This window comes from Streptomyces sp. NBC_01190, from assembly GCF_045039895.1.
Taxonomy (GTDB): Bacteria; Actinomycetota; Actinomycetes; order Streptomycetales; family Streptomycetaceae; genus Actinacidiphila.
Genome location: NZ_CP108580.1, coordinates 5,417,804 through 5,532,851, shown reverse-complemented (window position 1 = coordinate 5,532,851; position 115,048 = coordinate 5,417,804). Strand labels below are relative to the sequence as shown.

Below are 115,048 nucleotides of genomic sequence, written 5' to 3'. Positions count from 1 at the left end.
GCTCGTACCCGGCGAGGGAAGCACCGTCGCCGGTCATCCGGGCGCGGACCGCCCAGCGGCCCCACAGGGCGACGAGGACGCCGGCGGTCAGCGGAAAGAGCAACCAAGCGAGTGCGGCCACGGCGGAACTCCCGACCCCATATGCACCAAAACGGACCTATGAGCAGATTAACCACTCGGTGGGTCAACGCTCGGCCGAGGCGCCCGGTTACGCAACCGCAAATCCCACGAACGGGCGGCGAGCGGGCGGCGCAGGGGTCGGCGCGGGGTCGGCCGCGCACAGGGTGCGGGCCGGCCGGCGGCCGTACGCGGTCGCTTCGGCCCCGGCCTCAGACGGACCCCACCCACTCCTCGGTCCCGTCCGAGAACACCTGGTGCTTCCAGATGGGCACCTCGCTCTTCAGGTCGTCGATCAGCCGGCGGCTCGCCGCGAACGCCTCGCCCCGGTGCGGGCAGGACACCGCCACCACCACCGCGATGTCGCCGACCACCAGCTCGCCGACCCGGTGGACGGCGGCCAGCGCCCGTACCGGGAAGTCGGCGGCGACCTTCTCGGCCACCCGGCGGAGTTCGGCCGACGCGGAAGGGTGCGCGGTGTAGGCCAGACCGGTGACCGCCGCGTCCTGGCGTCCGTCGTGGTCGCGCACCGTGCCGACGAAGAGCACCGTGCCCCCGGCCGCGTCGTCGCCCACGGCGGTGACCACCTCGTCCACGGACAGGGGGGTGTCGCGGATGGCGAGCAGCCGGATGGGGCTGTCCTCCCGGCCACCGCCTGGACTGCCGGGACCGCCGGGACCGCCGGGACCGCGGGAGCTGCCGGTCGTGGCGGAGCCGCCCGGTCCGCCGGGCTCGCCGGCGGCGCCGTCACCGCGCGGGCCGCGGTGGTCCCCGGCGCCTTCCGGGCCTTCCGGTTCTCCGGGGTGCTGGTGCCCGCCGGGATCGCTTGTCGGTGCCATGCCGCCCATCCTCCTCATCCGCCCGCGCTACGGAACGATGGCGTCCGTTGTCACGGGCCCGGTCGTCGATGGCTCGCTCACGGGTGAGAGTGTGCCCGCTCCGGCGCCCCTTGGGGCAAGGGGCGCCCTATCCGATGGTGGATCCCGGGGGCTGGGCTGGGACCCGAACCGGGAGCCCGGGCCTGCGGCCTGGGCCCCACCCCGGTGCGGCCGGTCACAGTCCGCGGCGCTTGCGGGCCCTGCGGACCGCCGCGGCCGCGCCGACCAGCGCGACGGTGGCCCCCGCGGCGCCCAGCGCGGTGGCGTCCTTGCGGCCGAGGCGGCGGCCGGCCACCGAGTTGCGGCCCGCCACCTCCGCCAGCAGTTCGGCCAGCACCTCCTCGTTGGTCCAGTGCGGCCGCCAGCCCGCCTCGTGCAGCCGGCTGCCGCTGACCACCCAGGGGTGCATGGTGTAGGCGAGGTCGCCGGGCGGCGAGGGGGTGAGCCCGAGGCGGTAGAGCCGGGAGGCGGCGCCGAAGGCGATCGCGGCCGGCAGCTCCATCCGCCGGACGCCGGCCAGCTCCTCGACCTCCTCCTGCTCCAGCCAGCCGTCGCAGCCCACCGCCATCTCGCCGTCGACCTTTTCGAGCACCGCGTACTCAAGCGCCGACACCAGGTCGTCGACATGGCAGAACTGCCAGCAGGGCCGGCTGCCGGCCACCACCAGCAGCCGCGGCGACTCGAAGTAGCGGGTCAGCGTGGAGTCGGTGCCACCGACGAGGACCGCGGGACGCAGCACCGTCACGTTGAGGCCCGGGTGGGCGCGGGGCGCGCGGCGGCCGAGCCGTTCGATCTCCAGCAGGTCGTCCACGAAGCCGGCGTCGGAGGTGGCGCGCAGCGGGGCGTCCTCGGCGAGCGGCACGTCGTTGTCGGCCTGGGCGCCGTAGACCATCGCGGAGGTGCACAGCACCGCCCGCCGTACCCCGGCCGCCGCGGCGGCGGTCAGCACGGTCTGGGTGCCGCGGACGTTGAAGGCGGTGCGGGCCTTGGCGTCGGACTCCAGATCGAGGTCGAGCGCGAGGTGCACCACGACATCGGCGCCGCGCAGCTTCTCGGCGATCGCGGGATCCCGGACGTCGAGCACCCGCCAGATCGCCCCGGGCAGGTCGCCGCGCCGTTCGTCGATCGCCACCACCTTCTTGACCTGGTCGGACGCGACCAGGCGCAGGGCCAGCGCGCGGCCGACCCCGGAGGCGGCGCCGGTGATCGCGACCACCGGTCCGGCGGCCGTCCGGCCCCTGCTCCGCTCTGGGCGAACGGGTCCTTCTGGGGAACTCACCGGGTGTCTCCCACGGTTGTCTCAGGTACGTAGCCAGCCATCTTGCCGGGCAGGTGTCTAGGCTGGGAGTACAGCCCATCACACTCAGCCCAAAGACACTGCCCATCACGACACAGAGCCGAGGAATCCCGTGAGTGACATCCCATTCGGATTCGGCGTCCCTCCCGAGGAGCCCGAGGACGGGGACGAGGGCAATCAGGCGAGGGGGAGCGGCGGCGGCCGAGGTGGCACCGGCGGAACCGGTGGCACTGGCGGTAGCGGTGGCACCGGCGGTACTGGCGGCCAGGGTGGCCAGCCCAATCCGTTCGGCTTCGGCGGTACCGGCGGCGACAACCCCTTCGCGGCGATGTTCGGCTCGCTGAACCCCAACGACCTCGGCGCCGCGTTCCAGCAGCTCGGGCAGATGCTCTCCTACGAGGGCGGCCCGGTGAACTGGGAGATGGCCAAGGACATCGCCCGGCAGACCGTGGCCCAGGGCACCGCGGACGGCGTGAAGGACGCGAGCGTCGGACGCGCGGACCGGGCCTGGGTCGAGGAGGCCGTACGCCTGGCCGACCTGTGGCTCGACAGCGCGACGTCGCTGCCGTCCGGCGCCGGCAGCGCGGTGGCGTGGAGCCGCGCGGAGTGGGTCGAGGCCACGCTGCCGGTCTGGAAGGACCTGGTCGATCCGGTCGCCGAGCGGGTGGCGGGCGCGATGGGCGATGTGCTGCCGGAGGAGATGCAGGCCATGACCGGGCCGCTGATCGGCATGATGCGGTCCATGGGCGGCGCGATGTTCGGCTCGCAGATCGGGCAGGCGCTCGGCACCCTGGCCGGCGAGGTGGTCGGCTCCACGGATGTGGGTCTGCCGCTCGCGCCGGCCGGCAAGGCCGCGCTGCTGCCGGCGAATGTGGCCGCCTTCGGTGACGGCCTGGGCATCGCCCAGGAGGAGGTGCGGCTCTATCTGGCGCTGCGCGAGGCCGCCCACCAGCGGCTCTTCGCCCATGTGCCGTGGCTGCGGCAGCATCTTTTCGGTGCGGTCGAGGGCTACGCCCGGGGCATCAAGGTCGACACCGAGCGCCTGGAGGAGGCGGTCGGGCAGCTCGACCCGTCGCAGCCCGAGCAGTTGCAGGAGGCGTTGCAGCAGGGCATGTTCCAGCCCGAGGACACGCCCGAGCAGAAGGCCGCCCTGGCCCGCCTTGAGACGGCGCTCGCCCTGGTCGAGGGGTGGGTGGACGCGGTGGTGCACGAGGCCGCCGCCCCGCACCTTCCGTCGGCCGGCGCGCTGCGCGAGACGCTGCGCCGCCGCCGGGCGACCGGCGGACCCGCCGAGCAGACCTTCGCCACGCTGATCGGTCTCGAACTGCGGCCCCGGCGGCTGCGTGACGCGGCCCGGCTGTGGGCCTCGCTCACCGACGCCCGCGGCATGGACGGCCGGGACGGCCTGTGGGCCCACCCGGACATGCTGCCGACCGCGGCGGACCTGGACGACCCGGACGGCTTCGTGCACCGGGAGCCCGAGGAGTCCCTTGACTTCTCCGAGCTGGACAAGATGCTCGGCGAGGCGGTGAACGGGCCGGCCCGGCCGGATGACCCGTTCACCAAGCGCACCGGCAAGGACGCGGGCGCCACCGAGGACACCGCGGACACCACGGACACCGATGACGCGGGCGAGGCCGGCGCCGGGACCGACGAGCAGGGTCCGGCGGGCGGGAAGGGTGGCGCGACCGGAGATCGGGACGACGAGGACGGAAACGGGAACGGGGACGCCGCCAAGTGAGTGGTCTGCACGCGGACGCGGTGGCCGTCCTGGAAGGCTGGCAGGCGCCCGACGAAGGCCAGGAGAAGCTGCGCCATGAGTATCTGGCGCATCTGGCCGCCCACCCCGACGGCATGTGGAAGCCCTGCCAGGACGGGCACATCACCGGCAGCGTGCTGGTGGTCGACCCGGCAGGGGAGCGGGTGCTGCTGACCCTGCACGCCAAGCTCCGGATGTGGCTCCAGATGGGCGGCCACTGCGAGCCCGAGGACGCCTCGCTGCCCGGAGTCGCCTTGCGGGAGGGCGCCGAGGAGTCCGGTATCGAGGGGCTGCGGCTGCTGGTGCCCGAACCGGTCCGGCTCGACCGCCACCACACGCCGTGCGCCTGGCATCTGGACGTGCAGTACGCCGCGCTGGCCCCCGAGGGCGCGGTGGCGGCGATCAGCGACGAATCGCTCGACCTGCGCTGGTTCTCCTACCCGGAGGTCGACGAGGTCGCGGACGCCTCGGTGCGGGCGCTGCTGCACCGCACCCGCGTCCTGCTCGGCGGCTAGCCGGGGCCGTCAACCGGCCCTCAAACGGCCGACAACCAGCCGAACACGGCCGACAACCGGCTGACATCGAGTGGCACCCGGTCGCACCCGACCGGTGGAGCGGCGTCCCGGTGGTCCGGGGCGCCGCTCCACCGCTGTCAGCGTTCGGCGCCGTCAGCGGTTGGACCAGATGTTGCCCGGGTTCTGCGCCTGGATGCCCTGCTGACCTACCCCGTAGGCGGCGCGCAGACCGCTCAGCGGCATGTTCTGCGGCGGCATGAGTTCGCTCGGCTGGACCAGGACGTATCCCTGGCCGACGAAGTTCAGCTCCCAGCCCTCACCGGTGCTGCCGCGGCGGCGGAACACCGAGGAGCTGCTGGTCTGCGCCTGCATCTGCACCCGCAGGCCGCTGGACCAGGCGACCACCGCGTCGGCGTCGCACGAGACGTACTTGTCCGGGGTGACCGGCATCATCAGCGGTTTGCCCGAGGTCATCAGGGCGACCTTGCCGCCGCCGGAGATGTTCAGGTTGTACTGCCCGGTGCCGGAGAGGCCGAACTGGCTGTCGACGGCGATGACGTCCCAGTGCAGTCCGGAGTCGAGCGCCAGCACGTAGGCGCTGTCGACGGTGAGCCCGTCGTGGTCCACGTCGAGGACGTGGATCTGCTGGGCCAGGTTGGCGAGGAAGACGGTGCCCTGCCCGGAGCAGCGCATCAGGTCGAGGCCCTCGCCGGTGTGCCGGCGATTGCGCCGCTGATACGGGGACTGGTATTCGCCGTCGAACTCGATCATGCCCTGGTAGGCGACCATCGAGCCCTTGCGGGCCAGGCAGTCGGGTCCGGTGTTGCCGTCGAGCCGGACCCGCAGCAGATAGGAGTTCTGCAGGCTGTAGTGGTCCTGGTTCTGGACCTCGGTGTAGGCGAAAAGCGGGCTCTGCATGATGTGTCGCTCCCCCTCAGCCCCGGAACCGGAGCCGGTCGGTACTGTCCTCGCTCGGCTGGACGACCACGAAGCCCTGCCCGGAGAAGGCGATCTGGAAGGCCTCTCCGCTGCCGCGTCCGATCAGCGCCGACGCCTTCAGGCTCCGCTTGGCCTTCATCTTCAGCCCCGACGACCAGGCGACGAGGGCGTCCGGGTCGACGTAGGTCTCGTCGGCGCCGGAGCCGCAGTCGACCACGATCGGGGTGCCGCGTGAGGTGATGGCGACCCAGCCGACGCCGCTCACCCCGACGTTGAACAGGCCCTGTCCGGCGAACTTGGCCAGGCCCTTGACCCGCTCGACGCCCCAGGTCAGATGGGCGTCGAAGGCGAGCAGATTGGTGCCGTTGACCGACACCGACTCGTTGTTGAGGTTGAGGCAGACCACGTCGGCGCCGTAGTCGGCGAGGTAGAGCAGGCCGTCGCCGCTGCACTTCATCAGCGGGGTGCTCTCACCGGTGAGCCACGCCGACGCCATCTGCCGGACCGCGGGCGGGTTGGGCTCGTACTGCACGAATCCCTCGTAGGCGACCATCGAGCCGGAGCGCGCGAACAGGTCCTGGCCGGTCCGCATCGCCACCTTGAGCATCGAGGAGCCGTGGTTCTCCATCCGGGCGGCGATCGGCGTGGGTGCGTATCCCGCGATCATCTGCTGGTCCATGGCGGGTCACACCTCGTAGGGCTGGACGACGATGAAGTTGCCTGGCGCGCCGCGGAACTGGAGGTTCACCGTCTCGCCGCTGTGGCCCGGATAGACGGTCCTGCGCAGCCGCACCTGGCTGGAGACGATCACCTGGGCGGCGGACGACCAGGCCACGATGGCGTTGCTGTCGGCGTAAGTGGTGGGGGTGACCGGGAGCACCACGGGGGTGCCGTGGGTCTTGACGATCACCGTCCCGGTGCCCTGGAACTGCATGGTGAACAGGGCGCCGCCGGGGATGCCGTGGCCCTCGATCCGGCGGACCTCGTGCTGGAGGCTCTCGTCGAAGGCGAGGACATTCTCCGCCGAGACGCAGATGGCGTCGCCCTGGAGCTCGATGGGGTGCAGATAGGCGGCGTTGTCGGCGAAGAAGACCTGGCCGGGGCCTGTGCAGCGCATGAGCTGCATCTCCTGGCCGGTCATATTGCCGATGACGCGGCCTTTGAACCCCGCGCCCTTGTAACCGAAGTCGACCTTGCCCTGGTAGAGGATCATGCTGCCCTGGCGGGCCAGCACGGGCTGGCCGCCGGCCTGGCTGAGGTCGGCGCGCATCATCTTCGGGTTCTGCTGGGTCCAGCGCTGGCCGGTGGGCAGTTCCTTGTACTTCTGCATGGCGACGGCCAGGCCCGCGCCCTGGGTGGGAGTGGGGATGGCGGGCTGGGCGTAACCGGCGGGCGCGCCGCCGTAGCCGGGCGGCTGGGCGTAACCGGGGGGCTGCTGGAAGGGGTTGCCGGGCGGGGTCGGCGGACCGGGCGGGCCGGGGGGCGCGGTGGGCGGCGGGACCTGGCCGAACGGCGGGGCCCCGGGCGGGGACACCATGGGCGCGATCATGGTGGGCGCCTGGTGGATGGCCGGGTCGCCGGAGGCGCCGTACGCAGGGGCGGGGGCGGGCGGGGGCGCGGGGGCGCCGAAGGACGGCTGGGGCGGCGGGGGTGCCTGGGCCGGGACGCCGGGCGGCGGGGCGAAGCCGGGGGCGGCGAAGCCTGGAGCGGCCTCCTCCTGCTGCGGCGCCGGCTCCTCCTCTGCCACCTCGCCGCCGAAGTTGCGCAGCAGAGCGGCCAGTCCCCCGTCGAAGCCCTGCCCCACGGCGGCGAACCGCCAGACGTCCTTGAGGTAGACGTCGGCGAGCATCACGGCCCGCTCGGTGCTGAATTCCGCGCCGGTGAACGCGTAACGGGCGACTTCCTGGCCGCCCGCCACGATCCGCAGATAGCCGGGGCCCACCTGGGACATCCGTCCGTCACCGTCGATGGTCGCGGTGAAGGACAGCTTCCGCACGGTCGGCGGGATGCGGTCCAGGGTGACCCGGAACGACTCGGTGTCGCCGGACTGCGCGCCGAGGAGCTGAATGGATTCCTCGGGCGACTTCGGCTGGTTGAAGAAGATGAAATACCGGTCGTCGGACAGTTGCTCCTGCGCGTCGAGTCCGAAGCAGCTTATGTCGAAACTCATGCCCGGCCCGCTGATCTGCACGCCGACGTAAAGATCCGTGCCCGCCGTGAGATCACTGATCTTGGCCTTGTGGCCACGCTGGAATTCCCTGGCCATGGTGCGACCGTCCCCCGTCCCCTCTGGTCCTGCTTTTCGCGTTGCGCCAGGCTAGCCGCTCGGACCGACAGCGGCCATCCGCACGGCCATGCCGCGGCCGCCCGGTTATTCGCCCCGGGCGCCGTCGAGGTCGCGCTGCGGATCGGGCAGCCGGTCGACGGCGTCCACGCCTTCCAGATAGCCGCGGGCCCGCTCGGTGCGCGGGTAGCTCTCCAGCAGCTTCCAGAACCGCGGGCCGTGTCCCGGCACCAGCAGATGGGCCAGCTCGTGCAGCAGTACGTAGTCGATGACGTACTCGGGCATGCCGCGCAGCCGGTGCGAGAGCCGGATGCTGCCCTCGGCGGGGGTGCACGATCCCCAGCGGGAGTTCTGGTTGGTGACCCAGCGGACGGTGTCGGGGACGGCGCGCCCGTGCAGATACTGTTCGGAAAGCCGCTGCGCGCGGGCTGCCAGCTCGTCGTCGCCGGGCATCCGGCGGCTCTCCTGGGCAGCGAGCTTCTCCAGCATCACCGCCACCCAGCGCTGCTCCTCGGCGGCCGACATCCGGGCCGGGATCAGCACGATCGTGCGATCGCCGTCGCGGTACGCGGAGACCGTCCGGCGCCGGCGGGCACTGCGGCGCACCTCCACGGCTCCGGGCCCACTCATCCGGAGGCCCCGGGTGGGCTGGCTGGCGAGGTTGGGCGCGGGATCGGCGGACACGTCTCGACGGTACCTGCTGCGCCAGCGCGACGTCCCGTCCCCAGGCCGTTTGATCCGTGAATCACCTCGGTTCGTGCGCATATTGAACGACTATTCCTCACAGCCTGTGGATAACTTATCGGCCGACCGTATCCGTCGCGGCACTCTGGCACTACGCACTCACCGAGCGTGAGACCGCGCCCCGCTCGCCCGGACTCGCCCCTCAATCGCCCGGGCATCACCCAGGACCCGCGAAGGAACGGAAGACGATCATGCGTCCCATGCTCAAGACCGCGCTGCGCCGCTGCTGGCGCGACCGGGAAAGCGTCCAGTTCGGTATGGACCCGGCGCACGCGGTCGTGCTGGAGCCGGTGGACGGCCCCGCCGCCGGTTTCCTCGACCTCCTCGACGGCACCCGCAGCGCCCCCACCCTCACGCGCGACGCGGGCGCCCTCGGCCTCGGCCCCGACCGGGTCAGACGGCTGCTCGGCCTGCTCGCCGAGGGCGGGGTGCTCGACGACGCCAGCAGCCACGCCTCCCTGGCCGCCGCGATACGGCACCGCACCCCGGCTCTCGACCGGCTCCGCCCCGACCTCGCCGCCCTCTCCGTCGTCCACCCGGGACCCGGCGGCGCGGCCGCCCGGATACGGCACCGCCGGGCGTCCCGGGTCCGGGTCCACGGTGCGGGCCGGGTGGGGTCGGCGCTGGCCACCGTGCTGTCCGCGGCGGGCGTGGGCGCGGTGGACCTGATCGACACCGGGCGCGTCGAGCCGTGGGACGCCACCCCCTGCGGCATCCCCGCCGACCACATCGGCGACCGCCGCGACGCCGCGGGCCGCGGCGCGATCCGCCGCGCCGCGCCGGAGCCACGGGCGGCGGAGAACCCCCGTCCCGCACCGAGCCAGGGCTCCGACCTCATCGTGCTCGCGCCCCGTGACGGCATCGACGCCTATGCGCCCGAAGTCGCCGAGGCCCGCCGGCTGGTGGCCGCGGGGGCGCCGCACCTTTACGCGGGGGTGCTGGAGGGTACGGGTGTGGTGGGTCCGCTGGTGCTGCCGGGGCGCACCGGCTGCGGGGAGTGTCTGGGGCTGCGGCTGGCGGCGGCGGATCCGGCGTGGCCGCGGATGCTGGCGCAGCTCAGATCGGGGCGGCAGCCCGCGGTGCCGGCCTGCGACATCGCCCTGGCCACGACGGTCGCGGGCCTTGCCGCGGCGCATGTGCTGGCGTATGTGGACGGCCGGGTGCCGCCGAGTGTGGGCGCCCGGGTGGAGGTGTCCCTGGGCCGGTTGTCGTCCCGGGTGCTGGCGCTTCCGGCCTACGTACGCTGCGGGTGCGGGGCCGCGGCGGGGCACAATGGCGATGTGACCGATGGGAAATGAGGGGGCGCATGTCTGATCTTCCGCGCAAGGCGGTGACCCGTACCGCGAAGTTGGCGGCGCTCCCCCTGGGGTTCGCCGGGCGGGCCACGCTGGGACTCGGTAAGCGCATGGGCGGGCGGCCGGCCGACGAGGTCGCCTCCGAGTTGCAGGAGCGCACCGCCGATCAGCTCTTCAAGGTGCTCGGAGAGCTCAAGGGCGGCGCGATGAAGTTCGGGCAGGCCCTGTCGGTGTTCGAGGCGGCGCTCCCGGAGGATGTGGCGAGTCCGTACCGTGCCGCGCTGACGAAGTTGCAGGAGGCGGCGCCGCCGCTGCCGGCCCGTTCGGTGCACCGGGTGCTGACGCAGCGGCTGGGCACGGGATGGCGTTCGCTCTTCGCCGAGTTCGAGGACACGCCGGCCGCGGCCGCGTCGATCGGGCAGGTGCACCGGGCGGTGTGGAGCGACGGCCGGAAGGTCGCGGTGAAGGTCCAGTATCCGGGGGCCGGGGACGCGCTGCTGTCGGATCTGTCGCAGCTCGGCCGGGTGGCGCGGATGTTCGGTCCGCTGATTCCGGGGATGGACGTGAAGCCGCTGCTGGCGGAGTTGCGGGCCCGGGTGGCGGAGGAGCTGGACTACGCGCTGGAGGCCGAGGCCCAGCATGTGCACGCGGTGGAGTTCGCCGGCGATCCGGACATCCAGGTGCCGGATGTGGTGCACCAGGCCGACGAGGTGCTGGTCACGGAGTGGATGGACGGGGTGCCGCTGTCGGAGGTGATCTCCAGCGGTACGCGGGAGATGCGGGACCGGGCGGGCCAGTTGCTCGCGCACTTCCTCTTCGCCGGTCCGGCCCGTACGGGGCTGCTGCACGCGGATCCGCATCCGGGCAATTTCCGGCTGCTGACCGACGAGGGGCCGGCGTCGGGGTGGCGGCTCGGGGTGCTGGACTTCGGCACGGTGGACCGGCTGCCGGAGGGTCTGCCGCTGCCGATCGGTACGGCGCTGCGGCTGGCGCTGGCGGGTGACGCGGAGCAGGTGTACGCGATGCTCCGGGCGGAGGGCTTTGTGAAGCCCACGATCGAGCTGCACGCCGACGCGGTGCTCGACTATCTCCAGCCGATCATCGAGCCGGCCGGTCGGGAGGAGTTCACCTTCGACCGGTCGTGGATGCGGGCGCAGGCGGCGCGGATCGCCGATCCGCGGTCGCCGGCGCACCAGTTGGGCAAGCAGCTCAATCTGCCGCCGTCGTATCTGCTGATCCACCGGGTGACGCTGAGCACGATCGGGGTGCTGTGTCAGCTCGGCGCGACGGTGCGGTTGCGGGACGAGCTGACGGAGTGGCTGCCCGGTTTCGCCGCGGAGTCCGTCTAGGGAGCGTCAGGGTTACCACCGGGCGGAGTCGAGCCGCCCTTCGATGCTGCGCAGATGTCGTCGGGCGCAGTCGTCACAGAAGTAGCGGCGGTCGCCGTTCTCCACGGAGCAGGGCCAGGTCAGGGGCAGTCCTTCGGCGGTGTGCCCGCAGTGGGCGCACCGGGTGGTGGACGGCGTGGTCGTGGTGGTGGTCCTCGGCGTGGTCTGGGACTTCTTCTGATCCACTGGGTGACGATACCTCCGCGCCGGGTGGCTTCGGCACCGCGACGCCGTGCGGGACCGGTCGCTTTCGACCGGTCCCGCGGGGATGGTGCGTCGCGCCGTGCTGCTTACTGCATGACGGCCATGGCCAGCGCGCGCCGGGCGCGCAGCGAGGCGCGTTCGGCTCGGCGCTGGAGGCGGCGGGCGGTGAGCAGGCGGCGCGACCTGCGTTCGTGCTCGGCCTCCTGCAAGCGCTGTTGCATATGGGCCCTCGCCAGTGCTTCTGGCATGAGTTGCATTTCGAGGTTCCTGTTCTGGTGCGGCCCGTGGGCATCGCGGGGGTGGGCGGGAAGTTCGCGGTGGGTGGGCGTCATGGGGGCCTGATTCTTCGGATTCATGGGGTTCTTGGGGTCACGGCGCTTCGGATCGTGCGTCAGTGGGCGGTCGATGGTGCCGGGGATCCGGGTTTTCCTGGTGTTCATGCCGCGACAGCGTTCTTGCGCGGGCGGCCACGGGGCCGCTTGCGGGGCACGACCACGCCCTGGATGAAGAGTTCGCCGCCCCAGACACCCCAGGGCTCGCGGCGGTCCTTGGCGCCGGCGAGGCAGGCCTCACGGACGGGGCAGGTCTGGCAGAGGGACTTGGCGTACTCGACATCGGCCGGGGACTCCGCGAAGAAGACCTCGGGGTCGTAGGTCCGGCACGGGACGGGCACGCCGAGTCGCTCGATTTCGTCGTCGAGCTCAGTGAGGGGCAGCAAGGGGATCTCCGAGGGAGGCGCGGGCGGGTGGTCGACGTAGCCCGTGTCGGGCTTGGGTCCGGACGTTTCGTGCTGGGAGGTGGGCACGGTTGGTTCGTTCCTCAATCTGTCGGTCCGGCCGGTCGGCCGGTTTTCGGTTGTGTCTGCCCGGAGCGGCAGACTTTCCGTCTGGAGAAAACAGAAGGGCCGCGGATCCCGGTCGGGGATTCCGCGGCCCTGAGGTGCCGGCCTGACGCTCTGTCAGGCTGGATCACTCCAGGGTTGGAGCCCGCGGAAGGCCCACTTGGTGCCGTGCTGCGTCTTCTGCTGTCCGTTGAGCAGGTGTCCGTCGAACGCGGATTCGCCGACGGTTAGACCATTGGCGGCCTTCGAACCCTTGGCGGTACCAGCGCCGGCGCCGTTGGCCGCCGCCGCAAAGGCATAGGCCTGCGCCGGTGCCGCTGCCGCCGCTACCGCGGACGCCTGGATCGGTCGCTCACTCCGCTCACGCACGGGCAGAACCGGCATGGGGGCGGGGGTGGCGGACAGACCGGTGGCATCCGGCGAAATACCGAGCGGGCAGGCGGCGATGACCGAACGATCGGTCACTTTGGTGGTGGTCATCAGGTTGATCATCGGGCTCGCCTCCTCTCGGCGTCTCGTAAGGGCGGTGGACGGTACTCGGGTAGTACATCACGATCGGGTGGGCCCTTGGAAGGGCCGTTCCCGTGCGTGCTCAGGAAGGCTATGGGGACTTCCGCGGGATGCGCAAACTATTTTTCAGCTTCTTCTCCGGAAGATTCTCCGGGCTCCTCGAAAGGGTCCTCGCCCAGGTCGTCGGGCGGTTCCTCGTCCGACTCGGGGGCCGGCCGGGCCGTCGCGGGCTCCGCTTTCCCGGCGGGCGCGGGCTCCTGTTCTTCGCTGATTCCGCCGTCCGCGACCAGGGCCAGCACGTCCGCCCCGAACTTGTCGAGTTTGCGGGCGCCGACCCCGGCGATGGAGGAGAGTTCCGCTTCGCCCTCGGGCCGGACTTCGGCGATGGCCAGCAGGGTCTTGTCGGTGAACACGCAGTAGGCGGGCTGCCCGAGGGTCTTGGCCTGTTCCATCCGCCAGACCCGCAGCCGCTCGTAGAGCCCTTCGTCCAGGTCGGAGGGGCAGTCCTCGCAGCGCATCAGTTTGATCTCGCCCGCGTCGGACAGGGTGCGGCCGCACACCCGGCAGAGCACCGGGCCGCGGCGTTTGCGCCCGCCGCCCGTGCCGCGTTCCGCCCCGGCACCGCCCGCCGCGGCGCCGCGTTGGCCGCGGACCGCCGAGCCGGGGCGCAGTCCGTCGAGGAAGCGGGAGGGGCGGCGGCCGCCGCGGCCGCCCGGGGAGCGGGACAGCGCCCAGGAGAGGTTGAGGTGGTAGCGGGCCCGGGTGACGCCGACGTAGAGCAGCCGGCGCTCCTCCTCGATCTGTTCGTCGGTCTTGGCGTAGGTGATGGGCAGGGTGCCTTCGGTGAGGCCGACGAGGAAGACGGCGTCCCATTCCAGGCCCTTGGCGGCGTGCAGGGAGGCGAGGGTGACGCCTTCGACGGTCGGGGCGTGCTGGGCGTTGGCCCGTTCGTCGAGCTCGGCGACGAAGTCGGCGAGGGTGGCGGTGGGCCGGGCGGCCGTGAAGTCCTCGGAGAGGCGGACGATGGCGGCGAGTGATTCCCAGCGGTCGCGGACGGCGCCGGAGCCGGCGGGAGGTTCCGAGGCCCAGCCGCGGGAGCTGAGCACGTCCCGCACCTGCTGGGGGATGGTGGCCTCGCCCTCACCGGGGTCGATGGAGGCGCGGGCGGCGCCGCGCAGCAGCATGCCCGCCTCCCGCACCTCGGGCCGCTCGAAGAAGCGTTCGGCGCCGCGGAGTTGGTAGGGCACCGAGGCATCGGCGAGCGCCTGCTCGTACACCTCGGACTGGGCGTTGATGCGGTAGAGGACGGCGATCTCGCTGGGCCGCACCCCGGAGTCGATGAGCTGGCGGATGCGGCGGGCGGCGCCCTCGGCCTCGGCGGGTTCGTCGGCGTACTCGGTGTAGGCGGGGTCGGGGCCGGCCTCGCGCTGCGAGACGAGTTCCAGCCGGTGGGCGGCGGCCTGGCCGCGGGCCTGGCCGAGCAGTCCGTTGGCGAGGCCGACGACCTGGGGGGTGGAGCGGTAGTCGCGGACGAGTTTGACGACGGTGGCGTCGGGGTGGCGGGTGCGGAAGCCGAGCAGGAAGTCGGGGGTGGCGCCGGTGAAGGAGTAGATGGTCTGCGAGGCGTCACCGACCACGCAGAGGTTGTCCCGGCCGCCGAGCCAGAGGTCGAGCAGCCGCTGCTGGAGCGGGCTGACGTCCTGGTACTCGTCGACGACGAAGTGCTGGTACTGCGAGCGGACGGTTTCCGCGACGTCCGGCCGGTCCTGGAGCACGCCGACGGTGAGCAGCAGCACGTCCTCGAAGTCGATCACGCCGCGGTCGCGTTTGAGCTGCTCGTACGTGGTGTAGATGCGGGCGATCTCGGCGGCGTCGCGGGGGACGTCACGGCCGGTCTTGGCGGCGGCGGCCGGATACTCCTCGGGCACGGTCTGAGTGACTTTGCACCATTCGATCTCGCCGGTGACGTCCCGCAGTTCGTTGCGGTCCAGGCGGATCCGGCAGCGCGCGCCGGCCTCGGCGACGAGCTGGATCTTGCGCTCGATCAGCCGGGGCAGCTCGCCGCCGACGGCCCGGGGCCAGAAGTACTGGAGCTGGCGCAGGGCGGCGGAGTGGAAGGTGCGGGCCTGGACGCCGCCGGCGCCCAGCATCCGCAGCCGCCCGCGCATCTCGCCCGCGGCCCGCGCGGTGAAGGTGACGGCGAGCACGGTCGAGGGCTGGAGGATCCCGGCGCGCACCCCGTAGGCGATCCGGTGGGTGATGGCCCGGGTCTTGCCGGTGCCGGCTCCGGCGAGCACGCAGACCGGTCCGTGCAGGGCCGTGGCGACGGCGCGCTGCTCGGGGTCCAGGCCGTCGAGCACCGCGTCGGGGGAGTCGGGGATCGCGGGGAAGAGCGAGTCGTGGGTTGTCGCAGTCACCCCGCCACTCTGCCAGGTCTCGCGGACGCCCCGGAGAAGTTGTCCACAGCCCTCTTCCGGGTGACACCGGAATGCGCCGCCAGGGTGACGCGTTGAGCTGGTGGCACACCCTGGAACCGCTGGAACCACCCATGGATCCCCCGGACCGCCGGGACGAGGAGCGAGGAGCGACGCCGATGTCGGGCACCGTGACCATGTACAGCACGAGCTGGTGCGGCTACTGCCGGCGGCTGAAGAGCCAGCTCGAACGCGAGGGCATCGCGTACGAGGAGATCAACATCGAGCAGGACCCGGCGTCCGCGAAGTTCGTGGAGGAGGCCAACGGTGGGAACCAGACCGTGCCCACGGTTCTGATCAGCTCCGGGTCGGGCACCTCGACCACGCTGACCAACCCGTCGGTCGCCCAGGTCAAGCAGGCGCTCACCGCCGCGTGACCGCGAGTGCCCCGACGACGGCCACCCGGCCGCGTCGGGGCACGGTCGGTGCCGCGCGCCGTCGGGGGCGGGGGCCTGGATGTCGAGCGGGTCGGGACGTCGGGGCCATCGCGGCGTCGGCGTATCGGAGGCGCGCTCGCCTCACAGCGTGCGAAGGCGCCCCGATCGCTTCAGCGTGCCCCGCCGCCCTGTCGCGGCAGCGGCTTGCCGTACCAGAGTTCGATCAGCCGGGCCGCGATGGAGATGCCGAACGGCGGCAGCACCTCGCCGGAGTCGAAGGCCGCGGTGAGTTCCTCCCGGGAGAACCAGCGGGCCTCGTGGATCTCCTCGCCGTCCACGGTGATGTCGGAGCTGGTGGCCTGGGCCATGAAGCCGAGCATCAGGCTGGACGGGAAGGGCCAGGGCTGGCTGGCGATGTACTCGACGTCGCCGACGACCACGCCCGCCTCCTCCAGCACCTCGCGCCGCACCGCGGCCTCCAGGGACTCGCCGGGCTCCACGAATCCGGCGAGGGTGGAGAAGCGGCCCTCCGGCCAGTGGACCTGGCGGCCGAGCAGGGCGCGGTCCTCCTCGTCGGTGACCAGCATGATCACGGCGGGGTCGGTGCGCGGGTAGTGCTCGGCGCCGCAGGCGGGGCAGCGGCGGATGTGGCCCGCGGCGGCGATGACGGTGCGTTCGCCGCAGCGGGAGCAGAAGCGGTGCAGGCGCTGCCAGTTCTCCAGCGCGACCGCGTGCACCATGAGGCCCGACTGGAGCGGGGAGAGCAGCCCGCCGACCTCACGCAGGCCCGCCGGGCGGGCGGCCTGGTCCATCCTGCCGGGCAGGCTGTCCTTCTGGAGGGCGAAGTAGCGCACGCCGTCGGACGGGTCGATGCCGAGGAAGTAGCGGTGCATCTCGGTCTCCGGCGCGTCGAACGCCGGGGTCATGACGAGTTCGGTGCCGCCGTCACCGCCGTCACCGCCGTCACTGGTTTCCTGGACCAGCACCTGACCGCCGGAGACCACGAACACCCGGGTGGTGGGGTGGCTCCAGGCCGCGGCCAGCCATGCCTCGTCGAGCCGGTGGTGGGCCGCGCGGTCCACGCCCTCGTGGGTGAGGGCCAGCGGCTGCGCTGTGGTGTCGAGACGTCCGGTCAAGGCTGCTTCCTGCTCCCCGTCGAATGAGTGTCCGGCTCGGCGCCTGGCTTGGCGATCGGAGCCGCTCCGATGACCTGCCCGGCGTCGGTGTGGTGCGCACGGCCGTACCGGGGGTCCTGGTGACCCATGCGATCGATGCCCGTCACCGGGCGGACTCGTCGGCCCGGCCGGCCCGGTCCGGCGCCGGGTCCAGCGTGGTGTTCACCGAATGCCAACGGTCGGACGGCACGGAAATTCCCCGGGACGTTACGGGAACGGCCGGTGTGTTCCGCCGGGCGGTGTCCCACCGGGCCGTCCGGGGCCGGGAGCGCGGGGTGGGGATGCCGGAAATGGGTGCGTCTGGTGGGATCCGGGACATCTTCGTCCTGGGTGGGGCTCATGGGTACGAGCCTAGCCGCCGTCCGGGATGCGCAGAACCGGCACCTTCGGCGCGGTCGAGCGTGCGGGGAGCGCGGGGGCGCGAAGGAGCGTGCAGGGGCGTGCAGGGGCGGGAAGGAGGGGCCGGGACAACGAGCGGGCGCGCGGATCGTCATGGCGGCCCGTCGGTGATCAGACGCTCCAGGGCCGCGCGGTCCGGCAGGTGCGGCGGCCGGACCAGCTCGCCGCTGCGGATGTGCAGGAAGGCGGCCCGGACCCGGCTCAGCGGGACGTTCCGCTGCTCGGACCAGGCGACCCGGTAGATGGCGAGCTGGAGCGGGTCGGCGGCGGCCGGATTGCGGCCGGTCTTCCAGTCGAGGAGCTCGTAGCCGTCGGCCTCGCGGTAGACGGCGTCGATCCGGCCCCGGATGAGGCGGCCGGCCAGCGCGATCTGGAACGGCTCCTCGACGCGGTACGGGGTGCGGTCGGCGTAGGGGGTGCGGAGGAAGGCGTCCTTGAGCGCGGTGAGGTCGTGCTCGTCGGCGATCTCGTCGCCGGGTTCGATGCCGGGGAGGTCCTCGGGGGCGAAGAGCGGCCGGGCGTCGAAACGGGACTCGACCCAGGCGTGGAAGCGGGTGCCGCGGCGGGCGGCCGGGGCGGGAGGCCGGGGCAGCGGGCGGGCCAGCTCCCGGGCGAGCGCGTCGGGGTCGGCGGCCAGCCGCATCAACTGGGTGGCGGTCAGGGTCGCGGGCAGCGGTACGTCCCTGACCGTCGCCCGGGCCCGCCGCAGTTCGCCGGCCAGGGCGTCCAGGTCGCGATCCCAGGAGGCGACCAGCCTGGCCTCCTCGGGTACGAGATCGGCCTCGCCGGGGGCGGCCGCGCCGGATTCGGTACGGGGCGCGGGCAGGTCCGCCGCGCGGGCCTCGCGGGTGGCGTCCAGGTGGGCCAGGACCGCGGTGGCCGCCCGGCGGCGGCGGCCGAGTGCCTCGGCGTCGAGCGGCAGCGGCCAGGGCGGCTCCGCCACCCGGTCGAGGGCCGGGTTGGTCGCCCCCGGCTCCGGTCGGGGCGCCCAGTGGTCGATCTCGCCGTTGCCCGCCTCGCAGTGCTCACGCAGGGCGTCGAGGAAGGCCGAGGGGCCGAACGCTGATTTCTGCGTCGGCCCCCACCAGTGCCCGGAGCCGAGCAGCAGGGACCGGGGCCGGGTGAAGGTGACGTAGCCGAGGCGCAGCTCCTCGATCCGCTGGTGCTCCTTCATCGCGTCGCGGAACTCGTCGAGGCCGGCCCGGGTCCACTCGGCGACATCGGGCAGGGTCGCGGCGTCGCCGCGCAGGCTGTGCGGCAGCACCTTGGCGTTGGCCGGCCACAGCTCCCGGCCGCGCTCGCTGGGGAAGCCCTTGGCGACCAGGCCGGGAACCGCCACCACGTCCCACTCCAGGCCCTTGGACTTGTGGGCGGTGAGCACTTTGACGGTGTTCTCGCCGCCGGGCAGGGCGCTGTCCAGGCCTTTCTCGTACTGGGCCGCGGTGCGCAGGAAGCCGAGGAAGGCCAGCAGGGTCGCCTCGCCGTCCAGTGCGGCGAATCCGGCGGCCACGTCGAGGAAGGAGTGCAGGGTCTCGCGGCGCCGGGCGGCCAGCGCGTGCGGGGAGGCGGAGAGTTCCACGTCGAGGCCGGTGACGGTCAGCACTCGGTGCAGGACGTCCATCAGCGGGTCGGCGAGCGCCCGCCGCAGCTCCCTGATCTCGGTGGCGAGCCGGGCGAACCGCACCCGGGCCTCGGCGGAGAAGGGCAGTTGGGAGCCGTCCGCCGCGCCGCCGGGGCCGGGCGCGGGCTCCGCGTCCAGGAAGGTCTCCAGCGCGTCGGCGAGGGAGATCACCTCGGCGGGGTCGGTGCCTTCGACGGCCGCGGCCAGCGGATCGCCGCCGTCACCGGCGGCGCCGGTGTACCGGACGAGTTGGCGCGCGCGGCGGCCGAGCAGCGCCAGGTCGCGGGGGCCGATCCGCCAGCGCGGCCCGGTGAGCAGCCGGACCAGCGAGGCGTTGGCGGTGGGGTCGTGCAGCACCTCGCAGACGGCGACGAGGTCCGCGACCTCGGGCAGGTGCAGCAGCCCGGACAGGCCCACCACCTCCACCGGGATGTCGCGGGCGACGAGCGCGGCCTGGATCTCGGCGAAGCGGCCGGCGGTACGGCACAGGACGGCGATCTCGCCCGGGGCGGTCCCGGTACGGACCAGGTGGGCGATGGAGTCGGCGAGCCAGCCCGTCTCCTCCTCCTGGGTGGGCAGCAGGGCGCACCGCACCTGTCCTTCCCGTTCGGCGCCGGGCGCGGGGCGGAGTGCCTCGACGCCTTCGTGCCGGGCCCGCAGTTCGGCGGCGAGGGTGTTGGCGAGGTCGAGCAGCCGGCCGCCGGAGCGGCGGTTCTCCTGGAGCGCGTACCGGTCGGCGGGGCGTCCGTCGGCGTACGGGAAGTGCCGGGGGAAGTCGTCGAGGTTGGCCACGGAGGCGCCGCGCCAGCCGTAGATGGCCTGGCAGGGGTCGCCGACGGCGGTGACGGGGTGGCCGGTGCCGCCGCCGAAGAGTCCGGCGAGCAGCAGCCGCTGGGCGACCGAGGTGTCCTGGTACTCGTCGAGCAGCACCACCCGGTACTGGTCGCGCAGGATCGCGCCGACCTCGGGCCGGTCCTGGGCGAGGGCCGCGGACAGGGCGATCTGGTCGCCGAAGTCGAGCAGTTCCCTGCCGTGTTTCTCCGCGCGGTAGGCGGCGGCCAGTTCGGCGAGGTCGCGGCGGGCGGCGACGGTCCGCCGGACGTCCCGCACCCAGGCGAAGCCGCGTTTGTCCGGGTCGAGCGCGGACAGTTCCTCGGCGAGCCCCGAGTCGTACGCCCGCAACCGCTCAGGGGTGACTAGGTGTTCGGAGAGTTCCCCGGCGAGGGCGAGCAGGTCGGCGACGAGGGTGGGCAGGCCCTTGGTGAGCGCCGGGTAGGGGCCGGGGGCGGATCGCAGCACCCTGGCGGCAAGTTGGTAGCGGGTGGCGTCGGCGAGCAGCCGGGCGGTCGGTTCGAGGCCGATCCGCATGCCGTGGTCCTTGAGCAGTTGACCGGCGAACGCGTGGTAGGTGGAGATCCGGGGTTCACCGGGCGGGGTCGCTTCCTCGCCGGGCCGGGGCGGCAGCGGTTCCGGGTCGGTGACGCCGGCCTGGACCAGCGCCTTGCGGACCCGCTCGGCGAGTTCGCCGGCCGCCTTGTTGGTGAAGGTCAGCCCGAGGACCTGCTCGGGCGCGACCTGTCCGGTGCCGGCCAGCCAGACCACCCGGGCGGCCATCACCGTGGTCTTGCCCGAGCCGGCGCCCGCCACGATCACACCCGGCGCGGGCGGCGCGGTCACGCACGCCAACTGCTCCGGGGTGAAGGGGATGCCCAGCAGTTCTCTCAACTGCTCGGGTCGGGTGATGCGGGCTGCCACCCGGGTGAGGCTATCCGGCACGGCCGACATCACACGCCGGGGCCATGGTGCCCCCGGTTCGGCGGCCCGGCCCTGCCGGCCGCCGGCACCGGCGGGCAGCGCGGGGCGTCCGGATGGTCCCGGAACCGCCCCAACAGGCCCCCGTACAGCCTCCGTACCGACCCGGGCACCGTCTCGGCGCCGGCTCAGCGAGGACTCAAAACCGGCTCATATGGAGAAGCCCTTGGGATCCCCGAAGGCGGAGAAGTCGACGGTCTGGTCGGCCGGCGGCGCGGCGATGTGCGGCATCTCACCGAATCCGCTGAAGGTCCCGGTGTCGGAGGTGTCCTCCTCGGTGAAGAGGATGTACGGCGTGCCGGTGGCCGCCACGTACAACCGGGTGTCACCGTCGTCCGGGGAGTGCTGCGTCAGCGGCAGCACCCGCTGCCCCCGGTACTCGATCGGGCGGCCCTTGGTGACGGTTTGGCCCGCGTCCTCCTGCGACGCGGCCGTCATCATGGTCTTCAGGTCGCAGAACTCCTTGAAGCCGCCCTGCTTGGCGGCCCCCGCGGGCAGCTTCAGCCACTTGCCGCCCGCGAGTTGGGCGATGACCGAACCGTTGGCACCGCCCTTGGCCTTCCAATACGCGGCCTCCGCCTTCATGTAGTAGGCCGAGCCGGTGCCGATGACCTGGAACCGGCCGCCGTCGTCGTCGACGGCCGCCGCGCACTTCCCCGAGGCGGTGACGGCGGCCGTCATGTGCAGCGGCTCGTCGTCGTCCCCGGTGATGTGGAGGTCGATGGTCATCGACTTCGCGGTCAGCATCGCCTGTTCGGCGTCGTGCAGGACCCGCTCACCGGTCTCACCGGCGAACGGACCGGCCTCCGTGGTGGTCGAGATCGGCCGCACCAGTGGCGCGGCCGATGATGGGTCCTTGTCCCCGCCGCATCCGGTGAGCCCCGCGACGGCCGCGCCCGCGACGAGGACCGTCGCCAGAAGTTTTCGTGTGGCCAGCACGGCCGCCCCCTCCACAACACGCGCGCACATTCCCCAGCGCGTCCCACCCCGAAAGTCGTAGGAACAATCTAGCGCCCGGGACCGACAGCCCCTTTCGGCTGTCCACAGGCCCGGTGAGTTGTCCACCGGCCGCCGGCCGCCTCGCACGGACGGCGCCCACGCGCCAAAGCTCCACGGCACTCCCGAACTCCACGGCGCGCCAAAGCTCCACGCCGCGCCGTCACTCCACGATGTGCCGGCCCTCCGGCTGAGCCGTGCACGACGCCCGGAAGGCGCAGTGCGCGCAGTGCTGCCCGGCCGCCGGGGTGAACCGCTCGTCCAGCACCCGCCCGGCCGCCCGGGCCAGCAGATCCTCCGCCCACCCGCCCTGGCCGGCCGGCTCCCCCGACGCACCCGGCTCCCCCGACGCACTCGACTCGCCCCGCTCACCCGGCCCGTCCAGTGGCCCCTGCCGCTGCACCACCGGCAGCGTGTCCCCGCCGTCCCGCTTGGTCGCGCCGAGTCGCAACTGGACCAGTTCGGCGCCGCCCGCCCGGGGCCGCTCCTCGCCGAACAGCGAGTCGACGGCTCCCTCGCGCACGGCGAGCTGGTAGACGGCGAGCTGGGGATGGTGGGCCACTTCCGCGGCGGTCGGTTTGGCCCGCCCGGTCTTGAAGTCCACCACGTACGCCTGTCCTTCGGCGTCCGTCTCGACCCGGTCCATGCTGCCCCGGATCCGTACCCGGGCCTCGCCCGCGTCGAGGGTGACGTCGAAGGTGTGCTCGCCGGCCACGATCGTGCGGCCGCGCTCCATGACGTGCCAGCGCAGGAAGCGTTCCAGGGCGGCGCGGGCGTTCTCCTTCTCCTGGCGGGACTTCCAGGGCGCGTCGAAGGCGAGCGCGTCCCAGACCGAGTCCAGCCGGGCCATCAGCACGTCGAGGTCCGCCGGGGTGCGGCCGGAGCCGACCTCGTCGGCCAGCACGTGCACCACGTTGCCGAAGCCCTGGGCGGCGGTGGACGGCGGCTCGGCCTTGACCTCGCGGCCGAGGAACCACTGGAGTGCGCAGGTGTTGGCGAGTTGGTCCAGGGCGCTGCCGGACAGGACGACCGGCTGTTCCCGGTCGCGCAGCGGCACCGCCGAGCGGGTCGGCTCGTACAGGCCCCACCAGCGCTCGGGGTGGGCGGCGGGGACCAGCGGGTGGCCGTCGTCGTCGAGCGCGGCCATTCTGGCCAGCCGCTGGGCGGCGGCCTCGCGCAGCGCCAGCGAGGCGGCCGGATCGACGGTGGTGGCCCGCAGCTCGGCGACCAGCGCGGCCACCGCGAGCGGCCGGCGGGGCCGGTGGGTGACGTCCTGCGGCTGGACGCCGAGTTCGGCGAGGAAGCGGGACGGCTGGTCACCGTCGTCGGCGGCGGCCTTCACCGCGGTGACCAGCAGGCGCTCGCGGGCGCGGGTGGCGGCCACGTAGAACAGGCGGCGCTCCTCGGTGAGCAGCGCGCCCTGGCTGAGCGGCGGGGCCAGGCCGTCCCGGCCGATCCGGTCTGCCTCCAGCAGCGAGCCGCGGCGCCGCAGGTCGGGCCATACGCCTTCCTGTACGCCGGCCACCACCACCAGCCGCCACTCGTGTCCTTTGGCGCGGTGCGCGGTGGTGAGCCGTACGGCGCCGGGCCGTACGGCGCTCGCGGTGCGGGTGTCGGCGGCGATGTCGAAGGCGGAGAGCTCCTCGATCAGGTTGAGGGCGCCCCGGCCGCCGGTGCGCTCCTCGGCCCTGGCGGCGGTCTCGAAGAGCGCGCACACCGCGTCCAGGTCGCGGTCGGCGTTGCGGCCGGCCGGGCCGCCGCGCAGCGCCGCGCGCTCCAGCCGTCCGCTCCACGGCGAGCCCGCCCACAGGCCCCACAGCGCCTCTTCCGCGGTGCCGCCGGTCCGCAGCGAACGGGCCGCCTCCCGCAGCAGCCGGCCCAGCCGCACGGCTCCCCGCGCGTACGCCTGGTCGTACGTGGCCAGCCGTTCGGGTTCCGCCACGGCCTCGGCGATCAGCACGTCGGAGGGGCGCGGGACGGGCTGCCCGGCGGCGCGTTCCTCCTCCCGGAGCGCCCGCCCGAGCCGCCTCAGGTCCGCCGCGTCCATGCCGCCCAGCGGTGACGTGAGAAGGGTGACGGCGTCCTCGACGCGTAGGCGAACGGCCGGCTGGGGCGCGCCGTCGGCCGCGCCGCCTTCCCCCGCCGAGGCACCCGCCGCGTCGCCCGCCCCGCCACCCGGCACACCCTCCTCCGTACCGGACGCCCCCGCGGGGCTCCCCCGCCGGGCCGCCCGGTCCGGCCCCGCCGATTCCGCCGCCACCCGGAGGGCGAGCAGCAGCGGCGCCACCGCGGGCTCCGCGTGCAGGGGCGCGTCGGAGGAGGCGAGGTCGACGGGGACGCCTGACGACATGAGGGCGCGGCGGAGGGCGGGGAGCGCGGCGCCGCTTCGGACGAGGACGGCCATGTCGGCCCACGGGACGTTCTCCTCCAGGTGGGCGCGGCGCAGGACGTCGGCGATGGAGTCGACCTCGGCGCCCGGCGTCGGGTACGTACGGACGGCGACCGCTCCCCTGACCGCGCTCCCCGCGGGACCACCGGCCGCGCCACCGCCCGGCCCCCCGGCCGAACCGCCCTCCGCCGCAAAGGCAGCCTTCACCGAAGCGGCAGGCCCGGCAGCGGCCGTCATCGAAGCGGCCGGGCGCCCCTCCGCGATCGGCGTCGGGAAGCGATGCGCGCGGGCCACCGCCGCGGGCAGGCGGGGCAGCGGCAGCCGGCCGCTGAGCTGACGGGTGGCGGCGAGCAGCGGCGCGGTGGCCCGGTGGGAGCCGGTGAGGACGACGATGGGCGCGGCCCCGCCGTCCCGCCGGGGGAACCGCTCGGGGAAGTCGAGGATCGCGTTGACGTCGGCGCCGCGGAACGCGTAGATCGCCTGGTCCGGGTCGCCGAAGGCGACGAGCGTCCGGCCGCCCCCGGCCAGCGCCCGCAGCAGCCGGACCTGGGCCGGGTCGGTGTCCTGGTACTCGTCGACGTACACCGCGTCGTACCGCCGGGCCAGCTCCGCGTGCACGTCGGGTCTGCGCGCCAGCCGGACCGCCCGGTGCACCAGCTCGGTGTAGTCGATGACGCCCTGGAGGTCGGTGACGTCCAGGTACTCGGCGAGCAGGTCGGCCGCCGCCCGCCAGTCGGGCCGCCCGATGCGGCGGGCGAAGTCGCGCAGTGCCTCCGGCGCGAGGCCGAGTTCGCGGCTGCGGGCCAGCACCGCCCGCACCTCGTCGGCGAATCCGCGGGTGGTCAGGGCGGCCCGCAGCTCGTCAGGCCAGCGCACCCGGGCCCGCCCGTCGCGAACGAGTTCGATCTGCCCGGCGAGCAGCTCGCGCACCATCAGGTCCTGCTCGGGACCGGAGAGCAGCCGTACGGGTTCGGCGTAGCGGTCGGCCGGCTGGTGGGCCCGCAGCAGGCCGTAGCAGTAGGAGTGGAAGGTGAGGGCCTGCGGGGCGACCGGGGCGGTACTGCCCGGCGTGTCGGACCCGAGCCTGGCGGCGATCCGGTCCCGCAGGTCCAGGGCCGCCTCGCGGTGGAAGGTGAGGACGAGGATCCGTTCGGGCGGGGTGCCGGCCCGCGCCCGCGCGGTGACGGCCTCGACGAGGGCCGTGGTCCGGCCCGTGCCCGGTCCGCCCAGCACCAGCAGCGGTCCCGCCCGGTGCTCAACCACCGCTCGCTGCCTCGCGTCCAGGAGAGGGGGTGCGGCGGGGACCACCGGGGTACGCACGAGCCGGTAGCCTCCGACGCCCGGGCTTGTCGTAGCGGTCGGGTAGGGCGCGCGGGGAGCGGCCGGTCCCGCGGCCGGGCCGGTCGCCGCCGGGGTGGACGGCGCGCCGAGGGGTGCGCTGAGGGAGGGCAGGGAGGGGTTCACGTGATCAGCCGGTTTCGAGGGGGTCAGGCAATGTACTCCGGACGGGCGGCCATGGGCACGGTCGGCCCCCGGATGGCGGAAGCTGGATGACATGACCTTGCGGCCGTCACCCGTCACCGTCCTCGCGAGTCCCGCGACTCCCGCGAGCCGGGGCCGCGGCCTGTCCGTCCCAGCGGGCCCGGCGCATGTCGACCCGCGGGATGTGGCCCTCCGCCGCCGGGCCGGATCCCCGCAGCGGCGTGCCCTCGGAGCGGTAGTGGTCGAGGGCCCGGAGCTCGTGTCCGGGCAGCAGCACGCCGTCGGAGCGCACGACACGCCACCACGGCACGCCCCCGCCGTAGTGCGCGAGGACCCGGCCGACCTGGCGGGGGCCGCCCTCGCCGAGCCACTCCGCCACATCCCCGTACGTCATGACCTTGCCCGGCGGGATCACGTCGACCGTGTCGAGCACCCGTTCCGCGTAGTCGCCGGGCGCCCCCGGGTCGTTCTCGCCGCTCTTCTCGCTCATCTCGCCCATCCTGCCCCAGACCGCCGACACCGGGGGGTTCCGGTGCCAACCGCACATGGGTCGTGCCACCATCGTCCGGGCGGTGACAGGTGATACGAGATCAAGAAGAGGCGACAGGGGAGATGCGGGGCGCAGAGGAAGCCGGAGACGCACCCCGCGCCCATGCGCCGCTGCCCTCGTCCGCGACGGGTGCCGCGGCCGCGCCGGCCTCCGGCACGGGGCCGGGTCCGGCCCCGGGTCCGGTGTCCGCCGCGGGCTGGGAAGCAGGTCCCGCGTCCGGTTCCGGCCCGGGATCCGACGGGGGATCCGGCTCCGGGGCCACGCCCGGCCCGGCTGCCGGCCACGCCGTCGACCGTGCTGATCACGCCACCCACGCCGAGAACGGCGGCCCGGTCGGTGGCGACCCCCGCGCCGCCGGGGACGCCGCCGCGCCCCGTACCGGTTCGCACCGGTCCCCCGACCCCCGCGGCGCCCGGAAGGACGCCACGGGCCCCCGTACGGGCTCGCACCTGGCCCCCGACGACGGCGTGGGCGCCGGCGCGGACGGGACGCACCCCGAGCAGCCGGACGGCCCGCCTCCCGAGGCCTCAGGGCGTAAGGATCACGAACCGCACGGCAGCACCGAGGCCGACAGCGGAGGCCCCGCCGCCAAGGACCAAGAGGCCGAGGCCTGCGACGACGCGGTGGCCAGCGAGGCCGGTGCCACCCGCCTGCCCGTCTCCGGCGACGAGCCGCTGCTCGCCGCCCGCGTCCACCGCCCGGCCGACCTGGTGCGCTTCATCGTCGGTCTGCTCGGTATCGCGGTGGTGCTCGGCATCGCCTGGTTCGCGCACGCCACCACCAGCGGCCTGGAGACCGACATCTCCAAGGGCGCCCACCACACCCCCGACGCGCTGGCGTCCGTGGCCGGTCTCGCGGCGAGTGTCGCCGTCCTGATCGTGCCGGTCGCCTTCGCGGTCGAACGGCTCGCCAAAAGGGACGCCCTGCGGATCGGCGACGGCGTGCTGGCGGCCGTCCTCGCCCACGGCACCGCGCTCGCCACCGACCTGTGGGTGAGCGACTCCGCGCCGCACGCGATCCGGATGGCCCTGTCCCACAACGCGCCGTCCGGCATCGGCATGACCGACCCCGTACACGGCTATCTGGCGCCGGTGATCGCCTATGTCACCGCCGTCGGCATGGCGCGGCGCCCGCGCTGGCGGGTGGCGCTCTGGTTCGTCCTGCTGCTCGACGCCTTCGCGGTGCTGGTCGGCGGCTACACCACGCCGTTCTCGATCGCGGTGACCGTACTGATCGGCTGGACGGTCGCCTACGGCACGGTGTACGCGGTCGGCTCGCCGAACGTCCGCCCCACCGGCCAGAATCTGCTGGCCGGGCTGCGCCGGGTCGGCTTCGCGCCGCTGACCGCCCGCCGGGTGCTCGACACCGGCCCGGAGAACGCCGACACCGACCGGGGCCGCGGCTATCTCGTCACCTTGGAGGACGGGCCGCCGCTGGACGTCACGGTGGTCGACCGCGAGCAGCAGGCGCACGGCTTCTTCTACCGCACCTGGCGGCGGCTGTCCCTGGTCGGCGGCCTCACCCAGCGGCGCAGCCTGCTGTCGCTGCGGCAGGCTCTCGAACAGGAGGCGCTGCTGTCGTACGCGGCGATCGCGGCCGGCGCCAACGCGCCCAAGCTGATCGCCACCTCGGAGCTGGGCCCCGACGCGGTGATGCTGGTCTACGAGCACATCGGCGGCCGGCGGTTCGACAAGCTGGCGGACGAGGAGCTGACCGACCCGCTGCTGCGGGAGGCGTGGACGCAGGTACGGGCGTTGCAGTCGCGACGGATCGCGCACCGGCGGCTCGTGGACGAGTCGCTGCTGGTGGACCGGAACTCCCGGGTGTTCCTGACGGATCTGCGCGGCGGCGAGATCGCGGCCGGCGACATCCTGCTGCGGCTCGACATCTCCCAGTTGCTGACCACCATGGCGCTGCGGGTCGGCCCCGAGCGGGCGGTGGCGTCGGCGCTGGCCGTGCTCGGGCCGGACGCGGTGGCCGCCTCGCTGCCGCTGCTCCAGCCGATCGCGCTGAGCCGGACCACCCGGAGCCGGCTCAAGACGCTGGGCCGGCAGCGGGCGCAGCGGGAGCGGGACGCGGTGCTCGCGGCGTCCGCCCTCGGGCGGGAGGGGCGCGAGCACAAGCGGTCCCACGAGACGCGGGACGAGCAGGACCCCAGCCTGGTCAAGGGGGTCTCCAAGGCGAAGCGCAAGGCCGAGGACCGGGCCGAGAAGCGGGCCATAGAGGACGCGCTGGAAGAGGTGCGTGAGGAGGATCTGCTGTCCCGGATCAGACAGCAGGTGCTGTTGATCCGCCCGCAGGCCCCGGTCGAGCCGGCCCGTCTCGAACGGATCAGGCCGCGCACCCTCATCACGGTGATCGCCGGCGCCTTCGCCGCGTACTTCCTGCTCTCCCAGCTCAGTTCGGTGCCGATCGGGCACGCGGTCGCCCACGCGGACTGGCAGTGGGCGGCGCTCGCGGTCCTCGGCTCGGCGGCGAGCTATGTGGCCGCCGCCTGCGCGCTGTCGGGCTTCGTGCCGGAGCGTCTTTCGTTGCTGCGTACGGTGCAGGCGCAGGTCGCCGGGTCCTTCGTGAAGCTGGTGGCGCCTGCGGCGGTCGGCGGGGTGGCGCTCAACACCCGCTACCTCCAGAAGGCCGGGGTACGGCCGGGACTCGCGGTGGCCAGTGTCGGCGCCTCGCAGCTCGTCGGGCTGGGCGCCCATGTGCTGTTGCTGCTGACCTTCGGCTACATCACCGGCACCGAGAAGACACCGTCGCTGTCACCGTCCCGTACGGTCATGGCGGGCCTGCTCACCGTGGGTGTGCTGGTGCTGGTGGTCACCGCGGTGCCGGCGCTGCGGAAGTTCGTCTCGACGCGGGTGCGGGCGCTGTTCGCGGGGGTCGTGCCGCGCATGCTGGATGTGCTCCAGCGGCCCGCGAAGCTGCTCACCGGCATCGGCGGCACGCTGATGCTGACGGTGTGCTTCGTCATCTGCCTGGACGGCTGCGTCCGCGCCTTCGGGGGGCATCTCAGCTACGCGGCCATCGCGGTCGTCTTCCTCGCGGGCAACGCGCTGGGTTCCGCGGCGCCGACCCCTGGTGGCGTCGGCGCGGTCGAACTCGCGCTGACCGGTGGGCTGATCGCGGCGGGACTGCCGAAGGAGGTGGCCACCCCCGCGGTGCTCTTCTTCCGGCTGCTGACCTTCTGGCTGCCGGTGCTGCCCGGCTGGTTCTTCTTCACCTACATGTCCCGCAAGGGCGAGCTCTGACGGCACGTCCTAAGGCACCGGGCACGGCGACACGGGTGAGGGGCGGCACCACTTGGGTGCCGCCCCTCACCCGATGCGATGACCGGGTAAAACGTGCCGGCCCCGGCGGGGCCGGCCGGTCTAGTAGACCGGCTTCTCCGGCTCGACCGTGTTGACCCAGCCGATGACGCCGCCGCCGACGTGGACCGCGTCGGAGAAGCCCGCGGACTTCAGTATGGCGAGCACCTCGGCGCTGCGGACACCGGTCTTGCAGTGCAGCACGATGCGCTTGTCCTGCGGCAGGTGTTCGAGGGCGGAGCCCATCACGAACTCGTTCTTCGGGATCAGCCGGGCACCCGGGATCGAGACGATCTCGTACTCGTTCTGCTCGCGGACGTCGATGATCTCGATGTTCTCACCGTCGTCGATCCACTCCTTGAGCTGCTTGGGAGTGATCGTGGAGCCGAGCGCGGCCTCCTGGGCCTCCTCGGAGACGACGCCGCAGAACGCCTCGTAGTCGATGAGCTCGGTGACCGTGGGGTTCTCGCCGCAGACCGCGCAGTTGGGGTCCTTGCGCACCTTGACCTGGCGGTAGGTCATCTCCAGGGCGTCGTAGATCATCAGCCGGCCGAGCAGCGGCTCACCGATACCGGTGAGCAGCTTGATCGCCTCGTTGACCTGGATGGAGCCGATGGACGCGCAGAGCACGCCGAGGACGCCGCCCTCGGCGCAGGACGGGACCATGCCGGGGGGCGGGGGCTCCGGGTAGAGGCAGCGGTAGCAGGGCCCGTGCTCGGACCAGAAGACCGACGCCTGGCCGTCGAAGCGGTAGATGGAACCCCAGACGTACGGCTTGTTCAGCAGCACACACGCGTCGTTGACCAGGTAGCGGGTCGCGAAGTTGTCGGTGCCGTCGATGATCAGGTCGTACTGGGCGAAGATCTCCATCACGTTGTCGGCTTCGAGCCGCTCTTCGTGCAGGACGACGTTGACGTAGGGGTTGATGCCCTTGACGGTGTCCCGGGCGGACTCGGCCTTGGAGCGGCCGATGTCGGCCTGGCTGTGGATGATCTGCCGCTGGAGGTTCGACTCGTCGACCTCGTCGAACTCGACGATGCCGAGCGTGCCGACACCGGCCGCGGCCAGATACATCAGAGCCGGCGAGCCGAGACCGCCGGCGCCGACGCACAGCACCTTGGCGTTCTTCAGCCGCTTCTGCCCGGACATGCCCACATCGGGAATGATCAGGTGACGTGAATACCTGCGGACCTCGTCAACGGTGAGCTCGGCGGCCGGCTCGACCAGGGGTGGCAGCGACACAGAGACCTCAGCAATACGGTTGGTCGGTCATCAGATTCATCAGGGTTGATCAGGTTGATCGGGTTGAGCGGATCGATCGGGGTGATCAGGCTGATCGAGGTGACCAGCCTGATCGGGCTGATCAGAGTGCTCGGGCGGGGGCGGGCACGTGCCGCACCCGTCCACGCCGAACCCTGTAACACTGCCACGCCCGTCTTCATTCCGAGACCCTGGTCCGAAGGTCGAGACGCCGGCCGCTCGCATGGTGGGCGACCGGCGGCTACCGCCGTCCGCGGACCTTTCGTCCGACCTTGTTCCAGTATCCGGGCAGCCCGGCCCATGGATCGACGCCCGCCCGGTCGGTGCGGTCGGTCAGCCACACGGCGCCCGCGCCCAGCCGGTCGGCGATCCGCAGCGCGTCGTCCAGATGGACCGCGGGCAGGGTGTGCACGAAGTGGACGAAGCGGGCCGGCGGCTGGGCGGCCGTCCACTCCGGCAGCTCCGACCAGCGGTAGCGGTTCCAGGGGCCGTTGAAGGTGACGAGCTGGTCGGCGAAGTCGGCGTACTCGGGGCAGGGGTGCACGTTCGGCGCGAGCACCACGGGGCGCCGGGCGCGGGAGGTGGCCGCGGGCGGGGCGGCGCCGAGCAGTGCCCGTAGCGCCGTCACCACCTGCCGGCACTCGGCGGCGTGGGAGCGCAGGGTGGGCGCCTGGTTCAGGTAGAAGCCGTCCACCCGGTACCACTCCAGATAGCGCGCGGCGTCGGCGAGCAGTTCGGCGGCCGACCGGAGTCCGTAGGCCGCGTCGAGCAGTCCGAGGAGTGGGACGCCGTTCTCACGGACGCGGCGGACCGCTTCGCCGTAGAGCGGGTCGGGCCCGGTGCCGGGTCCGTGGGCCACGTCGAAGGCCACCCAGTCGAGCGGCACGCCCGGCCGGGCCAGCTCGGCCCACTCGCCGGGTGCGACCAGCGGGTGCGCGAGGGGAGGCGCGGCGAGCGGGGTGCGGGGCGGGGGCGGCCCGGCGGGGGCGGGGGTACGGCCGGGGGCGGGGTGCGCCGCCGGTGCGGGGGCGGCCGCAGGTGCGGGGGCGGATCCCGGTGCGCCACTCGTCCCGGCCCGCCGCCCGCCCGGATGGGGAGCGGGCCCGGCGGCCGGAGCCGATCCGTTACGGGCCCCGGCCGGCGGGGGCTCGGCCGACCGGGGCCTGATCAGACGCGGCACGCCGCCTCCATCCACACATCGGCCAGTGACTCTTCCAGGCCGATCCGGGGGCGCCAGCCGAGCCGGTCGCGGGCGGTGCGTACGTCCGCCTGCTGCCACGAGCCGCAGCCGTCGGGGTACGGGGGCTGGGCGGGCCCGGGCGAGGGGTCGTCCAACTCGTGCAGCACCCCTTCGTACCCGGCGACATGCGCGAGGGCGGCGGCCATGTCGCGCAGCCGCACCGCCCGGCCGCTGCCGATGTTCACCACGCCCTGGGCGGCGGAGAGCGAGGCGGCGTGCACGGCCCGGGCCACATCGCGCGCGTCGATGAAGTCGCGCTGCACGCCGAGGCCGCCGAGCTTCAGCTCCGGGTCGCCGTTCTGCATGGCGCGCCGCAGGGTTTCCGCGATCCGGCCGAGCGGTGAGCCGGTCGGGGTGCCCGGGCCCACCGGGCTGAACACCCGCAGCACCACCGCGTCGAGGCCGGAGCCGAGGACGAGTTCGGTGGCGGCGAGTTTGCTGACGCCGTACGGGCCGCCGGGCCGGGGGGAGGCGTCCTCCCCGGTCGAGGAACCGGCGGGCGAGGGGCCGTACTCCGAAGCGCAGCCGACCTGGACCAGGCGGGCGCCGACCGAGCTGCGCCGCATCGCCTCGCAGATGGTGGCCACGGCGACGATGTTCTGCCGGGTCAGGTCCCTGGCGTTGCCGCGGATGGCGCCGGCGCAGTTGATCAGGACCCCGGGGTGGACGGCGTCCAGGTAGCGGGCGAGCACGCCGGGCGCGCCGCTGGACAGGTCGAACCGTACGTCCGACTCGTCGCTGCGCCCCAGCGCGGTGAGCTGCACCGCGGGGTCCGCGAGCAGCCGTTCCGCGACATGCCGGCCGAGGAATCCGTCCGCGCCCATCAGCAGCACCCTCATCGTGCGCCTCCCCGGGTGTGCGGGGGGCGGGGGGCCGGTGGGGTGTTCGCCGGGTTCGGCGGCAGAGGAATGGGGCGGTGGCTGGTCACGGGTTCTCCTGTTTCAGTGATAGGGAAGTCGGGTGCGGGTCGGGCCCGCACCGGGCCGAGGCCCGGGGCAGGACGCGGAGCGCCTGGACGACCAGGGCGAGGGCGGCGAGGACCGTCCCCTGCCGGGTGGCAGCGGAGGGTGGCCGCGGGCAGGGTCAGCGCCTGGGCCGCACAGGCCACGGCGAGGCCGTTGCGGGCGAGGCGCGGATGGCCGTGCCCACCGAGCACCCGGGCGGCGAAGACCAGCACCCCGGCGGGCCAAGGGCCGCCACAGGCTGGCGCTCCACCGCAGCACGGCAGACCACGCGCCCGAAAACCCCGCCCGCGCGCGCCCGGCCAGCAGCGCCAGCCAGGCCGACCGGCATACGGGCACGCGCCACAGGCAAGGCCCCAACCCCCGCCCACCCAAAGTCCCCGCCCACCCGGGCAGGCCCGACCAGAGGGACAGGGGCCGCCGCAGGCTCGCGCTCCACCACCGCACGGCGGACCTCCCGCCCGAAAACCCCGCCCCCACGGACCCGGCCAGCAGCGCCAGCCAGGCCGACCGGCATACGGGCACGCACCACAGGCAAGGCCCCAACCCCCGCCCACCCAAAGTCCCCGCCCACCCGGGCAGGCCCGACCAGAGGGACAGGGGCCGCCGCAGGCTCGCGCTCCACCGCCACGCGGCGGACCACGCACGCCAAGACCGCACCCCCACCGGCGGGGGCGGCGCTGTCGGACGCTGCGCGGCGAGCCGCGGCGGCGTGGGGGATCGCGGCGGCAGGCTTGCTCTCCGCGTGCGGCGCCGGATGGGGCACCGCAACCGCGCGGGCGGGTCCGGTTGCGGCGGGGGCCGGGGTTCTCTGCGGTGGCGCGGGAGCGAAGCCGTGGTAAATCGATTCGGCAGGCGGGGGTGGGTCGGTGGGGGTCATTGGTGGGAGCCTCCGGAGGTGGGGGATCCGGCGGGGGTGGCGAAGGGGCGGGGGGTGCCGGCGGCGTCTCTGGGGGGCTCGCGGTGGACCGGGTGCCGCGCGACGACCGCGAGGTAGCTGTCCCGGAGTGCCTCGACGCGGCGGGCCGTGGTGGTGAGCGCGAGCGCCCGTTCCCCCGCCGCCGTGCCGAGCCGTGCGGCCCGCTCCGGTCCGCGCGGCAGTTCGAGCGCGGCCTCGACGAGCGTCTTGGGGTTGCGCGGCGGCACCGCCAGCCCCGTGCCGCCGATCACCTCTCGGACCGCCTCCACATCGGTGGACACCGTCGGCCGCCCGCGGAACACCGCCTCCGCGAGGCTGAGCGGAAAGCCCTCCGCGCCGCTGGACAGCACCACCACATCGCCTGCGGCGTACGCGTCCGCCACCTCCGGCGAGCCCGGCGAGCCGATCTCCTCGAAGCCGACCGGGCTCTCGCCCACGGCGTGCCGTCCGGCCACCTCGTGCGGGAAGAGCTGCGCGGCCAGGTCGCGGCAGCGCCACGGATAGGGCGCGGACCGCTGATCCGTGGTGCGCGGGTGGAAGATCCGCAGCCGTGCCCGCGGCTCTTCCCGGCGTATCGCGTGGAAGGCGTGCGGCAGCGCGATCAGGTCCTTCGCCGGGTCGGGGCGGCCGACCCGGGTGAGCGTGGGGTCGGCGTGCGCGGTCGGCGCCGCCTCGGCAGCCTCGCCCACCCGGGAGAAGCGGGTCGCGTCGGTACCGGGGTGCGGCGTCCGCAGCCGGGCCACAGCCGCCCCGCACCGCTCCTGCCGGCGCCGCCCATGGGTGGAGCCCTGGGTGACCAGCAGCCGGTAGTACTCGCCGAGCGCCACCCCTACGGCGGCCGGGAGGGCGGCGCGATGGGCGAGCGGCGCCTCGCGGGGCCCGGATTCCCGTTCGCCGGTCGGCGCGGCGGGGAGGTCCGCGTAGTGCTGGGTGGACTCCGAGTGCCGGGTGAACGCCGAGCGCCGAGCGCGGCGGGTCCGCCGGGAGGCCGGCGAGGCGGTACGCGCCGCGCCGGCCGGACCGCCCCACAGGCGCTGGGCCCGCACCCGCCGTACGGGCGAGGGGGGTTGGACCCGTCCGGCCGCCTCGGTCCGGGCGGAGCGGCTCAGCGCGGGGACGTGGACGTCGTGGTGGCCGAGCCCGCGCACGAGCCGGTCGCACCACGCGCTTCCCTCACCTCGCGCATACGGATAACCACCTTCGGTGAGCAACGCGATCCGCACGTGTCCGCCTCCTCTCGCCGTGCCGGGTCAGCCCTGGTCCACTGCCGGTACGGGCGGGCGCCGCGCTCGTCCTGCCGCGCGGCGGGCGCGACGGCCCGGCGCGAAGACGGTATTCCGGTACGACGGGGGCGCGACGGACGGTTGTCCGTCGCGCCATCAGAAGGGGTGAAGTGCAGTAACTTCTGCCACGGACGCGCGTTGAACTGACCTGAGGTTTCTCCGTCGTCACCTTCCGCAGTGCTTTGCGGTCCGCCCAGCGGCGGGCGGGTTACGGGAAGGGCCAGGCGTTCGGCTTGCAGGTGGGGCCGCCGTCGAGGGAGAGGAACTTGGTCTGCTGCATCATCACCGGCGCGAGCGCGCCCTCCTCGGGGCAGCCCACATGGCCGTGGCCGAGCCGGTGGCCGACCTCGTGGTTGATCAGCATCTGGCGGTACTCGTGCATCCGCTGCGGACCGAAGGTCTCCGCGCCCTCCGCCCACCGGTAGGCGTTGATCATCGTGCGCGGAGTCGACGCCGAGTCACATGACACGTTGTCGACGGTGGTGTCCAGACCGCTTTTCTCGCACCACTTGGCGGTGGTACCGGGACTGGCGAGGGTAACGACGATGTCCGCCGGGCCGGTTGACACCCGCTCGAAGGTCATCGTGCCGCCGTGTCCCCAACTGCGCGGGTCGTTCAGGGTGGTGAAGACGGCCTGGCTGAAGAGGCCGGCGTCCAGCGGCAGTCCCTTCTCCACGTCCACCCGGAACCGCATGACCTTCCCACGGCCCGGCGCGGCCTGCCGCCCGGGGACGGTGGTGAAGGCGCCGGACAGCGCGAGCTTCGGGTCGAGGGGGTAGGCCTTGGCCATCGACTGGTCGTAGTCCAGCGGTGAGGCGGCGACCGACGGGGGCGACGAGGGGGTGCCGGCGGCGCTCGGCGCGTCGTCGCCGGCCGAGGTCGGCGCGGCGCCCTTGCCGGGGGCGGGCGTGTGGGCTTTCTCACCCCCGACGAACTGGCTGCCGACCACCACGGCGAGCACGGTGACGACCGCGGCGGCCGCGATCCCGCTGATCGTCCGGCCCTTTCCGCCGCTCTTCTCGCCCTTCTCGCCCTTCTCGCCCTTCTCATCTTTACCGGGCCCGCCGGCCTTGGCGGCCTTGTCAGCCTTAGCGGCCCGGTCAGCCCTGGCGGCCTCGTCGCCACGAGCGGTTTCCGCCGCCGTACCGATTTCTGACGCCTCGTCAGCTTGAGCCGAACCCGGACCGCCCGCCGGGCCCGAGCCGTTTCCCGGCGCCGATACCCGCTGGGACGGCACGCGCGGCCGGTCCTGCGGCCGTGCGACGGGCGGCGCGTCGAAGGCGTCCACGTACTCCTGCTTCGGGCGCGAGCCGCCGGGCCCGGTGGCCTTCCGCGGCCCGGACAGCGCCGTCCCGGAGAACCCGCCGGTGTCGTACGGCGGCCAGTCCGTGGTGTCGAGCGGCAGCTCCTCGGACGGCGGGGTGCCACGACCGGGGCCCGGGGTGGTCCAGCCGCCGGGCGCGCCCCAGGCCGCGTGTTCGCGGTGCTCGGGATGAGCCTGCGGCGGCACGTTCAGCTCCTGCGGTCTGATCACCGCGAAGCCGCCGGTGTCCTCGGGCGAGTCCGCCCGCCGCCGCCGTCCGCTGCCGGGAACACCGGGTGCGCCCGGAGTCCGGGGTGGCACCGGGCGCCGGTAGACACCGCCGCCTCCCGGGCCGCCGAGGCCTCCCGCCTCGGGACCCGCGCCCCTTATCGGGCTGTCCTGGCCGTCCTGGCCACCCGTCGCGCTGTGCTTGCCCACGCCCTCGATCAGCTCCTGGTCGCTTCGGTCGTCGGACTCGTCGCCGGACCTCCGGCGCCCGTCGGAAGCGTACGGTCCGCGACCTCGTACAGCAGATCACGGACGGACCGGGCGACCAGTTCCGGGTGCTCCATCATCGCCACATGGCCGCTGTCCGGGATCATCAGCAGCCGTGAGTCCGGGAAGGTCCTGGCGGCCCGGCGGGCCATCCGCGCCGACACCAGCTTGTCCCGGCCGCCGTAGACCAGCAGCGTCGGCGCCAGCACCCGGGCGGCCTGCCGCCACAGCGCGTGCTGGCCGCCGAGGGTGTAGGCGTTCACCATGCCGCGGGTCGAGCGGACCATCGCGTCCCAGAAGTACGGCAGGGCCATCGCCCGCTCGTACTCACGCGCCGCCTCGGCGCGGGTCGGCTCGTCCACGGCGTTCGGATCGCCGTAGCACAGGGCGATCAGCGCGGCCGTGCGCTGGTCCATCGACCAGCCGCGGGTGGCACGTACGTAGAGCGCGGGCAGGCCCGGCAGCGCGCCGAGGGCGGTGGGCAGGGCGGAGCGCTGCGGCGGCACCTCGGGCAGCGCGGGCGAGATCAGGGTCAGGGTGCGCACCAGGTCGGGCCGGGCGGCGGCGACCTTCACCACGACCGCCCCGCCGAGGGAGTTGCCGAAGAGGTGCACCGGACCGCGCGCCTCGGCGTCCAGCAGCCGGATCACCGCGCGGGCGTGACCGGCCGGTGAGTAGTTCCCGTCGTCGGGCGGCGGTGAGTGGCCGAAACCGGGTAGGTCGAGCGCCTCCCCCGCCAGCACGTCGGCGAGCTTGGCCATCAGCACCGACCAGTTCAGCGAGGAGCCGCCGAGACCGTGCACGAAGAGCGCCGGCGCGCGCTCCCCCTGACCGCCGCCGGAGCCGCCGCCGGTGGGGCCGCCAAGCGGCCCGGCCTGCGAGCGCACCACCAGGCTGAACCCGGGAAGCTCCACGGTGCGCACCGATTCCCCGGCCGCGAGCACCGGTCCCGCCGGGGGTACGGCCGCGGGGGAGACGGCCGCTTGAGCAGACTCGGTCGTGGGCATGCGCCAATGTTACGAGACGATCACGCCCTCGATGGTGTGTTCCCGGCCATGAGCGGTGAGAAGCCCAGTAGCGCCGACGCGGGCGCCGAGCAGTGAAGGACACCGGCAGGCACGAGACACCGAACAGACCACGTAACAGGCCGCGAAGGACACGCCGCGGCCAGGGAGAGGAAGCGCCATGTCCAGGAATATCGTGGACATCGCTGATATCGCGGGCTTCGAGCAGGAGACGGCCGCATTCAACGATGCAGACGGTGCAGGCGGCGCGGAGCACGCGAAGGACGCGGCGGGGAGCGGGCCCGAGCCCGGTGGCGACACCGGCGGCGGCACCGACCTCGATCTTGAGGCACCTGAGGCCGACGTCGCCGAGCAACGCGCCGAGGCCGTACCCGACGCCGAGGAAGAGGCGGCGCAGGCCGGGGAAAACCCCGCCGAGGACGACATGGAGGTCGACCCGGCGGACGCCGCCGAACAACGCCGACCGGTCGCGCTCGACGACGACGACTATCGTTGACATATCGCTGACACAGCGCTGACATAGCGCTGACCTACCGAAGAATAGTGCCGACCTAGCGCTGACATATCGCCGGCATCGCCGCTAGCGCCGCCACCCCCGGTCCCGCAGCTACCCCAGAGACGGCTGATGCTCCTGTTGTCCCGGCCGCCGGACCGCTCGGCGGAGCGCCGAAACCGGGGCGTAACCCCCGAAGGGCCGCCGCCGCGCGGTTCCAGGAAATGAGAATGTCCCCCCGCGCGGCCCACAGGATCGTTACCGAAAAGTACGATGGCTGGGCGGAGTCCATACATTCCTTCACCACAATTCGGGAGGCGGCGTGACAGCCATCGAGCAGACTCAGGCGCGGCCGCGAGGGACCCGCCTGCCCCGTCGGGCCCGGCGCGAACAGCTCCTGGGCGCGGCGCAAGAAGTCTTCGTCGCGCAGGGCTACCACTCCGCGGCCATGGACGACATCGCCGAACGCGCCGGGGTCAGCAAGCCGGTGCTCTACCAGCACTTCCCCGGCAAGCTGGAGCTCTATCTCGCGCTCCTGGACCAGCACTGCGAATCGCTGCTCCAGTCGGTACGGACCGCGCTCGCGTCCACCACGGACAACAAGCTGCGCGTCGAGGCGACGATGGACGCGTACTTCGCCTACGTCGAGGACGAGGGCGGTGCGTTCCGGCTGGTCTTCGAGTCGGACCTGACCAATGAGCCGGCCGTGCGCGAGCGGGTCGACAAGGTCTCCTTGCAGTGCGCGGAGGCGATCAGCGAGGTCATCGCGGAGGACACCGGGCTGGCCCGGGAGGACGCCATGCTGCTCGCGGTCGGTCTCGGCGGCGTCTCGCAGGTGGTGGCGCGCTACTGGCTGGCCAGTCGCAGCGAGGTGCCGCGTGACACCGCCGTGCAGCTTCTCACCTCGCTGGCCTGGCGCGGCATCGCCGGCTTCCCGCTGCACGGCGCCGAGGGCCACCACTGATCACCGGCCGCTTCCCGCGGGCCGACGCCGGCCGACTGTTCGCTCACGGCGTGGGCGATCCACGGATTCCGGCCGGTCCGGCGGGGCTAGTCTGTGCTGGGTACGGCGCGATCATCCGCGCACACCGCCAGACCATTCGGAGGTAAGGAAGCCGTGGAGGTCAAGATCGGCGTGCAGCACGCGCCGCGCGAGATCAACATCGAGAGCGTGCAGTCGGCTGACGAGGTGGAGAAGGCCGTCGCCGACGCGCTGGCCAGCGGTTCCAAGCTGCTGACGCTGGTGGACGAGCACGGCCGCAAGGTCCTGATCCCCGCCGACCGCCTCGCCTACGTGGAGATCGGCGAGCCGGCCGCCCGCCGGGTCGGGTTCGGCGCGTCGCTCTGACGCAGGGAATTCATGGAGGCGGCAACCGGTTGTGACCGGTTGCCGCCTCTCTGTTTCGCCGCCGGCCGCGAAGGGGATGAGGCATCTGCACGCCGCCGGGGCATACCGGGCCGTTACGTCTACGGATTCGATGGGGGATCAGGATGCTGTGGGAAGCCGTCACCTACGCCGCCCTCGGACTGGCCGTCACCCTGGTGGCGACCCAGCTCTTTCCGGCCCGCCTCCCCCGCAGTCCGCTCGCCCTGGCCACCGGTCCGGCCGCCGCCCTCGCCGGCGGCCTCGTGCTCCGCACCATCTTCGGCGCCGGCCGACTGGAGATGACGGTTCCGGGCGCCCTGGTGGTCTCCGTGGCCCTGCTCAGCCTGCTGGCCCGCCCGGGCCGGCCGTCCCACGTGGCCTGAGGCTCGGTCCGCGGCGGCCGAGCGGGCAGTCCGGCCCAACGGCGGACGAGCCGTGCGGCTTCCATCGGGCGCCGCCGGTGACCGTGCCACGACGGTCCGGCCGCGGGTGTGGGGGTGCGGGCTGCGGCAGGGGTGTGCCGGCCGGTTACGCGGCCAGGCCGAGGGCTGCCATCCGCTTGGTGTGCGCCTCGGTGATACGGGAGAACATCCGGCCGACCTCGGCCAGGTCGAAGCCGTCGGCGACGCCGCCGACCAGCATCGTGGACAGCGCGTCGCGGTCGGCCACCACCCGCTGGGCCTGGGACAACGCCTCGCCCATCAGCCGCCGGGCCCACAGCGCGAGCCGGCCGCCGACCCGGGGCTCGGCCTCGATCGCGGCCCGGACCTTGCCGATCGCGAAGCCGGCGTGCCCGGTGTCGTCCAGTACCGCGAGCACCAGGGTGCGGGTGTCGGAGTCGAGCCGGGCCGCGACCTCGCGGTAGAAGTCGGAGGCGATGGAGTCACCGACATACGCCTTGACCAGGCCCTCCAGCCAGTCCGAGGGGGCGGTCTGCCGGTGGAAGTCGTCCAGCGCCGCGCCGAAGGGCAGCATCGCCTCGTTGGGCGCCTCGCCGATCTCCGAGAGCCGGTCCCGCAGCCGCTCGAAGTGGTGGAACTCGGCCGCCGCCATCGCCGCGAGCTCCGCCTTGTCCTCCAGCGTGGGCGCCAGCTTGGCGTCGTCCGCGAGCCGCTCGAACGCGGCGAGTTCGCCGTACGCCAGCGCGCCGAGCAGATCGATGACAGCGGCCCGGTACCGCGGGTCGGCGGCGGCGGCGTCCCAGTCCTGCGCGGCGATGCCGGTGGCCGGGGCGGGGGCGGGGGCGGTGATCTCGTCAGGCGTCTCCATGCTGCGCACAATAGCCAAGTCCCACCCTCGGCCCCCACCGCCTGCCCAAAGACCTCCCGCCACACCCCGGCAGGGCATCCGCCGGCCTCCGCGAGGCAAGGGGCCGCATCCCATGACGCCCCAAACGAAACAGCCACCCGCCCAGCCATCCCGCCCGCCCCCACCGCCTGCCCGAAGACCTCCCGCCACCCTCACGGAGGCAAAGGCCGAATCCGATGACGCCCCTAACGAAACATTTGATCGGGTGCAGCTACGTGTTTCCGGGGTAGAGTGGTATTGCACCCGTCGGTAGTCGGTTCCACTTCCGTGCGTCCGGCGGGCGACGTGTGCAACACCAGGATGCCCGGTCGGTGGCCCGATCGGCTCCGAACCGACCGCCTTCCCGCCATCGGGAGGGGCCCGCTCGCGGCATGAGCGAGGGCAGCGGTCCCGCGCTCCACAGCCCCTTTCGGCTGTACGACTCCCCTGCGCGGTCAGCGTCCGGCGTCATTCTCTTCTCGGCGCTCCGGTTGCTCGACCCCCCTTGCCACACAGTGCCGCGTCTCACAGAAGAGGCAACATCCTGACCACCACGACTTTCCGCAGTCTCGGGATCCTCGCCGAGACCGCCGAAGCCCTCGAAGCCGTCGGCATCATCACCCCCTTCCCGATCCAGGAGATGACGCTCCCCGTCGCCCTCGCGGGCAACGACGTCATCGGCCAGGCCAAGACCGGCACCGGCAAGACCCTCGGCTTCGGCCTCCCGCTGCTCGAGCGGGTCGTCGTCGCGGCCGACGTGGACGCCGGCCGGGCCACGGCCGCGCAGCTCGCCGACGGCCCGCAGGCGCTCGTCGTCGTCCCCACCCGCGAGCTGTGCCAGCAGGTCACCAACGACCTGCTCACCGCGGGCAAGGTGCGCAACGTCCGGGTCGCCGCGATCTACGGCGGCCGTGCCTACGAGCCGCAGGTCGAGCAGCTCAAGAAGGGCGTCGACGTGGTCGTCGGCACCCCCGGCCGCCTGCTCGACCTGGCCGGCCAGAAGAAGCTCAACCTGAAGAACGTACGGGCGCTCGTGCTGGACGAGGCCGACGAGATGCTCGACCTGGGCTTCCTGCCCGACGTCGAGAAGATCATGGGCATGCTGCCGGTGAAGCGGCAGACGATGCTCTTCTCCGCCACGATGCCCGGCGCGGTGATCGGCCTGGCCCGGCGCTACATGTCGCAGCCCACCCACATCCGCGCCACCGCGCCGGACGACGAGGGCGCGACCGTCGCCAACACCACCCAGCACGTCTTCCGCGCCCACTCGATGGACAAGCCCGAGCTGGTCTCGCGGATCCTCCAGGCCGAGGGCCGCAGCCTGGCGATGATCTTCTGCCGCACCAAGCGGACCGCCGCCGATGTCGCCGAGCAGTTGGAGAAGCGCGGCTTCGCCTCCGGCGCGGTCCACGGCGACCTCGGGCAGGGCGCCCGTGAGCAGGCGCTGCGCGCGTTCCGCAACGGCAAGGTGGACGTCCTGGTCTGCACCGACGTCGCCGCCCGCGGTATCGACGTCGAGGGCGTCACCCACGTGATCAACTATCAGACGCCCGAGGACGAGAAGACGTACCTGCACCGTATCGGCCGCACCGGCCGGGCCGGCGCGTACGGTACGGCGATCACGCTGGTGGACTGGGACGACATCCCGCGCTGGCAGCTCATCAACAAGGCGCTGGACCTTCCGTTCAACGACCCGGAGGAGACGTACTCCACGTCTCCGCACCTGTACGAGCTGCTGAAGATCCCGGCCGGCACCAAGGGTGTGCTGCCGCGGGCCGAGCGCACCCGGGCGGGTCTTGACGCCGAAGAGGTCGAGGATCTGGGCGAGACCGGCAGCCGCAACGCCGCCGGCCGTGGCCGCCGACCCGCCGGGAACCGGCAGAGCGCGCCCGCCGAGGAGCGCCCGGCCCGTACCCGCGCCCCGCGCCAGCGGCGCCGTACCCGGGCCGGTGAGGCCGCGTCGCCCGCGACGACCGAGGCGGCCGTCGCGATCTCGGCTCCGGACGCGCTGGAAGCCCAGGACGCGGTAGCCCTTCAGGCCGGTACGGACGCGGCCCAGCCCGCCCGTACCGCGCCGCGTCGCCGTCGCCGCACTCGTTCGGGCACCCCGGGGAGCGCGACCGCGTCGGCGGTCACCACGCAGGCGCCGGTCGCCGATCGTGACACGGCCGAGGTCGTCGCCGCGCCGGTGACCCCGGTCGAGCAGTTGGCCGAGCAGCCGGCCGAACCGGTGGTCGAGCAGGCCGTGAAGACCCCGCGCCGGCGGACCCGCAAGGCTGTTGCCGAGCCGGTCGCCGAGCCGGTGGCGGAACCCGTGCTCAGCGTGGTCGAGGCCGCTCCGGTGACGCCGGTGGAGCCCGCCGCCGACGAGGCCGTGAAGACCCCTCGCCGCCGCACCCGCAAGGCCGCCGCCGAGGTCCCGGCCCAGGCACCCGCCCCGGTCGTCCCGGTCGAAGAAGCGGTCCCGGCCGAGGAGGCTCCCAAGGCTCCGCGTCGCCGGACCCGCAAGGCGGCGGCGACCGCCGAGGTGTCACCTCCGGCCGCCACTGCCGAGCCCGCCGCCGAGGAGGCCGTGAAGACCCCCCGCCGCCGCACCCGCAAGGCCGCCGCCGAAGTACCGGCCCAGGCACCCGCCCCGATCGTCCCCGTCGAAGAAGCGGTCCCGGCCGAGGAGGCTCCCAAGGCGCCCCGCCGCCGGACCCGCAAGGCCGCCGCGGTGGAGGCCGAGGCGAGCTGATCCGCCGCCACCCGCACCCGTAACACCCGCAACGCCCCCGGCCACCAACCGGGGGCGTTCGCCATTCCGGCGGTCCCCACACACCCGCTCCCCCGCGGGCCGGAGGAGCCAGACGCCGGGCCGACCACCGCCAGGGGGCGGGGAGGCGAAGGGACAGCACCCCAAGCCCCAGCGCCCAGCGAACCCGCTCCCTTGCGGGCCGGAGGCCCGGATGCCAGGCCGACCGCCGGGAGAGGCGGAGGGGCCCCGGGACAACCCCCGGGGCGGCGCCCCGGCGGCCCGCCCGCACGGCGCCGCACCCCGCACGCACACCGGCGCCCCGCAAACCCGCTCCCCCGTGGGCCGGGGCACTGACGCCGGGTCGGCCGCCGGGAGGCAACCTCTCGGACATACGCGGCGCGTAATCTCACCGCATGAGTCGACCATCTACCCTCGGCCTTCCGGCGAACGTGTCAGCCGGGCGGCTGGAGACGTCCCGGGGAGCCTTTGCGGTGCTCGACGCGGCGCCCGATCCGGCCGTCCGGCCGCTCGGCACGGCGCTGCTGGTGCCCGGGTTCACCGGCAGCAAAGAGGACTTCCTCGATCTGCTGGACCCGCTGACCACCGCCGGATACCGGATCGTCGCGGTGGACGGCCGCGGCCAGCACGAGTCGGCCGGCCCCCGGGACGAGGCCGCGTACGCGCAGGACCGGCTCGCCACCGATGTGATCGCGCAGGGCGCCGCGGTCACCGGGGCGTACGGTCCCGGTCCGCTGCATCTGCTGGGCCACTCGCTCGGCGGCCACATCGCGCGGGCGGCGGTGCTCGCCGGGGGTCCGGCGCCGTGGACCTCGCTGACCCTGATGAGTTCGGGGCCCGCGGAGATCGCCCCCTCGCAGCAGATCCGCACCCGGCTGCTGGTGGAGCACCTGCCGACGATGGACATGGAGACCGCCTGGGTGGCGATGCGGCAGATGGACGCCGCGCACGCGGCCGAGGACCCGTCCGTCACCGACTCCGCGCTCGACAGCGGCGATCCCGCCTGGCTCGAAGAGTTTCTGCACCGTCGCTGGGTGACCACGGTTCCCGAGCAACTGATCGCCACCGCGAAGCAGTTGATGACCGAACCCGACCGGGTCGCCGAACTCGCCGCCGTACCGCTGCCCAAGCTCGTACTCTCCGGCGAAGTGGACTACGCCTGGCCGGTGTCGGCCATGGACGCGATGGCCGTCCGGCTGACCGCCGACCGGGTGGTGATCAAGGGCGCCGGGCACTCGCCGAACGCGGAGCGCCCGCTGGAGACGGCCGCCGCGCTGGCCGCCTTCTGGGGTGGGGCCACCGCTTCCGCTACCGGTGAGTAGCGCGGATCCGGAAGATTTCATTAGCGTGGGGAATGTTTCGAAGGGGGCTTTGGTTGACCACACATATAACGAGCGACGAAGGGAGAAGCGTCATGCGCTTCGAGATCATGCGGCTCGACGACCGCAACGGCAACGCCATGGAGCGCACCGTCGTGGATGCCTCCGCCGTCAACAAGATCGTCCAGCAGGCCGCTGCCATCGGGCAGCGGATCTACATCCGCCCGGCCGACTGACCCGGCCGCGGCATCCCCAGCCTCATCCCGTAGTAGCCCTGGTTCACGTAACGGCGCCCCGTACCAATGGAGTACGGGGCGCTTTCGCGTGCTCCGCACCGCCCCGCCTCACCCCGCCGGTACCAGGGGCGCCCGCTCAGCCGTCCCCGTGGATGAAGCCGAAGATGCCGTTGGCCACCGACTGCACCGCGATCGCCGAGAGCAGCATGCCGGAGAGCCGGGTCACCAGCACCACGCCGCCCTCCTTGATCAACCGGATGATGGCCAGCGAGTAGCGCATCACCAGCCAGAGCACCACGTGCATGGCGATGATGGCGGACCACACCGACGCCTGTTCGTCCACACCGTGGGCCTTCTGCACCGCCAGGATCACCGTGACGATCGCGCCGGGCCCGGCGAGCAGCGGCATGCCCAGCGGCACCAGCGCCACATTGACGTCCTTGGTCTGGGTCGGCTCGTCCGCCTTGCCGGTGAGCAGATCCAGCGCGATCAGCAGGAGCAGCAGCCCGCCGGCCACCCGCAGGGCCGGCACCGACACATGCAGATAGTCCAGGATCTGCTGCCCGCAGATGCCGAAGACCGTGATGACCCCGAACGCGACCGACGCCGCCTGCCAGGCCATTCTGCGCTGCACTTTGCCCGCCCGCCCCGAGGTGAGGGCGAGGAAGATGGGCGTGATCCCGGGCGGGTCCATGATCACGAACAGGGTGAAGAAGACGGACCCGAACAGGGTTATGTCGAACATGACGGGGACTTTCGTTTGTGCGGGTGGTACGAGGGGCGCCGAGGTCGGGCGCCGGGGCGGGCCACCGGTCGGCGGACCGGGAACCGGAAGACGGAAACCGGCACGGGAACGGGGCTCGGAAGACAGAAGAGAAGACAGGAGACGGGACAACGGGTCGAGGCGGGCCGGCCAGGTCCCTAGACGGCGCTGATCGGCACCGCGCCGGTGGCGCGCCGGGCGATCTCCCGGTAGACCTCCGGGTCGGTCAGACACGCGCCGAGGGCGACCGTCTTCCGGCTGCCGTGGTAGTCGCTCGACCCGGTCACCAGCAGGCCCGACTCATCGGCGAGGGAGCGCAGTCGGGCCCGGGTCGGCTCGTCGTGGTCGGTGTGGTCGACCTCGATCCCGTCGAGGCCCGCGGCGGCGAGCTCCGCGATCACCGCCTCCGGCACGGTCTCACCGCGCTTGTGCGCGCCCGGGTGCGCGAAGACGGTGACGCCGCCCGCGCCCTTCACCAGCCGTACCGCGTCGAAGGGGTCGAGTTCGTGCTTGGGCACGTACGCCCGCCCGTCGTTGGCCAGCCACTCCGGCGTGAAGGCGGCCGAGACGCTGTCCACCACTCCCGCCTCGACCATGGCGGTGGCGACGTGGGGGCGCCCCACGGAGCCGTCCCCGGCGATCTGGGCGACCCGCTCCCAGGTGACCGGGACGCCCAGCTCCTGGAGTTTGGCCACCATGCCGCGGGCGCGGGGCACCCGGTCGTCCCTGACGAGTTCGCGCTCGCGGTCCAACTCGGGCTCGGCCGGGTCGAAGAGGTACGCCAGCATGTGCATGCTGATGCCGCCGATCCGGCAGGACAGCTCCGCCCCGGTCACCAGGGTCGGCCCGCCGGGCCCGAGTTCGCGCAGCGCCGCGGTCGCCGCCGGGTATCCGCCGGCCGTGTCGTGGTCGGTGAGCGCCACCACGTCGAGACCGGCCGCGGCGGCGTTGCGCACCAGCTCGGCCGGCGTGTCCGTACCGTCGGACGCCGTGGAGTGGGTGTGCAGGTCGATACGCACGGCACGGGCTCCTGAGGCGGCGGTAGGGTCGGATAACGGAATCGAATGATCAACACGAAGGATGAACAGTCAGCGTCAGGATAGCGTCAACGTTGCACCTTTGATTCCCAGGCGCCCGCGCCACCTCAGGCCAGCAAGCGTGGGGACAGCGCCCCGCACGGCAGCAGATCCACCTCCGCGCCGGCGTCCCGCAGATCGGTCAGCACCAGCTCGTCGTACATCAGCAGTCCCGTCTCCTCCGGCCAGACGATCGCCCACAGCCACAGCCCGCGCGCCTCGCCCGCGAAGACCGCCCGGTCGTCGGGGGTGTGGCTGACGTTCCACAGCGCGGTGGGGCGGCCGGCCGCGAGCACCTTCGCGTGGGCCGGCTTGTCGACGCACATGTCGGGGCCCGGATCAGGGCCCGGGATACCCGCGTAGCGCGCGCCGAGGCCGACGCCGAGTTCCTCGGCGACGAGCATCAGCTCACCGGCGCCGCCGAGCGGTCCGGGCCCCGAGCAGGTCACCGCGGTGGCCCGGCCGCCGCTGCGGTCGTCGCCCGCGGTGGCCACTCCGGAGAAGAGCCAGCCGACCGGCAGCGGCCACGGCATCCACACGGGCACCCGGGAGCGGTGGGAGACCGCGCCGAGCGCTTCCACACTGGGCGGCACGACGGGCTGGAGCGGGTGGACGCTCCCGTGGGCGTCGCACTGCCACGCATCGGCGAAGAGACCGGGCGCCCGGACCCTGCCACCGCACTTCGGGCAACTGGGTTCACCCCTCATAGCGCCCCACGGTCCTCCCGGACCGTGCCCGCGTCAAGGACGATCACCTGTCCGAGCCGGGCGCGTTCCGAGCACCCACCGAATGCCCTACGCCGAACGGACGGCGCACGGGCGTACGGAGCGTCGCGGCCGGGCATCGGGCCGCGCCGGCTCCCCCGCGCGGGAAGCGGGTGGCGCGGGTCCGGGCGCTCAGTCGTCGAGGTCGTCGAGCCGGACCGAGGTCCGCAGGGGATCGCGCAGGTCGGTGCCGTGCGCCAGCCAGCGCTCCTGGAGGGCGGCGGCGCCGTGCACCCGCTTCCAGGCGGCTTCGCTGGGCGTCATCGGCAGCAGCGGCAGGAAGCGCACGGGGTCCATACCGCCGCCGGGCGCGCCGGCCACCCCGGCCAGCCCGGCCAGCCCGGCCACCTCATCGAGATCCACCCCGTCGAGATCGAGATCCGGTACGAGCCCGCCGCTCTCGGCGACCAGCACCGCGGTGAAGGGCGCGCCGGGCCAGAGCGGCTCGCCGACCTCCAGCGCGCTGCCCGGCGCCACCACCACACCCTCCACCTGGGGTGACGCGGCCAGTGCGGCGAGCGGCCGAAGGATTTTGTCGGTGTCGGCGCGACCGGCGCGGACCGTGACCAGCAGCTCGGCCCGGGGCCCGCGGACCGGATCCGCCACGGTCGCGAGGGGGTCCGCCATGGGCTGCGCGGACATGCCAAGAGTTACGTATCGCCGCAGGTCACCGTCGTTGTAGCGGAGGACCTCGATGCGCTCCGCACCGAGGAAGGTGACGGCGGCGCGGGCGTCCGGCGGACCGAGGGCGGACCGCAGCCGGGCCTCGACCAACGGTGTGACATCAGGCATACCGAGAGCTTAAAGCGCGTATCGATGCTGCTAACCGCGGTAGCGGGCGCGCGGCGGCTTGCTAAAGTGGGGGCTTCGCGCGTACGTCATCCCCCAGCGGGGAACGGCCGGAGGAGGTGGGGACTGCATGGATCCGAGTCGACCGTGCAGTACCGGCCGCTCTTCCGCGCGCCACCTCGCGAGCTGAGTCCCTCCTCAGCCTTCGGTCAGGCCCCCGCGTTCCATACCCGGCCCACCGGGCCCGAAACGCGTGATGTCACGGCCTGCCCGCGGTGTACTCCCGCGTCGGAAGAGCGCCCTGAACTGCTTGTGATCAACCCGTCCTGATCAGCAATTCAGTGCGGCGCCATGCCGTAGGCCAGTCCGTGAAGGAGCTTGCCATGTCGATGATCCGTGATCTGCGCGCTGTCGTCCGTCCCACCCTGCGCCGGCCCACCGAGTCCTACGACTACGGCTCGACGCCCGAACCCTCGGTGCTGAGCAGCGCGGTGGTGGACTGCGCGGTCTACCGCGACGGTGTCAGGTACGGCGACGACGTCGGCCTGCGCGAGGCGCTGCGCATGGTGCGGGCCGGCCGCGGCGGCGACCAGTGCGACGGCAGTGACGGCTTCGTCTGGATCGGCCTGCACGAGCCGACCGAGCAGGAATTCGCCGGGATCGCCCAGGAGTTCGGGCTGCACCCGCTGGCCGTCGAGGACGCGATCCACGCCCACCAGCGGCCCAAGCTGGAGCGGTACGACGACTCGCTCTTCACCGTCTTCAAGACCATCCGCTATGTCGAGCACGCCGAACTCACCGCCACCAGCGAGGTGGTGGAGAGCGGCGAGGTGATGGTCTTCACCGGCCGCTATTTCGTGATCACCGTCCGGCACGGCGGCCATGGCTCGCTGCGGTCACTGCGGCACCAGTTGGAGGACGACCCGGAGTTGCTCGCCAAGGGACCGTCGGCGGTGCTGCACGCCATCGCCGACCGGGTGGTGGACGACTATCTGGCCGTCAGCGAGGCCGTGCAGGACGACATCGACGAGGTCGAGATCGATGTCTTCTCGGCGACCAGCGGCAAGGGTCGCGGCGGTGACGCCGGGCGGATCTACCAGCTCAAGCGCGAGGTGCTGGAGTTCAAGCGGGCGGTGTCGCCGCTGCTGCGCCCGATGCAGATGCTGGGCGAGCGGCCGATGCGGCTGATCGACCCGGAGATCCAGAAGTACTTCCGCGATGTCTCCGACCATGTCGCCCGGGTGCACGAGCAGGTCACCGGCTTCGACGACCTGCTGAACTCGATCCTCCAGGCCAACCTGGCGCAGGCCACCGTGGTGCAGAACGAGGACATGCGCAAGATCACCGCCTGGGCGGCGATCCTGGCCGTGCCGACGATGATCACCGGCGTCTACGGCATGAACTTCGACACGATGCCGGAGCTGCGCTGGAGGTTCGGCTATCCGGCGGTGCTCATCGCGATCGTCGGGATCTGCTTCGCCATTCACCGCGGTTTCCGCCGCAACGGCTGGCTGTAGGCGGCGGCCCCGCGGGGTCGGACCGGCTGGGGTCGGGCGCGCCGGGGTCAGGCCGGCTGGGCGCCCTTCCGGCGGTCGGCGAGGATCACCAGGGCCAGGCCGCCCAGGATCACGCCGAGCGCCGGATAGGCGGCGGCCGGCGGGGTCTGGCCGAGCCACAGCGCGGCGATCAGTGCCGCGCCCGGTGTCTCCAGCAGGATCGCGGTCGAGGTGGTGGCCGGGCCCAGGCCGCGTACCACCCGGTTGAGCAGCGAGTGCCCGAGCAATTGGGCGGCCACCGTCAGCGCGACGATCTTCAGCCAGGTGGTGCCGTCGTAGCCGCCGAGCGCGGAACCGGAGACCAGGCAGGCGGCCAGCAGGACGACGGCCGTGGTGCCGTAGCAGACGAAGGTGTACGCGGTGGTGCTCGCCGTGCGCCGCACCTCGGCGCCGAGCAGCATGTATCCGGCCGCGGCCAGGCCCGCGCCGAGGGCCAGCGCGTCACCGGCCAGCGCCCTGGTGTCGGTGGACAGGTCGATGCCGGTGAGGATGAGCACGCCGACCACCGCGAGCCCGGTACCCGCCCACACCAGGCCGGGCGGCCGGTGGCCGCGGATCCGCAGGATGAGGGTGGTCCATATCGGGGTGGTCGTGCACAGCGCGGTGGAGGTGGCGACCGAGGTCATGCCGAGGCTGGGCAGCCAGAGCCCGAAGTGCAGGGCGAGGACGACGCCCGCCGCGAGCGAGAGGGCCAGCGCCCGGCCGCCCATGTGCCGCAGTTCGCCGCGGTGCCGCCAGAGGGCGACCGGGCTGAGCACGCCGACGGCCATGGCGTTGCGCCAGAAGGCGATGGCGAGCGCGGGGGCCGTGGTGGCCGCGATCAGCGGGGCCGAGAGCGAGACGCCGGCGAGGGCGAGGGTGAGGAGCATGAAGTCCAGCCGCCGCCCCGCCGCCAGGTCGTCGGGGCCGGCCGCCGTGCCGGTGGCCGACCGCGCCGTCAGGTCCGCCGCCGGGTCGGCGGTCGGCACGGCGCTGCTCTGCGGGGCGGTCACGGGGCTCCTCGGGCGGTCGCGATTCGGCTGCCGCGGGTCACGGGCGGCCGACGGCGTCCAGCGTAAGGCCCATGGCACACCCGAGCACCTGTCGTTCCCCCTCAGGCCATCCCCGAGGACCGGCCGCCTCGCCAGCCGGGCGGTGAGCCGTCCGGCGCACGGCCCCGCGGACGCCGGGTGCCGGGCCCGCTCCCCTCAGACCGGTTCCGGGGACCGGCCACCCCGGGGACGCCGAGTACCCGCCCGCTCCCCCTCAGACCGCACCCGAGGACAGGCCACCCCGCCAGCCGGGGGTCAGCCGTCCGGTACTCGGACGCGGGACCGGCCGGGCACTCGCCCGCTCCCCCTCAGACCCGCCCGGTGGGCCCTGGTACGGCCTACGCTGTGGGTCATGACGACCGATCCCGCCGCCGCTGCCGCCGCCTCCGCCGTCGAGGAGATCGGCCTTACCGAGGCCCTCGTCGAGGAGGCCACCAAGAAGTCAGGGCTGGTCTGGGTGAACGGCCAGGCGCTCTGGCACGCCTGGGTCGACGGAGCGCTCTGCCTGGTCGGCGGGCCCGGTGAGCAGCCGCTGCCCGCTCTCAGCGACGGCGGCACGGCGACCGTCACCGTCCGCAGCCGCGACAAGGGCGGCCGGCTCGTCACCTGGCCGGCCCGCGTCTCCCTGCTGGACCCGGACTCCGCCACCTGGCAGGCCGCGGCGGCCGAGTTGAAGACCAAGCGGCTCAACTCCCCCGACGGCGAGGCCATCATCGCCCGCTGGGCCCGCGAGTGCCTGCTCTTCCGGCTCACCCCGGACGGCGCCGTGACCGAACGGCCCGGCGCCATGCCGGACTCCTCCGGCGCCGCCGCGCCGCTCCCCAGCTCCGCCACCACCCGGCTGCCCGCTCCGGCCGGCCTCCCCCGGCTGCTGGCCCGCCGCGCCAAACGGCGTACGGACGGCTGACACCGAGCGGTTGGACCGGGCGTACGGCTGACCCGGCAGACGCCCGACCCGGGGGCCGGTTTCCCCTTACTCGCCACCGGCCGCGGTCCGCGCCCCCGCGGCCCACGCGGCCGAGGTGAAGCCGGGCGCGACGCCTTCGACGAAGAGGAGGTCGTTGACGGCGTTGTCCTGCCGCAGGTGGATGATCGCCTGGTAGGCCTCCGAGTGGTACCAGCTCAGGGCCTCGGTCATCCCGGGGAACTCCATCAGGACCACCGAGTCCGGCCAGGCGCCCTCCATCACCTGGACCGGGGCGTCCAGGGCGAGCCACCTCCCGCCGTACGGCTCGAAGGTGGCCTCCACCCGCTCCAGGTAGTCGAGGTTCTCCGGCTTCGGCACACCGCCGGGCAGCCGCAGATGGTTGACCAGGTAGACGCTCATCTCAGAACCCTTCCTCACCGGGCCGACGTGGCGGCCGTCGCTGTTCCCCTCCACCGGCCCGCAGGGACCCTCACACCACGACCGACGTCCCGACCGTGTTGGGGACGAAGACGTCCCCGAAACGCGCCGACATGGCGTGCTGTGCCCGCCAGCCGGTGCAGTGCGCGGGGATCAGCACCGACGGCTCCAGCGCGGCGAGATCCGCGAGCACCCGCGGGATCAGCGGCTCGAACCGCGGGCCGTTGAGGTGGTATCCGCCGATCAGCGCGTGCAGCGGCCGATCACCGGTGAGCCGCCGCGCGTAGCGGCAGATGTTGACCACACCGGAGTGCCCGCAGCCGGTCAGCACGGTCAGCCCCTTGCCCCGGACGTCGACGATCAGCGCCTGGTCGTCGAGGACCAGCGGATCGGGCTCCCACCGGTTGTCGAGCCACGCCTGCTGGGGCGGGAAACCGGGTTCGTATCCGGTGGTCCTGGGTACCTCACCGGTGATCAGGACCGAGTTCTCGAAGAGGAAGCTCGGCTGCCGCTCCTCGATCACGGTGAATCCGGCGCCTTCGAGGGCGCGGCGGCTGGTGGTGGGAAGCTCCAAGGGGTCGGCGCCGGGCAGGGTGAGCCGGCGGCGGCGCCAGAAGTGCGGATGGATCAGCACCGGCAGCTTGACCCGGCCGCCGAGCACCCGGATCAGCCCGTCGAGGCCCGCGGTGTGGTCGAAGTGCCCGTGGCTGCACACGATCGCCTCGATGGAGGTCGGGTCGATCCGCAGCCGGCGCATGTTCTCCACCACGCCGTCGGGGCTGGTCCCCGCGTCGAAGAGGAACCGGTGCTCGCGTCCGGCCTTGGCCACCGTGACCAGGGCGGAGAAACCGTGCTCGGCCCGCAGCGGGTCGGGCGTCCGCCCGCTCTCCATGGTGGCGGCGGGCACGGTGACGTCGGCGGCCGGCTTCGGCCGCCGCGCGGGCCCCTGATCGGGCATGAGCACGTCGCTGACGTTGTCCATCAGCGTGGTGACCGTCACGGAGTCGACCGGTTCCAGGGGGATGGACACCTTGGGTTCGAAGTCGTGCAGGACCCGGTCGTCGTGATCGCTGGGCACTCCACCGGTACACATTCACCCAGTGTCGCCCCGCACCCGATCCCCGGCCATTCGGCGCTGCGGCTTCCGCTGCGGCTTCTACTTCGGGGCCGTCGGGGCGGTCGAGGCCGTCGGGGCCGTCGGGGCCGATGAAGAGGGATTCGCTCCCATCGCCTTGCCGTAGTCGACCACCGCGTCCTTGCCGGGAGCGGTCAGGGTGAAGTCCTGGCCCCAGTCGGAGAGGGTCAGGGTGCCCGCGGCGGCGGCCCGCTGATAGCGCAGCGGGTAGGGCCGGCCCTGGAGGGAGACGTCCAGGGAGCCGCCCTTGGAGCCGTTGAGCGCGATGGTCTTGGTGGTGTCGACCCTGCCGTGGTCGCCGACCTGGAGGGTGCCGTCGAGCACGAAGAGGCCGTCGAGCAGGATCTTCTTGTCGGTGAATCCGCTGAACTGCTGGTACGCCGGGTCGGCGCCGGGCACCTTGACGTACTTTCCGTTGAGCTTCGCGGCGGCGGCCCGGCTGTTCGGGTCGTCGCCGCCCGCTCCGTAGAAGTCGGCGCCTGCCTTGAGGTAGAGGTCCTTGCCGACCCGCAGGAGCTGGAAGGTGCCGGCCTTGGTGGTGACCTCGCCGACACCGCCGTCGGCGCGCAGCCGCATGTCCAGGCGATAGGTCTGGCCGTTGCTCACCACCGTGCCGGCCAGCCGTACGGTCGGGGCCGCGGCCGCCGCGGCCCTCGCCTGCTGCTCGATCGTCGCCGGCGGGAGCTTGGCCACGCCGTTGGTGCCCGCGTCGGGGTCGCCGCCGCGGCCGAGGCAGCCGGTGAGGAGCAGGGCGCCGGCGCCGAGCGTACCGAGAGCGGTCAGGGTCCTGCGGCCGGAAAACACGGGTACTCGTCCTCCTGCGGGCAGCGCTGCGGGCGGTGGAGAAGCTACCGCAGCACGCCGCGGCGGCGTACCCCCGGGGGAGCGTTCGCCGGTCCGTCGCTCCGCCGGGCCACGGGGCGGGCATGATCCTCCCGGAGTAGCCTGGCCGCGGACCACGAACCATCCCGTCAGGTCAAGCACGGCAAGCACGGCACGCAGGGCACGCAGGGCACGCAGGGCACGCAGGACAAGGGACCAAGAGAGCCCAGGAGAGAAGGTAAGGACCCGTATGGCCGCACACGCCCCCCGGGTGTTCGTCTCGCACCTCGCCGGGGTCGCGGTCTTCGACCCGGCCGGCGACCAGGTGGGCCGGGTCAGGGACGTGGTGGTGATGCTGCGGGTCGGCGACCGGCCGCCGCGGGTGCTCGGCCTGGTGGTGGAAGTGGTCGGCCGGCGCCGAATCTTCCTGCCGATGACGCGGGTGACCGGCGTCGAGTCGGGGCAGGTGATCACCACCGGTGTGCTGAACATGCGGCGCTTCGAGCAGCGGCCGACCGAGACGCTGGTGCTCGGCGAGCTGCTCGACCGCCGGGTGCGGCTGGACGCGCCGCCGAGGAGCCGGTCGGCGGACGGCGCGAGAAGGGCGGCGGAGCGGCCCGGCCGGGACGGCGGGGCGGCGGCCGGCCGCGACGGCGGGACCGCCGGGGAGAGCGCGCGGGAGGATCAGGACGTCACGGTGCTCGATGTGTCCATGGCGAAGCTGCCCGCCCGCCGCGACTGGGAGATCGACAAGGTCTTCGTGCGCCGTGGCAAGTCCGGCGCGCTGCGCCGCCGGGGCGAGACCCTCACCGTCGACTGGTCGGCGGTCTCCGGCTTCCGGCTGGAGGAGGAGGGCCAGGGCGCCGAGAACCTGCTGGCGACCTTCGAGCAGCTCCGCCCGGCCGACCTGGCCAACGTCATGCACCACCTGTCCGCCAAGCGCCGCGGCGAGGTCGCCGCGGCCCTCGACGACGACCGGCTCGCCGACGTGCTCGAAGAGCTGCCCGACGACGACCAGGTGGAGATCCTCAGCAAGCTCAAGCAGGAACGTGCCGCCGACGTCCTGGAGGCGATGGACCCGGACGACGCGGCCGACCTGCTGGCCGAGCTGCCGGACGAGGAGCAGGAGCGCCTGCTGGCCCTGATGGAGCCGCAGGAGGCCGCCGGGGTACGGCGGCTGCTGTCGTACGAGGAGCGGACCGCGGGCGGTCTGATGACCACCGAGCCGATCGTGCTGCGGCCGAACGCCACGGTGGCGGACGCGCTCGCCCGGATCCGCAACCCCGATCTGTCGCCGGCGCTCGCCGCGCAGGTGTACGTGTGCCGGCCGCCGGACGAGACGCCCACCGGGCGCTACCTGGGTCTGGTGCACTTTCAGCGGCTGCTGCGCGACCCGCCGTTCACCCTGGTGGGTTCGATCGTGGACACCGACCTCCAGCCGCTCCCGCCGGACACCCCGCTGCCGTCGGTGACCAGTTTCCTGGCGACCTACAACCTGGTTTCCGCGCCGGTGGTGGACGAGAGCGGCTCGCTGCTCGGCGCGGTCACCGTGGACGACGTGCTCGACCATCTGCTGCCGGAGGACTGGCGGGAGACGGATCTGGGCGGCGCGATCGGCCGCGGCGGGGACGACGGCGCCGACACCGACGCCGACGCCGACAGGCCCGACACCGATGACCGCTACGACGCCGATACCGATACCGACCTCGCCGGGCCCGACACCACGGAGGCGGGGCGATGACCGCTGAGGACGCCGAGCGGCCCTCCCGGCAGCGCGCCCGGCTCGACCAGCCGCGCGCCCCCCGGCGCAGCCTGATGCCCCGCTACGACCCCGAGGCGTTCGGGAAGTTCTCCGAGCGGACCGCCCGCTTCCTCGGCACCGGACGGTTCATCGTCTGGATGACCGTCGTGATCATCATCTGGCTGCTGTGGAACGGCTTCGGACCGCGCGGGCTGCGCTGGGATCCGTACCCCTTCATCTTCCTGACCCTGGTGCTCTCCCTCCAGGCGTCCTACGCCGCCCCGCTGATCCTGCTGGCGCAGAACCGGCAGGACGACCGGGACCGGGTCAACCTCGAACAGGACCGCAAGCAGAACGAGCGCTCCATCGCCGACACCGAGTACCTGACCCGGGAGATCGCCGCACTGCGGGCCAATCTCGGCGAGGTCGCCACCCGCGACTGGATCCGCTCGGAACTCCAGGATCTGGTCCGGGAGATCGAGGAGCGGCCGTCCGGACCGCGGCAGCGGCCGCGGGGCGAGGACCGCAGGAGCCGCGAGGACCGGGGCGACGGCCGGACCCGCTGAACGGGTGACGCGGGCGGGCCCGCCACCGCCGTACCATCGACCGTATGCCTACCACCACGTACAGCACCACGCCGACCGACGAGGCGGTCCGCGCCGCGCTCGCGACCGTGAACGACCCGGAGATCCACAAACCGATCACCGATCTCGGCATGGTGAAGTCCGTGGACATCGGCGCCGACGGCACGGTCGGCGTCACCGTTTATCTGACCGTCTCGGGCTGCCCGATGCGGGACACCATCACCGACCTCGTGACCACGGCGGTGGGACAGGTCTCGGGTGTCACCTCGGTACAGGTCACGCTCGATGTGATGAGCGACGAGCAGCGGCGCGAGCTGGCGTCGTCGCTGCGCGGCGGACAGGCCGAGCGGGAGATCCCGTTCGCCCGGCCGGGCTCGCTGACCCGGGTCTACGCGGTCGCCTCCGGCAAGGGCGGTGTCGGCAAGTCGTCGGTGACGGTGAACCTGGCCGCCGCGATGGCCGCCGACGGGCTCAAGGTGGGCGTGGTGGACGCGGACATCTACGGGCACAGCGTGCCGCGGATGCTCGGCGTCGAGGGCCGGCCCACGCAGGTCGAGAACATGATCATGCCGCCGTCGGCCAACGGGGTGAAGGTGATCTCGATCGGCATGTTCACCCCCGGCAACGCGCCGGTGGTGTGGCGCGGGCCGATGCTGCACCGGGCGCTCCAGCAGTTCCTCGCCGACGTGTACTGGGGCGACCTGGACGTGCTGCTGCTCGACCTGCCGCCCGGCACCGGCGACATCGCGATCTCGGTGGCCCAGTTGGTGCCGAACGCGGAGATCCTGGTGGTGACCACCCCGCAGCAGGCCGCCGCGGAGGTGGCGGAGCGGGCCGGGTCCATCGCGGTGCAGACGCACCAGAAGATCGTCGGTGTGGTGGAGAACATGGCGGGCATGCCGTGTCCGCACTGCGACGAGATCGTTGAGGTATTCGGCACCGGCGGCGGGGACAGCGTCGCCGAGGGCCTGTCCCGTACTACGGGCACCAATGTGCCGGTGCTGGGCCGGATCCCGATCGACATCCGGCTCCGCGAGGGCGGCGACGACGGCCGCCCGGTGGCCCTCAGCCACCCCGAGTCCCCGGCGGGTGCGGCGCTGCGCGGCATCGCGGGCAAGCTGGGCGGGCGGGCCCGGGGCCTGGCGGGGATGTCGCTGGGCATCACCCCGCGCAACAAGTTCTAGGCCGCTGGCTATAGGCCGCCGGTTACAGGCCACTGGTTACAGGTGACTGCTTGAAGGTCACTGCCTATAGGTCACGGCGCCGCCGGCCGGGCGTTCAGCCCGGCCGGCGCATCCGTGGGGCCGGTCAGGCCTCGTAGCTGGTCAGGTCGCGCACCACCGAGAGCCCGAGACCGTAGGCGCTCATACCGCGGCCATAGGCGCCCAGGTGCACACCGCGGGCCGCGCCCGCCATCACCCAGCCGTACTCGGACTCGCGATAGTGGAAGGGTGTCGGCTCGCCATCCACCGGAAGAGTGAGCGTGGACCACTGGTCGCCGGCCAGGTCGTCGGCCACCTCCCACGCCGCCGCGGTCTGCTGGTCGAGCCAGTCCTGCCGCAGCGCCCGCTCCATGTGCGTGGGCCAGGTGCATGACAGCAGTCCGGAACCGGCCAGCCAGGCCGCGGAGGACACCGAGGTGGCCTCCAGGACGCCGGTGCCGTCCGCGCTGCGCCGCCCGGGACGCCGGGCGACGGTGACCACCACGGCGAACCGCTGGCCGTCCGGGTCGGTCGCCTCGGATTTCAGGGACGGCTCGTCGCCGTGCCCGATCGAGCCGTGCTCGACCGTGCCGTCCGAGCTGACACCTAGCGTGCCGAGCCAGCGGCGTCCGGTGAACGCCTCGTCCAGCCCGTACCAAGGAAAGTCGGCCATCAAGTAGCCGTCGACCGCCCCCTGTTTCGCGCCGGTCTTCGTCTCCATATGGGTCGCGCCTCCTCCATGCCCTTCTGGGCGACTCGCCATCTTGCCCGACCATTACAGGATTCGCGTACCGAAACGGTGGGGGGTGACAGCGAACACACGGACAAGTGTCACCCAATCGGGTGAATTAACGCGATCATGCTGACGCAGACGAGGGGTGGCGGTCCCGGCTCAGGTCGCGTCGGAGTCGAACGGCGGCGCCTCGTCCTGGCCGAGTCGCTCCGTCTTGCGCAGCCGGTCCGGGGCGGCGGTGTCGGTCGAACCGGCGGGCGCTCCCGAGGAAGCCGCGGACCCGGCAGCGGCGCCGGCCGCCTTCGTGGCCGGCTCCACGCCGTTCACCGCGTCGGTGACCTCGGCCATCTCCTTGCGGAGGTCGAAGCTGTTCCGCAGGTCCTTGAGCTCCTTGAGGCCGTACTCGTCCTCTTCGCCGTTCATCAGGTTCTTGCGGATGAACGTCTTGGGGTTGAGGTCCTCGAACTCGAAGTCCTTGAATTCCGGGCCCAGCTCGCGGCGGATGTCCTCCTTGGCGCTGTCGGAGAACTCCCGCACCTTGCGGATGAACCCCATGACGTCCTGGATGACCTTCGGCAGCTTGTCCGGCCCGAAGACAAGCACGGCAAGGACTACGAGCGCGACCAGCTCCAGCGGGCCTATGTCGAAGAACACCTTGCAGCTCCTTGGGACGTCCACAGCCGGGTGGGCAGGGTCCGGCGCACTTTACGGTACCCGCCGCCATCGGCGATCGGGGAGTGGCCCGGCCAACACTACGTCGCCTTCAGGTGAAGGACCGGGCCCGGGCCGCCGGTGAGCCTCAGCGCGCCACCACATGGGAGCGGCTCGGGTCGAGCACCGCGGCGGTGGCCAGCGGGACGGCGCCGGGCGCCAACGAGGGGCGGGTCAGCGAAACCGTGACCCCGGAAACAGCCGAAGCCGCTAGGGCCGCCGAAGCCGGGCCGGTCGGGCCGACCGTCCTGGCGACCGGGACCCGCCTGCTCCGCTCGTCCTCGACGCCGAGCACGCCGCGCGGGGTGACCCCGCGGGTGTCGGAGACCGAGTTGGCGTTGAGCGGGCTCACCGCGGGGCCGTCGTCGGGGCGGGCGCCGCCGTCGACCGCGGCCTCCATGGGGAGGGCGCCGCCGATCGCGATCGCCGCCATCGAGAAGGCACCGGCCGCCGCGAAGGCGAACCGGCGGCCCCGGGAGGCCGAGCCCGCGGCGTGCGGACCGGCGCCCGGCCCGTTGCTGCGGGCGGTCTCGGTGGCAGGCCCCGCCGCGGCGGCTTTCGCGGCCGGCTCGTGGATCCGGAAGCCGCGCGACCATGAACCGGCCGGGGCGAGCAGATCACGGGCCGGACCGAGGTAGGAGAACCGGCCGCCGCCGAGCGGTCCGGAGCCGAGCAGGCCGCCGTCGAAGAGCCCGGCGTGCTCATCGCCGAGGTCCGGACGGGATATCGCGGGTTCGGCGCCACCCGGGCCGCCGGGCGGTTCCCAGGGGCCGCGGTGGCCCGGCTCCTCGTCGCTGCCCATGCCGGGCAGCCCTTGCAGCCTCGCCAGCAGCCCGGCCGATATGGCCGGCAGCTCCGAGGCCGCGATCACGTTCTTCAGCCGCCGCTGTTCCGCGGCGGCCGCCTTGCACTGCGTACACGTCGCGAGATGGGCGAGCACACGGTCCCGGCTGTCGTCGGTCAGCTCTCCGTCGACGAACGCCGCGAGGCGGTCGCCCAGGTGCTGCTCGGCGGGCGCGGGACGTTGGGGACGATGCTCGCCTGAACCGCTGCTGCTCACGCTCTCCCGCCCTCCAGGCCAGGTTTGGGTACGGCGGCAGCAAGCGCGGGCACCGGGCGCGCTCCGGGCGCCCGGTGTTCCAGAGCCTTGCGGAGGTGGGAGCGGCCCCGGTGGATCCGGCTCCGCACCGTGCCCAGCTTCACACCCAGCGTGGCGGCGATCTCCTCGTACGACAGCCCCTCGATGTCGCACAGCACGACCGCGGCACGGAACTCCGGGGCGAGGGTGTCCAGCGCCTGCTGGACGTCCGCGTCGAAGTGGGTGTCGTTGAAGTGCTGCGCGGGGGACGGCTCGCGGCTGGGGAGCCGCTCCGCCGCGTCGTCACCGAGGGCGTCGAAGCGGATCCGCTGCCTGCGCCGCACCATGTCGAGGAAGAGATTGGTGGTGATGCGGTGCAGCCAGCCCTCGAAGGTGCCGGGGGTGTAGGTGGACAGGGAGCGGAAGACCCGCACGAAGACCTCTTGGGTGAGGTCTTCCGCGTCGTGCTGGTTGCCGGTCAGGCGGTAGGCCAGCCGGTAGACCCGGGCACTGTGCGTGCTGACGATCTCCTCCCAGGAAGGAGGCGTCCACGACTGCGCGTCCCCGTCCGTGGCGAAGGTCGCGGTGATGACGGGGTTCGCGGCGGTGGAGTCGCTCTGGCGTGAACGATCATCAGCGGTGTTGGTCACGGATTTCGGCTGTCCGGCCGACCTGGGAAAGCGCGGGCGCACTTTCGGGTCACCGGCCGCCGCACCTCCCCTGTCGGCTCTGGTGGTGTCCAGTAGAGCCCCTACCATAGCCACCTCGCCCGTTAGCTCCGGATAAATGCGCTGTTGCCAAGGCGTCAAGGCTGCGACAAGACATCGCGGCCCTTCGCCTCTCTGTGTTCCGCCTGCCTAACGCACGGTCCCATCTGCTGGTTCCCGGCCCCAGCGGATACAGTCGCCGACGGGCCTCGCGGCCAGGGAAACACAGGGGCTGAGCACCGTGGTGACAGGGAGAGGGCCATTACCGGCAACCGGCAGGCGAGCTGGGCGTTCGCGGACGCGTTCGTCGCCGAGGACGACGCCCTGATACGCGCCCGCGCCCACGCGCACGCCGCCGGACTGCGGCCGGTCTCCCCTGGTACGGGGGCGGCGCTGCGCCTGCTGGCCGCGGCCGGCGACGCCAAGTCGGTGGTGGAGATCGGCACCGGCACCGGGGTCTCCGGCATCCACCTGATGCGGGGAATGCGGGCGGACGGTGTGCTGACGACGGTGGACACCGAGCCGGACCGCCAGCGATTGGCCCGTGAGGTCTATCGGGAGGCCGGTTTCGCCGGCAATCGCGCCCGCTTCATCTGCGGGGCCGCGCTCGATGTGCTGCCGCGGCTCACCGACGGCGGCTACGACCTCATCTTCTGCGACGCGGACCGGCTCGAATACCTGGACTACCTCGACGCGTCGCTGCGGCTGCTGCGCCCGGGTGGCCTGGTGTGCTTCGAGGGCGCCTTCGGGCGGGGCCGGGCGCTGGACGCGGCCCACCAGGACCCCGAGTCGCAGGCGCTGCGCGAGCTGCTCCGCGAGGTCCGCGACCATCCCCGGCTCGCCCCGGTGCTGCTGCCGACCGACGACGGGCTGCTCTGCGCGGTCCGCAACAAGTAGCCGTCGCGGGTACGGGAGCGGGACCGGCCCGGGGCGTTTCGGGGCCGGTCCCGGGGCGGGCGGAAAACGCGCGCGCGGCCAGCTACCTCTCGGTAGCGTGGCCGCGCGCTGCTGCTGCTGGGACCGCTGGTCTCAGACGATGGCCTTCTTCAGCGCATCGCCCAGGGCGTCCGCCTCGTCCGGGGTCAGCTCGACGACAAGCCGCCCGCCGCCCTCAAGCGGAACGCGCATGATGATGCTCCGCCCCTCCTTGGTCACCTCGAGCGGGCCGTCACCCGTCCGCGGCTTCATGGCCGCCATGCTCGTTCCCCTTCCTGAAACCAGCTCGGACTCGAACACATTGGTTCTCGGCCATTATCCCGCATCGCGCTACCCGATGACCAACTCCGGCCGAAGCAATGTTCTGACCTGCACCGATCTGAAGCGGACCGGCCACCACAGGCTCGCCGCGGCGTAAAAGCAGTCGCGGACGGTCGGCCCCAACCACGCGGATCCGTCCCCGATTCGCCCCCGATTCGCCCGCGATCCGCCCCCGGACAGCCGCCGGAAGTCAGCAGCGGTCACCCCGCCGACGGCGCGCGAGATGTGCGCAACATCACCCCGTACCCGGATCGCGACGGGCTCCCGTGGTCCGGATCCGACCCGGGGCGGCACCGCTGACGGGCTCCTGCGGACAGCGGGACCGAACGCCGGCCGACGGGGGCCGTCGACCGAAGCGGTGATTCGGACCTCCGCGCCGATATCAGCCGCGCCGAATCCATGTTTTCCGCGCCAACGCCCCTTCAACTGGACTGAGCGGCGGCGGCCCGCCGCGTGACAGGGCGCACCCGGCGCAGTTCGATCAGGATGAAGGCCAGCAGGGATATGCCGAGGGCGTAGAGGGCGGCGCCGCTGACGAGTTCCTTGGTCGGCTTGGGGCCGCCGTCGCGTCGGCCGTTGGGGATGTAGAGGTGGCGGACCTCGGTGACGCGGCCGGCGTGCTCGGCCTTGACGGGCAGCCACGCTTCGAGGTCGCCCTTGACGGCGTGGTGCAGCTCCAGATACACGAACCAGCGGCCGTCGGTGGAGGTGTGGATGGTGCCGGTGTAGCGGCAGGGCCCGGTCGGGGTGAGCGGCGCGTGCAGGGTCGAGCCGCCGCGCCGGGCCACCAGCCGCTGGGGCCGGAGCGCGGCGCAGTCGGTGATCTCGACCACGGCCATCGCGGACAGATTGCCCTGGCCGTCCGAGACCACGCTGAAATAGGTGGGCGCGACGGAAGGGCCCTGGCCGGGGTCGTGCGCCGAGGCGCGCTGCGGGACGGCGATCGCCAGGCCCGCCACCGCCAGCAGCACGACGCTCGCGGTCACCGTACGGGTCGGGGGCCGGAAGGTGGCGGCGCCCAGCGCGAGCGCCAGCACCACGGCGCAGGGCACGGCCACGGTCGCCACCGCGCCGGGGGTGACCGTGCTCACCCCGGTGGCCGCTGCCAGCCAGGTGGTCAGGCCGACCCCCGCCGCGGCGCCGGCGTAGCGGGTGAGGGCGGTGGGCCATGGCAGGTCCGCGACGGCCAGGCCGAGCACGGCCAGCGGCAGCGCCGTGGTGGCCCGGTGCATCGCGTCCAGCGCGAGCGTGTCGCCGACCCGGGTCGCGGCGTAGAGCACCACGATGAGGGTCACCGGGTAGCGGGCGGGCACGGCGGTCCTGATGACCGCGGCGGCCAGCAGGGTGCTGAGCAGCAGGACCGGCAGGTACCAGACGGAGCCGAACTGCGGGACGTCGGTGTCGTATTCCAGTACGGACAGGGTCGGGGTGCCGAGGGCCGCCACCCCGACCGCGATCGCCGTCCGGCGGCTGCGGGTGGGCATGAGGCCCAGCAGCACGCCGGAGACCAGGGCGAAGTTGCCGAAGACGCTGAGGATGTGCGGGGGCTCCAGAAGACGGCGTCCCGGCCGAACGCCTGGTGCCAGGCGGCGTCGGAGGGCAGCGCGACGAGAGTCGACAGACCGCCGGCCGAGGCCAGCGCCAGCGGGCGGTGCCGCAGCAGGGTACGCGGTGAGCGGGTGCGGATCAGCAGCCGCAGTCCCCAGCCGGCCACCGTCAGGCCGACGACGGCGACCGAGACGTAGAGCATGAGGTGCGGTGGGATGAAGGTGCTGTCCCGGCCGATGTCGGTGTGCCAGGCGTCGTCCCAGTAGACGGCGAACAGGGCCGCCACCGAGGCCGCCGCGACGATCAGGCCCTCGGCGGGCAGGGGTGCGAGCGATTCCGGGCTCGTACCGGGTGACGGGGCTGGCACCGCCGCACGCGCTGATGTGGCTGCTGACATGGCTGTCGTCCCTTCTGGCTTCTGGCTCGTACCAACGGACGCGGTGGCGGGACCTGGGGCGGCCCCGCCAGGGAGCGGGAACCGCGGCCCCGCCGGGCAGGCGGGATTCCGTGCGGCCCCGCCGGGCAGGCGACGCTCGGGTCAGCCCGCCTCGACGAGCAGCGCGGTCCAGCCGAAGCCCCCGCCGACGCTGAGCAGCAGCGCCAGGTCACCGGGCCCGAACCGCCCCTGCGTGTGCAGGTCGGCGAGGTTGGCGATGGGGTCGCCGCCGCCGAGGTGGCCGGTGTGCCCGCCCATTGTGGTGAGCGGCTCCGCGCCGCTCAGGCCGAGTCCGGCCAGCCCCGGCAGATGGTCCTCGAAGAGGCCGCGGCCGAGCCTGGGCAGCACCAGAAAGCGCAGCCGCGGGTCGTCCGGCGCCTTGCCCGCGTCGGCGAGCGCGCCGAGCAGGGCCCGGGCGATGCTCTGCCCGGACACCGCCTCGAAGCGGGGGCCGCCGCCGGCCGCGAGGAACGCCTTCTTGGTCCGGCGGGCGTCGATCCGGTCCGCGGACCAGCGCGGCGCCGGGGTGAAGGGGTCGTCGCCCCGGTGCATGACCTCCAGCTCCGGCGCGCTGACCGTGTGGGCGGCCAGCAGGCGGTAGGGCCCCTGGTGCCGGTCGAGCAGCAGCGCGGTGCCGCCGTCGCCGTACGCCACCCCGTAGTCGCCCCAGCGGTCGAAGCCCTCGTCGGCGAAGCGGTCCCCGGTCGTCACCAGCGCCCGGCCGACCGCCGGGTCGGCGGCCAGCCGGGTGGCGGCGATCTCCACCGCGATCGCGCCCCCGTTGGACATCATCTGGACCCCGACGGGCTGCGCCCGGTCCGCGCCGACGGCGTGCGCCACATAGTGCGCCGGTGACCAGAAATCGTGGCCCTGGTGGTGGGTCCAGGCGTGTACGACCAGTCCGACGGTGGCCGGATCGCACCCGGCCTCGGCGAGCGCCTTCGCGGCGGCGGAGGCGGCCATCTGCGGGCCTGACCATTCGGTACTGATCGCCAGCGTGGCATATCCGTCCTGCTCGGCGGCGGCCCCGTCGAGGCGGCCGGCCGTGACGGCGTCCCGCGCGCTTTCCCGGCCCGGTGGCAGCCAGACCGTCGCGGCGGCGATGTACGGGGGCGGATCGAGTCTCATGATGTCCTTCTTCCGAAGCTTTTCGGCCCGCTGTCCCGAGAGGGTTTTCCGGCCGGATTCAGCAAGGGGTGTTTCCGGCCCGAGGTAACCGGTGGGCCACCGCCGCGGCGGGTGTCGGGGCAAAGCGGCGCCACCGGTCGACGCAAGGGTCGAAAATCGGCCGAGCGGTTGCTCAAAACCGCGCGGTGCTGCTTTCCGGCCGCATTACCGGACCAGTCGCATTTCCGGTCGTGCCGGAAAGGCGAGGCCATCGCGCGAAGGCAGCGGCGGAAGCTCGGGGCCGATCTCCGGATTCCAGTGGACGGCCACGTCCCGCATGCTTCCGACGATGACGCGGTAGGTGTCCGCGGTCCGCTCCGGAATATGGAAGGCGGAGCCGACCGGGCGGCCGCCGATTTCCGTGAAAAGCCGCAGGGCAAGCGGCCGGCAGTACGCGATGTAGTCGGTCATCCCGGTGTGGGCGAGCATCCAGTTCGCGATCGCCGACAGCAGCACGACCATGTACCGGGGCCCGTCGGTGCTGGGCAGCGCGGCCAGCCGGGCGGCCTCGCAGAGCGCCGGCTCCGCCTCGGCCCACGGCGGGAGGATCCCCAGGTCACGCATCTCCAGCAGCGGAGAGGAGACCGGCGTGAGCCGGAAGGTGCCGACCGGGCGCCCGTCGTCCCTGAGCAGGAAGACCCAGCCGGAGCAGTCGCGGGCGTCCTCCTCCTGCCAGGAGGACGGTTCGATGCCGAGCCGGCTCTTGTACATGATCTGCCGGATCGACCGGACGGCGGCCATCGCCTCCGGCGCTTGCGGACCGGCGATCTCCAGGGTGAGCCGGGTGGCCACGGCGGCGCTCAGTTCGACACCTGCCCGGCCGCGGCGAGGCGCGGCGCCTTGATGTACTCGGCGTAGGACACCTCCAGGAGCTGGCCGGTCAGATAGAGCGTGGTGCGGGCCACGTCGATGGCCCTGGCCTGGTCGACCGGATCGGTCGCGTACCGCTCCAGGGCCTGCCGGACCTCCTGGGCGTGCTTGGTGTCGATGCTCTGGTGGGCGACGAAGAACGACATCTCCCGGTCGGAGACGCCAAGGCCGGCCCGGACCGCGTTCAGCGCCTCGCCGAGGTGGTCGTAGGCGGATTCGGCCCAGTAGCTGTAGCCGAGCCGCGGGATCGCGCCGAACTCCAGGCCCACGTGGTACAGGTAGCCGATGAGCGCCTGGGTGGGGGGCAGCGGGGGCCGCTCCAACAGGCCGGGAGTGAGCAGGCCGACCGCCGCGAGGTCGTGCTCGACCATCTTCTCGTGGCCGAGTTCCTCCTCGGCGTGCTCGTAGCAGAAGCGCAGCATGCCCATCTTCTCGGGCGGCACCCGCCAGGCGGCGAACGCCTGGTTGATCGAGTTGTGCCGGGTGTAGTGGTACAGCTCGACCATGAAATTCCGGTAGAGATCGAGATCGATCCCATTGGCGCGCATATGCTGCCAGAATTGGCCGGCGTGCACCTCTTCCCAGCCTTTGCGGACGGTCTCGTCTAACGCGGCGAAGAACTCCTGGCTGTCCACGGTCACCTTCCGGTTTATGGAACGCGGAGTGGAGAGACCCGATGGGCCCAAAAGATTGGTACCAAACAACCAATGACGTGTCAACGGTTTCTGGACAATGACACATCATCGACAAAGGAACCTTTACCGCCCGGAGCCCTATTGACCAGGACCGGATAAGGCGGGACCCTCACCGGACGAGTCATTCGGCGCGATGCAGTCACCAAATCTCCTGGACCGCTCATATATGCGACGCCAACCGGAGGATAAGGCTCCCCTATGTTTCTCGCCCACGCATTCGGCCAGCGCTACGATCTTCCCATTCCGCTGCTTCTCTACGTCCTCGGCGGCGCGACCGTGGTGGTCGCGTCCTTCGCCCTGGTGCTGCCCCGGGCGGTGGGGCGGGACCCCGAGCCGCTCGCCGGGGACGGTCCTGACGGCCCCGGCCTCAGCCCCGGCCTCAGCGCGGGCGAGGGGTCCACCGCCTCCCCGCCGCTCCGGTTCGCGGTGCCCGGGGTGGTGAGCGTCCTGCTGCTCGCCGCGCTCGTCGCCTGCGGTCTGCTCGGCAGCCAGGAGACGGCGGAGAACATTCTGCCGACCCTCTTCTGGCTGGTGGTGTGGATCGCGGTGCCGCTGTCGTGCGGGCTGCTGGGCGACTGGACGCGGCCGGTCAACCCGTTCGCCTTCCTCGCCCGGGCGGCCGACCGGCCGGGCGCGCGGGCGCTGCTGCTCGGCGGCGAACGTCCGCTCAAGTGGCCGCGGAAGCTGGGCTGGTGGCCCGCGGTCGCGCTGTACTTCGGCGCCGCCTGCGGTGAGCTGGTCTTCAACGTCACCGCGACCGTGCCGGCGCACATCGCCTGGGCGCTGATCTGCTACGCGGTGGTGTCCGCGGCGGGCGGGCTGCTGTACGGCCGGGCCTGGCTCGATCGCGGCGAGCTGTTCACGGTCCTCTTCGACACCTGGGGCCGGCTCGGCTGGTTCCGGTTCGGCGCCGAGGGGCGGCGGGGGTTCGCCCGCGGTCTCGACCGCTCCTTCAGCCGGTCGCCCTCCCGGGTCGTCTTCGTGCTGCTCCTGCTGATCAGCGTCAACTTCGACGGGTTGCTGGCCACTCCGAAGTGGAACCGGCTGGAGCTGCGGATGCCGGGGCAGCTCGCCGCCCACACCCAGCGGCTCGAACTCTTCCGTACCGCGACCTTCGTCGGCCTCGCGCTGGCGATCACCGCGCTCTTCGGGGCGTTCGCGGTGGCGTCCAGCCGGGCCGGCCGGCACCGGACCTCCTCCGGAGGCGCGCTGGCCGGCCTGTTGCCCTCACTGCTGCCGATCGCCTTCGGCTACCTGCTGGCGCACAACCTCCAGTACCTGGTGGTCAACGCGCAGCTTCTCTTCCCGCTGATCGGCAACCCGACGGGCCTGGAGTCGTGGCCGCTGCACCTGGGGTACCCGTTCAACGACGACTTCGAGCCGCATTTGCGCCTGCTGCCGACGGCCTTCTACTGGTACGTCTCGGTCGCGACCATCATCGTGGTGCACGTCGTCGCGGTGGTCCTGGCCCATCGGCACCTGGGGCGGCGCGGGGAGAGCGTACGGGCCGCCCGCAGCAGCGAGTACCCGTGGCTGGTGGCGATGGTCGCCTACACCATGCTCTCGCTGTGGCTGATCGCGCAGCCGCTGGTGCGGGAGGAGCAGCACAGCCGGCCCGAGTCGTCACCGGCCGCCGCGGACCGGGTGCCGGCCGGCGCGGACCGCGCCGCTCCGGCCGGGACGGGCGGCCGGCCGCCCGCCGCGGGGACGGTGGGCCGGTAGTGGCCGGCCACGGGGTCCGGTTGGACCGGGCGCTGGTGCGGGCCGAGCTCTGGCTCTGCCGGCGGCTGCCGCCGGCCCGGTACGGCCGCAGACGGGCGACGCCCGGCGGCCGGCGGCTGCGGGCCGGCCCCGCACTGCTCACGGCGGCGGCGCTGCTGGCGCTCGCGTGGGTCGCCGTCCCGGTGCGGGTCCCGCTCTACGACGGGATCGGCTTCCCCGACGAGCCGTACCGGCTGGCGGCGGCGAGCTACGGGCACGCCCGGCCGCCGAGTTCGGCGACGGCCTTCGTCCCGGCGGACGACGGGGTCAGTACGGGCGTGCACCGGGCGGTCACCGCGGAGCAGGGCCCGCAGGCCGAACTCGACCTGCCGCCGCACAGCCTCAGCGGCCCGCCGGCCGCCCGCGGCTTCACCGTCCTGGCGGTACCGGTCTCCCCCGCGGCCGCCCCGGGCACGGTGCGCGGCGATCCGGCCGGCCCGGTGGCCGTCGACGGCAACATCTACCGGCTCAGGGTCGTCGCCGACCCGCCGGGCCCGGTACGGGTACGGGCCCGCGTCGCCCCGCAGATCCTGCTCCGGGCCACCACCGGCAGGCAGCCGGGCCCGGTGATGCTCTACCGCCCGTCGCCCGCCGTCCCCTTCACCACCCTGCCGACCTCCCGCCTCGGCAACGACATCTACGGCGCGACGCTCGTCGCCGCCGGGGACTACGCCCTGTCCTTCACCGCCCCGCACCCCGGCGCCCACTCCTCCGGCGGCCCGCTGCGCGGCTGGATGGCCCTCCCCGTCCTGCTGGCGGCGATCGCGGCGCTGCTCTTCGTCATCCGCAGAAGCCGCAGAACCGGCACGGGGACCGGCACGGGGACCGGCACGGGGACCGGCACGGGGACCGGCACGGGGACCGGCACGGGGACCGGCACGGGGACCGGCACGGGGACCGGCACGGGGACCGGCACGGGGACCGGCACGGGGACCGGCACGGGGACCGGCACGGGGGTGAGCGGATGAGCGGGTTGCCGTCGCCGCGGCCCGCGGCTGCCGTACGGCGGCCCGGTCCGCCGGGGGCTCGCCGTACGAGACCCCCGGCGGGAGGGGCGGCAGCGGGGCGGGGGCCGGCGGTGTGGGCGCTGTTGGCCGGGTTCGGCGTCGCCGTACTGCTGCGGGTGGTGGTGGGCGGTCCGGGGGTGGCCCGCTCGGCGCCGGCCGGGCTGAGCTTCGCGGCGGTGCTGGTCGCGTTGACCGTGGCCGGGGGGACCACGACCTCCGCTCCGGTGCCGGGTCCCGGGCAGAGCGCGGGGGCGGGGGCCGCTCGGGTCCCGGGTTCGGCCCGGCTTTGGGCGCGTGCGGTGGTGGTCGGGTTCGGTGGCGCCGCCGTACTGTGCGCCCCCGTGCTGGCGCACCGGCTGGTGACCGGGGCCGGCTCGCACCGGCCGGGCGGTTCCTTCACCCTGTGGGCCCTGGTGGTGAGCGTCGTCGCCGTCGCGGAGGAGGCCTTCCTGCGCGGCGCCCTCTTCGACGCGGTCGCCGCCCGCCTCGGCCCGGCCGCCGCCCTGACCACCAGCGCGCTCTGCTTCGCGCTCCTCCACGTCCCCCTCTACGGCTGGCACGTCGCCACCCTCGACCTGGCCGTCGGCCTCTGGCTCGGCGCCCTCCGCCAGCACGCCGGAACCTGGATCGCCCCCGCGATCTGCCACACCGCCGCCGACCTCGCCGCCTGGTGGCTCCGCTGACCGCCAGCGGGCGCCCACCCGGTGGCCGGGCCCGATGACGGTCGGCACCTGCCGGAGCGCGGCCCGGTCCGGCATGCTGGCCGGGAGACTTGCCGCGACGAAGGGGTTCAGGCATGGCCGGGAGCGTGCTGTACGAGGTCGACGAGGGACTGGCGACGGTCACCCTGAACCGTCCTGACGCGATGAACGCGCTGGACGTAGGGACCAAGGACGAGTTGCGCGACTGTCTGCGCGAGGCGGCGGCGGATCGGGGGGTCCGGGCGGTGCTGCTGACCGCGCGGGGGCGGGCCTTCTGCGTCGGGCAGGACCTCAAGGAACACGTGGAGGTGCTCGCGGCCGGCGCCGGGCTGACCACCGTGGCGGAGCACTACAACCCGATCGCGACGGCCATCGCCACCATGCCGAAGCCGGTGGTGGCCGGGATCAACGGGGTGGCCGCCGGGGCCGGCGCCGGATTCGCCTTCGCGGCGGACTACCGGATCGCCGCCGACACCGCCTCGTTCAACACCTCCTTCGCCGGGGTCGCGCTGAGCACCGACTCCGGTATGTCCTGGACGCTGCCCCGGCTGATCGGCCACGGCCGCGCCGCCGAGCTGCTGCTCTTCCCCCGCTCGGTGCCGGCCGAGGAGGCGCTGGCGCTCGGCCTGGTGCACCGCGTGGTGCCGGCCGCCGAACTGCCGGGCGAGGCACTGGCGGTCGCGCGGAAGCTGGCCGCGGGGCCCACCGTGGCCTACGCGGCGATCAAGGAGGCGCTGGCCTTCGGCGCGGACCACGGGCTGGTCGAGACGCTGGCCAGAGAGGATGTCCTCCAGACCCGTGCGGGAGCGTCGGAGGACCACCGCACGGCGGTGGCCGCCTTCGTCGGCAAGCGGACGCCCCGCTTCGGGGGCCGCTGAGCCCCGGCCCCCGCCCCGACCCCCACCCGCGCCGTCACCCCGGTCCGCCGCCGACGCAGCGCACCGCTGCCGAGCGCCTGAACTGCCCTATCGCGCGCTGCACGCCGCCAGATGGTCGTTGACCAGGCCGCACGCCTGCATCAGCGCGTGGGCCGTGGTCGGGCCGACGAAGCGGAAGCCGCGCTTCTTGAGGTCCTTGGCCAGCGCCACCGACTCCGGAGTGGTGGCGGCGACGTCGGCGGAGGTGACGGGCGCCGGGCGGGTCGCGGGGTCCGGGGCGAAGGACCAGATCAGGGCGTCGAGGCCGCCGTCGTAGCTCTCGCGGAGCTCGCGGGCGGCGGCCGCGTTGGTGACCGCCGCCTCGATCTTGGCCCGGTTGCGGATGATGCCGGCGTCGGCGAGCAGCCGGGCCCGGTCCTTGTCGGTGAAGGCGGCGACCGCGTCGATCGAGAACCCGTCGAAGGCCGCCCGGAAGTTCTCCCGGCGGCGCAGGATCGTGATCCAGGACAGACCGGACTGGAAGGCCTCCAGGCAGACCCGTTCGAAGAGCGGGTCGTCGCCGTGCACCGGCCGGCCCCACTCCTCGTCGTGATAGGTCACGTACTCCGGTACGGACAGCCCCCAGGGGCAGCGCGCCAGGCCGTCCTCGCCGATCACCACACCGGCCGGCTCACTCACCGGTACGGTCCCACTCCTGGTCCTCGTCGCGGGGCGCGGCGGGGGCCGGCGGCGCCGGGTCCTCCACCAGCAGCCCGGTCCCGTACGCCTGGCCGTGGCTGGTCAGGGCCGCCTGCGTGCCGGCCAGCGAGGACTCCAGCTCGGCGATCCGCGCGTCGCGTTCGGCCAGTTCGGCGCCGAGCCGGTCGAGCACCTCGTCCACGTCGAGCATCCGGTAGCCGCGCACCGCGACCGGCAGCCGTACGGCGTCGATGTCGGCGCGGAGCAGCGGCCGGTCCGGGGGCAGCCGGTCCTCGATCCGGTCGTGATCGGAGTCCTTCAGCGCGCCGCCGTCGCCGAGCACGGCCATAGCCACCGCGGCGACCACCACGACGAGCGCGATGAGCATGAACCAGAGCAAGTCGATCTCCCGGGGTCCGGCCGCCGGAGATCCGGACGGCAGGTCCTACATGTCAGGCACGATCGTGCCACGATCGCATGAGTCTGAGATGAGGAGCGGCAGTGGCACTTCGGCTGGGCACCCGGGAATTCGGCGAGCGGGAGCCGGTGATCATGGCGATCGTCAACCGTACGCCGGATTCGTTCTACGACCAGGGGGCCACGTTCACCGACGAACCGGCCCTCGAACGGGTCGCGGCGGCGATCGCGGAGGGCGCGGCGATCATCGACATCGGCGGGGTGAAGGCGGGCCCGGGCGAGGAGGTGTCGGCGGCGGAGGAGATCCGCCGGACGGCCGCGTTCGTCGCCGAGGTGCGGCACCGTCACCCGGACGTGGTGATCAGCGTGGACACCTGGCGGCACGAGGTCGGCGAGGCGGCGTGCGAGGCGGGCGCGGATCTGCTGAACGACGCGTGGGGCGGGGTCGATCCCCGGTTGGCGGAGGTCGCCGCGCGGTACGGCGTGGGCCTGGTGTGCACCCACGCGGGGGGCGCGCAGCCGCGGACCCGGCCGCACCGGGTCAGCTACGACGATGTGATGGCCGACATCCTTCGGGTGACCTGCGGGCTGGCCGAGCGGGCGGTGGAGCTGGGGGTGCGACGGGACGCGGTGCTGATCGATCCGGGGCACGACTTCGGCAAGAACACCCGGCACTCGCTGGAGGCGACCCGGCGGCTGCCGGAGATGGCGGCCACCGGCTGGCCGGTGCTGGTGTCGCTGTCCAACAAGGACTTCGTGGGCGAGACGCTCGACCTGCCGGTCAAGGAGCGGCTGGTCGGGACGCTCGCCACGACGGCGGTCTCGGCGTGGCTGGGCGCGCGGGTCTACCGCGTCCACGAGGTCGCCGAGACCCGTCAGGTGCTGGAGATGGTGGCGTCGATCGCCGGCGACCGCCCACCCCGCGTGTCCCGCCGCGGACTGGCCTAGCGCCACCCAGCCCCACGGCCCGGCTGCGCCCGGACCCTTCGAGCCGGGCGGGGCCCAAGGCCTGGTCGGGCGGGGTTGGCGGGCTTAGGCGGTCTCCTTTGTCACCAGTGCGACCGCTTCCTCGACGTCGTCCGTGACGTGGAAGAGTTCCAGGTCGGCGGGTGACGCCTTGCCCTCGGCGACGAGGGTGGCGCGGATCCAGTCCACCAGGCCGCCCCAGTAGTCCTTGCCGAAGAGCACGATGGGGAAGCGGGTGACCTTCTTGGTCTGGACGAGGGTGAGCGCCTCGAAGAGTTCGTCGAGGGTGCCGAAGCCGCCGGGCAGCACCACAAACCCACGGGCGTACTTCACGAACATCGTCTTGCGGACGAAGAAGTAGCGGAAGTTGACGCCGATGTCGACGTACTGGTTGAGGCCCTGCTCGAAGGGCAGCTCGATGCCGAGGCCCACCGAGACGCCGCCCGCCTCCAGCGCGCCCTTGTTGGCCGCCTCCATCGCGCCGGGTCCGCCGCCGGTGATCACCGCGAAGTTCGCCTGGGCGAGCGTCCGGCCGATCCGTACCGCCGCCTCGTACTCACGGGAGTCCACCCGGGTGCGGGCGGAGCCGAAGACGCTGACGGCCGCACCGAGCTCGGCGAGCGCGCCGAAGCCCTCGACGAACTCGGACTGGATCCGCATGACCCGCCAGGGGTCGCCGTGCACCCAGTCGGTGGGTCCGTGGCTGTCCAGCAGCCGCTGGTCCGTGGTGCCGGTCTGGACCTGGCCGCGGCGGCGGACCACGGGACCGGTGTGCCGTTCCGGCCAGCCCTTGCCGCTCGGCACGCGCTCGGCCGCCGCGTTCGCCGCGGCGGCCTCCTCCTGGGCCTCGTCCGGGTTCTCGCCGGTGTCACCGGTGTCGGATGCATCTGTCATACCGGCAGCGTAAGCGTCAGGGAGCCGCCGAAGGGGCCAACGGTACGGCCCGCGGCGCCTCGATCCGCCCGCTCAGCCAGGTGAAGGCGTCGGGGAACATCCGCCCCCAGGTCTTCCAGTTGTGGCCGCCGCCGACCATCCGGACCGTGGTGACGGTCGCGGGCGGTCGTACCGCGAATCTGATCTGGTCGGCGAACTTCGGCGGGCTCTCCGGGTCCTGGACGCTGGACTCGACCAGCAACTGCACATGGGGCCGGGTGTTGCGGGCCAGCCAGAGCGGTGAGCTGACGCCGCCGCCGGCCGGATCGTCGGGGGCGAGGGCCGCGGCGGCGGTGAAGGTCTCCGGGTGCGCCAGGGCGAGCCGGGCGGCGCAGTAGCCGCCGGTGGATATGCCCATCACCGCCCAGCCGCGCGGCGCGGGCAGGGTACGGAAGTTGGTGTTGATGGTCTTCACCACGTCGTCGGTGAGCCAGGTGGCGACCTCGCTCTTGCCCGGTATGTCGGCGCAGCCGGTGTTGACGCGGTCGGGGGTGATGGTGGGCAGCACCAGGATGGCGGGTTCCGCGCGTCCCGCGGTGATCTGCTTCTGCATCATCTGGCCGAGCCGCATACCGCGAAGGAAACTGTGCGGGGTGCCGGGGATGCCGTGCAGCACCTCGATGACCGGGAAGCGGGTGTGCGCGAACTCCGGCCGGCCGTACTGCGGGGGCAGCCAGACGATCACATCGCCCTTGGTGCCGGAGTGCCAGCCGCGGACGGTGGCCTTGCGGAAGCCCTCCGCGTACGAGGTGAAGGTGGTCCGGTAGTCGGGGACGGCCGGGGGCCTCGCGTCGTCGGCCACCACGGTCCTGCCGCCGGCGTTGGCGTCGCCCAGCAGGTCGTCCCAGGAGGCGTAGAAGCCGTACTGGTTGTTGGCGGTCACCATCACCACGAGGATCGCGGTGAACTGGCAGACCACGATCATGCCGACGCGCAGGGCGGCCCGCAGCGGGCGCGGGCCGCGGATCCTCGACCACAGCAGCACCGCTCCGGCCACCGCGGCGACCGCGACGGCGCAGAGCAGGATCGCGAACCATCTACTGGTCAGTCCCACCGTGTTGCCTTCTTCCCCCAGTGCCCGGAACGTGCCGGGATCGGACGAGTCCGATCACACCATGCCGGGAGTGAGGACCCGTACGCACCCCAGTTCGGTTGCCGGGGCGGGGTGTGCGGGTGCGCGGCGCGAGGCGTCGAGGGGTACGCCGGGGCCCCTGCGACGGCGCCGGGCGCCGGCGGTCAGCCGGTCAGCCCCGTCAGCGCGTCAGCGCCGTCAGCCGGTCAGCCGGTCAGCCAGCGGCGCAGCTTCTCCTCCGCCTCCAGCACGGCGGCGACCGCGACGTTCTCCTCCCGGGTGTGGGCGAGGGTCGGCTCGCCGGGACCGTAGTTGACCGCAGGGATGCCGAGCGCGGAGAACCTGGCCACGTCGGTCCAGGCCTCCTTGGCCGCGGGCGGTGTGCCGATCGCGGCGACGAAGGCGGCGGCGGCCGGGTGCGACAGGCCGGGCAGCGCGCCGGGGGCGCTGTCGGTGAGCACCACCTCGAAGCCCTCGAAGACGTCCCGCACCCGCTCCAGCGCCTCGGCCTCGCTCTGGTCGGGGGAGAAGCGGTAGTTGACGGTGACCGCGCAACTGTCCGGGATCACGTTTCCGGCGTGGCCGCCCTCGATCAGTACCGCGTTCAGGCCCTCGGGGTAGACCAGTCCGTCGATCTCGACCTTGCGCGGCTGGTACGCGGCCAGCCGCTGGAGGATCGGCGCGGCCTTGTGGATGGCGTTCTCCCCCAGCCAGCTCCGCGCCGAGTGCGCCCGGCGCCCGGTGGTCTCCACCCGTACCCGCAAGGTGCCCTGGCAGCCGCCGTCCACCCGGCCGCCGGTCGGTTCGAGCAGGACGGCGAAGTCGCCGGCCAGCCACCGCGGGTGCTTGTCCACCAGCCGCTTCAGCCCGTTGAACTCGGCGGCGATCTCCTCGGAGTCGTAGAATACGAAGGTGAGATCGCGGTTGGGCGCCGGCAGTGTCGCGGCGAGCCGCAACTGCACGGCGACCCCCGCCTTCATGTCCGAGGTGCCGCAGCCCCACAGCAGACCGTCGCCGTCGAGCCTCGACGGCAGGTTGTCGGCGATCGGCACCGTGTCGATGTGCCCGGCCAGCACCACCCTCTCGGGGCGGCCCAGTTCGGTCCTGGCGACGACCGCGTCCCCGTCCCGGTCGACCCGCAGATGCGCGACCGCCCGCAGGGCCCGCTCCACCAGATCGGCCAGCCGCTTCTCCTGCCGGCTCACCGATTCCACATCGACGAGCGCCGCCGTCAACGCGCCGGCGTCAAGCGTCAGATCCAGTCCGCTGCCCGTGAATCCCGTGCTGCTCATGGTCTGAGCCTATGACCCGCCCCAGCGGCGGATTGGCACGGCGGCCCCGACGGATAGAGGGCGGCCCCGGCGGATGGAGGGCGGACGGAGGATGGTCGGCCGGGGCCCTACGCTTCGGTAGTCTTCCGCCCATGCCCAGCGCAAGCAGCTCTGCCGGGAACCCTCCGGGGCAGGGGAAGAAGCCGCGCGGTCGTGGACTGTCGTGTCTGACCGTGGGGTTGGTCCTGGTCGGGGTCGCGGGATACGTGGCCTATCAGATCCAGCACCGCGGCGGTCCGCCGTCGGCGGGCTGCACCGTGCGCGCGGAGGGCCGGAAGCTGGACCTGACCGCGGCCCAGGCCGGCAACGCGGCCACCATCGTCGCCGTGGCGACCGCCCGGAGCCTGCCGGAGCGGGCCATGACGATCGCGCTGGCGACCGCGCTCCAGGAGTCGCGGCTGGAGAACCTGAACAGCGGCGACCTGGACTCGCTCGGCCTCTTCCAGCAGCGCCCCTCGCAGGGCTGGGGCACCGAGCGGCAGATCCTCGACCCGGTCTACGCCACCAATGTCTTCTACGACAGCCTGGTGAAGATCGACGGCTACACCCGGCTGCCGCTGACCGTGGCCGCCCAGAAGGTGCAGAAGAGCGGTTATCCGCAGGCGTACGCCAAGCAGGAGGCCGACGCCACCTTACTGTCCGTCGCGCTGGCCGGGCACGACGCGAGCGCGCTGAGCTGCACCACCGGCGCCGCCACCGCGGACAGCGCCGGCGGCCCGGCCGGCCGTACGGCGACGGTGACCGCCCGGCTGACCCGCGAGTTCGGCGCCCAGGTGAAGCCGCGCCCGGACGACCGGCTGCCCCGCACGGTGGCCGTGCCGGCCACGGTGCCGGCCGGCAAGGGGTCCGGTGGCGCGCCGGCCGACCGGATCAGGCGCGGCTGGGAGGTGGCGCTGTGGGCGGTGGCGCACGCGCGTGACCTGAAGGTCGAGGAGGTGTCCTTCGGCGGCGCGCACTGGCTGGCCGCGCAGTCCGCCAAGGGCTGGCAGAACGCCCCGCGGGACCAGCGGGTTTCGGCCACCGTGCGGGCCGCTTCCGACGGTCTGGTGCGGATCACCGTCGCCGGCTGAAGGCGGCCGGCGGCCCGTCACGCGATCTTCACCGTCCCGCGCCGGGCCGCTCACCTGCTGCTCGTCGCGCGGGCACATCCCGCCCGCAATTGCCCCACCGTGCCCTTGTTTCCCACCGCTCCCACGGTTGGCGGCTTGCCGCCGTGTCGGGTTCACGCCTGCGTGGCCAGGAACCCTCCCCAGGAGGCTCTTCCCACCCCATCCCGCCCCATCCGGCCTCGTGGCACCCCGTCAGCCGCTGCTGAAACGCCGTGGCGCCAACACAATTCACCAGAAAGACCGTCAGTTCCGGTTCACTGCCGATCACTTCGGATCACCTCGCGACGCAAAGCGTCGGAAACAATACGCATCGTGATCGTTGACATGCCCTCCACACGACTCGCTAATTAAGCCCCGGTGAATGCACGCACATCCACCGTCGCCCGAGATCCGCGTACGGGTCGACCCCTGCCATCTCGCATGGAGTCACACTTGCGCACGTCAGCGATATCCAGACCAACCTCCCGGCGGACGATCTCCGCTCTCCTGGCAGTCGCCAGTGCCACCGCACTGGCCGCTTTCGGTCTCCAGACGACCGCCCAGGCATCGGCACCCGCCGGTACGTCTGCCACCGTCGCCTCCGACAAAACCGCACACCCGACCTTCGAGCCCGCCTGTGGCCCGGCGAAGCAGGGTGAGTTCTCCTGCTTCGCGCTGCGCCGCACCGACGCCCCGTCGATCAAGGGGGTCACCCCCGACTCGGTCACCCCCAACGGGTACGGTCCGGCCGATCTGCAGAGCGCCTACAGCCTGCCGACGGACGGCGGCGCGGGTCAGACCGTGGCCATCGTCGACGCCTACGACGACCCGAACGCGGAAGCCGACCTGGGCGTCTACCGCGCGCAGTTCGGCCTGCCGGAGTGCACCACCGCCAACGGCTGCTTCACCAAGGTCGACCAGCGCGGCGGCAGCGACTACCCGACGCCCGACCCGGACTGGTCCGGCGAGATCTCGCTCGACCTGGACATGGTGTCCGCGGTCGCCCCGTACGCCCACATCCTGCTCGTCGAGGCCGACGACCCGGGCTTCGAGAACCTGGGCGGCTCCGTCGACGAGGCGGTGGCGCTGGGCGCGAAGTTCGTCTCCAACTCCTACGGCACCGACTACCGCGGCGGCGGTGGCGAGGACCCGACCGAGACGGCGGCCTTCGACCCGTACTACAACCACCCCGGTGTCGCCGTGGTGGCCTCCTCGGGCGACTACGCCTACGGCGTCTCCTACCCGGCCGCCTCGCAGTACGTGACCTCGGTCGGCGGCACCTCACTGGTCCGCGCCCCGGGCACCACCCGCGGCTGGACCGAGTCCGCCTGGAACGAGGCCGGGTCCGGCTGCTCGCTCTACGAGCCCAAGCCTGCCTTCCAGCACGACAGCGGCTGCGCCAACCGGGCCGTCTCCGACGTGTCCGCGGTCGCCGACCAGAACACCGCCGTCGCGGTCTACCAGACCTTCGGCAACGGCGGCTGGACGCAGTACGGCGGCACCAGCGTGTCCTCCCCGATCATCGCCAGCGTCTTCGCCGACGCCGGCACCCCGTCGGCGGGCTCGTACCCCAACTCCTACCCGTACGCGGCGGGTTCGGGCCTCAACGACGTGACCTCCGGCTCCAACGGCAGTTGCGCTCCCGGCTACCTGTGCAACGGCGCCACCGGCTACGACGGCCCGACCGGACTCGGCACCCCCAGCGGTCTGTCCGCCTTCCGCAGCGGCCCGCACGGCACGGTGTCCGGCACCGTCACCGACACCTCCACCGGTGACCCGATCGTCGGGGCCACCGTCTCGGTGGGCGGCAATGTCGCGCACACCAGCGCCGACGGCACCTACACCGTCACGGTGGCGTCGGGCACGTACGACATCACCGTGGACGCCTTCGGCTACGCCGGCAAGGCCGATCCGGCGGTGGCCGTCGACGACGGCGACGCGCTGACCGAGGACTTCGCGCTCTCGCCGGTGCCCAGCCAGACCCTCTCCGGCAAGGTCACCGACGGCTCCGGCCACGGCTGGCCGCTCTACGCCAAGATCACCGTGGACGGCGCGCCCAACGCGGTGTGGACCGACCCGGCCACCGGCGGCTACGACCTGTCACTGCCCGAGGGCCACGACTACACCGTGCACGTCACCGCGACCAACGCCGGCTACCAGGCGGTCACCAGGACCGTCACCATCGGCTCGGCGGCCACGTCGCTCAACGTCGGCGTGCCGGTCGACCCCTGGGCCGCGGCCCCGCCCGGCTACACCGTCGCCACGACGGGCACCACCGAGCCCTTCGACGCGACCGACGCCCCGCCGGCCGGCTGGAGCGTGACCAACGCCGACGGCAGCACCGGCGGTTGGGAGTTCGACGACCCGGGCAGCCGGACCAACCGCACCGGCGGCACCGGCGCGTTCGCCGTCGCGGACAGCGACCACTTCGGTGGCGGCGTCCACCAGGACAGCGAACTGACCAGCCCGGTGTACGACTTCAGCGCCAAATCCGCGCCCGAGGTCGCCTTCGGCACCGAGTACAAGGCCTACAACGGCCAGACCGCGGAGATCGAGGCCACCGCGGACGGCGGCACGACCTGGACCAGGGTCTGGTCGACCTCGCAGGACATCACCGGCCCGTCGAAGATCGAGGTGCCGCTCACCGACTTCGCCGGCAAGCCCGCGGTGCGGCTCCGCTTCCACTTCGCCAGCTCCTTCGGCTGGTGGTGGTCGGTGGACGACGTCTTCATCGGCAACCGCGACCTGACGCCCACCCCGGGCGGCCTGGTCACCGGCACCGTGTCCGACGCCAACACCGGTACCGGCGCGGTCGGCGCGACCGTCACCAACACCGACAAGCCGGCCGAGACCACGGCCACCGTCGCCACCCCCGACGACCCGAACCTCGGTGACGGCTTCTACTCGCTCTTCTCCAGCACCTTCGGCAGCCACTCCTTCAGCGCCGCCAAGCCGCACTACACCACCCTGGCCAAGGCGGTGAAGGTCAGCGCGGACAGCGCCGTGCAGGCCAACTTCAAGCTCAAGGCCGGCAAGTTCACCGTCACCCCGGCGTCGATCAGCGCCACGGTGGCCTGGGGCGGCCAGACCACGAAGAACCTGACGGTGAAGAACACCGGCGGCGCGCCCGCCACGCTCAAGCTCGGCGAGCAGTCGGGCGGCTTCACCGTCCAGGCCAAGGGCGCCCCGCTCCAGACGGTCAAGGGGAACTTCTCCCCACTGGCCGACAAGGGGAACAAGGCGACGGGCACCGCCCCGGCCGCCGCGCCGTCCGACGGTGCCTGGCAGAGTGCGCCGGACTTCCCGAGCAGCATCATGGACAACGCCGTCGGCTCCTACGACGGCAAGATCTACTCGGCCTTCGGCTTCGACGGCAGCGCCGACAGCAAGGACCTGTACACGCTCGACCCGGTCGCCGGCAGCTGGACCAAGCTGGCGAGCGCGTCGGACACCCGTGAGTCGCCGGCCCACGGCTTCATCGACGGCAAGTTCTACGTCGCCGGCGGCTGGGGCGCCTCCGGCGCGCCGGACCCGAAGACGGAGATCTACGACCCCGCCTCCGACAGGTGGAGCGTGGGAGCGTCCGCGCCCCACCCGTACGCCGGTTCCGGCAACGCGGTGCTCGACGGCAAGCTCTACGTGATCGGCGGCTGCACCGACGTCTGCGGCACCGCGGACGCCAATGTGTACGACCCCGCCACCGACGCGTGGTCGGCGATCGCCTCCTACCCCGAGTCGATCGCCTGGGAGTCGTGCGGCGGCATCGGCGGCAAGCTCTACTGCGCCGGCGGTCTCAGCGCCCAGCAGACCGATGTCGCGCACGCCTACGTCTACGACCCGGCAAGCGACAGCTGGTCCCCGGTGGCCGACATCCCGACCGCCCAGTGGGCCTCGGCCTACACGGCGGCCAACGGCCAGCTCCTGGTCTCCAGCGGGGTCAGCAGCAACGCGCTGACCAACCGGGGGTACGCGTTCGACCCGCAGTCCGGCACCTGGACCGCGCTGCCGAACGCCAATGTCGCGACCTACCGCAGCGGCGCCTCGGTGGGCTTCTACAAGGTCGGCGGCGGCAACGCCCCCGGCAGCCCCGCCCCGAAGGTGGAGCTGCTGCCCGGTTACGACCAGGGCGGCACCGCGGACGTCAGCTGGCTGGGCGAGAGCACCCAGGAGCTCACGCTGGCGGCTGGCGCGAGCGCCACGGTCACCGTCTCGCTGGACGCCTCGGTGCCCGAGGTCACCCAGCCGGGTGACTTCACCGCTCAGCTCGCCCTCGGCAGCGACACGCCTTACCCGCTGACCGCCGTCCCGGTCACGCTGCACGTGAATCCCCCCAAGACCTGGGGCAAGATCACCGGCACCGTACTGGGCGCGACGGCCTCCGGCGGCTCCGCGCCGCTGGCCGGGGCGACCGTGCAGATCGACAGCTGGACCGCCGCGTACTCGCTGACCACCTCGGCCGACGGTACGTACGCGCTCTGGCTGGACACCCGCAACAACCCGCTCACCGTCATCGTCGCCAAGGACGGCTACCAGCCGACCGTGGCCACGGTGAAGCTCACCAAGGGCGGGACGGTCACCAGTAACTTCACCCTCAAGAAGAAGTAGCGCGACCGGGGGCTCTCCCGGAGTCCCCGGCTGATACGGCACGGCGGGCCGGCTCGTTCACGAGCCGGCCCGCACCCGTGTCCGGGTCCTCCCCCGCAGGGGTGGTATCGGGTGGCGTGCTTCCTATAATGCGACGCATTGCTCATTCTTTACCTTCGGCGCCCGCAACCTTCGGCCGCGTTACGCGGTAGTCACCACGTCCGCGAAGCCCGTGGCACATGCCGTGAATCGTGAAGAAGCTGAAGAAGGAGCACCACGCACCATGTCTCTCCCCTTCCCGCGCCGGATCGCCCAGGCCGCCCTGCTGCTCGGCGCCGCCGCCGCTCCCCTGATCGGAGCGGGCGCCGCGCACGCCGCCGCGCTGCCCCAGCAGGGCCTGGGCGGGCTGAGCAACCTGGACGGCGCCGGCCTCGGCCACGCCGTCGAGGGAGCGTCGCACCAGTCCACGACGCTGGCCGCGCAGTCCGGCACCCAGGCGATGAAGAGCACGCTGCCGACGGCGGACCGGCTGGTCGGCACGACCGCGCGGACCGCGCTGCCCACCGCCCGGCAGACCGCCCAGCAGACCGCCCAGCAGACCGCCGGCAAGGCGGGCGACTCGGCCGGCCGCGTCCTCGGCGCCACCACCGAGTCCGCCGGCGGCGCGGTCCCGCTCACCCTCCCCAACACCGGCACGCTCCCGCTGAACGGAATCCCGCTGGGCTGAGCCGCGGAACACAAGGGAGCGGGCCCGGCATGCGCCGGGCCCGCTCCGTTATATGCCTAAGCCTTATACGCAAGCCTTATGTGCCTGAGCCTTTTGTGCCTCAGTGGTCCGGTGAGAGGCGGGAGACGGCCGCGGCGACGCGTTCGTCGGTGGCGGTGAGGGCGATGCGGACGAAGTGGGTGCCCGGGGAGCCGTAGAACTCGCCAGGGGCGACGAGGATGCCGCGCTTGGCGAGGTCGCCGACCGTCTCCCAGCACTCCTCGTCCCGGGTCGCCCACAGGTAGAGGCTCGCCTCGCTGTGCTCGACGCGGAAGCCCGCGCCCTCGACGGCGGCCCGCAGAGCGGTGCGGCGGCGGGCGTAGCGCGCCTTCTGCTCCGCCGCGTGGGCGGTGTCGTCCAGCGCGGCGATCATCGCGGCCTGGACCGGCTGCGGCACGATCATGCCGAGGTGCTTGCGCACCGCGAGCAGCTCGCTGACGACCGCCGGGTCGCCGGCGAGGAACGCCCCCCGGTAGCCCGCGAAGTTGGACCGCTTGGACAGGGAGTGCAGGGCGATCAGCCCGTCGTGGCTGCCCCCGCTCACCTCCGGGTGCAGCACCGAGACCGGCGCCGCGCCCTCCCAGCCGAGCTCGATGTAGCACTCGTCGGACACCACCAGGATGCCGTGCTCGCGCGCCCACGCCACGATCCGGCGCAGCTCGGCCGCGGCCAGCACCCGACCGGTCGGGTTGGACGGGCTGTTCAGCCACAGCACCTTGGTCCGGGCCGGGTCGAGCTCCGCGACCGGGTCACCGTAGGGCACCGGTTCCGCGCGGGCGACCAGCGCGCCGATCTCGTACGTCGGATATGCGAGGTCCGGGTAGCCGACCTGGTCGCCCTCGCGCAGGTCGAGCAGGAGCGGCAGCCAGCCGACCAGTTCCTTGGAGCCGATCAGCGGCAGTACGGCCGCCGGATCCGCGTCGGCCACGCCGTGCCGGTCCCGCAGATAGCGGGCGGCGGCCTCCCGCAGCGCGGCCGTGCCATAGGTCAGCGGATAGCCGGGGCTGTCCGCTGCGGCGGCCAGCGCGCGCCGGACGACCTCGGGCACCGGGTCGACCGGGGTGCCCACCGACAGGTCGACCACTCCGTCCGGGTGCTCGGACGCCGCGGCCTTGTACGGCTCCAGGCGGTCCCACGGGAACACCGGAAGACGGTCGGAGATGCTCACCTGTTCACTCTCGCTCTTGCCTGTGCTGGTCCTGTGCTGCCCGTAGCGGCCGTACTCGTCCAGTGCACGGCCCCCGTACGGTCGTCGCGCCCCCGTACGGCCCGACGACCGTACGGGGGCCGGAGACAAGTCCCCAGGCGGCCTCAGCCGTTCTGCGGGGGCAGCGCCGCGATGAAGGGGTGGTCCCGCTCGATCAGGCCGAGCTTGGAGGCGCCGCCGGGCGAGCCCAGCTCATCGAAGAACTCGACGTTCGCCTTGTAGTAGTCCTTCCACTCCTCCGGGGTGTCGTCCTCGTAGAAGATCGCCTCGACCGGGCAGACCGGCTCGCACGCCCCGCAGTCGACGCATTCGTCCGGGTGGATGTACAAGGACCGGGCGCCCTCGTAGATGCAGTCGACCGGGCATTCTTCGATGCACGCCTTGTCCTTGACGTCGACACAAGGCTGCGCGATGACGTAGGTCACGCTGTCGTTCCTCCTCGATAGGGCTCATCTCGCGCGGGGAGCGCGGCGTCGTCGATGCCCGCACCTAGTATCTCCGTTCCGGGGCACGATCCGAACAGGAGGGGCACGCATGCCAGGGGATTTCTCGTCCGGTGCACGGCTCGAAATCCGAATCACCCCTGCTGACGTGGGCAAACGCGTGTCGGTACGGCAACTGGCGGGGCTCGCCGACGGGCATCCTATGTTCAGCGACACGGTGGGACTTCTCTCATCGTGGAACGCGGGAGTGGTGTGTGTCACACGGCGCGACGGTGAGACGGTGCGGATTCCGGAGCCGGTCCTGGTGGCGGGCAAGGTGGTGCCGCCGGCTCCGGTGCGGCGCCGCCCCGGCGTACCGGCGGTCACCGCCGAGGAGTTGGCCGCGATCGCCGCCCGGGCGTGGCCGGCCACCGAGGCGCGGCCGCTCGGCGGCTGGACGCTGCGGGCGGCCGGCGGCTTCACCCGGCGGGCCAATTCGGTGCTGGTGGCCGGCGAGCCGGGGATGCCGGTGGCGGAGGCGCTGGCGAGCGTGGTCCGCTGGTACGCGGCACGGGACCTGACGCCGTACCTCCAGGTGCCCGACACCTCGCCGTGGGTCCCCGCGCTCGACCGGTACGGCTGGATACGGGAGGCGGACACACTGATCCGTACGGCGCCGCTGCCACCGCTCACCTCGCTCGCCTCCCCCGGCTCCCTCCCCGGCCGCGGCGCCGAGGACGTATTGCTGACCCGTACCCCTGGGCCCGGCTGGCTCGCCGCCTACCACCGGACCGGCGATCTCGCGGACGCCGCGCTGGAGGTGGTGTCGGGCGGACCCTCGGTCTGGTTCGCCACCGCCCCCGGCGCCATCGGCCGCGCCGTGGTGGACGGGAGCTGGGCGCTGTTCGGCGCGATGGAGGTCGAGCCGGCGATGCGGCGGCAGGGACGCGCCACGGCGGTGCTGGGCGCGCTGGCCCGGCGGGCGTACGACGAGGGTGCCACCGCCGCGTACCTCCAGGTGGAGGCGGCCAACACCGGCGCGCTGGCCCTCTACGACCGGCTCGGCTTCGTCGGCCACCACGGCTACCACTACCGGCGCCCGCCGCGCCCGGTGGCATGACGCAGCCCCCGCTGCGCGAGCGGTTCGCGGCGGCTGCCCGCGAGGAGCGGCCGGACCTCGCCGAGCTGTGCCTGCTCATCGGCGCCGAGGCGGACGCCGCGCTGGACGGCGCGGCCCGCGACCTCGCCGAGATCGAACTCGACCGGCTGGCCGGGCTGCTGCCGTTCGGGCTCGCCGCGCCACTGGACTGGGCGAAGGCGCTGCACCAGGTGCTCGGCGTGGCGCACGGCTTCCAGGGCTCGCCCGCCGACTACCAGAAGCTCTCCTCCTCCCTGCTCCAGGAGGTGCTCAGGCGCCGCCGCGGGCTGCCGATCCTGCTGTCGGTGGTGTGGATCGAGGTCGCAAGGCGGGCCGGCGCGCCGGTCTACGGGGTCGCCCTGCCCGGCCATTTCGTGGTGGGCCTCGGCGACCCGGACGGCGAGCATGTGCTGGTCGATCCGTTCCGGGGCGGGCGGCTGCTGCCCGAGCAGGACGCGGAGCGGTTGGCGGCGGGCATGATCGGCCGGCCGACGGCGGCCGGTCTGATGACGCCGGCCGACCCGCTGGACATCGTGCAGCGCATCCTCAACAACATCCGGGCCTGGGCGGCGCCGCAGCTCCAGCACCGCCCGGCCCACCTCTGGGCGCTCGATCTGACGCTGCTGCTGCCCCGGCACCCGGCGAAGCTGCGGCTGGAGCGGGCCCATCTGCTGGTGAAGCTGGGGGACTTCCTCGGCGGGGCGGCGGAGATGGAGGAGTACGCGGAGGTGATCGGGGCGTTCGACCCCGAGACGGCGGCGGGCATCCGCACCCAGGCGCGGTCGGCGCGGGCGCTGCTCAACTGAACGGGCCCGCCGGGCGGCGCGGGCTGACGGCCCGGCAACCCCGCCGGTCCGGGTCTGAGCGGGCCTCAGACGGCGCCGGGCGGGTGACGCCGGTTCAGGGCCGGCCCGTTCAGAGCCAGCCCTTCTCGTGGGCGATACGGACCGCCGCGGCCCGGTTGCGGGCGCCGGTCTTCTGGATCGCCGTGGAGAGGTAGTTGCGTACCGTCCCCTCCGACAGCAGCAGGCGCCGGGCGATCTCCGCGTTCACCGAGCCGTCGGCGGCGGCCCTGAGCACGTCGCGCTCCCTGGCGGTCAGCGGGTCGGGGCCCTCCGCGAGCGCGGCGGCGGCGAGCGAGGGATCGATCACCCGCTCCCCCTGGAGCACCCGCCGTACGGCGGCGGCGAGTTGGGCGGCCGGCGCGTCCTTGACCAGGAAGGCGTCCGCCCCGGCCTCCATGGCCCGCCGCAGATATCCGGGCCGCCCGAAGGTGGTCACGATCACCACCTTGACGCCGGGCAGCGCCTTCCGCAGCTCGGCCGCCGCCTCGATCCCGGTCATCCCCGGCATCTCGATGTCGAGCACCGCCACATCGGGCCCGCACCCCCGGGCCGCCCCCACCACCTCGTCCCCCCGCCCCACCTGCCCGACCACCTCGATATCCGCTTCGAGCCCGAGCAGGGTGGCAAGCGCCTCCCGCACCATCGACTGATCGTCAGCGAGCAGCACCCGCACCACCCGGCCGACCCGGCCGACCGATCCCCCGAGCTCGTCAGTCATGGGGGCCAGCGTAGACACCGGCCGGCCGGTGATCGGCCGGCGGTCGGCCGGTGACGCGTGGCAGGGCGAGCTGGTCGCCGCCGGGGCCGTGGTCGCCGCTCAGTCGAGTGCGTTGTCGGCCCCGCCGTCGACACCGCCGCCGGCTCCGTCGTAGCGCCACCTGGCGCCGCCCCGCACGCTCGGTTCCGACGCCGAGGGCACCTGCTCACGGCGTGGACCGGGCAGGTCGCCGCCCCGGCGCACCTCGCCCATCTGGCGCAGATGCCGGCCGAGCAGCGCCCCGCCGAAGACCACGAAGCCGACCCCGATCAGCCAGGTCACCACCATCAGCACGGTGCCCACCGGGCCGTAGGTGACCGCGTTGGAGGTGACCATCGGCGAGAAGATGTGCGTGGAGAAGATCCGCAGTCCGACCAGGCCGAGCATGGTGAGCACCGCGCCGGGCAGCGCGGCCCGCAGGTCGATGGCGCCGTTGAGCAGGAAGCTCTGGCCCCAGGCGAAGAAGAGCACGCCGAAGACGAAGGTGAGGCCCACCCGGATCACGCTGACCGAGCGTCCGCTGCCCATCACGGTGGCGCTCTGCGCCTCGCAGAAGAGATAGCCGGTGAGCACCGCCAGCCAGACCGCCTTGCGCCACTCGCTGTGCCAGGGGCTGGCCGGCAGGTCCCATATCTTCCGGTAGCCGGTCTCCACGCTCGCCACGAACGACAGCCCGAAGAAGGCGAGCGAGGCCAGGCTCCAGGCGCCGGTGGTGCTCAGCACCCGGCGGGGCGCGGTGAACTGGCTGCGCACCGCCTCGGCGGGATGCGGGCTGAGGCCCATCCCGTCCACCACCCACTGGGAGAAGCCGAACGAGTGCTGTTTCGGGGTCGCGGCGGCGACCACCACCAGCAGGGGCAGCAGGGTGACGAACCCGAGCGCGGCGAAACCCATCGCCCTGTGCATCAGTTCGATCTCGGTGCCTTGTTTCCACATCTGCCCCAGGGCGGACCGTTGCCAGGCCCTCCGCAGATTCGCCATGGCGTCCACCTCCAGCAGCGTCTTCGCAGTGAATACCCTCCGAAGTCCCCCGCACGCAAATACGGCCGGTGCGGATCCGGCCATACCGCCTATAGCGGCGCCCGCGGGCAGCGGGCGGACCCCGCCCGGCCGCCGCTCCGGACGGGTCCCGCCGCCGGTTCAGCCGGATCCGGCGACCGCGGGCGCATACGCTCCTGGCATGAAAGACAGTGACTTCGTCCGGCGGATCATCGGCATCCTCACCGAGGCCAAGCAGATGCAGACGCTGCTGGAGGAGAACCCGGAACGCGAGGACATCTCAGGCGACAATGTCCGCGCCCTGCTCAACGAGACGATGCCGACCATCGAGCTGCCGGCCGACGCCTCGCCCGCCGAGCTGGGCGAGGCGCTGAGCCTCCAGCTCAGCCCGGTGATCGAGCGGCTCACCGGGGCCTTCTCGCTGATCTTCCTCCAGCTCGCCGACGTGCACGACTCCGGCCGCGGCGATGTCTCCTCCACCGAGGTGCTCCAGGACCTGGCGCTGCGCGCCGACTCGCTCTGGCCGGGCGACGAGGACGCTTAGCGCCTGTCGTCTGGATCTCCGCGGCGCCGGACGGCCCGGCCCGGCCCGGCGACGGGTGGGCGGGCGCGCGAGACGGCCCGCTCCCGGGGTGGTGCTGGGGTGTCCCGGGGCGGGCCGTATCCGAGCGGAGGCTGAACTGAGCCCGGGTCAAAGGGTCTTGTCAGCCGCCTCCTCGACCGCGTTGAGCGCGGGGTCGAGGACGATGTCCTCTGCCCGTGCCGCGATCGTCGGTTCTTCGGGGAAGTGGCAGGCCGTGAGGTGGCCCGCCGCGTTGCCGCCGATCTGGATCAGCGGCGGTTCCTCGGCCGCGCACTTGTCCTGCGCCTTCCAGCAGCGGGTGCGGAAGCGGCAGCCGGACGGCGGGTTGATCGGCGAGGGTACGTCACCGGCCAGCCGGATACGCTCACGGCTGTCGTCGTCCGGGTCGGCCTCGGGGGCCGCGGAGAGCAGCGCGTGGGTGTAGGGGTGGCGGGGGCCGTTGTAGATCGAGTCCCGGTCGCCGATCTCCACGATCTTGCCGAGGTACATGACCGCGATGCGCTGCGAGAAGTGCCGCACGATCGCCAGGTCGTGCGCGATGAAGAGGAACGCGATGCCCAGTTCCTTCTGCACCTTCTGCAGCAGGTTGACCACCTGCGCCTGGATCGACACGTCGAGCGCGGAGACCGGCTCGTCCGCGACGATCAGCTTCGGGTTCAGCGCCAGCGCGCGGGCCACCCCGATGCGCTGCCGCTGGCCGCCGGAGAACTCGTGCGGGAAGCGGTTGTAGTGCTCGGGGTTGAGGCCGACGATCTCCAGCAGCTCGCGGACCCGCTTCTCCCGGCCCCCGGTGGGCTTGACGTCGTTGATCTCCATCGGCGCGGAGACGATGGAGCCGACGGTCTGCCGCGGGTTGAGCGACGCGTACGGGTCCTGGAAGATCATCTGGATCTCGGACCGGAACGGCGCCAGTTCCTTGCGGCTGAAGTGCGTGATGTCCTGGCCCGCGTAGCTCACCTTGCCGCCGGTCGGCTCCAGCAGCCGGGTCACCAGCCGGCCGGTGGTCGACTTGCCGCAGCCGGACTCGCCGACCATGCCCAGCGCCTCGCCGGTGTTGATGCTGAAGTCGATGCCGTCGACCGCCCGCACGTCGCCGACCCGGCGCTTGAAGACGAAGCCGCCGTGGATCGGGAAGTACTTCTGGAGATCGGTGACCTCCAGCAGCTTCTCGCCGGGGGCGGGAAGCTGCGCCGGGACCTGGTCCAGGGTCTGTTCACTCATTGCTGTTCCCTCGACTCGTGGTCAGCGCAGCCGCGGCTGGATTTGCTGTTGGAAGATGTCATGCTTCTGCTCAAGCGTGAGGTGGCACGCGGAGCCGCGCCCGGCCGGCAGCACCGGCCGCTCGCTGCTGCACCGGTCGCCCGGCACCTGGTCGACGAAGGCGCACCGGGTGTGGAAGGGGCAGCCGGACGGCGGGTTGAGCAGGCTCGGCGGCGAACCGGGGATCGGTTCGAGCGGGACGTCCACGTCCGCGGTGAGCCGCGGTATGGAGCTCAGCAGACCCCATGCGTACGGGTGCTCCGGCGTCTTGAGGATGTCCCGGACGGTGCCGCGCTCGACCGCCCGCCCGGCGTACATCACCACCACGTTGTCCGCGGTGTTGGCGATCACGCCGAGGTCGTGGGTGATCAGGATGATCGCGGTGCCGGTCTCCTGCTGGAGGTCCTTGAGCAGGTCCAGGATCTGGGCCTGCACGGTGACGTCGAGCGCGGTGGTCGGCTCGTCGGCGATCACCAGCTCGGGGTCGCAGACCAGCGCCATGGCGATCATCGCGCGCTGGCGCATACCGCCGGAGAACTGGTGCGGGTAGTCGTCCACCCGGGTGCGCGGCTGCGGGATGCCGACCCTGGTGAGCATCTCGATGGCCCGGTCCCTGGCCTCCTTCTTGGAGGCGCCCATGTGCTTCATATAGGGCTCGGCGATCTGCCGCCCGACCGTGTAGTACGGCGACAGGGCGGTCAGCGAGTCCTGGAAGACCATGGCCATCTTCTTGCCGCGCAGCTTCTCCAGCGTCCTCGGTGAGGCACCGGTCAGCTCCTGGCCGTCCAGCACGATCTCGCCGCTGATGGTGGTGTTGCGCGGGTTGTGCAGGCCGAGAACGGCCAGGTTGGTCACCGACTTGCCGGATCCGGACTCGCCCACGATGCCGAGGGTCTGGCCCCGGTCGAGATCGAAGGAGAGCCCGTCTACGGCCTTCACGGTGCCGTCCTCGGTGGCGAACTGCACATACAGATCGCGCACGGAGAGGAAATGCTCGGTTCCCTGAGGTGTGGGCTCTGCCTCGGGCTTCGTCAGGATGGTCACGGCGGGTTCTCCTACCGGGTGGTGCGCTGGTCGCGGCCGGGGGTGGTTGCCGCGGTCATGCGAGCCGGATCCGCGGGTCGATAAGGGCGTAGCAGGCGTCGACGATGACGTTCACGATCACGATCGCGCTCGCGCTGATCAGCATGACGGCCATCTCGAGCGGCAGGTCGAGCTGGGCGACCGCGTTGACGGCCAGGGTACCCAGGCCGTGCAGACCGAACGTGTACTCGGTGATGATCGCGCCGCCCAGGACGCTGCCCAGGTCGATGCCGAAGATGGTGATGATGGAGGCGGCGGCGCCGCGCAGCGCGTAACGGTAGAACACGTACTTCGACGACATGCCCTTGGCGCGTGCGGTGCGGATGTGGTCCTCGGAGAGCTGTTCGACCATGAGGGAGCGCGTCTGCCGGCTGTAGTTCGACCAGAAGATCACCGACATGACCAGGCAGGGCAGCACCAGCCCGCTCAGCGAGCCGACCGGGTCCGACGACCACGTCGGGTCACTTCCGTGGTCGAGCCAGCCGAGGTTGTCGACGAAGAGCGCGATGGCCAGCGGGCCGATGAAGTAGATCTGGACCGAGTTGCCGACCAGCGAGACGGAGCTGGCCACCCGGTCGAAGGTCTTGCCCTGCTGCCAGGCGGACAGCATGCCGAGGCCCACCCCGATCGCGAGGAACGCGACGGAACCGCCGGCGGCCAGCGACAGCGTGGTCGGGTACCGGTCCTGGATGGTGGGCCAGATCGGCGCGTTGTTGGCGAAGGAGAAGCCGAAGCAGGGGGCCGGGCAGTTCTGTCCGTCAGCCATGGTGCGGCCGGTGAAGATGCCGCGCATGTAGTCCCAGTACTGCCGGTAGACCGGCAGATCCAGGCCCATCCGGTGATGGATCTGCGCGACCAGTTCCTTGTTCGAGCAGTTCTTGCCGCAGGCGAGTTGAGCCGGATCCGACGGCAGCACGAAGAACAGCACATACGTGATGAAACTGATGGCCAGGATGATCACGATCGCGCCGAGGACGCGTCGTGTGAGGAAACGGAGCATCGGTGAGGCTCTTCCGTGGTGGCGCGAGCGGCGGCCGCGCGGGTCAGATCCCGGGGCGGCCGGCCCCGGCTGGTGAAGCCGGGGCCGGCCGCCCGTCGCGGGCTACTGCTTGACGAACACGGTGCTGGCGTTGATGGCGCCGATCACCGAGTTGAAGGTGACCCCGCCGAGGCCGGACCCATAGATGTTGAAGAACTTGTCGAACAGGAACGGCACCTGGGCGGTGTCGTGCTGGAGCGAGTACTCCGACAGGGCCTCCCAGTCGGCGGCCTGCTTGGTGAGGTCGGTCTCCGCCTTGATGCGGTCGATCTCGCTGTTGATGTGGTCGTCGTTGAGGAACGAGTAGTTGTTCGTTCCGTCAGCGAGGTTGCGGCCGTCCATGGTGGGCGGGATGACCGTCGAGCCGTTCGGCCAGTCCGCGCCCCAGCCGGTGCGGTACAGGTCGTACTGGTTGTTCACCTTGCCGACGACCGTGTAGTACGAGGTGGGGTCGATCGCCTTGCGGACGACCTGGAAACCGGCCTTCTGCAGCGAGTTGGCGACGGTCAGCGAGACGTTCTGCCACTTCGGGGTGTTGGCGTAGGCGTAGACCAGCTTCGGGTGCGGCTGACCGGCCTCCTTCAGCAGCTCCTTGGCCTTCTCGATGTCACCGGTCGGCTTGGTGAGCTTGCCGAACGGGTCGAACTTCTTCCAGCCGGCGATGGTCGGGCTGAGCAGCGTGGTGCCGAGGTCGCCCTGGGCCGCGCCGCCGAACGCCTGCTGCACCTGCGACATCGGGAACGCGTAGGCGATGGCCTGGCGCACCTTCGGGTCGGTTATGCGCTTGGTGTTGATGTCGAGCGTCTCGACGTACGGCTGGTACTGGTTGACCGTGCGCGACTTGTACTGGGCGTCGCTGATCAGGGTGGACATCTGCGACGGGTCGGCCGAGCCGGACAGGTTGATCCCGTTCTTGTCCGTACCCGCGCCGGCCATCAGGCGCTGGGTCAGACCCGGGTCGGCGATACCGAGCTGGAAGTTCCAGGAGTCGGGGTACGCGGTGCGGATCGGGTCGGTCTTCGGGTCCCAGTACGGGTTGCGCTTGAAGACCAGCGACTTGCCGGACTTGTAGGACGAGATCATGTACGGGCCGGAGGAGACCGGGTGGTTGTTGTACGCGGCCTTGTCGTCCTTGGACTTCTCGACCGGGGCGGTCACCGGCATCGCCATCGCGTACGGGGCGTCGGCGTGCGCGTCCTTGAAGTGGAAGACGATGGTCTTGTCGTCCGGGGTGTCAAGGATGCTGGCCGGGATCTCCTGGCCGGTGTACGGGCCCTTGTACAGCTTGCGGTAGTCCGGGCCGTACAGCCAGCTCTGGATGTACTGCGGACCCTGCGTCTCGAAGTCGGCGTAGAGCCGCTCGATGCTGTACTTGATGTCCTTCGACGTGATGGCCGTACCGTCGTCGTACTTCAGGCCGTCCTTGAGCGTGTACGTCCAGGTCTTGCCGCCGTCCGACTCCTTGCCGGCGTCGGTGGCGAGGTCGCCGACGAGGATCGTCTTGCCCGTGGTCGGGTCGATCTTGTAGCCGGTGAGCGTACGCGCGTAGAGGGTGGAGACGGCCAGCTGGTCACTGACGTACTGCTGGGCCGGGTCGAGGTAGTCGAAGCCGGCCTGGTCCAGGGACTGGACGGTGCCGCCCTTGACCGCACCGGGGACCGCGGGAGCGGGACCGGTGGAGTCCGCGGCGGTGCCCACTCCGTAGTTCGGAACGGGGGCCTTGGCGGGAGCGGCGCTCCCGCCGCCCTTGCCGCTCGTGTCGCCGCCGCCGCCGCTGCTGCACGCCGCGGTCAGCGTCAGCGCGCCGGCCGCCAGAACGGCCGCCGCCAAGCGAGCTCTGCTGTTTCTCATGAATTCCTGCCTGTCAGTGACTTGACTGCCATCGATGCCGAGGTCCGCGCCCGCAGGAGATCGGGCCGGTTCCGACGACCTGAACAACTTGGTCGCGCTAGCGGACTAGCGGAGGGTCTTGGGGTCGAGAGCGTCCCGGACCGAGTCCCCGAGCAGGTTGAAGGCGACCACGAAGATCACCATCGCGATACCCGGGAAGAACATGAAGGTGATGTCGCTCTTGTAGAACGTCGCGCCGGTCTGGAACATCAGGCCCCAGTCCGGGGTCGGCGGAAGGATGCCGACGCCGAGGAAGGACAGACCCGCCTCGGCCGTGACGAACACCGGCAGCATCAGGGTGGACTGCACCAGGATGGTGCTCCAGATGTTCGGCAGCAGCTCCTTGCTGATGATGCGCCATGACGACGCACCACTGATCCGGGCCGCCTCGACGAACTCGCGCTCGCGCAGGCTCAGCACCTGCGCGCGCACCAGCCGGCCGAGGCTCATCCAGCCGAGCAGGAACTGGAGGGCGATGAGCACGAAGGGCCGCACCCACCAGGACTCCTGCTCGCCCGGGCTCACGAAGAGCGAGAGGGCGACCGGGGAGAACGCGATGAAGAAGAGCTGGGAGGGGAAGGACAGCATGAAGTCGGAGAACCGGCCCATGAAGTAGTCGGTCTTCCCGCCGAGGTACCCCTGGGCCAGACCGAAGAGTACGCCAACGCCGACCGAGAGCACGGTGACCGCGAGCGCGATCAGCAGCGAGGTGCGGATGCCGTAGATCAGCAGCATGAAGACATCGCGGCCGAGCAGCGGCTCGATGCCGAACCAGTGCGCACCGCTGACGCCGCCGTTGGGCGCGATCGGCAGACCGTAGCTGTTCAGCAGACCGTCGTCCTGGCCGTACAGGTCGTACGCGTTCTTGCCGTAGAGCTTGGAGATCAGCGGGGCCGCGAGGGCGACCACGATGAAGAACGCGACGATGACCGCGCAGACGACGCCCGTCTTGTCGCGTTTGAAGCGGATCCACGCCAACTGTCGCGGCGTGCGTCCGGTCAGCTCGGGGGTGCCCTTTCCGCCGGGGGTGCCGGACTTGCCCTCCGGTTCGAGGGTGAGGCTGTCGCCTTCTGCGGCAGCCTGGCTTGGACTCGTCATTGGTTACATCCCCCGGGACCGAGAGCGTGCGAAGCGACGCGTGTTCTGCGTCGTGGGTTGAGCGGACTTTCGCAATGGAATCAACTTCCAGTCAAGGGGGGGAGGTGGGAAGAAAGCCTGTTGTTCGGCATCTTGAGCGAAGGTTTTGCAGATTGTCCTCCTTACGTGCTTGACAACGTTCCAAAACATCGGGCGAATCCGGATATATCCACACCAAGCGCGTTAACATGCAGGCAACTTGGCTGTCGCAACTCCGATATACGGACGTAGCAGTCTGAACAACGTACGGCCGTGCGGGTGCCGTAGGCCGGTCGGGACGCGAGTAGCCGTCCTGACCGGCCGCTCCGTGCACGCCTCAGCTATCCGCGGCGGGTCCGGCGGGGTCCGGCAGGTCCGATGAGCCGCGGCGGGCCGGGAGACGTCGGTCACACCACGACGCCGAAGATGCGCAAGCGGCCAATGAGCCGGATGTGGCAGAAGGTGGGAGAAGAAGCCACCAGGGGTGGGCGTGTTTGACGCGAATTGCCGCCCCTTTTGCCGCCTCTCACGGCGGTTCGGACGGGTCCCCGCGAGCGGCGCGCGGCGCCGGGGTCGGCGAGCGGGGTGAGCGGGCGCGGACAGCCGGCGGGGTCAGCCGGTGGGCAGGGACCGCTTGAGGAAATCGCGCTGGAGCAGCAGCAGATTCTCCGTGACCTGCTCGTGCGAGGTCATGTGCGTCACACCGGACAGCGGCAGCACCTCGTGCGGGCGGCCCGCGGTCAGCAGCGCGGTGGACAGCCGCAGGCTGTGCGCCACCAGCACATTGTCATCGGCGAGGCCGTGAATGATCATCATCGGCCGGGCCGGCTCGGCGGCCTCGGTGATGCCGTCGTCGGTGATCACCGAGTTGTGGGCGTAGACCTCGGGCCGCTCGGCCGGGTGGCCGAGGTAGCGCTCCATGTAGTGCGTGTCGTAGAGCCGCAGGTCGGTGACCGGGGCGCCCACCACGGCGGCGTGGAAGACGTCCGGGCGGCGCAGCACCGCGAGGGCGGCGAGATACCCGCCGTACGACCAGCCGCGGATGGCGACCCGGGTCAGATCCAGCGGCCAGGAGCCGGCCAGCGCGTGCAGCGCGGCGACCTGGTCCTCGACCGAGACCCCGGCGAAGTCACCGGCGATCGACTTCTCCCAGGCCGGGGAGCGGCCCGGGGTGCCGCGGCCGTCCGCCACGATCACCGCGAAGCCCTGGTCGGCCCACCACTGCGACTCCACATGCGCGTTGTGCGACGCGTACACCCGCTGGCCGTGCGGGCCGCCGTAAGGATCGAGCAGCACCGGCAGCGGGCCGTCCCCCGTCGTGTATCCGGTGGGGAGCAGCACCGCGGTCGGGATGCGCCGCTCGCCGGCCCACAGCAGCCGCGGCCGGGCGGTCACCGACGGCGCCTCGGTATACGAACCCACCTCGGCGACCGGGGCGCCGTCCCGCAGCACCACCGTGCGCGGCCCCGGGCGGTCGAGCGCGGTGGAGGTCAGCACGGTCAGCCCGCCGGACCGCACGGCGGTGTGCACGCCCGGCTGCTCGCTGATCCGCACCGCCCCCGCGGCGCTCACCCGATAGACGTGCACCTCGCCGATCTCCGGCTCGGCGGCGTCCTCACCCGCGGCGGCGGAGACCAGGACATCCCGGGAGCCGGCGCCGAGCACCGCCCGCACCTGCAACTCCGGCCCGGTCAGGGTCTTCTCCCCCACCTTGAGGACCCGCGCGCCCCCTTCGTCGGTCACCCGGACCAGCTCGCCGGCCGGGCTCCAGACCGCCGAACCAGGAAAAAGATCAAGCCAAATCCGGTCTTCCTCACGCTGCGCGGTGGCGGTCGCCCCGGTGCCGGTGTCCACCGTCAGATAGCGCTGTTCGCGCTGGTCCCGCGTCTGGGTGAGCAGCAGCGGCGGGCCGGCCGCCGACCAGTGGACGGCCGCCAGATACGGGTAGCGCTCACGGTCCCAGCCGATCTCGCGGCGGGAGCCGTCCAGTCCGAACAGGAAGAGCGACACATCGGCGTTGGCGGTACCCGCCGCCGGATACGCCACCTCGGCCGGCGCCCGGTCCGGGTGCGCGGGCTCGGCGATCCACCACCGCTGCACCGGGGACTCGTCGACCCGGGCGACCAGCAGCGCCGAGCCGTCCGGCGCCCACCAGAAGCCGCGGGTGCGGTCCATCTCCTCGGCCGCGACGAACTCCGCCAGGCCCCAGGTGACCTGCTCCCCGTCGGGCTCCGCCAGCGCCCGGTCGGCCGCCCCCGAGACCTCCACGACCCGCAGGGCGCCGCCCGCCGCATACGCGATCCGGCTGCCGTCCGGCGACAGCCGGGGATCCACCACCGGTCCGGGCACTGGCAGTTCACGCGGCGCGGCCGCGCCGGGGCGCAGCCCGGCGACGAACAGCCTCCCGGAGAGCGGGAAAACGGCCGTCTCGACCGCCGAGTCCACCGCGAAGCCCACCACGCCCGCCGAACTCTCCCGGCTGCGCTCCCGCCGCGCCCGCTCGGCCGCGGACAGCCGCTCCTCGCCCCCGCCCAGCAGGGCCACCGGATCGACCACGACCCGCTCCCCCGCGCCCTGCCCGGCCCCCTCCGGCGCGCCGTGCGCCGGCACGTCGAGCACCCACAGGAGCTGCGTCCGCTCGGTCCCGGAGCGGGCCCGCAGGAACGCCACCCGCTCGCCGTCGGGCGCGGTCGCGAACGATCGCGGTGCCCCCAGGGAGAAGCGCTGGGTCCGGGCGGCCTGCCGCGGGAATGAGAGGTACGTCATAGCGGCGACCCTAGAGGCTGCCTCTGACAATCGCCTCCCCCTTTCCGCCCCGGACCGTCGTCGAGCCTCCTGACCTGCGCCGGAGCGCAGGCCCCCGAGTGGGCCCAACTGCCGTACGGGTGGCCGGATTTCGTCATGCGCCCCCACGTGCTTCCGTGCTCCGACATATGCGGTGGCACGGAAAGTTATGATCCGTAGCCGTGGGTGGGTAATAAGCGAGTGGCAACTGACATGACCCCTGCGTACCTGGAGGTGAGCCGCTGTGGCACTCTCGATTTCGGCGGTGCTGCTGCTGCTGATCGTCGTGGTCCTGCTGGTCCGGCGATCCGGACTCAAAGCCGGGCACGCCGTCACCTGTGTCCTGTTGGGGTTCTATCTGGCGGCTTCGTCCATCGCCCCCACGATCAGTGACTTCACCACGAACGTGGCCAACATGATCAGCGGCATCAAGTTCTGAGCTGAGGCCGCGCCGTCCGTGCGACCCCGGACCGTCCCACCCCGGACCGGCCGGCCCCTGCTCCCTGCCGGGGCCGGGTCGGGGCCGGGTCAGGCCGGGCCGGGGCCGCACGGACGGCCGTAGGCTTCCTCCATGACCGATCTACCCGCCAGGCGACTGTTGCTCGTCCACGCCCACCCGGACGACGAGACGATCAACAACGGCGTCACCATGGCCAAGTACGCGGCGGAGGGCGCGCCCGTCACCCTCGTCACCTGCACCCTCGGCGAAGAGGGCGAGGTGATCCCGCCGGAGCTCGCCCATCTCACCGCCGACCGGGACGACACCCTCGGCGAGTACCGGATCGGCGAACTGACGGCCGCCATGGCCGAGCTGGGCGTCACCGATCACCGCTTCCTGGGCGGCGCCGGACGCTACCGCGATTCGGGCATGATGGGCGTGGCCCAGAACGACGACCCCGGCTGCTTCTGGCAGGCCGATCTGGACGAGGCGGCGGGCCGGCTGGCCGAGGTCATCCTCGACGTCCGGCCGCAGGCGATGATCACGTACGACAGCAGCGGCGGTTACGGCCACCCCGATCACATCCAGGCCCACCGGGTCGCCCTGCGCGGCTATGAACTCGCCGCCGACGCCGACGCCGCCGGAAAGGCCGGAAAGGCCGGAAAGGCCGGAAAGGGGGGCCACCTGATCGACCGCGTCTACGAGACGTGCGTCCCCCGCTCGGTGCTGGCCGAGGGGTTCGGGCGACTGGCCGCGGCGGGCGAGGAGTTCCCGTTCAGCGGCATCGCCGGCCCGGACGACGTCCCCGGGGTGGTGGACGACGACGCGGTGGACGTGGCCGTCGACGGCGCCGCCTACGAGGACCGCAAGGCCGCCGCGATGCGGGCGCACGCCAGCCAGATCGCGGTGGACGGCCCCTTCTTCGCGCTCTCCAACGGCCTCGGGCAGCCGTACTTCGCCACCGAGTACTACCGGCTGGTGCGCGGCGCGGAGCCGAAGTCCGCTGATGGGGGCGGCGCGGCGGGTCGGGTCGGCCGCGGAGGCCGACGAGGCCGGGCCACCGATCTCTTCGAACCGCCGTCCGGCGGGGCGGCGTGATGGCCGGCCGCCGGCCCGCCCGCGCGGGCGCTGTCGACGGTGCCGGCCGGGCCGACCGCGTCGATCGGGTGGGCCGCGCCGGCCGTGTCCTCCGGATCGGCGGATACCTCCTCCTCGGCGTGCTGGGCGCGTGCGTCGCCGCGGCCGGGGCGCTGCTCCAGGCGGCTCTTTTCCCGGGCGGCCTGCTGCTCGGCCTCGCCGGGTGCGCGGCGCTCTTCTACGGAGGCGTGCGGGCGCTCGGCACCCGGCTCGGCGCGGTGGTGCCGGCCGCGGTGTGGCTGGTGTGCGTGCTGTTGCTCAGCACCTCCCGCCCGGAGGGTGACTTCCTGTTCGCCGCGGGTGTCGGACCGTACATTTATCTGCTCGGCGGCGCCATGCTCGCGGTGATCTGCGCCACCGTGCCCCAACTGCCCCTATCAGGACCGAATACCGCCTGACTTGGCGGGCAGGGGCTGGGTCATGGTTGGGTGAACGCGAGCGTTCCCGTAGGACCAGGGATGCCACTGCGCGCAGGTCGGTATGGTGGTGCGCGCCGGCGAGCCGCCCGCGGACAGCCGTGACGGGTGGCGTAGCTAACCGGGAGAACCTGCTTTGAGCCGTGACAACGACACTTCCCCCGCCGGCCCCCAGGGGCGCGGCGCAAACGCCTATCCGTCGGGTACCCCGCCGTACGGCACGCGGCCGTTTCCCTCGCTGCACCCGCAGGAGCGGCCCGCGGGCGCCCCGGCGCCCGGTGGCACGCCTCCGCCCGCTTCCGAGCAGCCGGACGAGCCCGCGGCCGACGAGCCGAGGACCGAGACGACGCTGACCACCCGGATCCGGATCAACATCCCGGGTTCCCGGCCGATCCCGCCGGTCGTGGTCCGCACGACGGTGGACGAGAACGCGGCGGCGGCTCCCCAGGCCGCCGAGCCGGCCGAACCCGACCCGGCCGCCGCCCGTTTCGGGGCGCCGGAGGCCGAGGCGGAGCCGGAGAAGGAGAAGACCTCCGACTGGTTCGCGCCGCGCAAGCCGGCCAACATGCCGCCGGCCGCGCCGCAGCAGGACGGCGCGGCGCCCGCGGGCCCGGTCGGCCCCGCGGGCCAGGTCGATCCGGTCGGCCCGGAGACCGGCTCCGGTCAGGGCTCCCGCCCTGGCTCAGGGCAGGGCTCAGGGCAGGGCTCGGGCTTCGCCGGCCACGGCGCGCCCTACAGCGCCGGCTCCGAGGCGGACGCCTTCGCCGGACCCGGCCTCGGCGCGGGACCCGGTTCCGCACCCGCCGCCGACCCCTACGGCGAGCGCCGTACGGACGAGGCCTTCGCGGGTTATGACACGGACTACGACACCGGCTCCAACCCGGTACCGCCGCTCGGCCGGAACCCGGCGGGCGGCCTGCCCCGGCGCGGCGCGTCCCGCCCGCCGGCCGGGGGCTCGCACGACACTCCGCCGGGCGGCTTCGCCGACCCGTTCGCGGCCGGCACCGAGAACTTCCCGCCGGGCGTACCGCGCGCCGCGGCGCACTTCCCGAGCGGCGACGAGGCCTACCGCGACCTGGGCGACCAGGGCGCGCAGGCGGGCCAGGGCCGACCGGAAGGCCAGAACCCCGGGGCGCGCCCCTACGACGACGGCCCCTACCAGGAGCCGAACGCCCCGGCCGGACCCGGCGCACCGGCCGGCCGTGACTCCGGCCGCGACCCCGGCCGTGACTCCGGCAGCTTCCCCGGCTTCGCCGGCTTCCAGCCGCCCGCCGGTCCGACGACCGGCCCGGCGACCGGTTCCATGCCGGTACCGCCGGCCGGCCCGAACGGCTTCCGGCCGCCGGCGCCGTCACCCGCCGCCGGGCCGCCGGCCGGCGGCCGGGACCTCGGGGACACCCTCGTCGGCGGCATCCCGACCGTGCCGTCGAGCCCGACCCGCAGCGCCCGCCCGGGAGGCACCGCTCCCCGGCCGACCCCGGCCGCCCGCCCGGTGCCGACCCCGGCTCCGGCGTCCGACATCCCGGCGGGTCCGGCCGCGGGCTCCGCGGCCGGACCCGCCGCCCCGGCCAAAGCCGCGGCCCCGGCGGCCGCCGCGCCCTCCGCCCCGGCGAAGAAGAAGGGCCGCTCCAAGATCGCCCTGCTGGGTGTCGCGGTCTGTGCCATCTGCGTGGTGGCCTACGGCGCCGGTCTGCTGATGAACCACGCCGACGTACCGAAGGGCACCACCGTGCTCGGGGTGGACATCGGCGACAAGAGCAAGGAAGAGGCGGGCAAGTCGCTGGACCAGGCTCTCGGCGGCCGGACGTCCGCGCCGCTGACCCTGACCATCGACGACAAGAAGGTGACCCTCAAGCCGTCCATCGCCGGTCTCTCCTTCGACAGCGACGCCACGGTCCGGGCGGCCGCGCACTCCGACTACAACCCGGTCTCCGTGATCAGCTCGCTCTTCGGCGGCGCCCGGACCGCGGAACCGGTGATCCTGGTCGACGAGGACAAGCTCAAGGCCGCGCTCCAGGACGTCGCCAAGCGGAACGGCACCGCGACCGACGGCATGATCCGCTTCGCGCCCAACAAGGTGGTGCCGGTCCCCGGCAAGGCCGGCACCTCCTTCTCGGTGGACGCCGCGGCCAACCAGGTCGCCGCCGCCTACCGGACCCGCGCCGAGACCGGCGCGGACACCCCCGTCGACATCTCGGTCACCACCGTCCAGCCGAAGGTCACCGAGGCCGAACTGAACCGCGCCGCCCATGGCTTCGCAAAGAACGCGATGTCCCATGTGACCACGGTCGAAGCGGATGCGACCCACTCGATCAACATCGGTCCGGCCGTCTATCTGCCGAAGATCCTCACCATGCTGCCGGACGACAGCGGCCACCTCCAGCCGCACATCGATCTCACCGCGCTGAAGAGCCTCTACGGCAACGCGTTCGACGGTGTCCTCATCAAGCGGCCCGGCGGCGGCTCGACCGCCGTCACCGCGCAGGACGTCGCCGACGCGCTGCTGCCCGCCCTCAACAGCACCTCGGACAAGGTCGTCGTGCTGAAGGGCGTGACGAGCTGACCGGCGTGGCCGGCTGACCGGCCGGGCCGTCCCAACGGCCCGGCCCGGCCCGCCCGCTGACACGTCCCGTATGACATCTGTCATGCGGAAGACACGACCTCCGGCACTGACCGGGCCCCCCGGTGCCTTGGCAAGCTGTTGCCATGACCGCAACAGCGAACGTCGGCACCACGAAGAGCGGTGAAGCCGGCGACCGGGCCGAGCCCGTCGCCGACTTCAGCCGGGTGAACAAGAGTTTCGGCGCCGTCCGGGCGGTGGCTGATCTGAGTCTGACCCTCCGTCCGGGCGAGACAGTGGCCCTGCTCGGACCCAACGGCGCGGGCAAGTCCACCGCGCTCGACCTGCTGCTCGGCCTGCGGAACGCCGACAGCGGCACCGTCAGGATCTTCGGTACGACACCGGCCGAGGCGATCGCGGCCGGCCGGGTCGGGGCGATGCTCCAGAGCGGCGGCCTGATGGAGGAGGTCACCGTACGGGAGCAGGTGGGGCTCGCCTGCGATCTGCACCCGCGGGCGTATCCGGTGGACCAGGTGCTGGCCGCCGCCGGGATCACCGACATCAAGGACCGGAAGGTCAACAAGCTGTCGGGCGGCCAGGAGCAGCGGGTGCGGTTCGCGCTCGCCACCGCGGGCGCCAACGACCTGATCGTGCTCGACGAGCCGACCACCGGTATGGACGTCGTCGCCCGGCAGGCGTTCTGGGCCACCATGCGCGCCCAGGTCCGACAGGGCAGGACGGTGCTGTTCGCCACCCACTATCTGGAGGAGGCGGACGCCATCGCCGACCGCGTCCTCGTCCTGCACCGCGGCGGCCTGCTCGCGGACGGCACCGCCGCCGAGATCAAGGCGCGGGCCGGCGCCCGCCGGATCTCCTTCGACCTCGAAGGGAGCGTGGACGAGGCCGCGTTGCGCGGGCTGCCGCACCTGGTCGGGCTCACCGTGTCGCCACGTGGAGCCGACGGCGCCGGTTCGAGTCTCCGGATCAGCTCCGACGACGCCGACGCGACCGTGCACGCCGTCTACGCCCTGGGCCTCTACCCCCGCAACCTGGAGGTCTCCGGCCTCGGCCTGGAACAGGCCTTCCTCGCCATCACCGACGCCGCGACCGCCGAGGAGGCGGGCAACCGATGAAGACACTGATCAAGCTGGAGATCGTCCGCACCCTGCGCAACCGCAAGTTCATGTTCTTCTCGGTGCTGTACCCGGGGCTGATCTTCCTGCTCTTCACCGCCAGCGCCGACAAGGCCACCAAGATCGGTGACACCGGCATCAGCTACGTCTCCTACTACATGGTCGCGATGGCCGCCTTCGGCGCGATGACCGCGGTGCTGATGGGCAACGCCGAACGGATCGCCCGGGAGCGGGAGAAGGGCTGGGTGCGGCAGTTGCGGCTGACCGCGCTGCCCGGCCGGGGGTACGTCATCGCGAAGATCGCCTCCGCCGCCACCGTCAGCCTGCCGTCGATCCTCATCGTGCTGGTGCTGGGCGCGGCGGTGAAGGGGGTCAGGCTCGACGCCTGGCAGTGGGTGGCGCTGGCCTTCGCCACCTGGGCGGGCAGCCTGGTCTTCGCCTCACTGGGGGTCGCCATCGGCTACCTGGCCAGCGCCGACGCGGCCCGGCCGATCTCGATGCTCCTGTACTTCGTGCTGTCGGCGCTCGGCGGCCTGTGGGCGCCGTTCACCGTCTTCCCCGGCTGGCTGCGGACGCTCGCCGAGTATCTGCCGGGACGGCCGTACGCGGCGCTCGGCCAGGCGATCGAGTTCGGCGACGCGCCGCACGCCAGGGACATCACCGTCCTCGTCGTCTATCTGGCGCTCTTCTCCGGCTGCGCCGCCTGGCTGTACCGCAAGGACACCCGGAAGGCCTGAGATGACGCGGCTGGAGCAAGGGGAGGAGCGGCTCGGGGCGGACGACACCGGTTCCATGGGCCGCCCGCCGGAGACCCGCAAGCAGGCCGTGGTCAAGCTGCTGTGGATCGGCATCTGGCTGCTCTATCTCGGCGCGCCGGTCAGCGATCTCACCGACGGCGGCCACTCGGCCGCGGTGACCGTACTGGCCGCGACCGGTCTGACCGCCTTCGTGCTCGCGTATCTCGCCCTGGTCTTCCTGCGGACCAACCTGCCGCCACGGCCCGAGCGCTGGCTCTACGCGGTGCTCGCCGCGCTCGTCGCTCTCGCGCTGCTGCTCTCGGCCACCTTGGGCGCTTCCTGGCTGGTGCTGTTCGTCTACGCGGCGGTGGCGTCCGGGGCGGTGCTGCCGACGAGCGAGTCACGGTGGACGGTGCCGGGGGTGACGGCGCTGCTCACCGCGGTCGGCGCGGCGGTGGACAGCGGCCGGGAGCTGTATCCGGCGCTGATCATCCCCTCGCTGCTCGGCGGCTTCGCCATGGTGGGGGTCAAGCAACTGATCAGCGCCATGGCGGAGTTGCGGGAGGCGCGGCGGACGGTGGCGCAGCTCGCGGCGGCCGAGGAGCGTCTGCGGCTCGCCCGCGACCTGCACGACCTGCTCGGGCACTCGCTCTCCCTGATCACCCTCAAGAGCGAGCTGGCCGGCCGGATGCTGCCGGACCGGCCCGAGGAGGCGGCCCGGCAGGTCGCGGACATCGAGAAGGTCGGCCGGCAGGCGCTGGTGGACGTGCGGGAGGCGGTCAGCGGTTACCGCCGTCCCACCCTGGCCGGTGAACTCGCCTCGGCCCGCGCCGCGCTGGCCGCCGCCGGGATCGCCGTACGGGTCCAGGGGGTCGAGCGGGTACCCGGTCTGACCCTGGCCGGCGAAGGGGCACTGGCCTGGGCGCTGCGGGAGGCGGTGACCAATGTCGTACGGCACAGCGCCGCCACCACGTGTGAGCTCGCCCTCGACACGGCGAACGGCGCCGCCCGGCTCACCGTCGCGGACGACGGCCGCGGCCCGGACCCCGAACGGGCGGCCGGCAACGGCCTCACCGGCCTGACCGAGCGGCTGGTCCTGGCCGGCGGCACGGTGGCCACCGCGGCGGCGGCCGGCGGCGGCTTCCGGCTGACGGCCGCGGTGCCGCTGGTCGCGGTCTCAGACGCGTTCTCAGACACGGGGGCGGACGCGGACGCCGAGACGGCGGCGGTGTCGGCGGCCGACACGCCGGGCGGGTGAGCGGCGCGGCCGGCCGGGCCCCGGGACGGGGGACAGCGCGGGGCGCCTCGGGCCGGGCACACCATCGAGGCCGCGGGCGCGAGGAGTAGGGTCCGGGACGTGCCTGAGACTCCCGCTCCCGAGAGCATGATCGAGACCGCCGTGCTGACCGCGGCCGGCCGCGCCACCCTTCCCTTCCAGGCGGCCCGCGCGGACCGCAGCTTCGGGACCGCCTTCTGGTACAACGACCTGGTCGAGTCCGGCGCCGACCGTGAGGTGATCCGGCAGTATCTGGTGACCGCCGAGGCCCGTACCCGCTACGAGATCGGCCAGTTCACCCTCAGGGAGGGGCTTGTCGAGCCCGAACTGCCCGCCGACGAGCTGGTGCTGCCCGCCTTCGCCAAGAAGTGGAGCCGGCTCGGCGCGCTGGGGGTGGCGGTGATGCCCACCACCGACCTGCACATCCACGCCGAGCGCAAGAACTGGCGCTGGACCACCGACGAGGTCACCTCGGGCCTGGCCGCCCAGCCCGACGACATCGCGCTGCTCGGCCCGGAACCGCGGCCCGCGTACGTCCTCGGACACGAGGTGGTGGAGGTGCCGGGGAGCAGGACCGCGGACCGCCCGCAGCGGCTGCTGACGGGCACGGTCAGCCGCCCGGTCCCGGAAGGACCGGTCCGCTGGTCGGGCCCGCTGCCCAGCGGCTACGCGGGCGCGCCCGTCTTCGCCGCCCTGCCCATCTCCGACGACCAGGTCAAACTGGTCTGCCTGGGCCTCGTCCTGGAAGACCCGGAACAGCCGGAACAGCCGGAACAGCCGGAACAGCCGGAACAGCCGGAACAGCCGGAACAGCCAGGACAGCCAGGACAGCCAGGACAGCCGGAAAACGCCACGAGCACCGCAAGCGCCGCAACCGCTGAGCCCGCCGAGAACGCCGAGCACACGGCGGACGCCGAGCCCACCGCCGCGCCGGCCGACCCGGTGACCGCCCCCGATTCCGCACCTGCCGAATCGGCCCACCCCGGCGGCACCGTGATCACCTTCGACCTGCTCCGCCCGGCCATCCACACCCTCACCCCGGCCCGCGGGCGCCGCTGGTGGCAGCGCGGCTGACCGCGGCCCACCGCCGGCCCCGGCCGACTCGCCCCCGCCCGCTACATCTCCTCCGGCCCGGCCTGCCGCTCCTCGGCGAAGTGGCAGGCCGAGGGGTGATCCGCGGGGGTGCCGGAGTCCCGGAACCACTCCGGCACCGCGAGCGGCGGCTCCTCCACGGCGCAGCGCTCCCGCGCCTTCCAGCAGCGGGTCCGGAAGTGGCAGCCCGAGGGCGGGTTGGCCGGTGAGGGCACATCCCCGACGAGGATGATCCGCTCCCGCCGCTCCCTGGCCTCCGGGTTGGGCACCGGCACCGCGGAGAGCAGCGCCTGGGTGTACGGATGGGTGGGGTGCTCGTAGATCGCCTGGTCGCCGCCGATCTCCACGATCTTGCCGAGGTACATCACGCCGACCCGGTCCGAGATGTGCCGGACGATGGACAGGTCGTGCGCGATGAACATGTAGGACAGGCCGAACTCGTCCTGGAGCCGCTCCATCAGGTTGATCACCTGCGCCTGCACGGACACGTCGAGCGCCGACACCGGCTCGTCGGCGACGATCACCTCGGGGCGCAGCGCCAGGCCGCGGGCGATGCCGATGCGCTGCCGCTGACCGCCGGAGAACTGGTGCGGATAGCGGTTGATGTACTCGGGGTTGAGCCCGACCACGTCGAGCAGCTCCCGCACCCGGCGCCGCCGGTCGCCCTTGGGCGCCACCTCCGGATGAATGTCGAACGGTTCGCCGATGATGTCACCGACGGTCATCCGGGGGTTGAGCGAGGTGTAGGGGTCCTGGAACACCATCTGGATGTTGCGGCGCACGGCTTTCAGCGCCCGGCCGGACAGCTTGGTGATGTCCTGGCCCTGGTAGAACACCTCGCCGCCGGTCGGTGCCTCCAGGTTGGTGAGCAGTCTGGCCACGGTGGACTTGCCGCAGCCGGACTCGCCGACGATGCCCAGCGTCTCCCCCGCGAACAGGTCGAAGGAGACCCCGTCGACCGCCTTGACCGCGCCGGTCTGTTTCTTGAAGAGGATGCCCTGGGTCAGCGGGAAGTGCTTGACCAGGTCGCGGACCTGGAGAATCGGTTCGCCGCCGGGGCTCGGCGGGTCAGGGGTGGTCGGCTGGGGCCCGGTCGACACCGATGGCCTCCTTCCAGAAGTGGCAGGCGCTCGTCCGCTGCTCGTCCACCCGGTAGAGCGGGGGCTCCTCGACGCGGCACCGCTCCCGGGCGAGCGGGCAGCGCGGGTTGAAGGCGCAGCCGGGCGGGATGTGCAGCAGGTTGGGCGGCAGCCCGCGGATGGCGTAAAGCTCCCGGCCCTTCTGGTCCAGCCGGGGAATCGAGTGCAGCAGGCCCTTGGTGTACGGGTGGGCGGGCGCCGCGTAGATGGGGTGGACGGGCGAGGTCTCCACGATCCGCCCGGCGTACATCACCGCGATCTTGTCGGCGACGTCGGCGACCACCCCCAGGTCGTGCGTGATCAGGATCAGCCCCATGTGAAACTCGTGCCGCAACTCCGCCAGCAGGTCCATCACCTGGGCCTGGACGGTGACGTCGAGGGCGGTGGTCGGCTCGTCGGCGATGATCAGCTCGGGCTCCAGCGCGATGGCCATGGCGATCATCACGCGCTGCCGCATGCCGCCGGAGAACTGGTGCGGATACTGCTTGATCCGCTCCCGGGCGGCGGGGATGCGCACCCGCTCCATCAGCTCGATCGCCCTGGCCCTCGACTCCTTGCGGGACAGGCCGCGGTGCACCCGGAACATCTCGCCGAGCTGGTCGCCGACGGAGAGCACCGGATTGAGCGAGGAGAGCGCGTCCTGGAAGATCATCGCCATTCGGGCGCCGCGGATCCTGCGCCGCTGCTCGTTGCCGAGCGTGAGCAGGTCCTGGCCGTGGAAGAGCACCTGGCCGCCGGTGACGAAGCCGGGCGGGGAGTCGAGGATGCCCATGATCGCCTGGGCGGTGACCGACTTGCCGGACCCGGACTCGCCGAGCACCGCCAGGGTCTCCCCCGCGCTCACCGCGTACTCGACGCCGTTGACCGCCTTGGCCACCCCCTCGCGGGTGCGGAACTCCACGTGCAGATTCCGTACGTCGAGCAGCGGAGCCTCCCCGGCGGGGGCGTCCTGCGGGGCGGTCTGCGGGCTCGTGGCCATCGCGGGCTCCTCAGCGCAGCTTGGGGTCGAGGGCGTCGCGTACCGCGTCGCCGAGCATGATGAACGCCAGCACGGTCAGGCTCAGCGCACCGGCCGGCCAGAGCAGCATGTGCGGGGCGTTGCGGATCTCGTTGGACGCGTCGGAGATGTCGATCCCCCAGGAGACGGTGGGTGGTTTGAGCCCGACCCCCAGGTAGGACAGGGTCGCTTCCAGGGCGATGTACGTGCCGAGCGCGATGGTGCCGACGACGATCACCGGGGCGACGGCGTTCGGTGCGATGTGCCGCAGCAGGATCCGGGAGTTCCCGGCGCCGAGCGCCCGGGCGGCCTGGACGTAGTCGTTCTGCCGGGCGGTGATCACCGAGCCGCGGGCGATCCGGGCGAGTTGCGGCCAGCCGAGCAGGATCATGAAGCCGATCACCGGCCAGACGGTGCTGTTGGTGACCACCGACAGGAAGACCAGGCCGCCGAGGATCACCGGGATGCCGAAGAAGATGTCGCTGATCCGGGAGAGGATCGCGTCCCACCAGCCGCCGAAGTAGCCGGCCAGGCCGCCGAGCACCGAGCCGAGCAGCACCACGCCGGCGGTGGCGGCGACCCCGACGGTGACCGAGGCGCGGGCTCCGTGCACGACCCGGGTGTAGACGTCGCGGCCCTGTTCGTCGAAGCCGAAGGGGTGGCCGGGCTGTGAGCCCTCCTGGGACTTGAGCAGGTTCGCCTGGAGCGGGTCGCCGCTGGCGATCGTCTGCGGCCAGAAGGAGATGAAGACCAGAAAGAGGATGATCAGCGCGGAGACGATGAAGATCGGGTTGCGCCGCAGGTCCCGCCAGGCGTCGGACCACAGGCTGCGCGGTTTGCCGGCCGGTTCCCCGGCGCCCTCGGGGCCCGGCCGCTGCTCCAGCGTCTCGGCCTCCGAGGCGCCGAGATCCATCGTGCCGCCGAAGCCGCCGGGGCTGATCGCCTCGTCGGGCTCGACCGGGCGGCTCTCGTCAGACATAGCGGATCCTCGGGTCCAGCACCGCGTAGAGCAGGTCGACGATCAGATTGGCGGCCAGGAAGACCAGCACCAGGATGGTGACGAAACCGACCACGGTGGGGGCGTTGTTGCGCAGGATGCCCTGGTAGAGCTGGAAGCCGACGCCGTGGATGTTAAAGATCCGCTCGGTGACGATGGCGCCGCCCATCAGGGCGCCGATGTCGGTGCCGATGAAGGTGACCACGGGGATCAGTGAGTTGCGCAGCAGGTGGCGGACGATCACCCGGCGGCGCGGCAGCCCCTTGGCGACGGCGGTGCGTACGTAGTCGGCCCTGGTGTTCTCGGCGATGGAGGTACGGGTCAGTCGGGTGACGTAGGCGAGCGAGACCAGGGCGAGGACGAGCCCGGGCAGGATCAGCTCGTTGAAGGGCGCGCTGGGCGACACCGACGCGGAGACCCAGCCCAGTTGCACCCCGAAGAGGTACTGGAGCACATAGCCGGTGACGAAGGTCGGCACCGAGATCACCACCAGGGTGAGCAGCAGTACCCCGGTGTCGACCGGCCGGCCGCGTTTGAGCCCGGTGATCACCCCGAGCACGATGCCGATGATGATCTCGAAGATGATCGCCACCACGGTGAGCCGGATGGTGACCGGGAAGGCGCTGCCCATCAGGTCGAGCACGGACTGTCCGGTGAACGCCTGGCCGAGGTTCCCGGTGAAGATGTTCTTCATGTAGTGGAGGTACTGGGCCGGCAGCGAGTGGTCGAGATAGAGGTCGTGCCTGATCTGGGCCGCTGTGGCCGGGTCGGGCGCGCGGTCACCGAAGAGCGCGGCCACCGGGTCGCCGAGCGCGTAGACCATGACGAAGATCAGGAAGGTGCTGCCGATGAAGACCGGGATCATCTGGAGCAGCCGCCGGATCACGTAGCGTCCCATGGAGCCTCCTGGGAGCGAGCCGCCGGGGGCCGCGCCGGGTGGTCCCGGCGCGGCCCCCGGCCGGGCTCACTTGACCCTGATCTCGTTGTAGACCGGGACGCTGAAGGGGTTGAGCCTGACGTTGCTGAGGTTCGCCGAGAAGCCGGCGCTGCCGTTCTGGTACCACAGCGGGATGGCGGGCATGTCCTTGACCAACTGCCGTTCGGCGTCCTGGAACATGGTGATCGCCTTGGTCCGGTCGGTCTCGGCGTTGGCCTGGTTCACCAGCTTGTCGAAGGTGGGGCTGCTGTAGTGGCTGTCGTTCGACGAGGCGTTGGTGAAGTACAGCGGCTGCAGGAAGTCCTGGATCAGCGGGTAGTCCATCTGCCAGCCGGAGCGGAAGGGGTTGCTCTCCTGCTTCTTGGTGATGCTGCTGCGGAAGTCGGCGAAGGTGCCGACCGGGGCGCCGACGCACGCCTTGTTGTTGCCCAGCACGTTGTTGATGCTGTTGCAGACCGCGTCGATCCACTCCTTGTGGGAGCCGGTGTCGGCGTTGTAGCCGATGGTGATCTTGCCGCCGGGCAGGCCGCCGCCCTGTTTGATGAGCGCTTTGGCCTTGGCCGCGTTGAAGGTGCACTCGCTGCCGCACAGGCCGGCCTTGAAGCCGCCGGAGGCGCCGAGCACCGGTGAGGTCCAGTCGGTGGCGGGGGTGCGGGTGTTCTGGAAGATCTGCCGGGTGATGGTCTTCCGGTCGATCGCCATCGACAGGCCCTGCCGGACCTTGGCCGAGTTCGCCGACGACCAGCGGGGGTTGTAGAGCGGGAAGGCGATGGTCTGGATGATGCCGGCCGGCTGGTTGATGTACCGCTTGCCGAGGTCGCTCTTGACGTTTCTGAGCTGCTGGGCCGGGATGTCGTCGACCAGGTCGAGGTTGCCGGCCTGGAGGTCGGTGTACGCCGTGTTGTTGTCGGTGTAGACCCGCAGGTCGACGCCGCCGTTCTGGGCCGGGTCGGGACCCTTGTACCCCTTCCACTTGCGCAGGCTCATCAGCGAGCCCCTGGTGTACTTGGAGATGGTGTACGGGCCGTCGCCGATCGGTTTGCGCAGCCAGGCCGCCCGGTTGCTGAAGAACGCCTTGGGCAGCGGATAGAAGGCGTTGTAGCCGAGGGTGTCGGGCCACAGCGAGAACTTCTGGTTGAGCCTGACCTTGAACTCCGAGGCGGAGACGCGGCGCAGCCCGGAGAGCGTGGTGGCGGTCTGCTTGGCGCCCGTCGCGCTGGGGTGCGCCTGGGCGTAGCCGTCGATGTAGCTGAAGAACGAGGCGTTGAGCTGGGCGTTCTTCAGTGAGGCGCCGAAGTTCCAGGCGTTGATGAAGGAGTCGGAGGTGACCGGCTCGCCGTTGCTGAAGGTCCAGCCCGGCTTGAGCTTGATGTCGAAGTTCTGCGAGTCCGCGGTGGTGATGGAGCTCGCGATCATGTTGTCGGCCTTGGCCGTCTTGGGGTTGTACTTCTTCAGGCCCCGGAAGATCAGGTCGAGCACCTTGCCGCCCTGCACCTCGTTGGTGTCGGCGGGCTCCAGCGGGTTCTGCGGGTCGCCCCAGGAGGCGCGGACGGTGCCGCCGCCGGACGCGGCGGCCGCACTGCCGCGGCTGCCGCTGTCACCGCCGCCGCCGCAGGCCGTGGCGGTCAGGGCGACGGCCATCGCACCGACGGCCCACTTCACGCGCGTGGCTCCGCGCATCGCGTGCCTCCTCCTGATCATGCCGTCTGGATGACACTTCAGACCCCATGACACCGCAATACGCATAAATAACTACCAAACGACCGGCCGACGGAGCGGAGTCCACCCGAACGGGCGCAGACACACCGGCGCCCCGGGCCGTTGATCACGGCCCGGGGCGCCTCTGGGCGAACGGCGTCGGGGCTAAACCGTCGTCGCGTCAGATCGTCGGCGTGTCGTCGACGACTTCCTGGTGCGGCTCGACCACGAACTTCCAGCCGTCGCTGGGTTCCAGGAACCGCACCCGGGTCGGGTAGATGTCCAGGGCGCGGCGATCACGGTTCTGGTTGCTCGCGCTCTTCCGCCCCCGTACCGGCTCCTCGAACAGGTCGACCTTGACGTCCGGCACCGCGACGGCTTCCTCACTCCAGCGCTGGACGATCCCCGCACCGAACGCGTCCCGCGCGGCGGCGTAGAGCGCGTCCAGCGATTCCGTGTTCCCGCCGGGGACGAAGAGCGCGAGGTTCAGCAGGATGCCGGCGCTCTGCAGGACCTCTATTGCTTCCCCTGCCTTGTCGGCAATCCATATTCCGGACTCTTCGGCATTGTCCGGAAGAAGCTGGATTTCGTCACCAAATACTGTCCTTGCCGTGAAGGACCCGCCCTCGAAATTCGCACCCGGCTTCGTAAGATTGGCCGGGGCGTAGCAGTCGAGAGAAAGGCCTTCGGTCGCCGCGGCGACAAAGATGCCGTCCTGGGGGCCCAAATCTGCGACTTCCTCAGCCGTCAGACGTCGAGCCGTAACCTTCTCGGTATTCACGCCATTCCCCTTCTTTCGGCGTCCTGCGAATTAAGCAAGACTCTATCACGGGAACGCCCGTGCGGTTACCGATCCGCATGTCCTAACCTGCGAAGACGACACAGTCCAGCCTTCGATCAATTTCCCCGGCGCGCGCTCCGACGCATTAGCGGCCATGGAAACCGAGCCGTCATTGTGGTCGAATCCGCCGGGCGCAATTACCGGCCCTCGGGGCGACGGCCCGCGGTGTCAGGAGCCGGGGGTCAGGCCGCCGGCGAGCAGGTCCGCCAGGGCGGCGACGAAGGAACCGTCGATCGGCCGCTTGGTCAGCAGCAGGCGGTGGTGGATGGCGCCGATGGCCGCGTCCGCGGCCACCTCCAGCTCGGCGTCCGCCCGCACGTCACCTCGGGCGCGCGCCGCCACCAGGATGTCGAGGAGCGCCTGCCGGCGATCGTCCAGCACCGTTTCCCGGTAGAGCTTGCCGAAGGAGGGATCACCGGCCGCCGCGAGCGTCATCTCGGAGATCGCCATGGCGGAGTCCCGCCGGACCAGGGTGAACACGAGCTGCCCCAGGTATCTCGCCAGATCCGTGCGCAGATCTCCGCTGGACACGACGGACACGATGTCGCGCGCGGTCTTGGACCGGTACGCGTCGACCGCCAGATGCGCCTTGTCCGGCCACCAGCGGTACAACGTCGCCTTGCTCACCCCCGAGCGCACCGCGACCGCCTGCATCGTGAGCCCCCGGTAGCCGATCCCGGGGTCGTCGAGCAGGTCGAGCGCGGCCGCGAGGACGGCGCGGGCGGTTTCCGCACTGCGGCGCCGGCCCGGCTGCGAGCCGACGGGAACGGGCAGCGGACCCGGCCGCGAAACGGGTCCGCCCGAAGAGTTTCGGGAGATGGACACGGTTTCCAAGCCTGCCACAGACTCCGGGCAGGCATCACGGGAGGACGAAAGTGCACGAACTCAACAGAGCTGACGGGGTCAGCGGGGCCAACGGGACCGGCGAAGCCGGCGAAGTCAACGGAGCCGACACGGCCGACAACACAACAACGCGGCGGCTGCTCGTCCTGACGGTGGCGGCGTCGATCCTCAGTTGTCTGTTCGTCCTCTCCTACGGA

The 115,048-nt window shown here is 72.5% G+C and carries 102 protein-coding genes (2 of these 102 cut by a window edge); 39 read left to right on the top strand and 63 right to left on the bottom strand.

Translation table 11 applies throughout. The features are described 5' to 3' along the window. The 3 genes from OG519_RS23340 to OG519_RS23330 all read right to left on the bottom strand — a co-directional run. Positions 1-121, bottom strand: the 5' portion of a protein-coding gene (locus tag OG519_RS23340; RefSeq protein WP_405587276.1) for a hypothetical protein. The gene continues 323 nt to the left of window position 1, outside the view; only the first 121 of its 444 coding nucleotides appear in the window; the start codon lies at positions 119-121; its stop codon lies off the left edge, out of view. A gap of 208 nt (positions 122-329) precedes the next feature. Continuing rightward, positions 330-749, bottom strand: a complete 420-nt coding sequence (locus tag OG519_RS23335) for a molybdenum cofactor biosynthesis protein MoaE (RefSeq protein WP_405592927.1) — start codon at positions 747-749, stop codon at positions 330-332. 421 nt (positions 750-1,170) lie between these two features. Then, on the bottom strand, positions 1,171-2,274 hold the full coding sequence (locus OG519_RS23330) for an SDR family oxidoreductase (protein WP_405587273.1): 1,104 nt from the start codon (positions 2,272-2,274) through the stop codon (positions 1,171-1,173). Positions 2,275-2,404: 130 nt separating this feature from the next. Between OG519_RS23330 and OG519_RS23325 the strand changes: the two genes are divergently transcribed. Continuing rightward, on the top strand, positions 2,405-4,033 hold the full coding sequence (locus OG519_RS23325; protein ID WP_405587270.1) for a zinc-dependent metalloprotease: 1,629 nt from the start codon (positions 2,405-2,407) through the stop codon (positions 4,031-4,033). After that, the gene (locus tag OG519_RS23320; RefSeq protein ID WP_405587268.1) at positions 4,030-4,566 is read left to right on the top strand and encodes an NUDIX hydrolase; all 537 of its coding nucleotides are present in this window, start codon (positions 4,030-4,032) and stop codon (positions 4,564-4,566) included. The genes OG519_RS23325 and OG519_RS23320 overlap by 4 nt, the downstream gene beginning before the upstream one ends. 153 nt (positions 4,567-4,719) lie before the next feature. On the opposite strand, the gene OG519_RS23315 is transcribed toward OG519_RS23320, so the two are convergent. The 4 genes from OG519_RS23315 to OG519_RS23300 form a co-directional block, all read right to left on the bottom strand. Beyond that, positions 4,720-5,484 carry an AIM24 family protein gene (locus OG519_RS23315; RefSeq protein WP_405587266.1) on the bottom strand — a complete coding sequence of 255 codons (765 nt, stop codon included), beginning with the start codon at positions 5,482-5,484 and terminating at the stop codon, positions 4,720-4,722. Positions 5,485-5,500: 16 nt separating this feature from the next. After that, complete coding sequence (locus tag OG519_RS23310) at positions 5,501-6,184, bottom strand: AIM24 family protein (protein WP_405587263.1); 684 nt, start codon at positions 6,182-6,184, stop codon at positions 5,501-5,503. Positions 6,185-6,190: 6 nt separating this feature from the next. Continuing rightward, positions 6,191-7,771, bottom strand: coding sequence for a TerD family protein (locus OG519_RS23305; protein WP_405587260.1), 1,581 nt, complete (start codon positions 7,769-7,771; stop codon positions 6,191-6,193). 105 nt (positions 7,772-7,876) lie between these two features. Beyond that, positions 7,877-8,419: a M48 family metallopeptidase gene (locus OG519_RS23300; protein ID WP_405592925.1), complete on the bottom strand. Its 543-nt coding sequence runs from the start codon at positions 8,417-8,419 to the stop codon at positions 7,877-7,879. A 305-nt stretch (positions 8,420-8,724) separates the two neighbouring features. Here OG519_RS23300 and OG519_RS23295 point away from each other — a divergent pair, with 305 nt between their 5' ends. Further along, entirely contained in the window at positions 8,725-9,831 is a 1,107-nt protein-coding gene (locus tag OG519_RS23295; protein ID WP_405587258.1) for a TOMM precursor leader peptide-binding protein, read from the top strand. Positions 9,832-9,839: 8 nt separating this feature from the next. After that, positions 9,840-11,177, top strand: coding sequence for an ABC1 kinase family protein (locus OG519_RS23290; protein ID WP_405587255.1), 1,338 nt, complete (start codon positions 9,840-9,842; stop codon positions 11,175-11,177). Between the two features lie 12 nt (positions 11,178-11,189). On the opposite strand, the gene OG519_RS23285 is transcribed toward OG519_RS23290, so the two are convergent. The 5 genes from OG519_RS23285 to OG519_RS23265 form a co-directional block, all read right to left on the bottom strand. Beyond that, positions 11,190-11,402, bottom strand: a complete 213-nt coding sequence (locus tag OG519_RS23285) for a hypothetical protein (protein ID WP_405587252.1) — start codon at positions 11,400-11,402, stop codon at positions 11,190-11,192. A gap of 104 nt (positions 11,403-11,506) precedes the next feature. Further along, complete coding sequence (locus OG519_RS23280; RefSeq protein WP_405587249.1) at positions 11,507-11,860, bottom strand: hypothetical protein; 354 nt, start codon at positions 11,858-11,860, stop codon at positions 11,507-11,509. Continuing rightward, positions 11,857-12,225 (bottom strand): WhiB family transcriptional regulator, encoded by a 369-nt coding sequence (locus tag OG519_RS23275; protein ID WP_405587246.1) that lies wholly within the window; start codon positions 12,223-12,225, stop codon positions 11,857-11,859. Before OG519_RS23275 ends, OG519_RS23280 begins: the two co-directional genes overlap by 4 nt. 153 nt (positions 12,226-12,378) lie before the next feature. Continuing rightward, on the bottom strand, positions 12,379-12,753 hold the full coding sequence (locus OG519_RS23270) for a hypothetical protein (protein WP_405587243.1): 375 nt from the start codon (positions 12,751-12,753) through the stop codon (positions 12,379-12,381). 137 nt (positions 12,754-12,890) lie between these two features. Next, on the bottom strand, positions 12,891-15,188 hold the full coding sequence (locus OG519_RS23265) for an ATP-dependent DNA helicase UvrD2 (RefSeq protein WP_405587240.1): 2,298 nt from the start codon (positions 15,186-15,188) through the stop codon (positions 12,891-12,893). A 176-nt stretch (positions 15,189-15,364) separates the two neighbouring features. On the opposite strand from OG519_RS23265, the gene OG519_RS23260 reads away from it, so the two are divergent. Then, complete coding sequence (locus OG519_RS23260) at positions 15,365-15,622, top strand: mycoredoxin (RefSeq protein ID WP_405587237.1); 258 nt, start codon at positions 15,365-15,367, stop codon at positions 15,620-15,622. A gap of 170 nt (positions 15,623-15,792) precedes the next feature. Here OG519_RS23260 and nudC read toward each other — a convergent pair whose 3' ends face one another. The 5 genes from nudC to OG519_RS23235 all read right to left on the bottom strand — a co-directional run bounded on the left by nudC (position 15,793) and on the right by OG519_RS23235 (position 25,995). Continuing rightward, positions 15,793-16,758 carry an NAD(+) diphosphatase gene (nudC, locus tag OG519_RS23255; RefSeq protein WP_405587234.1) on the bottom strand — a complete coding sequence of 322 codons (966 nt, stop codon included), beginning with the start codon at positions 16,756-16,758 and terminating at the stop codon, positions 15,793-15,795. 529 nt (positions 16,759-17,287) lie between these two features. Continuing rightward, the gene (locus OG519_RS23250; RefSeq protein WP_405587232.1) at positions 17,288-20,572 is read right to left on the bottom strand and encodes a UvrD-helicase domain-containing protein; all 3,285 of its coding nucleotides are present in this window, start codon (positions 20,570-20,572) and stop codon (positions 17,288-17,290) included. A 207-nt stretch (positions 20,573-20,779) separates the two neighbouring features. Further along, positions 20,780-21,568, bottom strand: a complete 789-nt coding sequence (locus OG519_RS23245) for a hypothetical protein (RefSeq protein ID WP_405587229.1) — start codon at positions 21,566-21,568, stop codon at positions 20,780-20,782. Positions 21,569-21,788: 220 nt separating this feature from the next. Beyond that, positions 21,789-25,334 (bottom strand): ATP-dependent helicase, encoded by a 3,546-nt coding sequence (locus OG519_RS23240; RefSeq protein WP_405592923.1) that lies wholly within the window; start codon positions 25,332-25,334, stop codon positions 21,789-21,791. Positions 25,335-25,584: 250 nt separating this feature from the next. Further along, positions 25,585-25,995, bottom strand: a complete 411-nt coding sequence (locus tag OG519_RS23235; RefSeq protein WP_405592921.1) for an MGMT family protein — start codon at positions 25,993-25,995, stop codon at positions 25,585-25,587. 233 nt (positions 25,996-26,228) lie between these two features. Here OG519_RS23235 and OG519_RS23230 point away from each other — a divergent pair, with 233 nt between their 5' ends. Beyond that, the gene (locus tag OG519_RS23230) at positions 26,229-29,294 is read left to right on the top strand and encodes a flippase-like domain-containing protein (protein WP_405587227.1); all 3,066 of its coding nucleotides are present in this window, start codon (positions 26,229-26,231) and stop codon (positions 29,292-29,294) included. 120 nt (positions 29,295-29,414) lie between these two features. Here OG519_RS23230 and moeZ read toward each other — a convergent pair whose 3' ends face one another. The 6 genes from moeZ to OG519_RS23200 form a co-directional block, all read right to left on the bottom strand. Next, positions 29,415-30,593: an adenylyltransferase/sulfurtransferase MoeZ gene (gene moeZ / locus OG519_RS23225; protein ID WP_405587225.1), complete on the bottom strand. Its 1,179-nt coding sequence runs from the start codon at positions 30,591-30,593 to the stop codon at positions 29,415-29,417. Positions 30,594-30,852: 259 nt separating this feature from the next. Next, positions 30,853-31,791 (bottom strand): spherulation-specific family 4 protein, encoded by a 939-nt coding sequence (locus tag OG519_RS23220; protein ID WP_405587222.1) that lies wholly within the window; start codon positions 31,789-31,791, stop codon positions 30,853-30,855. Then, a complete protein-coding gene (locus tag OG519_RS23215) occupies positions 31,779-32,690 on the bottom strand; it encodes an NAD-dependent epimerase/dehydratase family protein (RefSeq protein ID WP_405587221.1) in 912 nt (303 codons plus the stop codon). The genes OG519_RS23220 and OG519_RS23215 overlap by 13 nt, the downstream gene beginning before the upstream one ends. A 999-nt stretch (positions 32,691-33,689) precedes the next feature. Continuing rightward, the gene (locus OG519_RS23210) at positions 33,690-34,955 is read right to left on the bottom strand and encodes a glycosyltransferase (protein ID WP_405587218.1); all 1,266 of its coding nucleotides are present in this window, start codon (positions 34,953-34,955) and stop codon (positions 33,690-33,692) included. Positions 34,956-35,223: 268 nt separating this feature from the next. Beyond that, positions 35,224-36,756, bottom strand: a complete 1,533-nt coding sequence (locus OG519_RS23205; RefSeq protein WP_405587216.1) for a DUF3152 domain-containing protein — start codon at positions 36,754-36,756, stop codon at positions 35,224-35,226. Between the two features lie 8 nt (positions 36,757-36,764). Continuing rightward, positions 36,765-37,820: an alpha/beta fold hydrolase gene (locus OG519_RS23200; RefSeq protein ID WP_405587214.1), complete on the bottom strand. Its 1,056-nt coding sequence runs from the start codon at positions 37,818-37,820 to the stop codon at positions 36,765-36,767. Positions 37,821-38,013: 193 nt separating this feature from the next. Here OG519_RS23200 and OG519_RS23195 point away from each other — a divergent pair, with 193 nt between their 5' ends. From OG519_RS23195 to OG519_RS23180, 4 genes are all read left to right on the top strand, one after another. Next, complete coding sequence (locus OG519_RS23195; RefSeq protein WP_405587212.1) at positions 38,014-38,334, top strand: hypothetical protein; 321 nt, start codon at positions 38,014-38,016, stop codon at positions 38,332-38,334. A gap of 319 nt (positions 38,335-38,653) precedes the next feature. Beyond that, positions 38,654-39,295, top strand: coding sequence for a TetR/AcrR family transcriptional regulator (locus OG519_RS23190; protein WP_405587209.1), 642 nt, complete (start codon positions 38,654-38,656; stop codon positions 39,293-39,295). Positions 39,296-39,448: 153 nt separating this feature from the next. After that, positions 39,449-39,679, top strand: coding sequence for a DUF3107 domain-containing protein (locus OG519_RS23185; protein WP_405587206.1), 231 nt, complete (start codon positions 39,449-39,451; stop codon positions 39,677-39,679). A 143-nt stretch (positions 39,680-39,822) separates the two neighbouring features. Beyond that, positions 39,823-40,080 (top strand): hypothetical protein, encoded by a 258-nt coding sequence (locus tag OG519_RS23180; protein WP_405587203.1) that lies wholly within the window; start codon positions 39,823-39,825, stop codon positions 40,078-40,080. A 145-nt stretch (positions 40,081-40,225) separates the two neighbouring features. On the opposite strand, the gene OG519_RS23175 is transcribed toward OG519_RS23180, so the two are convergent. Next, positions 40,226-40,966, bottom strand: a complete 741-nt coding sequence (locus OG519_RS23175) for a ferritin-like fold-containing protein (RefSeq protein ID WP_405587200.1) — start codon at positions 40,964-40,966, stop codon at positions 40,226-40,228. A gap of 523 nt (positions 40,967-41,489) precedes the next feature. On the opposite strand from OG519_RS23175, the gene OG519_RS23170 reads away from it, so the two are divergent. The 3 genes from OG519_RS23170 to OG519_RS23160 all read left to right on the top strand — a co-directional run bounded on the left by OG519_RS23170 (position 41,490) and on the right by OG519_RS23160 (position 45,294). After that, positions 41,490-43,721, top strand: a complete 2,232-nt coding sequence (locus OG519_RS23170; protein WP_405587197.1) for a DEAD/DEAH box helicase — start codon at positions 41,490-41,492, stop codon at positions 43,719-43,721. Between the two features lie 413 nt (positions 43,722-44,134). Then, complete coding sequence (locus tag OG519_RS23165) at positions 44,135-45,061, top strand: alpha/beta fold hydrolase (protein WP_405587195.1); 927 nt, start codon at positions 44,135-44,137, stop codon at positions 45,059-45,061. Between the two features lie 92 nt (positions 45,062-45,153). After that, positions 45,154-45,294: a hypothetical protein gene (locus OG519_RS23160; RefSeq protein ID WP_405587192.1), complete on the top strand. Its 141-nt coding sequence runs from the start codon at positions 45,154-45,156 to the stop codon at positions 45,292-45,294. Between the two features lie 136 nt (positions 45,295-45,430). Here OG519_RS23160 and OG519_RS23155 read toward each other — a convergent pair whose 3' ends face one another. The 4 genes from OG519_RS23155 to OG519_RS23140 form a co-directional block, all read right to left on the bottom strand. Next, positions 45,431-46,039: a MarC family protein gene (locus OG519_RS23155; protein ID WP_405587190.1), complete on the bottom strand. Its 609-nt coding sequence runs from the start codon at positions 46,037-46,039 to the stop codon at positions 45,431-45,433. Between the two features lie 176 nt (positions 46,040-46,215). After that, positions 46,216-47,076 carry a PHP domain-containing protein gene (locus tag OG519_RS23150; RefSeq protein ID WP_405587187.1) on the bottom strand — a complete coding sequence of 287 codons (861 nt, stop codon included), beginning with the start codon at positions 47,074-47,076 and terminating at the stop codon, positions 46,216-46,218. Between the two features lie 125 nt (positions 47,077-47,201). Beyond that, on the bottom strand, positions 47,202-47,840 hold the full coding sequence (locus tag OG519_RS23145) for a DUF6758 family protein (protein ID WP_405587185.1): 639 nt from the start codon (positions 47,838-47,840) through the stop codon (positions 47,202-47,204). Positions 47,841-48,029: 189 nt separating this feature from the next. Beyond that, positions 48,030-48,689 carry a suppressor of fused domain protein gene (locus OG519_RS23140; protein ID WP_405587182.1) on the bottom strand — a complete coding sequence of 220 codons (660 nt, stop codon included), beginning with the start codon at positions 48,687-48,689 and terminating at the stop codon, positions 48,030-48,032. Between the two features lie 380 nt (positions 48,690-49,069). Here OG519_RS23140 and OG519_RS23135 point away from each other — a divergent pair, with 380 nt between their 5' ends. After that, positions 49,070-50,203, top strand: coding sequence for a magnesium and cobalt transport protein CorA (locus tag OG519_RS23135; protein WP_405587179.1), 1,134 nt, complete (start codon positions 49,070-49,072; stop codon positions 50,201-50,203). Positions 50,204-50,250: 47 nt separating this feature from the next. On the opposite strand, the gene OG519_RS23130 is transcribed toward OG519_RS23135, so the two are convergent. Continuing rightward, entirely contained in the window at positions 50,251-51,234 is a 984-nt protein-coding gene (locus OG519_RS23130) for a DMT family transporter (RefSeq protein ID WP_405587176.1), read from the bottom strand. Between the two features lie 391 nt (positions 51,235-51,625). Between OG519_RS23130 and OG519_RS23125 the strand changes: the two genes are divergently transcribed. Next, positions 51,626-52,180: a hypothetical protein gene (locus tag OG519_RS23125; protein ID WP_405587173.1), complete on the top strand. Its 555-nt coding sequence runs from the start codon at positions 51,626-51,628 to the stop codon at positions 52,178-52,180. 66 nt (positions 52,181-52,246) lie between these two features. Here the strand turns inward: OG519_RS23125 and OG519_RS23120 are convergent, their stop codons facing one another. The 3 genes from OG519_RS23120 to OG519_RS23110 all read right to left on the bottom strand — a co-directional run bounded on the left by OG519_RS23120 (position 52,247) and on the right by OG519_RS23110 (position 54,557). Beyond that, a complete protein-coding gene (locus OG519_RS23120; protein WP_405587170.1) occupies positions 52,247-52,600 on the bottom strand; it encodes a DUF1330 domain-containing protein in 354 nt (117 codons plus the stop codon). 70 nt (positions 52,601-52,670) lie between these two features. After that, positions 52,671-53,711 (bottom strand): MBL fold metallo-hydrolase, encoded by a 1,041-nt coding sequence (locus OG519_RS23115; RefSeq protein ID WP_405587167.1) that lies wholly within the window; start codon positions 53,709-53,711, stop codon positions 52,671-52,673. Positions 53,712-53,774: 63 nt separating this feature from the next. Then, the gene (locus OG519_RS23110) at positions 53,775-54,557 is read right to left on the bottom strand and encodes a hypothetical protein (protein WP_405587165.1); all 783 of its coding nucleotides are present in this window, start codon (positions 54,555-54,557) and stop codon (positions 53,775-53,777) included. 268 nt (positions 54,558-54,825) lie between these two features. On the opposite strand from OG519_RS23110, the gene OG519_RS23105 reads away from it, so the two are divergent. The 3 genes from OG519_RS23105 to OG519_RS23095 are packed head-to-tail and all read left to right on the top strand — an operon-like array spanning position 54,826 to position 58,084. Next, positions 54,826-56,316 carry a magnesium transporter MgtE N-terminal domain-containing protein gene (locus OG519_RS23105; protein WP_405587162.1) on the top strand — a complete coding sequence of 497 codons (1,491 nt, stop codon included), beginning with the start codon at positions 54,826-54,828 and terminating at the stop codon, positions 56,314-56,316. Next, entirely contained in the window at positions 56,313-56,882 is a 570-nt protein-coding gene (locus tag OG519_RS23100; protein WP_405587160.1) for a DUF1003 domain-containing protein, read from the top strand. Before OG519_RS23105 ends, OG519_RS23100 begins: the two co-directional genes overlap by 4 nt. A 44-nt stretch (positions 56,883-56,926) precedes the next feature. After that, the gene (locus OG519_RS23095; protein ID WP_405587157.1) at positions 56,927-58,084 is read left to right on the top strand and encodes an Mrp/NBP35 family ATP-binding protein; all 1,158 of its coding nucleotides are present in this window, start codon (positions 56,927-56,929) and stop codon (positions 58,082-58,084) included. Positions 58,085-58,208: 124 nt separating this feature from the next. On the opposite strand, the gene OG519_RS23090 is transcribed toward OG519_RS23095, so the two are convergent. The 4 genes from OG519_RS23090 to sigE all read right to left on the bottom strand — a co-directional run bounded on the left by OG519_RS23090 (position 58,209) and on the right by sigE (position 61,382). Further along, positions 58,209-58,823, bottom strand: coding sequence for a hypothetical protein (locus OG519_RS23090; RefSeq protein WP_405587154.1), 615 nt, complete (start codon positions 58,821-58,823; stop codon positions 58,209-58,211). 171 nt (positions 58,824-58,994) lie between these two features. Continuing rightward, entirely contained in the window at positions 58,995-59,489 is a 495-nt protein-coding gene (locus tag OG519_RS23085; RefSeq protein ID WP_405587151.1) for a sec-independent translocase, read from the bottom strand. A 145-nt stretch (positions 59,490-59,634) separates the two neighbouring features. Next, positions 59,635-60,606, bottom strand: coding sequence for an anti-sigma factor family protein (locus OG519_RS23080; RefSeq protein ID WP_405587148.1), 972 nt, complete (start codon positions 60,604-60,606; stop codon positions 59,635-59,637). Further along, positions 60,603-61,382: an RNA polymerase sigma factor SigE gene (gene sigE, locus OG519_RS23075; protein WP_405587145.1), complete on the bottom strand. Its 780-nt coding sequence runs from the start codon at positions 61,380-61,382 to the stop codon at positions 60,603-60,605. The genes OG519_RS23080 and sigE overlap by 4 nt, the downstream gene beginning before the upstream one ends. A gap of 210 nt (positions 61,383-61,592) precedes the next feature. Here sigE and OG519_RS23070 point away from each other — a divergent pair, with 210 nt between their 5' ends. Further along, complete coding sequence (locus OG519_RS23070) at positions 61,593-62,228, top strand: O-methyltransferase (RefSeq protein WP_405592919.1); 636 nt, start codon at positions 61,593-61,595, stop codon at positions 62,226-62,228. 132 nt (positions 62,229-62,360) lie between these two features. Here OG519_RS23070 and OG519_RS23065 read toward each other — a convergent pair whose 3' ends face one another. The 5 genes from OG519_RS23065 to OG519_RS23045 form a co-directional block, all read right to left on the bottom strand. Next, positions 62,361-62,528 (bottom strand): DUF3117 domain-containing protein, encoded by a 168-nt coding sequence (locus tag OG519_RS23065; RefSeq protein WP_073493047.1) that lies wholly within the window; start codon positions 62,526-62,528, stop codon positions 62,361-62,363. 482 nt (positions 62,529-63,010) lie between these two features. Then, positions 63,011-64,072: a hypothetical protein gene (locus tag OG519_RS23060; protein ID WP_405587142.1), complete on the bottom strand. Its 1,062-nt coding sequence runs from the start codon at positions 64,070-64,072 to the stop codon at positions 63,011-63,013. Between the two features lie 602 nt (positions 64,073-64,674). After that, entirely contained in the window at positions 64,675-65,700 is a 1,026-nt protein-coding gene (locus OG519_RS23055; RefSeq protein WP_405587139.1) for a 3-oxoacyl-[acyl-carrier-protein] synthase III C-terminal domain-containing protein, read from the bottom strand. 204 nt (positions 65,701-65,904) lie between these two features. Continuing rightward, positions 65,905-66,531: an N-acyl amino acid synthase FeeM domain-containing protein gene (locus OG519_RS23050; RefSeq protein WP_405587137.1), complete on the bottom strand. Its 627-nt coding sequence runs from the start codon at positions 66,529-66,531 to the stop codon at positions 65,905-65,907. 8 nt (positions 66,532-66,539) lie between these two features. After that, a complete protein-coding gene (locus OG519_RS23045; RefSeq protein ID WP_405587134.1) occupies positions 66,540-67,250 on the bottom strand; it encodes an iron-containing redox enzyme family protein in 711 nt (236 codons plus the stop codon). A gap of 252 nt (positions 67,251-67,502) precedes the next feature. Here OG519_RS23045 and OG519_RS23040 point away from each other — a divergent pair, with 252 nt between their 5' ends. From OG519_RS23040 to OG519_RS23025, 4 genes are all read left to right on the top strand, one after another. Further along, on the top strand, positions 67,503-69,026 hold the full coding sequence (locus tag OG519_RS23040) for a hypothetical protein (RefSeq protein ID WP_405587132.1): 1,524 nt from the start codon (positions 67,503-67,505) through the stop codon (positions 69,024-69,026). Then, complete coding sequence (locus OG519_RS23035) at positions 69,026-70,033, top strand: hypothetical protein (protein WP_405587130.1); 1,008 nt, start codon at positions 69,026-69,028, stop codon at positions 70,031-70,033. Before OG519_RS23040 ends, OG519_RS23035 begins: the two co-directional genes overlap by 1 nt. A 110-nt stretch (positions 70,034-70,143) precedes the next feature. Next, positions 70,144-70,755, top strand: a complete 612-nt coding sequence (locus OG519_RS23030) for a type II CAAX prenyl endopeptidase Rce1 family protein (RefSeq protein WP_405587127.1) — start codon at positions 70,144-70,146, stop codon at positions 70,753-70,755. A 113-nt stretch (positions 70,756-70,868) separates the two neighbouring features. Beyond that, complete coding sequence (locus OG519_RS23025) at positions 70,869-71,651, top strand: enoyl-CoA hydratase/isomerase family protein (RefSeq protein WP_405587124.1); 783 nt, start codon at positions 70,869-70,871, stop codon at positions 71,649-71,651. Positions 71,652-71,738: 87 nt separating this feature from the next. Here the strand turns inward: OG519_RS23025 and OG519_RS23020 are convergent, their stop codons facing one another. Continuing rightward, positions 71,739-72,329 (bottom strand): DNA-3-methyladenine glycosylase I, encoded by a 591-nt coding sequence (locus OG519_RS23020; protein ID WP_405587121.1) that lies wholly within the window; start codon positions 72,327-72,329, stop codon positions 71,739-71,741. Beyond that, on the bottom strand, positions 72,322-72,729 hold the full coding sequence (locus tag OG519_RS23015) for a DivIVA domain-containing protein (RefSeq protein WP_405587119.1): 408 nt from the start codon (positions 72,727-72,729) through the stop codon (positions 72,322-72,324). Before OG519_RS23015 ends, OG519_RS23020 begins: the two co-directional genes overlap by 8 nt. Positions 72,730-72,881: 152 nt before the next feature. On the opposite strand from OG519_RS23015, the gene folP reads away from it, so the two are divergent. Beyond that, positions 72,882-73,694 (top strand): dihydropteroate synthase, encoded by an 813-nt coding sequence (gene folP, locus OG519_RS23010; RefSeq protein WP_405592917.1) that lies wholly within the window; start codon positions 72,882-72,884, stop codon positions 73,692-73,694. Positions 73,695-73,778: 84 nt separating this feature from the next. Here folP and OG519_RS23005 read toward each other — a convergent pair whose 3' ends face one another. From OG519_RS23005 to dapE, 3 genes are all read right to left on the bottom strand, one after another. After that, entirely contained in the window at positions 73,779-74,606 is an 828-nt protein-coding gene (locus OG519_RS23005; RefSeq protein WP_405587116.1) for a TIGR00730 family Rossman fold protein, read from the bottom strand. Positions 74,607-74,622: 16 nt separating this feature from the next. Continuing rightward, positions 74,623-75,699 carry an alpha/beta hydrolase gene (locus OG519_RS23000; protein WP_405587113.1) on the bottom strand — a complete coding sequence of 359 codons (1,077 nt, stop codon included), beginning with the start codon at positions 75,697-75,699 and terminating at the stop codon, positions 74,623-74,625. 224 nt (positions 75,700-75,923) lie between these two features. After that, positions 75,924-77,009 carry a succinyl-diaminopimelate desuccinylase gene (gene dapE, locus OG519_RS22995; RefSeq protein WP_405587110.1) on the bottom strand — a complete coding sequence of 362 codons (1,086 nt, stop codon included), beginning with the start codon at positions 77,007-77,009 and terminating at the stop codon, positions 75,924-75,926. A 212-nt stretch (positions 77,010-77,221) separates the two neighbouring features. On the opposite strand from dapE, the gene OG519_RS22990 reads away from it, so the two are divergent. The 3 genes from OG519_RS22990 to OG519_RS22980 all read left to right on the top strand — a co-directional run bounded on the left by OG519_RS22990 (position 77,222) and on the right by OG519_RS22980 (position 83,447). Next, positions 77,222-78,118, top strand: coding sequence for a heavy metal transporter (locus tag OG519_RS22990; protein ID WP_405587107.1), 897 nt, complete (start codon positions 77,222-77,224; stop codon positions 78,116-78,118). 471 nt (positions 78,119-78,589) lie between these two features. After that, positions 78,590-82,741, top strand: a complete 4,152-nt coding sequence (locus OG519_RS22985; RefSeq protein WP_405587104.1) for a carboxypeptidase regulatory-like domain-containing protein — start codon at positions 78,590-78,592, stop codon at positions 82,739-82,741. A gap of 262 nt (positions 82,742-83,003) precedes the next feature. Beyond that, positions 83,004-83,447 (top strand): ATP-binding protein, encoded by a 444-nt coding sequence (locus OG519_RS22980; RefSeq protein ID WP_405587101.1) that lies wholly within the window; start codon positions 83,004-83,006, stop codon positions 83,445-83,447. A 100-nt stretch (positions 83,448-83,547) separates the two neighbouring features. Here OG519_RS22980 and dapC read toward each other — a convergent pair whose 3' ends face one another. Next, positions 83,548-84,654: a succinyldiaminopimelate transaminase gene (dapC, locus tag OG519_RS22975; protein ID WP_405587098.1), complete on the bottom strand. Its 1,107-nt coding sequence runs from the start codon at positions 84,652-84,654 to the stop codon at positions 83,548-83,550. Positions 84,655-84,797: 143 nt separating this feature from the next. Beyond that, positions 84,798-85,118: a ferredoxin gene (fdxA, locus tag OG519_RS22970; RefSeq protein WP_386429685.1), complete on the bottom strand. Its 321-nt coding sequence runs from the start codon at positions 85,116-85,118 to the stop codon at positions 84,798-84,800. 298 nt (positions 85,119-85,416) lie between these two features. Here fdxA and OG519_RS22965 point away from each other — a divergent pair, with 298 nt between their 5' ends. Both OG519_RS22965 and OG519_RS22960 read left to right on the top strand, forming a co-directional pair. Then, on the top strand, positions 85,417-86,235 hold the full coding sequence (locus tag OG519_RS22965) for a GNAT family N-acetyltransferase (RefSeq protein ID WP_405587095.1): 819 nt from the start codon (positions 85,417-85,419) through the stop codon (positions 86,233-86,235). Further along, the gene (locus OG519_RS22960) at positions 86,232-87,059 is read left to right on the top strand and encodes a transglutaminase family protein (RefSeq protein ID WP_405587092.1); all 828 of its coding nucleotides are present in this window, start codon (positions 86,232-86,234) and stop codon (positions 87,057-87,059) included. Before OG519_RS22965 ends, OG519_RS22960 begins: the two co-directional genes overlap by 4 nt. A 109-nt stretch (positions 87,060-87,168) precedes the next feature. On the opposite strand, the gene OG519_RS22955 is transcribed toward OG519_RS22960, so the two are convergent. Continuing rightward, the gene (locus tag OG519_RS22955) at positions 87,169-87,816 is read right to left on the bottom strand and encodes a response regulator (protein WP_405587089.1); all 648 of its coding nucleotides are present in this window, start codon (positions 87,814-87,816) and stop codon (positions 87,169-87,171) included. 99 nt (positions 87,817-87,915) lie between these two features. Beyond that, positions 87,916-88,836: a YhjD/YihY/BrkB family envelope integrity protein gene (locus OG519_RS22950; protein ID WP_405587086.1), complete on the bottom strand. Its 921-nt coding sequence runs from the start codon at positions 88,834-88,836 to the stop codon at positions 87,916-87,918. Between the two features lie 199 nt (positions 88,837-89,035). Here OG519_RS22950 and OG519_RS22945 point away from each other — a divergent pair, with 199 nt between their 5' ends. Then, positions 89,036-89,398, top strand: coding sequence for a hypothetical protein (locus OG519_RS22945; RefSeq protein WP_405587084.1), 363 nt, complete (start codon positions 89,036-89,038; stop codon positions 89,396-89,398). Between the two features lie 147 nt (positions 89,399-89,545). Here the strand turns inward: OG519_RS22945 and OG519_RS22940 are convergent, their stop codons facing one another. The 6 genes from OG519_RS22940 to OG519_RS22915 all read right to left on the bottom strand — a co-directional run bounded on the left by OG519_RS22940 (position 89,546) and on the right by OG519_RS22915 (position 98,591). Beyond that, positions 89,546-90,658, bottom strand: coding sequence for an ABC transporter ATP-binding protein (locus tag OG519_RS22940; protein ID WP_405587081.1), 1,113 nt, complete (start codon positions 90,656-90,658; stop codon positions 89,546-89,548). A 21-nt stretch (positions 90,659-90,679) separates the two neighbouring features. Continuing rightward, positions 90,680-91,741, bottom strand: a complete 1,062-nt coding sequence (locus tag OG519_RS22935; protein ID WP_405587078.1) for an ABC transporter ATP-binding protein — start codon at positions 91,739-91,741, stop codon at positions 90,680-90,682. A gap of 55 nt (positions 91,742-91,796) precedes the next feature. Next, positions 91,797-92,780, bottom strand: coding sequence for an ABC transporter permease (locus OG519_RS22930; protein WP_405587075.1), 984 nt, complete (start codon positions 92,778-92,780; stop codon positions 91,797-91,799). Positions 92,781-92,882: 102 nt separating this feature from the next. Then, positions 92,883-94,670 carry an ABC transporter substrate-binding protein gene (locus tag OG519_RS22925; RefSeq protein ID WP_405587072.1) on the bottom strand — a complete coding sequence of 596 codons (1,788 nt, stop codon included), beginning with the start codon at positions 94,668-94,670 and terminating at the stop codon, positions 92,883-92,885. A gap of 105 nt (positions 94,671-94,775) precedes the next feature. Further along, on the bottom strand, positions 94,776-95,807 hold the full coding sequence (locus OG519_RS22920; protein WP_405587070.1) for an ABC transporter permease: 1,032 nt from the start codon (positions 95,805-95,807) through the stop codon (positions 94,776-94,778). Between the two features lie 630 nt (positions 95,808-96,437). After that, positions 96,438-98,591: a prolyl oligopeptidase family serine peptidase gene (locus OG519_RS22915; RefSeq protein ID WP_405587067.1), complete on the bottom strand. Its 2,154-nt coding sequence runs from the start codon at positions 98,589-98,591 to the stop codon at positions 96,438-96,440. Between the two features lie 262 nt (positions 98,592-98,853). On the opposite strand from OG519_RS22915, the gene OG519_RS22910 reads away from it, so the two are divergent. From OG519_RS22910 to OG519_RS22875, 8 genes are all read left to right on the top strand, one after another. Further along, entirely contained in the window at positions 98,854-99,048 is a 195-nt protein-coding gene (locus OG519_RS22910; RefSeq protein WP_405587064.1) for a hypothetical protein, read from the top strand. Positions 99,049-99,180: 132 nt separating this feature from the next. Next, a complete protein-coding gene (gene mshB, locus OG519_RS22905) occupies positions 99,181-100,146 on the top strand; it encodes an N-acetyl-1-D-myo-inositol-2-amino-2-deoxy-alpha-D-glucopyranoside deacetylase (protein ID WP_405587061.1) in 966 nt (321 codons plus the stop codon). Continuing rightward, positions 100,146-100,583, top strand: coding sequence for a DUF6113 family protein (locus tag OG519_RS22900; protein ID WP_405587058.1), 438 nt, complete (start codon positions 100,146-100,148; stop codon positions 100,581-100,583). The genes mshB and OG519_RS22900 overlap by 1 nt, the downstream gene beginning before the upstream one ends. A gap of 154 nt (positions 100,584-100,737) precedes the next feature. Then, on the top strand, positions 100,738-103,164 hold the full coding sequence (locus OG519_RS22895; protein ID WP_405587055.1) for a hypothetical protein: 2,427 nt from the start codon (positions 100,738-100,740) through the stop codon (positions 103,162-103,164). Between the two features lie 143 nt (positions 103,165-103,307). Beyond that, positions 103,308-104,294 (top strand): ABC transporter ATP-binding protein, encoded by a 987-nt coding sequence (locus OG519_RS22890; RefSeq protein WP_405587052.1) that lies wholly within the window; start codon positions 103,308-103,310, stop codon positions 104,292-104,294. Next, positions 104,291-105,031 (top strand): ABC transporter permease, encoded by a 741-nt coding sequence (locus tag OG519_RS22885; protein ID WP_405587049.1) that lies wholly within the window; start codon positions 104,291-104,293, stop codon positions 105,029-105,031. The genes OG519_RS22890 and OG519_RS22885 overlap by 4 nt, the downstream gene beginning before the upstream one ends. Position 105,032: 1 nt before the next feature. Then, entirely contained in the window at positions 105,033-106,289 is a 1,257-nt protein-coding gene (locus OG519_RS22880; protein WP_405587046.1) for a sensor histidine kinase, read from the top strand. A 99-nt stretch (positions 106,290-106,388) separates the two neighbouring features. Further along, a complete protein-coding gene (locus OG519_RS22875; protein WP_405587043.1) occupies positions 106,389-107,381 on the top strand; it encodes a hypothetical protein in 993 nt (330 codons plus the stop codon). Between the two features lie 41 nt (positions 107,382-107,422). Here OG519_RS22875 and OG519_RS22870 read toward each other — a convergent pair whose 3' ends face one another. From OG519_RS22870 to OG519_RS22840, 7 genes are all read right to left on the bottom strand, one after another. Next, positions 107,423-108,499: an ABC transporter ATP-binding protein gene (locus tag OG519_RS22870; RefSeq protein ID WP_405587041.1), complete on the bottom strand. Its 1,077-nt coding sequence runs from the start codon at positions 108,497-108,499 to the stop codon at positions 107,423-107,425. Further along, on the bottom strand, positions 108,468-109,517 hold the full coding sequence (locus OG519_RS22865; protein ID WP_405587038.1) for an ABC transporter ATP-binding protein: 1,050 nt from the start codon (positions 109,515-109,517) through the stop codon (positions 108,468-108,470). Before OG519_RS22865 ends, OG519_RS22870 begins: the two co-directional genes overlap by 32 nt. A 10-nt stretch (positions 109,518-109,527) precedes the next feature. Beyond that, entirely contained in the window at positions 109,528-110,514 is a 987-nt protein-coding gene (locus OG519_RS22860) for an ABC transporter permease (protein ID WP_405587035.1), read from the bottom strand. Further along, on the bottom strand, positions 110,507-111,430 hold the full coding sequence (locus OG519_RS22855; RefSeq protein ID WP_405587032.1) for an ABC transporter permease: 924 nt from the start codon (positions 111,428-111,430) through the stop codon (positions 110,507-110,509). The genes OG519_RS22860 and OG519_RS22855 overlap by 8 nt, the downstream gene beginning before the upstream one ends. Positions 111,431-111,496: 66 nt before the next feature. Then, positions 111,497-113,149: an ABC transporter substrate-binding protein gene (locus OG519_RS22850; protein WP_405587030.1), complete on the bottom strand. Its 1,653-nt coding sequence runs from the start codon at positions 113,147-113,149 to the stop codon at positions 111,497-111,499. A 199-nt stretch (positions 113,150-113,348) separates the two neighbouring features. Continuing rightward, entirely contained in the window at positions 113,349-113,948 is a 600-nt protein-coding gene (locus OG519_RS22845) for a hypothetical protein (RefSeq protein WP_405587027.1), read from the bottom strand. A gap of 228 nt (positions 113,949-114,176) precedes the next feature. Continuing rightward, entirely contained in the window at positions 114,177-114,833 is a 657-nt protein-coding gene (locus tag OG519_RS22840; protein WP_405587025.1) for a TetR/AcrR family transcriptional regulator, read from the bottom strand. Positions 114,834-114,883: 50 nt separating this feature from the next. Between OG519_RS22840 and OG519_RS22835 the strand changes: the two genes are divergently transcribed. Further along, positions 114,884-115,048, top strand: partial view of a hypothetical protein gene (locus OG519_RS22835; RefSeq protein WP_405587023.1) — the beginning only. It continues 993 nt past the right edge of the window; only the first 165 of its 1,158 coding nucleotides appear in the window; its start codon is at positions 114,884-114,886; its stop codon lies off the right edge, out of view.

Bases quoted from the DNA above. Each gene is read 5' to 3' on its own strand.
- OG519_RS23215 (WP_405587221.1), bottom strand. From the start codon at position 32,690: ATGAGGGTGCTGCTGATGGGCGCGGACGGATTCCTCGGCCGGCATGTC.
- OG519_RS23280 (WP_405587249.1), bottom strand. From the start codon at position 11,860: ATGAACACCAGGAAAACCCGGATCCCCGGCACCATCGACCGCCCACTG.
- OG519_RS22930 (WP_405587075.1), bottom strand. From the start codon at position 92,780: ATGCTCCGTTTCCTCACACGACGCGTCCTCGGCGCGATCGTGATCATC.
- sigE (WP_405587145.1), bottom strand. From the start codon at position 61,382: ATGGTAGGGGCTCTACTGGACACCACCAGAGCCGACAGGGGAGGTGCG.
- OG519_RS22890 (WP_405587052.1), top strand. From the start codon at position 103,308: ATGACCGCAACAGCGAACGTCGGCACCACGAAGAGCGGTGAAGCCGGC.
- OG519_RS22915 (WP_405587067.1), bottom strand. From the start codon at position 98,591: ATGACGTACCTCTCATTCCCGCGGCAGGCCGCCCGGACCCAGCGCTTC.
- OG519_RS22850 (WP_405587030.1), bottom strand. From the start codon at position 113,149: ATGCGCGGAGCCACGCGCGTGAAGTGGGCCGTCGGTGCGATGGCCGTC.
- OG519_RS23005 (WP_405587116.1), bottom strand. From the start codon at position 74,606: ATGACAGATGCATCCGACACCGGTGACACCGGCGAGAACCCGGACGAG.
- OG519_RS22865 (WP_405587038.1), bottom strand. From the start codon at position 109,517: ATGGCCACGAGCCCGCAGACCGCCCCGCAGGACGCCCCCGCCGGGGAG.
- OG519_RS22900 (WP_405587058.1), top strand. From the start codon at position 100,146: ATGGCCGGCCGCCGGCCCGCCCGCGCGGGCGCTGTCGACGGTGCCGGC.
- OG519_RS22925 (WP_405587072.1), bottom strand. From the start codon at position 94,670: ATGAGAAACAGCAGAGCTCGCTTGGCGGCGGCCGTTCTGGCGGCCGGC.
- OG519_RS23305 (WP_405587260.1), bottom strand. From the start codon at position 7,771: ATGGCCAGGGAATTCCAGCGTGGCCACAAGGCCAAGATCAGTGATCTC.
- OG519_RS23115 (WP_405587167.1), bottom strand. From the start codon at position 53,711: ATGTGTACCGGTGGAGTGCCCAGCGATCACGACGACCGGGTCCTGCAC.
- OG519_RS22955 (WP_405587089.1), bottom strand. From the start codon at position 87,816: ATGACTGACGAGCTCGGGGGATCGGTCGGCCGGGTCGGCCGGGTGGTG.
- OG519_RS22945 (WP_405587084.1), top strand. From the start codon at position 89,036: ATGAAAGACAGTGACTTCGTCCGGCGGATCATCGGCATCCTCACCGAG.
- OG519_RS23310 (WP_405587263.1), bottom strand. From the start codon at position 6,184: ATGGACCAGCAGATGATCGCGGGATACGCACCCACGCCGATCGCCGCC.
- OG519_RS22860 (WP_405587035.1), bottom strand. From the start codon at position 110,514: ATGTCTGACGAGAGCCGCCCGGTCGAGCCCGACGAGGCGATCAGCCCC.
- OG519_RS23055 (WP_405587139.1), bottom strand. From the start codon at position 65,700: ATGAGACTCGATCCGCCCCCGTACATCGCCGCCGCGACGGTCTGGCTG.
- OG519_RS23135 (WP_405587179.1), top strand. From the start codon at position 49,070: ATGTCGATGATCCGTGATCTGCGCGCTGTCGTCCGTCCCACCCTGCGC.
- OG519_RS23160 (WP_405587192.1), top strand. From the start codon at position 45,154: ATGCGCTTCGAGATCATGCGGCTCGACGACCGCAACGGCAACGCCATG.
- OG519_RS22950 (WP_405587086.1), bottom strand. From the start codon at position 88,836: ATGGCGAATCTGCGGAGGGCCTGGCAACGGTCCGCCCTGGGGCAGATG.
- OG519_RS22880 (WP_405587046.1), top strand. From the start codon at position 105,033: ATGACGCGGCTGGAGCAAGGGGAGGAGCGGCTCGGGGCGGACGACACC.
- OG519_RS23290 (WP_405587255.1), top strand. From the start codon at position 9,840: ATGTCTGATCTTCCGCGCAAGGCGGTGACCCGTACCGCGAAGTTGGCG.
- OG519_RS23175 (WP_405587200.1), bottom strand. From the start codon at position 40,966: ATGGAGACGCCTGACGAGATCACCGCCCCCGCCCCCGCCCCGGCCACC.
- OG519_RS23260 (WP_405587237.1), top strand. From the start codon at position 15,365: ATGTCGGGCACCGTGACCATGTACAGCACGAGCTGGTGCGGCTACTGC.
- OG519_RS22940 (WP_405587081.1), bottom strand. From the start codon at position 90,658: ATGAGTGAACAGACCCTGGACCAGGTCCCGGCGCAGCTTCCCGCCCCC.
- OG519_RS23200 (WP_405587214.1), bottom strand. From the start codon at position 37,820: ATGCCCACGACCGAGTCTGCTCAAGCGGCCGTCTCCCCCGCGGCCGTA.
- dapE (WP_405587110.1), bottom strand. From the start codon at position 77,009: ATGAGCAGCACGGGATTCACGGGCAGCGGACTGGATCTGACGCTTGAC.
- OG519_RS22885 (WP_405587049.1), top strand. From the start codon at position 104,291: ATGAAGACACTGATCAAGCTGGAGATCGTCCGCACCCTGCGCAACCGC.
- OG519_RS22980 (WP_405587101.1), top strand. From the start codon at position 83,004: ATGTCTCTCCCCTTCCCGCGCCGGATCGCCCAGGCCGCCCTGCTGCTC.
- OG519_RS23100 (WP_405587160.1), top strand. From the start codon at position 56,313: ATGACCGCTGAGGACGCCGAGCGGCCCTCCCGGCAGCGCGCCCGGCTC.
- OG519_RS23105 (WP_405587162.1), top strand. From the start codon at position 54,826: ATGGCCGCACACGCCCCCCGGGTGTTCGTCTCGCACCTCGCCGGGGTC.
- OG519_RS23125 (WP_405587173.1), top strand. From the start codon at position 51,626: ATGACGACCGATCCCGCCGCCGCTGCCGCCGCCTCCGCCGTCGAGGAG.
- OG519_RS22960 (WP_405587092.1), top strand. From the start codon at position 86,232: ATGACGCAGCCCCCGCTGCGCGAGCGGTTCGCGGCGGCTGCCCGCGAG.
- OG519_RS23140 (WP_405587182.1), bottom strand. From the start codon at position 48,689: ATGCCTGATGTCACACCGTTGGTCGAGGCCCGGCTGCGGTCCGCCCTC.
- OG519_RS23165 (WP_405587195.1), top strand. From the start codon at position 44,135: ATGAGTCGACCATCTACCCTCGGCCTTCCGGCGAACGTGTCAGCCGGG.
- OG519_RS23090 (WP_405587154.1), bottom strand. From the start codon at position 58,823: ATGGAGACGAAGACCGGCGCGAAACAGGGGGCGGTCGACGGCTACTTG.
- OG519_RS23040 (WP_405587132.1), top strand. From the start codon at position 67,503: ATGTTTCTCGCCCACGCATTCGGCCAGCGCTACGATCTTCCCATTCCG.
- OG519_RS23300 (WP_405592925.1), bottom strand. From the start codon at position 8,419: ATGAGTGGGCCCGGAGCCGTGGAGGTGCGCCGCAGTGCCCGCCGGCGC.
- OG519_RS23155 (WP_405587190.1), bottom strand. From the start codon at position 46,039: ATGTTCGACATAACCCTGTTCGGGTCCGTCTTCTTCACCCTGTTCGTG.
- folP (WP_405592917.1), top strand. From the start codon at position 72,882: ATGGCGATCGTCAACCGTACGCCGGATTCGTTCTACGACCAGGGGGCC.
- OG519_RS23025 (WP_405587124.1), top strand. From the start codon at position 70,869: ATGGCCGGGAGCGTGCTGTACGAGGTCGACGAGGGACTGGCGACGGTC.
- mshB (WP_405587061.1), top strand. From the start codon at position 99,181: ATGACCGATCTACCCGCCAGGCGACTGTTGCTCGTCCACGCCCACCCG.
- OG519_RS22920 (WP_405587070.1), bottom strand. From the start codon at position 95,807: ATGACGAGTCCAAGCCAGGCTGCCGCAGAAGGCGACAGCCTCACCCTC.
- OG519_RS23235 (WP_405592921.1), bottom strand. From the start codon at position 25,995: ATGGGCGAGATGAGCGAGAAGAGCGGCGAGAACGACCCGGGGGCGCCC.
- OG519_RS23315 (WP_405587266.1), bottom strand. From the start codon at position 5,484: ATGCAGAGCCCGCTTTTCGCCTACACCGAGGTCCAGAACCAGGACCAC.
- OG519_RS23180 (WP_405587203.1), top strand. From the start codon at position 39,823: ATGCTGTGGGAAGCCGTCACCTACGCCGCCCTCGGACTGGCCGTCACC.
- OG519_RS23065 (WP_073493047.1), bottom strand. From the start codon at position 62,528: ATGGCGGCCATGAAGCCGCGGACGGGTGACGGCCCGCTCGAGGTGACC.
- OG519_RS23060 (WP_405587142.1), bottom strand. From the start codon at position 64,072: ATGCCCACCCGCAGCCGCCGGACGGCGATCGCGGTCGGGGTGGCGGCC.
- OG519_RS23095 (WP_405587157.1), top strand. From the start codon at position 56,927: ATGCCTACCACCACGTACAGCACCACGCCGACCGACGAGGCGGTCCGC.
- OG519_RS23295 (WP_405587258.1), top strand. From the start codon at position 8,725: ATGCGTCCCATGCTCAAGACCGCGCTGCGCCGCTGCTGGCGCGACCGG.
- OG519_RS23120 (WP_405587170.1), bottom strand. From the start codon at position 52,600: ATGAGCGTCTACCTGGTCAACCATCTGCGGCTGCCCGGCGGTGTGCCG.
- OG519_RS23270 (WP_405587243.1), bottom strand. From the start codon at position 12,753: ATGATCAACCTGATGACCACCACCAAAGTGACCGATCGTTCGGTCATC.
- OG519_RS23145 (WP_405587185.1), bottom strand. From the start codon at position 47,840: ATGAGGGGTGAACCCAGTTGCCCGAAGTGCGGTGGCAGGGTCCGGGCG.
- OG519_RS22855 (WP_405587032.1), bottom strand. From the start codon at position 111,430: ATGGGACGCTACGTGATCCGGCGGCTGCTCCAGATGATCCCGGTCTTC.